Raw genomic sequence first — 115,343 nt, 5'->3', positions numbered from 1 at the left:
AGGTGATCCAACCTTAGGGAGTTTAACGCATGGAGCTTTTCGTAAAGGGAAGGGAGGTGAGAGAAGAAAGTAGCTGCTTCATAGGAGGTCATTGCGAGAACCTCAGCAATATTTTTTCCCCGATAGGTAACTTCGAGAATGTACTTTTGGTAGCGGGAGCCGTGACATTCGGGGCATGTTGTCGAAGGCTCATCTTCAGATAGAGAAATCTCTCCTAATCCGCGACATTCTGTGCAGGCTCCTTGCGGGGAGTTGAAGCTAAAGTGGGACTTCGTTAGCCCTAAGGATCTGCTATGGGATTGAGAGGCAAAGAGCTCGCGAAGTGTGTCAAAAGCTTTTATGAAAGTGAGTGGAATGGAGCGTGAGGAGCGCCCAGGGAGATCCCGAGAGATATGGATGAGCCTAGAGATGGTGCCATGTTCAAATGATAAGGTGTCAGGGAGTTGTCCGCTATGTAAGAATGCTTCCACAGCAGGGACTAGAGTGTCGTTAATTAGGGAGGACTTCCCTGATCCTGATACGCCGGTGACTGTGGAGAGCCGCTGTAAGGGAAGACGTATGGAGATGTTCTTTAAGTTATTTGTGGTGGCGTGAGTTAGCGAGAGCCAAGATGAGGCTTTTTCTCGAGGTTCAGGAATGGCAATAGAAAGCTCGTTTCTTAAGTGCTTTGCTGTGAGAGATGTGCCGTAAGAAAGAAAGTCTTGAGGGGTGCCATTAAAGAGAATTTTCCCCCCAAAGATTCCTGCACCAGGGCCAATGTCAATGATTCTATCCGCGAAAGAAATCATCCTCTCATCATGCTCTACGAGAATGATAGTGTTCCCCTGATCGCGGAGTTTTTCGATCATCGAAATGAGCTTGTCCGTATCTTGGGGATGTAAGCCTATAGAAGGCTCATCAAGAACATAGGTAATTCCCCGAAGACCAGCGCCGAGATGTTTTGCAAGTGCAGTGCGTTCTTGCTCTCCTCCAGAGAGGGTTGCTAAGGAGCGGTTTGGTGTGAGGTAGCCCAAGCCTAATTCCACAAGGAAAGAAAGCCGCTGACATAAGCCTTCGAGAATCTCCTTTGTAGAAGAGGATTTTGTTTGTGAAGAGAGAAACGCGAGCCATTCAGAAAGGGGAAGCTGTTGGAACTCAGAAAATGTCTTCCCCTTCCAGGAAGCTGCAGAGGCATACTCATGAATTCCTGATCCATGACATTGTGAGCAGGTATGACATGTAGTTCCCTCAGGAAGCTGACTCGAGGGTTGTTTGGCATAGCGTACCTTATCTGCGATCTCATTAAGAACCCCTTTCCAAAGCTTGTAGGAAAGAGAGCGTTTCCCTGTAACAGGGTCAAAGAGACGGACAGGAAGAGCAAGATGTTTATCTCCCCATAGGAAGGTGTTTTGGATGTGTTTAGGAAGAAGTTTCCAGGGAGTATCTAAGCTGAAATGTAACGCATCGGCTAAGGCTTGATAAATCGTATGAGTGAGATAAGTAGAACAATTTCCTGCTAGGGCGCAGCAGTTTTCTCGGATAGAAAGGGTTTCATTGAGAAGATGGGGATCTTGGATGGTGATGTGTAGGCCAGAGCCTTGACATAAGGGGCAGCGGCCCTGAAGACTTGTTGGGGAGAAGTCCTGAGGAGTGAGGGGGGAGAATGTGCGGCTGCCAAGGTGAACTTGTGTAGAAAAGGAGTGCCGTTTTTGACCGATAAGAACAGAGCAGGAGCCTTCCCCTAAGGCTAATGCTGAAAATAGACTCACCTTTAACCTTGCAGAGTTACTTTCATTTTTGATGAGAGAGTCCAAAATGAGTTCGGCTGGGGAATCATCGGGAATTCCAGAAGAGAGAAATTCATATATAGGATGGGATTCTCCAAGGATAGAGACTTTTGTGAGACCTTGCCGAATGTAATTTTGTACTCCCATAGGGTCTTTGTGGAGAAGGGGAGCAAGAAGAGTAAGAGAGGTATTTTCAGGGAGATCTTGTAAGGTAGCGAGGATCTGCTCTTTACTTTGGATATTTAAGGTGTTAAGAGTTTCGGGATCTCGGGCTTCACCATCTAGAGCAAAGAGAAGAGCAAGGTGAGAGAAAAGTTCTGTAGTGCTTCCTACAGTGGCATGGTGATGATGGGCAAAGTGGTTTTGTTTTACGGCAATTGTAGGAGAGAGTCCTTGAATGCTTTGGACTTTAGGATTAGGAAGAGAGGTTTGCGTTGTGGAGAAAAATGTTGGTAAAGTTGCAATGTAGCGTTTTCTTCCTGCAGCATAGATTGTGTCGAAAGCTAATGAGGACTTCCCTGATCCCGAAACGCCAGTGAGTAAAACGATTTCCCCAGAGTGAAAAGTGACGGAAAGATTTTTGAGGTTTCTTACGGTAATTCCAGAAAGATGAATAGGAAGTGGTGTCATGGGCTCTTTCTTTAGTAAAAACTTTTTGAACGCGATAGGTTAGTATAGGAATGTTTCGACGTAAAAAGAGAAAAATACGAATGGGTTTTACTTGGGGTATTTCTGAGTACAAATTAAACGTAATATAGTATATTCCTGCAAGATCCTTGAGGATTTAAATAATCTATGCATACCTTAGAACATCTAAGGTAGTCATTTGGGAGTTAAAGAAAGAACGTTATGGTTACACGAACAAAGATTATTTGTACTATAGGGCCTGCAACAAGCTCTCCGGAAATGCTAGAAAAGCTTATAGATGCAGGTATGAACGTTGCTAGGTTAAATTTTAGCCATGGCACGCACGAATCTCATGGGGAAACCATACGAACCCTTAAGGAGCTTCGCAAAAAGAAGGAGGTTCCCTTAGCAATTATGCTGGATACTAAGGGACCGGAAATTCGCTTAGGGAGGATCCCTACGCCCATTCGGGTGTCTCGAGGGCAGAGAATCCGCCTTATAGATAAAGATATAGAGGGGTCTCTAGAACAGGGAATTACATTAGTTCCTAATACGATTTTTCCTTTCATTCGTGAAGGCGCTCAGGTGCTTATTGATGATGGGTATGTGCATGCAAAAGTAGTTTCTTCACAAGCAAATAGCTTAGAGTTAGAAATTCTTAGTGATGGAGAGTTAAAGTCTCATAAGTCGTTGAGTATTCGTGATATTGAAGTTTCTCTGCCATTTATGACGGATAAAGATCTTATGGATCTAAAGTTTGGCGTAGAGCAGGGAGTAGATTTCATTGCGGCATCTTTTGTACGTTGTCGTGAGGATATAGAATCTATGCGTAAGAGCCTGGAAGATTTTGGTGGTCCAAAGATTCCCATCATTGCAAAGATTGAGAATCGTTTAGGGGTGAAGAACTTTTCTGAGATTGTTGAATGTGCAGATGGGATTATGATTGCCAGGGGGGATTTAGGAATCGAGCTTTCTGTTGTTGAGGTTCCACATTTACAGAAGATGATGGCTAGAATTTCTCGAGAAGCCGGTCGTTTTTGTGTTACGGCAACGCAAATGTTAGAATCTATGATTCGTAATGTCTTACCTACACGCGCGGAAGTTTCTGACATAGCCAATGCGATTTATGATGGTACTTCTGCTGTGATGCTTTCTGGAGAAACAGCTTCAGGAGAGCATCCAATTTCTGCTGCATGCATGATGCGTTCAGTAATTCAAGAAACAGAGAAAAACCTTGAATATGCATCTTTTTTAGATTTGGATGAAAGCCGCTCTGTTGTTAAAGTTTCTCCTTGTTTGTCTTCCATTGGAGTTTCAGGAATCCAGATCGCAGAAAAGGCCGGAGCAAAGGCTATTATTGTTTATACGGAATCCGGAAGTACTCCAATTTTCTTATCAAAATATCGTCCAAAATTTCCCATTATTGCTGTCACTCCGGAGCTTTCTCTCTATTATCGCTTAGCTGTAGAGTGGGGAGTTTATCCTATGTTGACAAGGAAGGAAACCGACCGTATGGTATGGAGACGAGAGGCATGCATTTATGGTATAGAACAAGGGATCTTGTCGAACTATGATAAGGTTTTAGTGTTTAGCCGCGGAGCCTTCATGAAGGAAACGAATAACCTAACCTTAACCGTCGTGAATGATATTTTAACAAGTTCTGCAGCGAACTAGTTCGCATGGCTTTTTTTAAAGAACCTTTCTAGGGAAACTTCTAAAGAGTCTTCTTGATTGGGGAGCTGCTCTTTTAGGGAGTTCTCCGTATATGTATGCAAAGATCCAGTCTTTTTAAAGTGTTTGTGCATAGATTTTGGACAGTTTTTAAGGTCAAAAACAGCCACGAAGCTGTTAGGCACCTCTAAGAGGTCATGGTAGCTTTTTAAGGGTAAGATCTTATAGCAAGATAAACTACTGTCAATACAGATTTTATGAATATTGGGAGTGAATACCGCTAAGGTTAAAGAAGCCCCAGAGAACTTTTGCCCCAAGCTGCTCAAGAAAGAATGGTATTTGTAAAGAAGGGTTCCTGAAACTATCACCAAAATATGGCTATAGCGGTACTTCTTTTTAAGCTGAGGAGAGAGCTTGCGTTTCCAGCGTTTATGTACCCAAAGCCATTGCTCTGGCTTGCATGCAATACCCTTTTCTAAAAACCCCATGAGCTTATCCATGAGCTGCGAGGTAGCTTCTTTCATAGGCAAGCTTTTGTCAGCATAGAATTTTTTACTTGGAATAACAAGGTAGTCTTGGGAGCGTCGGTAGACGCTAATAGCTAAAACTGGAGCTCCGGTTTTATAGGCTAACAATGCTGGAGATGTTGTTGTAAAGGCACACTCTCCAAATAAAGGATAGGAGTAAGAAGACATTAGCAAGGCTTGGTCCCCGACAATCCCTACAAGATGGCCTTGCTTTAAGGTTTTTATAGCATGGTGGATACCCTGCTTAGGGCCTACAATTTTACCTTTATAAATTTCTCTTAAAGAAAAGATCTTTTTATTAAGTTTTTGATTTTTTATTGATTTTGCTAGGGCTAAGCCAGGATAGTCCTTGGTGATGTAAAGAAAGGGCAGCTCCCAATTTGCTTGGTGTCCACAAAATAAAATAACCCCTTGTTGTTGATCGAGCTGTTGGAAGGTCTCTTTAATCTCTTCAGGAGAGAGAACTTCCTCAGGCAAAAAGCCTTCAGGAGGATTTTTAGGATCCTGAGCTATAGTAATGATCTTTTCGATTTTCTTTACGATCTTTTCCATTGTTAACAACTCCAGCCCTGTTAGCATAAGGTGCTGGAGAGACTGCTTTGCTAGGGAACGTCGTTCTTGAAAAGTTTTTCTAGGAAACGCTAAGGCTAAATTGGTGAGGGCTGTTTTCCTATAATCAGGAATACAATAGAAAGCTATAGACCCTGCAAGACGCGACAGGGGAAAAAGAAGCCTATTAGGCAAGCATTTAAGTAAGGCCATGAGCCCTAAAGCTGAATAATAAACAGGCGCTTCTAAAAGATATTGCGTTACTTTACGAAATACATGCCACATGATGAATCTATTAACTTCAAGCCTATATACCATAGGGTTAGATTACTAGACAAACAGAAGTCATAAATTATATAAAATTATTTGATTCGATTATTTACTCTGAAACAGCCAGAAGAAAGAGAGAAACCAATGAGGGCTGCAAGAGGCAATAGAGCAATTAAATGGATGCTTGAGCCAAATGCAGGATCAGGAATTTGAATAACATTTGCACAAGATAATCCGAAAACTATAGAAGCTCCAAGAGCTAAAATAGCAAAAACGATACCAAAAATTATGGTCACGACTTTTTTAGGGGTGGGATTTTTCGTACAGCAGCAAGAGGTTTTCACTATACATTCAAATACAGAGCTAAGGCAATTCGTTAGACACATAAAAACCTCTTTTAATTTGGCCATAAAAATTTTTAAGAAACCATAAGAAAAAAGCAACGACTATTACTAAAAATTAGGAGATAGGCGTGTATTTATAGAGTAACGCCAAACCAAGAAAATTATGGCTTACTCTTTTTTATATACCTTGGTAGTTTCTGTAGATTTAGCTTGAATAATCACTTTATTATCTTGGATTTCTGCAGAGAGATTTAAGGGAGAGCCATCTTTAGTAAAGAGTGACAGCTTTCTTAAATATTCTCTAAAACGATGCCGAATACTTACTTCATCAATAAGAGCTAGGTCGTGTAAAATTCCATATTCCTGAGCAATAGTTTCTTTTAAGAACGTATCCTCTAATGTTTTTTCATCCATGAATTCTATAGCCCACCCTAAAGGAGAAAGGACAGAATTTGGAGTCATTGTGATGGTAATAGCAAGGTTATTTTTAACTACATCTAAGAAAAGTCTACTGACTTCTTTAACGTATAGGGGAATGTTAACTTGAAAGATTCCTTGATTAAGTACAATGGGATCTTTAGGATCTAAAGTATAGACCTGAGGATTTACAGTGGAGAGATATTTCACTGGGAAAAAGAGAAATATCGGCAGATTTAAATCCAAAGGAACAAAATTTTGCTTTAGGAACAGCAAGCGTAAGAAATCTGCTTGAGGATCGTTAAGGTTGACATAAGCATTCTCAAAGGGAATAAGAATTTTTTTCCATTCTTCAGGAACGGGGAAAATGATTTCATCATGATTCCCCTGAGCTATGCGATTTCTTTCAAGCTCCTCAAAGGAAACCTTATTTAAATTAAATGTTAATTCCAGATCTTGTTCTTTAAGAGCTTGAACATATTCTTTTGGGCCGCTCACTTTTTGATGCAGAATTTTTGGCCAGACATCCAGATATTCGTATCCCTTAGGAGGGCTTCCTATCGGAGGTGTAATGATTAATGTTACGTCCTCAGTGACATATTGCGTAAGTTGAATAAACAAGTCATTAGTAGCAATATGCAAGATCCCCTTGCTGATGTTAGATTGTTCAGAACAGACAAGGTTATGTTTGTTAATTTTAGCTATCCAGCCTTCAGAATGGCCTGCAGCGCTAATGACTACCTCTAGATTTGAAGAGCGTAGTTCTTGAATTGTACTTTTATGTCCCGTGATTGTAAGGGAGACTTTTTTGTTTAATAACCCATTCTTTTGTAGGCCAAGTACAGTTTGTTCTGGCTCCAAATCCACAATACGCACAGGAATATTTGTAAGAGTACGTGTTACAGTAATGCTCTGCCCCACAAGGAACCAGATCAACACTGCAAATCCTAAAGAAACAAGCTTTTTAAACCAGTTTTGTATACATAGATGGGAAAAATACGCCATTACTTTTTCCAAATCCTAGAAAATAGAGTTTTGTGTTTTTTTTCTTTAGGAGAGAGTATGCTGCGTAGTACAGCTTGGAACCTATCCATCTTTACCCCTCGAGTTAGCAAGCCATCTCGAGATAAAGAAACATTTCCATTTTCTTCAGATACTGTAATTACTAAGGCATCGCTGCGTTGACTTGCACCAAGAGCTGCGCGATGCCGAGTTCCCATGGATCTCGAGAGCTGCGAGGTGTCATGAGCCAAAGGCAACACAACCCGAGCATAGGCGATCGTTTCACCCCTAAGGATTACTGCCCCATCATGTAAGGGAGAAGAGGGATCAAAAATTGTTTCTAAAAGCTCCTCGGAAAAGTCTGCGTTAATTTTTACTGAAGAAAAACTCAAGTACTCATCAAAAAGATCTTGCCGTTCTAAAACTACTAATGCACCAATCTGACGTTCTGATAGATGGTAAATACTTGAGGTAAGATGCTCTACGAATTGGTCATGCGTATTGATAAAGGCGAATTTTTTACCCCGGAAGCGTATTCGAGATAAAGCAAGGCGAATTTCTGGTTGGAAAATAATAAAGGCAACGATTGCAAAGACGTTGGCCATGTGTAACATCAAGCGGCGGATAATGGGGAGGTTGAACTTATCTGCAAGAGCAAAAAAGAACATAAATACAAGTAGTCCAAAGACTACATCCATTGCTCGAGTTCCCCAGAAAAACTTAAAGAGATAATCAAGGATGATCCAAATCAAAAGGATTTCTACAAGAGGGATTATGTAAAGAGTAAAGTCCAGGGGCATAGCGTACTCTTATAGAATGTTTTAAGGGGGTAAAAGTTTACCGGCTTATAGAGGGGGTCCCTGCAGTATAACATGGCGTGAAAGTTATCATCAAAACATTTTGTGGTTGCAATAGTTTATTATATAATTCACATTATGGGTTGTGTATTAGTGTCATGAGGTTTTAAGGGATATGGATGCTGTGATTTTATCAAGAGTGCAGTTTGCGCTTTTTATTGCTTTTCACTATCTCTTTGTCCCTTTGAGTATAGGCTTGAGCATGATGCTTATTGTTATGGAAGCTTTATATCTTATTACAAAAAAGACTCTCTATCAGCAATTAGTTTGGTTTTGGATTAAGATCTTCTCTCTTACATTTGTTGTCGGTGTCGTGACAGGAATCATGCAGATTTTTTCTTTTGGTTCGAATTGGTCTGTATTTTCAGAATATACAGGAAATATTTTTGGAACCTTATTAGGAAGTGAGGGGGTATTTGCGTTTTTCTTAGAGTCAGGATTTTTAGGGGTATTACTATTTGGAAGGCACAAAGTTTCAAACAAGGTGCACTTTTTCTCCGTATGCATGGTGGCTTTAGGTGCCCATTTGAGCGCATTTTGGATTATCTGCGCAAACTCATGGATGCAAACCCCCTCAGGGTATGAAATGGTTATGCATCATGGAAAGCTTGTCCCTGCGATTACCTCCTTTTGGAAAGATGTATTTTCTCCTTCAACTTTAGATCGGTTCACCCACGCAGTTTTAGGAACTTGGTTGTCGGGGATTTTCCTCGTGATTAGCGTGTCGGCATATTACTTCCGCAAGCAGAAACATTTAGAGTTTGCAAGAAAAGGGCTAAGGATAGGTCTTATCTCTGCAGCCATCGTTTTGCCTCTACAGTTACTATCAGCAGATAGTTCTGCACGAGGAGTTGCGAAAAACCAGCCTGCAAAACTTGCAGCTTTTGAGGGGATATTTAAGACTGAGCCCTATAGTCCTCTATGGGTGATTGGCTATGTAGATATGAAGAAGGAACGCGTGATAGGAGTACAAATCCCTGGAGGCTTATCTTTCCTTGTCCATCGCAATATCAAAACTCCTGTAATAGGCCTAGATCAATTTCCTAAAGAAGAATGGCCTAACGTTCAGGTAGTATTTCAGTTGTATCACTTTATGGTGATGTCTTGGGGAGCTATGGTTGTACTCACCTTTATTGGATGGCAGGCATATAAAGAAAAACGTTGGGCTCTTTCTCCCTTTTGCTTATTTTTATTAACCTTTTCTGTTCTTATTCCTCAAGCATGTAACGAGTTAGGGTGGGGAGCTGCAGAAATGGGAAGGCAGCCTTGGGTTGTTCAGGGATTACTGAAAACTAAGGATGCAGTCTCTCCAAATGTTCAAGCTAAGCACATCCTGCAATCTTTAATTATGTTTAGTATTGTTTTCGTTTGTCTTTTGTCGCTATTTCTTTATCTTTTGTGTAAAAAGGTAAAAGAAGGTCCCGATGAGAAAGATCTTTTAGACATCCAATTGCCTTAAATTAGGAATATATATATGGCTTTCTCTTTAACTGAAGCGTTGCCTGTGCTCTGGTACATTATTTTATGTGTTGCTGTTGTTGCCTATGCTTGGGGCGATGGTTTTGATTTGGGGATAGGAGTGATTTATCCTCTGGCTCGTAATAATACAGAACGTCGAATGTTACTCAATTCTATAGGTCCTGTTTGGGATGGGAATGAAGTTTGGTTGATTATTATTATTGGGGGACTATTTGCAGGGTTCCCTCCCGCATATACTCTCCTGCTCACGACATTTTACATGCCGATATGGACATTAGTGCTTCTCTACATTTTTCGAGGATGTTCTTTAGAATTTCGCAGCAAAATAGAAAAGAAAAAATGGAAAGTTTTCTGGGATATCGTTTTTGTCTCATCCAGTGCTGCAATCAGCTTTTTTCTCGGCACTCTAGCTGGTAATATCGTTTTAGGACTACCTTTGTCTCCTGAAACATCTTTGATTTCTTCTTCATGGCTATTATTTTTTAGGCCTTATGCTGTACTCTGTGGCGCTGTTGTTACTAGTGCCTTTGCTTTCCATGGGGCATGTTTCGCTGTAATGAAAAGCTCTGGAGAGCTGTGCCTCCGTATCCAAAATCGTTTTTCATATGTGTTATCTTCTTTTCTAGTGTGTTATTTTTTATTAATAGGTGCTACCCTTGGGGTTATCCCTAAGCGTTTTGATGCATTTCCAGCTTACCCCCTATTGATTCTGCTCATTGTTTTCACTTCTTGCTTTTGTTTTGCAGCTAAAAACAGTGTAAAGCGTGAACGTTACGGCTTAGCATTTTGCTATTCTAGTTTAAATTTGCTTGTGCTTGCATTGTCTGCAGTAGCACTGACCTTCCCAAATATTCTTATTTCCACCGTGGATCCGCAATATAGTTGTACTATCTTTAATGCTGCAGTCACAGCAAAAACATTGAAGAGCTTATGCACTATTGTTGTGGTAGGGCTACCTTTAATTATTGCCTATGGAATCTTTGTTTATCGTGTATTTAGAGGGAAAACGGATTTCCCTTCCATTTACTAATGAATTAGGTGTCAGAGGAAATTATAGAGCTTCTTTAATGCTCAATACAAAGTGCGCAGGAAAAGCAAAATGGTTATTTGGACGTGAGACAGCCTCTACAGTAACCTTTTTCCCTACCCAGTCTTCAAGTTTAAGATGTGTCGCATATAGAAAAGTTAGCACCTTTTCTTGATCTCGAAGTAAGTAATCTCCAGGGTGGTTTTTCACAATATGGGGATAGACCTCTAATGTCCCAGTAAAGACTTGCTTATGCTTGCTCTCTTCCCGATAAAAGTCTTCAAGAGTGAGAGTGTGCGCAACGTCTTGAGGATGCATGTTAGCCCAGAGTTTGAATAATGAAAGTTCAAAGCTTTCTCTTCCTTGAGAAAGAGGCTTCGTGTTAAGAAGGGTTTGCTTGCGAATATGCTGAGAGAGCAAAGAAGTTGTTGATGAGCTTTCTGTAGGCAGAAGCAGCGTAGATGCCGTAGAGTTTTCAGAAGTAAGGGGGGCCCCAGAGTCTTGTTTTTCTATAGATTTGGTAAGATAGGCATCTTGGACTTTTTCTAATGCAGAACGAATCATTGCTGATAGTCCGGGGATATCTGCAAATTCATCAGATTGCAACTGATTGATCTTCCTATAAATAGATTCTAAATCAATGTCTTTAAGGTCCTTTTTCAATTCTACAGTGGCAAAATCCATTGCAGAATTCAACATATCCAACGCGATTTTCTTTTGCCCTTCAAGGCGTTGGTACAACTCTATAGGTCCTTTTTGAGAAATAAAGTTCTTGGCAACGTAAAACAAGCACTGATCAGGTATAGAAATCTCTAACCACTTGCCATGAGACTGTTCAGATGTTGCATGTACTGTAGTGCCTCGAGTGAGACGGATAAGGACAGGAGAAGATGTCGATGGCTCAAGACGTACGTTGACTTGCTCTCCTTCAATTACGTTGTCTAAAACAAAGGTACGAAAGACATAGCCTTTTAACCCTTGAGGAGCTGTTATTATGTAGTACTCCTTATTTTCCCCAACAACAGCAACAAGATCTCCTTTAGAAAGCTCCTTAATGATGGTGCTATCAATGTGAGGAGCTAGACGCATACGCACACGATCTCCTTTGATCTCCCCAGTAAATGATGAGAAGGAAACACAGCCTTTTACAGGTGAGGGAGGCTGAGAGCTTGCCGCAAATGCACTTATACTTACTGGGCTACTTACGCTTCCCAAAGCTAAAAGAAGCATAGAAATCGAGAGTTTTCTCATGCTTGTACTCCTAAACAAACATCCTTACTAGACAGAAAGAATACCGCTCATTGCTAAGCAGGAGGAGGGTAGCCTCTCAAAAAGAATTATATCGACTTATAGGAAAAAGTCAATTGTCATACTGAAAGCAAGAACAGCTGAATGATACACATTTATGTATAGAGTACAGCTTTTAAGTGTTCGCAATTGGGCTCTCCACAAGTACATCCAATAGGAGGTCCTAGGTAGACGCTAAATTGTTCATGAGGGTTTAAAGGATCTGAGACAACATATAATTTATCGCCACTTTGGATGATATCCCAAGTGCGAAACGTCAGATCTTGCTCGGAAACAGTCATATTCTCCTCTTCATGAATCACCCGACCAATTTGGCAGTACATACAATTACAATGTGGTTCGGGCTTTGGAAGCGCGGAGGAGGTGTTTCCAGCAAGAGAACGTATGACGGAAACCATTTTCTCTAATACATCTGCAGGGGCATCAGGATAATCTTTATGTTCTGGTGTATGTTGGAGAATAGCATCTATAGGGTTTTCTCCAGCAAAGAGTGGAGGAAGAAAGTTTTTAGAGGAGAAAATCTGAATATCAGCATTTTTTGTGAGTTGCTGCAAAACATTCATCAACATTCCCAGTTTATCATCTTCGCGAAGGGGATCCTCTTTGTTTGTCTGAGATGCCTCTAAGTAGAGGAGATGTTCATGAAACGCAATATCAATAATCGATTGATCCAAGTTAGGAATAGAAATTACTTTACCATCAACTAAATGTAGTTTAAGCGTAGCATGACCTTGGACATCACCTTCTTGAGACTCTATGAAGGCAATTTGACTCCATCGCGCAGAAATATATGGGGGAATGCAAATGAGTTGATCGTTAATTTTGACTTTCATAGAGTCCTCAAGAGTGGTCTGCAGAAATTATTTTTTCAAACTTCATTGTAGGGAGCAGTTGTTTTTTTGACAAACAAAATTGGCAGTCCTGCATTTTGATTGCTAAACCTTTTAAGACAATGTAGTTTTTAAGGACATAGCTTTTATTGACGAGAAGCTGTGTCTGCAATTGTGGAGAAAAGACTTTATCTAGTAGGTTTTAACTTTTTATATTATAAATAAAAATTTTATGATAGGCAACAGAGATGAAAAAAGCCGTCGTTCTTGATACTAGCGTCTTTATTTACGATCCTGATGCGTTATTTTTATTTAAAGATACGCATATAATCATACCCTTTACTGTAATAGAGGAGTTAGAGGGGTTTTGTAAATTTCGGGACGAGACGGCAAGAAATGCTTCTCGAGCGCTAAGTTATATCCGAGTATTATTGGAGGGGGCTGAAAACGTCTCTTGTCAAGGAGTTTCTATGGAGAATGGTAGTGTGCTTCGTGTAGAGGTGGTGCCATTTTCTTCGCCACAAGAGGATCGTCAAGGAAAATTTGCAATTTTGGAATCGCTAAAGGTGATTTCCCAAAGAGAATCTATAATATATATTTCGAAAAGTTTAGGCCGTAGGTTGCGTGCTGAATCTTTAGGAATTGAGGCTAGAGATTACGAAAGTAAGAGATTTTCATTTCGCTCTTTGTATCGTGGCTATCAAAAAATTCAGGTTTCTATAGAGACGATTGAAGAGTTTTATAAAACGGGTTTCTGTGATGTTCCTGAAAATATACATCCTTCTCCAAATGAATATTTCTTTCTTTCTGGTGGGGACAATCACTTTGCTTTAGGGAGATATCATGTCGGACAGGGGAAGGTAGTAGCTTTGAAAGCTTTGCCTGAAACAGTCTGGGGAATTACTCCTTTAAATATGGAGCAAAGATGTGCTTTAGATTTGCTCTTGCGAGATGATGTCAAGCTAGTTACTTTGATTGGTCAAGCGGGTTCTGGAAAGACGATTTTAGCTTTAGCAGCAGCAATGCATATGATTTTTGATAAAGAGGTATACAATAAGGTATTGGTAAGTCGGCCTATTATTCCTATGGGGAAGGATATCGGATTTTTACCAGGGCTAAAGGAAGAAAAGCTTTTGCATTGGATGCAACCCATATATGATAATATGGAATTTTTATTTAATATTAATGGTATGGGGAACTTTTCTGAAGCTTTACAATCGTTAATGGATGCAAAAAAGCTAGAAATGGAGGCCTTGACTTATATACGAGGAAGGTCTTTGCCAAACGCATTTATTATTATTGATGAAGCACAGAATCTTACTCCACACGAAATTAAAACTATTATTTCTCGGGCAGGGAAAGGGACCAAAATTGTACTTACTGGTGACCCTACACAGATAGATAGTCTGTATTTTGATGAGAATTCCAATGGACTTACTTATCTAGTTGGAAAGTTTCATCATTTGAGTTTATATGGGCATATGTTTATGTCAAAAACTGAGCGCTCAGAGCTAGCTGCTGCTGCTGCTGCTATTTTATAAATTTTTCTATATCTATGAAAAAATCTTATCTATTTCGTTTCCTAAATTATTGTGACACGGGGCTGGTTGAGGAGTAAGGGGTTCCGGAAGACTTGGGGTTGATGTGACTTGATTACCGCAACACCTCCACAAGAAAATCCATAGGAATTTGAAAATTTTATAGAGAGTGAGGCATAGAGAATAGATCCCTTTTATTCCAAATGTCTCCAACCAGGCTTCAAGTTGGATTTTGGGAAGCTGCTCCCGAATTGAAGTGCATGGGGATAATTGGCAGCGATCTCCGGGGTAGCCTGTGCGAAGAAGAAAAGTTTTTTCAAGGCTAGAAATTCCTAATAAAGTTTTTATCCCTAAAACTGTGCTAACTCCAGGAATGTAGCTAAGTATGTTCGTAAGGCTATTGCGATATAGGGGGTTTTTCAGGGGAAGGTTTATAGAATGGCTAGGGTCTCCAAATTTTTCCTGTGTATGGCGGTGCTGTACCATGAAAACGCTGGAAGCAGTAATGCTCATAGTTTACCTTGTCTAGAAAGATTTTTAAAAAGTCATTGTAGATAGAGGGACACAGGACTTCTTTTTTCCAAGAGCAATAAAATGGAGGTGGAGAGACTCGAACTCTCGTCCTTGATAAACTCCCTGTTAACGTCTACATGCTTATCTCTTAGTTTTATTACATTAGTTACCTTAGATAAGAGCATCTATGAATACCTAACGACTCTCAAAAATCTCGAACACGCTTTCTTGAGAATGAGAGAAAGCTGGTTCCAACCAGATAAATGACGGCGCTTCACAAACCTCTGGTGGAGCTTGTGAGCACCGGGCTACCTAGAGACTATTCAAGGTAACAACTTTTGCTAATTAAGCAGCAACTCTTTCTTCAACGAGGAGATCAGAGAAACTGATAATTTCGCATTCAGCCTTAGGTTCGGCATTTATTGTTTTGTCGGCTTTTTAGGAGGCCAGCCAACGCCCTCCGCATGCAATTAACGCTTCATTTTCAAGTCGAAACCTATACACCCCCAAAGAACATGTTAAGTGTTTTAGGGCTTTTGTGCAACTAAGTCTAGGTTTCGAGAACACTCAAGATAGACGAAAACCAGGAAAAACCTTAATCTTAGGTGAATTTTATATTTGCACTACCCTTGTATGAACATGTTTACGGATACGGATAAAGATGGCAAAGGAAGCTTCGCCAAAAAAGAAGAAAATATTTTAAATTTTTGGAAAACTAACGATATTTTCAAAAAAAGTTTGGAAAATCGTCTGGGAAAACCTTTGTATTCTTTTTATGATGGGCCTCCTTTTGCTACAGGGCTGCCACATTATGGACATTTGCTAGCAAGTACCATTAAGGATGCTGTAGGAAGGTATGCCACGATGCGGGGATATTACGTTCCTCGTAGGTTTGGATGGGATTGTCATGGAGTTCCGGTTGAGTATGAAGTTGAAAAAACTCTGAAACTCACGTCTCCAGGAGCTGTAGAGACTTTTGGAATCGGTGCGTTTAACGAAGAATGCCGTAATATTGTTTTTCGTTACGTGTATGAGTGGGAAAGCTACATAGAGCGCCTAGGACGTTGGGTAGATTTTTCCTCTACCTGGAAAACGATGGATCGTTCTTTTATGGAGAGTGTTTGGTGGGTTTTTAAATCACTTTATGATCAGGGGTTAGTTTATGAAGGAACCAAGGTGGTGCCTTTCTCAACAAAGCTAGGCACACCATTATCCAACTTTGAAGCTGGACAGAATTATAAAGAAGTAGACGATCCTTCTGTTGTGATTAAGTTTGCTCTGAACGAAGATCCAGCGTCTTTATTAGTATGGACAACAACTCCGTGGACATTGATTTCTAATATGGCGTTAGCTGTTGGAGAGGAGCTAACGTATGTGCGTATCCAAGATAAGGAAAGCGGGGAGCAATGGATTTTAGGGCTGGGATGTCTCTCTCGATGGTTTTCTGATACGAATTCTTACATTGTTTTAGAAAAGTTTCCTGGAGCTCGGCTTGTAGATAAGACATATAAACCTCCGTTTACTTATTTTGAAAATAAAAGAAAGGAGGGAGCTTTTAGAGTTCTTCCTGGGCCTTTTGTAGAAGAGAGCGAAGGGACAGGCATTGTACATATGGCCCCAGCTTTTGGAGAGGCAGACTTCTTTATTTGCAAAGATCATGGTGTCCCTTTGGTATGCCCTTTGGATAATCATGGGTGCTATACAGAAGAAATTCCAGAATATCATGGTCAGTACATAAAACAGGCAGATAAGGAAATCATAAAGTCTTTAAAGGCATTGCGTAGTGTATTTTATCACGGTACGATCAAGCACCGCTATCCTTTTTGTTGGAGGACGGATACCCCACTAATTTATAAAACTGTAAATTCTTGGTTTGTAGCTGTCGAAAAGATCAAGGACAAAATGCTTAAGGCGAATTCACAAATTCATTGGATGCCGGAGTATATCAAGGAGGGCCGCTTTGGGAAATGGCTAGAGGGGGCTCGAGATTGGGCAATTAGTAGAAATCGCTATTGGGGGACGCCGATTCCTATTTGGAAAAGCGTTGATGGAGAGATTTTAGTGATTAGCTCTATTGAAGAGCTCGAAGCATTATCAGGAGAAAAGGTTCAAGATATCCATCGACATTTTATCGATCATTTAGAAATCGTTAAAGAAGGGAAGAGTTTCTTTAGAGTCCCTTATGTTTTTGATTGCTGGTTTGATTCTGGAGCTATGCCTTATGCGCAAAATCATTATCCCTTTGAAAACAAAGAAGTCTTTGAGAACGCTTTCCCTGCTGATTTTATTTCTGAAGGATTGGATCAAACTCGAGGATGGTTTTATACGCTAACAGTGATTGCTGCTGCGCTATTTGATCGGCCTGCATTTCGTAATGTCATTGTGAACGGGATCATTTTAGCTGAAGATGGCAATAAGATGTCTAAGCGCTTAAATAATTACCCGAGCCCAAAGTCTATATTAGATTCCTATGGGGCGGATGCATTGCGGCTATATTTGCTCCATAGCGTTGTTGTAAAGGCTGAAGATCTTCGGTTTTCAGATAAGGGAGTGGAGGGCATTTTAAAACAGGTGCTACTCCCTCTGTCCAACGTGCTATCTTTTTATAAAATCTATGCAGATTTGTATAAGTTTGATCCTAAAAAATGTCCTCAGGAGTCTCTTACATATACTGAAATGGACTTATGGATTTTGTCAAATTTATATAGTGTTGTTAAAAAGGTCCATTCTGGAATGGATATATACAATCTCAATGCAGCCGTAGAGCCCTTTGTAGATTTTATTGATGATTTAACGAATTGGTATGTCCGCCGTAGCCGAAGGCGTTTTTGGGAAGCTGAAGATTCCGCAGACAGAAGAGCAGCATTTGCAACCTTATATGAAGTGCTTTTTGTCTTTTGCAGGGTTATAGCTCCTTTTGTTCCATTTATTGCTGAGGATATTTTCCAGCAATTAACAGCGGGTAATGAAGAGGAATCCGTACATCTTTGTGATTTTCCTCAAGTGAATGAGACAAAGATCTTAAAAGACTTGGAACAACAAGTGTGTGATGTGCGTGAGATTGTAGGATTGGGCCATTCTTTAAGAAAAGAGCATAAGTTAAAGGTGCGTCAGCCCTTGGCGAACTTCTATATTATTGGTCCTAGGGAGCGTTTGGAAGCGCTTTTGGTATATGAGTCTTTGATTGCGGATGAGCTAAACATCAAAAATATCGTTTATTATAAAGAGACTCCAGAGTTTGTTACTACGTTGGTAAAGCCTAACTTTCGCGTGTTAGGGAAGAAAGTTGGAGCAAAAATGCGTGAAGTTCAAGGAGCTCTTGAGATGTTGTCACAAGCGGCGATAGAACAGCTCATACATGGAGAGAGCTATGCATTGACGTTGCATAATGAGGAGATCATAATTACCCCCGAGGATGTAACCATAACGCTTCAAACGCAACCTGGTTATATTGCACGTAGCTCAGGGACGTTTTCTGTGGTTTTGGATTGCCAGCTAACAGAAGAGTTGATCACGGAAGCAATCGCTAGGGAGATAATTAACAAGATCAATACAATGCGGCGTCAAATGAAGCTTCATGTTTCCGATCGTATTGCACTGAAGCTCTTTTCAACTAACGAAGTTATTGCAGCCTTTTCGCACTATGAAGCCTACATTTGCGAAGAGACTTTAGTAACGGCTTATGAGTTTACCATGGAGCCTAGCCCTCAAGGTATGGATTGGGATATTAACGGGCACCTTGCAAATATCGTTGTTAATATAAGCTCTTCAGAAATGGGTGATAGCCCCTCAGTTATTAGGGAGTTCGTGGATTTTGAGGATTCTCATTTTTAGGAAATAAGCGTCGTTTTCTTTGATAGAGGAAGTACCCTATCGAAGATACGATGATTCCCAAGGCGATCCCATTCACCAAATAGCCAGGTAAACTTATAGGGGAGGATACATTAGTGAGCTTCCCAATACGATTTAGGGGCCAGAAGGTCCATAGGGGGGTTCCTAAGAGATTCTCTACAGGGACAAAACCAAATTCTCGGCTATCTGCACTCATAGGATAATTATCCCCTAAAACAAGAATATGTCCTTGAGGGATTTTCAAGCCAAAGTTCTGTATGAACTCTTTAAAATTAGGAAGGTCTTCTGGTGGAGGGCCACGATCTATAAACGCAATGTACGGTTGAGTTGGTGAAGAGGCCTCTTGCTTTGCTTTTTCAGTTTCTATGAATTTTTTTAGCGTGGGGTCAGTTTTTGTGAAAATTGGGGAGCCCATAATGTAGAGATCTCCCTGGTTGAAGAAAGCATACCGATTCGGTAGAGGTACTTGCTGAGGATGAATAGGAGTGAAAATAGAAAGAAAACTCACACCACAATTAAAGAGTTCGATTATTTGCGCGTCTGTAAGCTGCGCTAGGGGATGGGTAGATTTTAGTTTATATCGTGTCCCTCCAAAAGAGATGCGGTATACATCTCCCTTAAAAAACTCATAACAGCCATCAGGGATTCCAGGAAAATGAAGAGCATAAGCCTTTTCTGAAGGAGCGGCAGCAAAAGGTTGGTATTTTTGTGCAAACCCTTGAGAGATTACAAAACGTGACGTAGTTAAATTTTTCCGTATTAAGTGGAGGTGCTCACTCCTTAAGGGAAGAAGAGTTTTCATCGGTTGGATAGTAGAGATGAATTTATTATCTTGATAGCGCCTTAGGAGGGGGGAAGGATAGGAAACATTTGGGGTATGGCAAATTTCTAAGTAGGCTTGTGCTGAAGGGATTTCCTGGGGTAGGGAATGGGCAAGGAGAGCCTGTTTATGGGTAAGAATGCGAACCATCGCATAATTCCTCAAGCCGAAAATATCTGCATAGCTTACTGGAGAGTTGTGAGGGTCTTTTAAGCTGTTAGGGATATCATTTTTCCATATTCCGTTATGGAAGAATTGGTTGTAGGTGCCCTCCTGCGGTAGAGTAATCTTCCCACAAGGGGAATTCATTTGCTTAAATATGGTAGTTGATTGCGTTTTCGATACCGAAAGTTCTGTAGAACCATCAAAGGAAATATAAGGAACATGATACAGGCAATAAGGCCCTGGTTTTTTAGGTAGATGTATGGGATCGCCTTCAGAGTCTAAGCCGTAGATTTCCCCTCCATAAAAGTATAGGGTATCTCCAGGTTTTCCTATGCAACGTTTGACATACCGCTTTTTCCCTGGGATAAAACCAAAGTATAGGGTATCAGAATCTGGGATAGGAAGGCCTTCCACGGTAAAGACAACAAGACCCCCACGTGTTATGGCTTCGGGAGAAAAACCTAAAGGTGTTTTGAAAAAAGGAAAATGCAGCCCAAAGGTGGTTTTTGAAACGATAATACGGTCTTGTTCTAAAATTGTAGGCCGCATGGATCCTGTCGGGACTTCGTAAAGTTCAAACCAGAATTGTCGTACCACGAATGCGACCAACGCTGCAAAGCAAACAGCCTTAGTAAATTCAAAGAGCTTTCTTCCAAAAGATGCAGGAAATTCCTTGCAAAGAGCTTGAACTTGGCATGCTAACTCGTTTGCAGTTTTAGAATCTTTTTGGAAAATAGCATCTTCAAGCTGCTGGAGCAAAGATTGAAGATGCTGTTTTCTTTGAGGTGACTTTATAAAGTTATGTGTTTTCAGAAGTTTAAAAGCTTGATGAAGGATTTGGCGACTTTTGCGTAAGGAATATGGTTTCATAAGAATCTGTTAGCTTTAAAGTTTGTAGATCATCATAGAAACAAGTTTATCGCAATTTAAAAACTTCCAGAGAAAAAGTTGCTTCCTTGTGATCAAAATTAAAAGTGTATTGTTTTAAGAACTTTTGATCAAAGATGTTATAATTTAGAGAAAAATAAACCCTACTTAGAGAGTTCCAGATCTTTAGGAAGAGCGTAATGATATGGAGATGTTGCTCCATGTCCTACACTTAAAGCTCGTAGTACTGAGGTTCCCTTTGTAGGTAGGTGTATACTTATCCAAATAGGGAAAACAGACACTTCGGGGAGGGGGAAGTACATTAAGATGTCAGTCTCTGATAAAAGAGTGTGATCTTTTGGCCAAGTTCCATGAAGCGCCTTTGTTGTTAAAGGCTTAGAAACTTTCTGTTCTTCAATCTGAACTGTAGGAGTCCAGGGAAGATTATCTTGTTTCATCTTAATAAGATGTTTGGGAGCAGGCTCCAGAGGAATAGTAAAAAATTTTGATAACAAAGGCAAGTCCTGGGCATTTGAAATGGGAGAGAGTTGAGAAGTTTTCGAACACAAGGAAAAAGCTCGGATATTTTTTTTAGAGAGATAGAGCACAGTAACTTTAGCTGGGGATTTGAGCTGATGAATTGCAGTTTTCCATGAGGTTTCTTGGGGAAGGTTTCTTTCAGAGTAGAGTAGGGTAGGAAAATCAATAATTTCTAAACAGACAGAATCTTGAGATGCAGATTTGACCAAAATAAAAATACGCTGAGAACCCCTGCTAAAGACAATAAAATCCCCACTTTTGGCAAGAAAAATATTTTGTTGTATCGTATGAGTAGGAGATGCTGCTTGGAGGCGTATAGGGGAGAAAAGAAGTCCTAGAAATAGAAATCCTAATCGTGTTTTTCCTTGCTTTTTCATAAGTTGTTTCAGTAAAATTTCCTACTTAAACACGGCCTATTATACTATTTCATAGTAGGGCGGTGATTTTGGAGTTGTCAAATGAAAAAGAAAGTTCATCCTGAGTATAGACAAGTTTTATTTGTAGATTCTTCTACAGGATATAAATTTGTTTGTGGGTCTACATATCAAACTGAAAAAGTCGAAGTTTATGAAGGCGTGGAATACCCTGTATGTTATGTCAGTGTGTCCTCCTCTTCACATCCATTTTTCACTGGAAGTAAGAAATTAGTCGATGCTGAAGGACGTGTAGATAAATTCTTAAAACGCTATAGTTCTGTGAAAGCTCCTGCTAAGCCTGTAGAAGAAGGGATTGTAGTTGCCAAAGGTAAGAAAAAGCCTGCTAAGAAAAAGAAGTAGTTTAGTTCTTTTTTCTATCATGTAAAAGGTTCGTCATAGCATATGTTTGGCGAGCTTTTTTTTTAAATCTTCCCGCTTGCGTTAAGCATGTAGTTGCGATTTTTTAATTTACGAAGGGCTTGTGGGCACGAAATTTGTAATTTTTATTCCAAGACTTTGAGAAAGAATGTTTGATGATACCAAACTCACTGAGTATTTGAGTCGTCTTGAAGAAATCGAAGTTAGGCTCTCAAGCCCTGAGATTTTTGACCATCCCGAAGAGTATAAGGCTTTAAGCAAGGAGCATGCCCGCCTTTCTGAATTAAAGGAGGCTTATGCGCAACTTCAAGAGCAGGAAAAAATTCTTGCGGATGATAAGCAAGCGTTGTCGATGGAAAAAGACCCTGAAATGATCGCAATGTTGGAAGAGGGGCTTGTTGAAGGCAAAGCTGAGACAGAGAGGTTAAGAAAGGTTTTAGAGAATCTCCTTGTGCCACCAGACCCTGATGATGACCTCAATGTGATTATGGAACTACGGGCTGGAACGGGAGGTGAGGAGGCAGCGCTTTTTGTAGGTGATTGTGTGCGGATGTACCATTTGTATTCTGCAGCGAAGGGATGGAAGTATGAGGTGCTTTCGTCTTCAGAATCTGACCTTAAGGGTTATAAAGAATATGTCATGGGAATTTCTGGAACTGGTGTGAAGCGTTTTTTGCAATATGAAGCAGGAACACATCGGGTTCAGCGTGTTCCTGAAACTGAGACCCAAGGCCGGGTGCATACTTCTGCAATTACTGTAGCGATATTACCGGAGCCTGCAGAGGATGATGAGATTATTATAGATGAGAAGGATCTACGCATAGATACATTTCGAGCATCCGGAGCAGGGGGGCAGCATGTTAACGTGACTGACTCTGCAGTGAGAATTACCCATTTACCTACCGGTGTTGTTGTAACTTGTCAAGATGAGAGGAGCCAACATAAGAATAAGGATAAGGCAATGCGGATTTTAAAAGCACGGATTCGTGATGCCGAAATGCAAAAGAGGCAAAAAGAAGCCTCGGCAATGCGCTCCGCACAAGTGGGAAGTGGAGATCGCTCAGAAAGAATCCGCACGTATAATTTTTCACAGAATCGTGTGACAGACCATAGAATAGGCTTAACTTTATATAGCTTAGATAAAGTGATGGAAGGGGATTTAGATCCCATCACTACAGCTTTAGTTAGCCATGCGTATCACCAGCTTTTATCAGAGAATGGAAACTCGAGCGCTTCTTAAAGATGCTGCAAAGTATCTTCATCAGTATGGGGTGGCTTTTAGTGAGCGTGAGGCCGCATCCATTCTTATGGATCTTCTCGGACTTTCCTCATATTCGCAATTAAGTGATGTTCCCTATGTTTCTGAAAAAATCATAGAGGCGTATCAAAAAAGGTTAAAGTTACGTGGGGAAAAGCGCTGTCCTACAGCGTATTTTCATGGAAGCGTTTCTTTTTTAGGACTTTCTTTAAACATAGATTCTCGGGTGCTCATCCCTAGAATGGAAACAGAGCTTCTTGCAGAGCGTGTAATTACGTACATTTCTTCACATCCTGAGATCCAAGTTGTATACGACGTCTGTTGTGGAAGCGGCTGTATAGGGTTGGCAATTAAAAATGCCTGTCCCCAGGTGCAGGTTGTTCTTTCAGATATTTCCCCAAAAGCTGTTGCTGTAGCTAAGGAAAATGCTAGGAATACCCGCTTAGATGTAGAGGTGTATTTAGGAGATTTATTTGAACCTTATTCTTCTCCAGGAGACGCGTTTGTCTGTAATCCCCCTTACCTCTCCTATAAAGAGGTTATTCGTACGGATCCAGAGGTTCATTGTCATGAGCCTTGGCAAGCATTAGTTGGAGGCGCTACGGGAGTAGAATTTTATAAGCGCATAGCACAGGAATTGCCTAAGGTTCTAAAACCTCGTGGGGTGGGGTGGTTAGAAATAGGATATACTCAAGGAAGTCAAGTAAAAGATATTTTTTTAAGGCAGGGGATTTCTGGGGAGATACAGCAAGATTTTGCAGGATGGGATAGATTTTTTTTTCTTGAAATGGATTTTTGAGATGCTGTATCTTCGATCACTGGTTCATGGTTTTCTAGATAAATGATAGGTTCTTTAGCGCGAAAGCTTTCTTCGATATTCTCTTCCTTAGCAACATCTCAGAGAATAACAGAGGAAAATATAGCAAGCTCTATTCGAGAAGTCCGTTTGGCGCTTTTAGACGCTGATGTATACTATCCCGTAGTAAAAGACTTTATTGCAAAAGTAAAGCAGAAAGTTATTGGAGAGAAGGTCTGGAAACATGTATCTCCCGGGCAGCAATTTATCCGTTGTTTGCACGAGGAGTTAACAACCCTTTTAGGAAACAGTGACAAAGAAGAGTTGATTATTCAGGGGAACCCTTCAGTAGTTCTTCTTTGTGGATTACAAGGAGCAGGAAAAACAACGACATGTGCTAAGCTGGCCTCTTATGTTATTGAAGAGGGCAAGGCAAAAAAGGTTTTGGTTGTTCCTTGCGATCGAAAGCGTTTTGCCGCTGTAGATCAATTAAAAACTCTAATTGCTCAAACACAAGCAGATTTATACCAGTCTGAGGGAGGAAATCCCGTAGAGATCACCAGGGAGGCATTAGAGTATGCAAAAGCGTATAATTACGATTTTGTTTTAATTGATACTGCAGGGCGTTTACATCTAGATGATGAGCTCATGAGTGAGCTTGCCTCTATACAGAAGGTATCTCAGGCTAAGGAGAGGCTTTTTGTAATGAATCTTGCTATGGGACAGGATGCCGTAGCTACAGCTCAAGCCTTTGATGATCTTTTAGATCTTACGGGCGTGATTATTTCAATGACAGATGGGGATGCTAGAGCTGGGGCCATTCTTTCTATGAAAAGTGTGCTAGGGAAGCCGATAAAGTTCGAAGGTTGTGGTGAGCGCATCCGAGATCTTCGTCTGTTTAACCCTGCTTCTATGGCGGATCGCATTTTAGGCATGGGAGACACGGTCAATCTTGTAAAGGAGATACGTCAGTGTATTTCTGAAGAAGAAGATCAGGAGTTAGGGAAAAAGTTAACGACAGCAACATTTACGTATAACGACTACTATAAGCAAATTCAAGCATTTCGTCGTCTTGGCCCTTTGAGAAAATTGATGAGCATGATGCCTAGGATGCATGGGGCTCAGCCTAGCGATCAAGATATCGAAGAGTCTGAACGACAAATGAAACATACTGAAGCGATAATCCTTTCTATGACGCCAGAAGAACGTGAAGAAAGGGTAGAGCTAGATATGAGCCGTATGAAAAGGATTGCCTCGGGTTGTGGCTTAACCTTGGGCGATGTGAACCGTTTTCGTAAGCATATGGCACAATCTAAAAAATTTTTTAAAGGCATGACTAAAGAAAAAATGGAACAAATGAAGAAAAAAATGTCTGGAGGCAGCCCGTGGCGTTAAAAATTCGTTTAAGACAGCAGGGATGTAGAAATCATGTTGTATATAGATTGGTGCTCGCAGATGTCGAGTCTCCTCGTGATGGTAAATATATAGAACTTTTAGGTTGGTACGATCCTCATAAGGATGAAAGCTATCATTTAAAGAGCGAACGAATTTTTTATTGGTTATCACAAGGTGCAGAGCTTACCGAGAAAGTCGAAGCATTGGTTAAGCAAGGAGCCCCAGGAGTTTATAGCGAATATCTTGCTAAAAAAGCGAATCGACGAGCTGTCTTGTGTAAGAAGCGCAGAGAATATCGTAAGCGACGCGCACAAAAACGAGCAGCAGCAAACATTTCTGCAAATTAACCTGGTGGGGAATGGAGATTGACGTACTATCTTTATTCCCAGAGTATTTTGATAGTCCTTTGCAAACGAGTATTTTAGGCAAGGCTATTGAAAAAGAATTGCTTGTTATCCGAAATCGTAATTTGCGTGATTTTGGAGTAGGCAAATGGAAGCAGGTAGACGATGAGTCTTTTGGCGAGAGTGGGATGCTTCTTATGGCTCAACCTGTAGTTCAAGCAATAAGAAGCGTAAAAAGGAAGTGCTCTAGGGTGATATATCTTTCTCCTCAAGGTGCTTTGTTGACTGCAGAAAAAAGTCGAGAGCTTGCAAAAGAGTCGCACCTGGTGTTGCTCTGTGGACACTATGAAGGAATAGATGAGCGAGCCATAGAGAGCGAAGTGCATGAAGAAATTAGTATAGGAGATTATGTTCTAACTAATGGGGGGCTTGCAGCTTTGGTTTTAATTGATTCTCTATGTCGGTTTATTCCTGGGGTTTTAGGGAATCAAGAGAGTGCAGAAAGCGACTCTTTAGAAAAAAGTTTATTAAAAGGTCCGCAGTACACTAGGCCAAGGGTATTTGAAGGCAAGAAGGTGCCCGAAGTGTTGTTAGGAGGAAACCATAAGGAGATTTCTTTATGGAGAAAGCGTGTAAGTTTGGAAAGGACGCGTCAGAGGCGTCTAGATCTTTATATGCGTAGCTTTTATACTCGTAGCAGGGTTCCTGAGGAGCGGGAAGAAAAGTATTCTGAAAGAGAAGGATTAGAGAGAGTTTTTATAGTTCTTGAAGTTGAAAAATTAAAACGAGCCAAAACTTTTTATTCGAAAGTTTTCGGCTTAAAGTTCTCAGACGGTGATAGCATGTGTTTATCGGATTTTAGAGGGACTTTTTTATGGCTTCGGGAAGTGGGGGAACAGGTAATTCCGCTAAAAACATTTGCTTTGCAGTTTGTAAATGAAAGCGTCTTTATCCGCATTTTAGAAAAGTGGGAGCTTCTAGGGGGCATAATAGAAAAACAAGTGCATGCAAGCGCTTCGATAGTTCGTGCTCAAGATATGGACGGGCATACGTGGGAGCTTTCTTTACGTAAAAGTATAGAGTAAAAATAAGTGAATTTAGGTGGTTTGATGGGAAATTTACTCAGAGATTTAGAGCAAGAACAGTGTAGGAATGATCTTGTAGACTTCAGAGTAGGAGATACGATTCGTGTGGCAACGAAGATTTCTGAAGGTGGTAAAGAGCGGGTGCAAGTTTTCCAAGGCACTGTTATGGCAAGAAAAGGCGGGGGAGCCGGAGAAACAGTTTCTTTACATCGTGTAGCTTATGGCGAAGGTATGGAGAAAAATTTCTTACTTCATAGTCCTAAGATTGTCAGTATTGAAGTTGTCAAAAGAGGTAAGGTTGCTCGTGCTCGGCTATTTTACTTAAGAGGAAAAACTGGTAAGGCTGCAAAAGTCAAAGAGTTAGTCGGTTCTCGTCCTGAAAAGAAAAAGTAAATTTTTGACGAAAGAGTTTTTGAGTTCTCGAATCGATTGTAATTAGAGCTTCTAGTACGTATGGTGACTATCGATAATGGTAAGGACGCGTGTTTTTTTAATGATGGCTTTTGAACGGGAGTTAGCTCAGGAAGGGTTTACTTTAGTTGCTGGAGTAGATGAAGCTGGAAGAGGGCCTTTAGCCGGTCCTGTTGTTGCTGGAGCGTGTATCTTGCCTAAGAATAAGGTGTTTCTAGGAATCAATGATAGTAAACAGCTAACTCCGAAACAAAGAGGTTTAATTCGGGAGACTCTGCTTTGTGATTCTGAGGTGATTTCTGGAATTGGAGTAGTTTCTGTAGAGAGAATAGATGAGATTAATATTTTAGAAGCTACAAAAGAAGCTATGCATCAAGCGATAGCTTCTTTATCTCTTGTTCCTGATTTTCTTCTTGTTGATGGGTTACATCTTTCTCATAGGGTTCCTTGTAAAAAAATTATAAAAGGAGACGCAAGGTCGGCATCTATAGCTGCAGCTTCGATTTTAGCAAAAGAGCATAGAGATGATTTGATGAGAGATCTGCATCAGAAGTATCCTGAATATGGTTTTGATAAACACAAGGGCTATGGAACAGCGGCTCATATGGAGGCTTTGCGACGTTATGGAGCTAGCCCATGTCATCGGAGAAGTTTCTCTCCAGTAAAGCTCGTGTGTGGTAGTAAATGAATACGCAACTCCTCCATCCTTTTTCTCAAGATTCTAAATCCTACTCGCCAAAACTTTTTACTATCAGTGCGCCTGCTGGTTCGGGGAAAACAACCTTAGTAAAAATGTTGGAACAAGAATTTCCATATTCTTTTCAGAAGACTTTATCGATGACAACAAGGAAACCCCGAAAAGGAGAAGTCTCTGGAGAGGACTATCTTTTTGTTTCGAGTGAGGAGTTTCAAGAGCTTGTAGCTAAAGGGGCTTTTCTTGAATGGATCTTTTTATTTGGAGAATATTACGGTACCACAAGGTTAGAGATAGAAAGAATCTGGGCTTTGGGGAAGCATGCGATTGCAGTAATTGATGTTCAAGGGGCTATGGCAATTCGCCAAAAAATGCCTAGTGTGTCAATATTTATTGCCCCCCCGTCTAAGGAGGAGTTAGAACGCCGCTTGGATAAACGTGGTTCCGAAGAGGTTCTGCAAAGGAAAGAGCGGCTAGAGCATAGCACGAAAGAACTTGCTATGGTGAATCAGTTTGATTATGTCATTGTAAATGATCACTTAGAGCTAGCGTATCGGATTTTAAAGAGTATTTTTATAGCTGAGGAACACAGGAATAATTTATGACCAATAAAAATCGTTTAACAAATGAGAAGTTAAACTTACTTTTCGAAAGTCCTTTTAGTCTTGTGAATTATGCGATTAAGCAAGCAAAGAATAAAATCGCTAAAGGAGATGTGCGCTCTTCTAATGTAGCTATTGAAACTTTAGCATTGTTAGATCGAGAAGGTATCCAAGAAGATCTTATTGAAGAAGTAGTAATTTCAGAGCCAATTGCTTCTATGGAGAAAGTTCGAGAAGGAACGCCTAGTAGGAAAAAAGACCTCTCAGCATACACTTGGAGTGACGTTAAGTAATTTTTATGCGTGTACTTATTACCTCTGCATTGCCATACGCAAATGGTCCCTTGCATTTTGGACATATTACAGGTGCATATTTACCTGCAGATGCATATGCAAGATTTTGTCGTCTTTTAGGAGATGAAGTTTTGTATCTCTGCGGTTCTGACGAATATGGGATTGCCATTACCTTAAATGCAGAGCGCGCAGGAATGGGGTATCAAGAGTATATAGATGTGTATCACAAATTGCACAAAGATACTTTTGAAAAGCTCAATATCTCCTTAGATTTTTTCTCTAGAACCACTAACACCTTTCATGAGGGGGTTGTCCAGAGTTTTTATCAGTGTTTACAAAAACATGGGCTTATCGAAAATTGTTTTTCCCAACAGCTCTATTCTGAAGAGGAGTCTCGTTTTCTTGCAGATCGTTATGTTGAAGGGGAGTGCCCTAAGTGTGGGTTTGATAGAGCACGAGGAGATGAATGTCAGAAATGCGGAGCAGATTACGAAGCCATAGATCTTCTTTATCCTAAATCTAAGCTTTCTGGAGCAGCTTTGGTATTGAAAGAGACAGAGCATGCTTACTTTCACTTGGAGAAAATGAAAGAGCCTCTCTTGTCTTTTATTCAGGGGTGTAACTTACGTGAGCATGTGCGTAAGTTTGTCGTAGACTATATTAAAAATTTACGTCCAAGAGCGATTACTCGGGATCTTTCTTGGGGAGTTTCTGTCCAGGATTTCCCTAATAAAGTTTTTTATGTGTGGTTTGATGCTCCTATTGGCTACATTAGCGGAAGTATGGATTGGGCTGCTTCTCAGGGGGATCCAGAGGCATGGAAGCGATTTTGGTTAGAAGAAGATGTGAAATATGTACAGTTTATAGGTAAGGATAACCTTCCTTTTCACGCTGTGATCTTTCCCGCAATGGAGATGGGGCAGGATCTCCCTTACAAAAAGGCTGATGCGATAGTGTCCTCGGAGTTTTATTTATTAGAGGGGGAGCAATTTAGCAAGTCTGAGGGGAACTATGTAGATATTGATGCGTTTTTAGATTCCTATTCTGTAGATCAACTCCGTTATGTTTTAGCTGCTACAGCTCCAGAGAGTGCAGACAGTGAGTTTACTTTTTTGGATTTTAAAACCCGTTGTAATTCTGAGCTTGTAGGGAAGTTTGGGAATTTTATTAATCGGGTATTGGCTTTTGCTGAGAAAAACCAGTTTGTAGAGTTACGGTGCCCATCAGATCTTATGGAGGGTGATAAGCAGTTTCTGAAAGAAGCTCAGGACTTGGTAGACAAAGCTAAATCTTGCTATGAAAGATATAGCTTGCGCAGTGCATGTTCTGCAATTATGGAACTTGCGGCTCTTGGGAATGTTTATTTCAACAATCAGGCTCCTTGGAAGCTCTTGAAAGAGGGCTCTCGTTCTCGAGTAGAGACCATTTTGTTTTGTTCGTGTTTTTGCCAGAAGCTCTTGGCATTAATTGCCTACCCTATTTTACCTAAAAGTGCTACGGAAATTTGGGAGATGCTTTCTCCTCGATCTTTGAAATCTCATAGTGTGAATTCTTCCCAGGCTTGTGGTTTATGGAATCATGAGTTTTTAGAGTTTACGAAAGAGCATTTTGAACTACGTTCACCGAGATTGCTATTTACAACAGTAGATTAGCATGTACTATGTCGTGGGGGGAACGCTAGCTTCTCTCTTTTCCTCCAAAAAACACTAAATTTTTTTATTTTAAAATGCTGTGTCGAGATCCTCTTGATATTCTTCTATGTCTTTAGGGGTGTCTAGGATGTTTAATGCTTTGACAAGTCCCGTGCAGCGGTGTTGTACTTTGTTGTTTTTTGTTGCGATCGCAATGGCTTTTTTTGTCCCAACAAGAATGACGAGTTGTTTTCCCCTTGTGATCGCAGTATAAAGGAGATTGCGGTAGAGCATCATGAAATGTGAAGTATGAATAGGGATGATAATACAGGGACTTTCGCTTCCTTGGTATTTGTGTACGGAAGTGGCATATGCTAAAACAAGATCATCCAATTCTGTAAAAGAATAGGAGACATATCTTTCTTCCATTTTCACGACAAGTCTCCTGTCTTTGAAATTGAGCTCTGAGATGTAGCCAATATCTCCATTGAAGACTTCTTTATTATAGTTATTGCGGATTTGCATCACTTTGTCCCCAATAGCATAAGAGTGCAACTTCCCTTGAAAGTGCGTTTTTTGAGGATTTAACGCAGCCTTAAGCTCTTTGTTGAGGTTGTGGATTCCTAAGATCCCTTTTTTCATCGGAGCGAGAATTTGGATATCCTTAGGATAGATATGGTACTTCTTTGGGACAAATTGCGTGGTAAGGAACAGTATATGCTCTAAGGCTTCCTGAGGATCTTCCTTTTGGAAAAATAAAAAATCTTTCCGCCCAGATTCCGAATAGAGCATGGGAAACTCTCCTTCATTTACTCTGTGGGCATTGATAATAATTCCAGAGTTATGCACCTGACGGAAAATCTCATTGAGCTCGGTGACGCTAATTTTATGGGAGTTAATGAGGTCTTTAAGGATATGCCCAGGCCCAATACTGGGAAGCTGATGTACATCACCGATGAGAATAAGAATAGCATGATCTGGAAGAGCTTTGAGGAGGTGATAGAGAAGATAGGTATCCATCATTCCAGATTCATCTACGATAATAAGATCGCAATCTATAGGGTTGTCACTATTCTTGCGGAAGGATTTGGTCTTGAAATCATATTGCAGCAGGGTGTGGATAGTCACAGAGTGCTTATGTGTGATTTCCGTCATGCGCTTTGTAGCTTTCCCTGTAGGAGCTGTAAGAATGATCTTATAAGTGACCTGCTCAAAGATTTTTAAGATCGCCTGGGTAATAGTACTTTTTCCAGTTCCTGGCCCTCCAGTGATGATGTGGAGCTTCTCTGAAAAACACGCCTTAACAGCTTCTTTTTGTTTTAGAGCCAAGTTAAGATTAAGGTTTTCCTCTACCCAAGCTATGGCTTTATCTCCATCTATAGGGCGGATCTTTCTTGAAGAATAAAGGATCCTTTTTAAATCCCCAGCAATTGTGTGTTCTGCAAGATAGAGGTAGCGTGTCCATACATGAAGGATCCCATCAATCTCATGGACACATAAAGACTTGCTTTCTTGCATCTGAGAGATTTGTGCAAGGATATCCTCATGATGGATAAGCTTTGTTGGGAGATCTTGGTTTAGAAGCTTTGTAACAATCTCCGCAAGCGCCTGAATGGGATAGCAGGTATGGCCTTCTTCCTGAAGTTCTTCTAAGCAGTGTTGTATTCCTGCACATAAACGACTACGGGAATTTGGAGGAATACCCAAACGCATGGCGATAAAGTCTGCAGTTTTAAAGCCTATTCCTTCGATCTCCCGAGCAAGAAGGAAGGGATCCTCGCAGATCTTTTCTATAGATTTCTCTTGATATTTCTTAAAGATCCTGACGCCATAGTGGATAGCAATATTGTATTGCTGTAGAAAGAGCAGTGTAGATCTAAGTGTTCTTTGTTCATGGAGTTGTTGACATAGGCTCTCTACGCGGGCTTTGCTAATTCCGGGGACTTCAATAAGGCGTTCTGGAGTGAGGTCTAGGACATTTAGGGTTTCCGTTTGGAAGGTTTCAATGATTTTTGTCGCTAGTTTTGGACCGATCCCCTTGATAAGCTTGGAGGTCAGGTAATTAAATACTCCCCGAGTTTCATAGGGCTTAGGAAGATCATACTTTTCAATTTGGAAGTATTTTCCAAGATTTGGTGTTTGGCACCACTCCCCATAAAGATGTAAAAGAGTTCCCAGCTGCTGAAAAACTTGAGGGAGTTGCCCTCTAACAAGAACAACCTCTTCCTTATGAGGGATTTTCACATGTGCGGTAAGATCCCCAGATTGTGGATCTTCAACTAAGATTCGCTCTATGTTGCCGTAGATTTTCTCCATAGAACTTTTTTTATTTGACTTCAGTGGAATCCTAGGAGAACTAGGTAAAGTTCTTATAAGGTAATAATTATGAAATTTTTAATCCACTAGTTCTTAGGAGTTATTCAAGAGAATATTTAGAAGTTTCTTCTTGGGTATTTCTTTTTTTCTTTCCGAATAGGATAAGACTCAAGAGACTCCCCCCTAACATTAAAGTAATTCCTATGCCTTCGAGAAATTTCGGAAAGCTTTGAGCATAAAGATAAGAAAGAATTAAGCCAAAAATGGGTTCGAAAATTAGCATCGTGCCAAGTAAGGATGGAGACAAATGGCGGCTAACCTTGTTCCAAGAGGTAATAGCTAATGCTGAAGAAAATACTCCCATCGTAGCGCATAACCCAGCAAAAACAAAACGCTGAGACATGGGATAGGAAGTTAGTACTGTGCTAATATGGGTAATTCCGCACGCATCGAAAATAATAATTAAAGGTAAACATACAACCAATGCTGTGATCCCCAGAAGGTGACAAAGATTTTCAGGGGACAGGCTCGGATTTTTTTCCAAAAGCTTTTGATTATAGATAACGTATATTACCCAGAGCCCTGTTGAGAATAGCGCTGCTCCGACTCCAAAGATGTACTGAAGGGGAGTTGCTGTAACTGAGGAAGTATGGAGATCTGAGATATGGGTAAGGACAACCCCAGAAAAGGTAATGCAGCTAATGATAAATAGGAGGATTCCGGAGAGTTCTTTTTGTTTTATATTTGAAAAACAAAGTATAACTATAGGGGCAAGCCCTACAATCATTACCGTCAGAGCTGATCCGACGTAGCGTATTGCTATAGTAACCCCGAAGTAATAGACGGGGTTGATCAGAAACGACCATAATAACATGGCGGACCAAGTTTTCAAAGGAGTTTCTCTGAAAATCCTTCGGTTTGTCGCTAAACAGGTAATCAGAGAAAAAATCCCAAATGTGGTATAACGTGTCAGAACAATATCTAGTTCTCCAAATGTTTGAAGAAGGTTGGGGATAACAAAAACAATGCCCCAATAAAAACAAGAAACGAGTCCGTAGAAGATTCCTTTGGATATGCTTTGTGTAGAGGAGACCTGATGTTGACTGGAAAACATGGCGTTTGGACCTAATTTAGAATAAGGCTTTCACAATTTTATCATAATAAGGATTTTTGTGGATCACCTGCTTCCTATAATATTTCTTGATTTTTGTTTGTAGATATGAGCTCAGTAAAGCAAACTCGGATCTTGGTTTATTCTGATACAGGAGTCTCTCCATACTATCTTCGGCATACATTGCGTTTTCTTAAGGAAGGCCTTGCTTCACTAGGAATAGAACAAGAGATCCTTCGTGTTGATGGCCAGTTTATCCTTTATGATCCTGTTTGGGAAGAAACTACGAGTCTTTTGATTTTCCCAGGAGGAGCGGATAGGCCCTATCATAAAAAGCTTCATGGTTTAGGTACAGCGCGTATATCAGAATATGTCCGTCACGGCGGCAGATATTTAGGAATCTGCGCAGGGGCATATTTTGGAGCTAAGGAGCTGTACTTTGAAGAGCCTGACGGCAATGTTCTTTCTGGAGTCCGCGATTTAGGTTTTTTTCCTGGAATGGCTAAGGGGCCTGCCTATGGAAACCTTTTCTCCTATACTTGTCCTATTGGAGTTAGAGCTTCAAAGCAAATATTTTCCGAATTTGGGGATGGCTGGGCCCTATTTAATGGGGGATGTTTCTTCATGGCTCCAGAAACCCATCCAGAAATCTATATAGAAGCTCGCTATAGTGATATTGAAGGGCAGCCTGCAAGTATCATATCTCGACGTTTTGGCAATGGGCTTGCGGTCCTTTCTGGCCCTCACATTGAGTATCTGCCTCATTACTGTAGTCAACCTCAAGAAAATGTTAAGAAAGCTAGAGAAATCCTACAAAAAGAATCGCAGACGCTTGATTGCTATCGTAAGAATCTTTTGTTAAGACTTTTATTTTAAAGTTTACGCTTGCTTGCTGTAATTACGTATAAGATTTAGAAATTCAGGATGCATATTCATATTAGAAAGCATTAGAGCTTCTATAGCAAGGTCTGTTGTGCTATGTCCTCTTATTAAGTTAAAGGGAGCATGGAGGCTGCTGTAACAATTTTTCTCGACCCAGTGTTTCCAATACTCCTTAGGGGAGAGGATATGGTTACTATATTGCGCTTGTTCTAGGGCAGCGAACAAAGCCAACCACTCAATATGTTGGACAGTGCTATTTGTGCTGTTTCTTCCAAGAGGTTGGATTACAAGAAGAGAAGTCCCTAGATTTTGTAAAAGTGCTGTGTAGTAAAGAAGGAAACTTTCTCGAAATACCTTGTATAAAATTTCTTCTTGAGTGCTCCCTTGCTCGAGAATTTCCATATTTGAGGAAATCACCATGAAGTCTTCTCGATCTAATGTAGACGACTCCTCGACTTCATTTCTTCTTAGGAGGCTCCCTGCATATCCTTTCGTAATGCCTGTAGCTAAGATTTGTTCTAGGTAGGTTACTTTTAGGGAGTCATCTATCTCATTTTTCAATTGTTGTATTTCGGCATTAGAATCTAAGGTGAGAATCACATCAAAATCTACCCTAGGACTTGTAAGAATCCCTCCTTCTGGAGTGTCTTGATATTCCCAAGTATTTAACGCGCATTTTAATAGAAAAGCTGGATCTTTAAGAAATATTGCTGCCCATTCTTGCATATTTGGGAACAATTGCTCCTTTTCTTTCACTTCAGAGGCTATTAAAGCGGCTTCTTTTGCAATAGAGACAATTCTTTGAAGGGATGTCGTGGGCGTATTTTTAGGAAGAATGGGCTGAGATAGCAGCTCTATTTTTGCAGAGCGCTGTTTTAATTTATCTCGAAGTAGCAGCAGAAGAATTACACAGATAATACACAAACCAACAGTTGCTATAGAGGCAAATACTAGGATTGGTGAGAGCAGTAAAGAAGTTAAAGATAAAATACAGGAAACAATGGAAACAAATATAATACTACAGGTGAGTACTGGAAGCAGAACTTTTTTCTCAGAAAATGCCTTGATGTACTGGAAACAGCATTCCTTCGTACCTTTAATAACTGGAGAAGGGGCAATCTGTGATACCATGTTGCCATTCCCGAAAAGAAGTTAAAAAGACTCCGGAGGATGGGTTCGAACCAACGACCAATGGATTAACAGTCCACTGCTCTACCGCTGAGCTACTCCGGAACAGCTTTATAGCCAAAAATGCTATAAAAAGATCAAAGAAAAGTCAAGATATTTCGGAGTGATGTTTAGTCGGATTCATCTGATGGAGGGGGGATTAGAGAAAGAGGAGGTCCCTTATGAATCCCATGATTTCTTCTGTAGGTTTTACATAGGGTGGTTTTTCTTTAATGTGGTCTTGAAATCCTGGGTATGTGGAGTAAAAGTATTCTCGAGATTGTTGTGCTAGTGGCTTCACAATATCTCCAGGTAGTCTGAGGTGGTATAGACTTTCTTCTACAGCAAGGTAAAGTAAAGAGGAGAGTGCAATGGAGGGGGTAGGTAGGGTTTTTGTGCTTTGGAATTCTAAAGAGGGAACAGCGAGAGGAGAGAAGTCTTTATTTTGCGAGCGTCCATGCATACGTGTGTTTACGAAGATGCAGCGCTTTATGAGTATGGGAGTTCTATCTATCTTTGAGGAAATCCCTTCTGTTGTTTTTGAGAGAGACTTTACAGGAAGAAGGTTTTTCCAAAGTAAGGACCAGTTTGTCTGGTTGTTGTCATCATATGGGAATATAGTAAAGTTTGTTCCGTGCACGAAGATATCAGAGATTTCAACTTTTTTTGCTAGCAGCATGGAAATAAGGGAGAAACGGATGTTGACATATTCCATTTCTGCTGCATAGGGGAAGCGATCAGAGGAGAGGAGATTATAGATACATAAATGGCGGATTTTAATTCCCGAAGTCTTTAGTGAAATACGTCCTACAGATACTTGAGTATGTAGTTGTGTCGATAGCCATGATTCTACCAGGCTTTCTTTTCTTAGCCAAAAGTAACCGACAATGCAACAACCTATAAAACATAGGTTTTTGATGAGTTTAAACATGTCTATACGTGAAGTTTAGTAATGTAATAGCTACGATAGAACATGAAGAAATAATTCAAAACGAAAAGGTCTCTTTTCTTCAAAAGAGAAAGAAAAGAGACCTTTGTAGTAAAAGCAAGATTTAAATGCTTTAGGACTAATAATCCATTCCTGCTCCTGGCATTGCAGGAACTGCTGGAGAGTGTTTCTCTTCAGGGATATCCGCAATTAATGCCTCTGTAGTTAAGAGAAGTCCTGCAACAGACGCTGCACTTTCCAATGCTGAGCGAGTAACTTTAGTAGGATCTAAAATTCCTGCTTCGATCATGTCTGTATAAGTATCTTTTAAAGCATCATAGCCTTCGTTCGCAGAGCGTTCTAAGACCTGCTGATAAATGATCGCTCCTTCTTTACCTGCATTAACTGCAATTTGTTTTAATGGAGCTGATAAGGATTTTAAGATAATACGAGCACCGATTTTCTCATCCTCATTTGTAAGTGTAGAAAGGAAGTTTTCCAAAGCAGGGATACAGCGGATCAATGCTGTTCCTCCACCAGGAAGAATTCCCTCTTCAACAGCAGCAAGCGTTGCATGTTGAGCATCATCTACACGGTCTTTTTTCTCTTTCATTTCAATTTCTGTAGCAGCACCAACGCGAATTACAGCAACTCCACCAGAAAGTTTTGCTAAGCGCTCTTGAAGTTTTTCTTTATCATAATCTGAAGTGCTATCTTCAATTTGCTTTTTAATATTTTCGCAACGAGCTTCAAGATCTGCTTTGTTTCCTAAACCTTCAACAATTGTAGTGTCTTCTTTCGTTACGATAACTTTTCGAGCTTTTCCTAGCATTGCCAATGTTGTATTTTCAAGCTTCATGCCAAGCTCTTCGCTTACCAACTGTCCACCTGTAAGAATTGCAATATCTTCGAGCATTGCTTTTCTTCGGTCACCAAAGCCAGGAGCTTTTACAGCACAGACTCTAAAGCCTGCTCGGATTCTATTAACAACTAAAGTGGCTAGAGCTTCACCTTCGATATCTTCTGCAATGATTAACAAAGGACGACCTGATTCTGCAACTTGCTGTAAAACAGGGAGAAAATCTTTAATTCCAGAAATTTTCTTATCGTAGATAAGAATATGAGCATCCTCTAATACACATTCTTGTGTTTCAGGATTTGTAGAGAAGTAACTAGAAAGATAACCGCGGTTGAAGTTCATTCCTTCAACAACGTCAAGTACAGTTTCAAAACCTTTAGCTTCTTCTACTGTAATAGACCCGTTTTTACCAACTTTTTCCATTGCCTCAGCAATAAGATTTCCAATTTCTGAGTCATTATTTGCGGAAATCGTAGCGACTTGAGCGATTTCTCTGTGATGTTGTACTGGCTTGCTAATATTTTTTAATTCGTCCACGACGAGTTTAACAGCTTTATCGATCCCTCGCTTAAGATCCATAGGGTTTGCCCCAGCTGTGACGTTTTTGAGGCCTTCACTGTAAATAGCTTCTGCAAGAACAGTTGCGGTTGTAGTTCCATCGCCAGCTTTGTCCGCCGTTTTGCTAGCAACTTCTTTAACCATTTGAGCTCCCATATTTTCATGTTTATCTTCGAGCTCAATTTCTTTAGCTACAGAAACTCCATCTTTAGTAACTTGAGGAGATCCAAAGCTTTTATCTATAACTACATGTCTTCCTTTAGGACCTAAGGTGACTTTTACAGCTTCTGCTAAGGTTTTTACTCCTTTATGAATTTTTTTTCTGGCTTCTTCGTTATATTTAATATTTTTTGCTGCCATCGTTGTGCTCCTTAACTTTTTCTTTAGATGAACGGTTTACTACTTGAGAATGGCCATAATCTCGGAGGATTGTAGAATAACATATTCTTCGCCATCGATGGTAATTTCTTGACCTGCATACTTATCCATTAAAATGGTGTCGCCAACTTTCACTTCAAAAGGAAGAACTTGGCCATCATCGTTACGTTTTCCTGTTCCTAAAACGAGGACTTCTGCTCTATCCTGCTTCTTCTTCGCTGTATCTGGTAAGATAATACCGCCTCGAGTAGAAGCATCTTCTTCTTCTCTTTTGACAAGAATTCTGTCTCCCAAGGGTTGAATTCGGAGAATCGTTGCTTGATCTGACATGTTATAAGCTCCTTATGTTTTACGTTCTAAGAGACTTCGTAAGTTTTGAAGCTACAATAGCAAAAGCTTCGTTTTTTAGCAATGTTTTTAGCGTTCTTGGGGTGAGAGTGCTAAAAACTTGCTTAGCTTAATGTCAGTAAGTGGGTTAAAGTGGCAATTTGTTTAGAAATAAACGAAAAAGCTTTTTGCATAGGAATTGCAGTTGTCATATCTACACCTGACTTCTTTAGAATATTTAGTGGATAGTCGGATCCGCCACTTTTTAAGAAAGTCATATAAAGTTCTAAGGCGTTTTCTTCTTGTGAAAGAACTTTTTCAGCAAAGCATAAAGCTGCGATAATTCCTGTTGCGTATTGATATACGTAAAAGTTGTAGTAGAAGTGGGGGATCCTTGCCCACTCAATAGAGGAGAGCTCGTCAAAAGTGACGATTTCACCATAAAATTGATGCTGTAGATTCCTATATGTTGTAGATAGAAATTCTTCTGTTAAAGGGATCCCTTTTTCTGCTGCTGTGTGGATTTCTAGTTCGAAAGCAGCAAAAAATACTTGGCGAAATAGAGTGGCGAATATCCTATCTAAAGACTCTGCAAGTGTAGAAATCTTCTCTTCTTTAGGTTGATCTTCTTTGAGAAGAGCTTCCATAAGAAGCATTTCATTAAAAGTGGAAGCAATCTCTGCTAAGAAGATAGGATATTGAGAGTCATGGAAGGGCTGAGCTTTTCTACTAAAATAAGAATGCATGCTGTGGCCAGCTTCGTGTGTAATTGTCGAAACATCACTAATCGTTCCTGAGTAATTCAACAGAATGTAGGGGAAGCTATCATAGCACCCTGAAGAATATGCTCCGGAACGCTTACTTTGGTTTTCGTATCTATCCACCCATCGCTCAGAAAGCAAACCATTGCGTAAAATTTCGACATACTCTTTTCCTAAGGGATGGAGGCTGGAGCAGACTAGATCTACACCTTCCTCATATGTATATCGCTTTTCCTCTACTGTGCTTATCGGGGCATAGACATCGTAAAAATGAAAATCTTGAAGCTTTAGTGCCTGTTTTTTCAAAGAAAAGTATTGTGAAATGAGATGGGTATGCTTTTTTGTTTCGTTGATAAGGTTAGTATATACAGATACAGGGATATTGTTGCCAAAAAGAGCTGCATCTAAGCAGGATGCATAATTCTTTGCTTTAGCAGCAAAAAGATGCGCCTGGACTTTCCCATTAAGAAGATTCGCAAAGGTATTACGGAAGTTATGATAGCGTTGGCATTGCGCTAGGTAGGTTGTGCGTCGCAATTCTCGATCTTGAGATTGCATATATAAAGAACTTAATGCATGGGATAAAGGATAGCTTTGTTCTTGAGAGTCTTGAGCGTGACCAAAGGGAATATCAGAGTCATTAAGAGCAGAGAATGCTTTATACGCAGTTTCCAAAGCCGCATAGGAGGAAGCTAGAATCTTTTCTTCATTTGGGGTCCCTGTATGGGGAGCTAAACGGAAGATTTTTTCTAAGTAGAAGCGATATTCTTTAAGGCGTGGGCTGGATAAGATTTTTTCAATTTTTTCTTGAGAAAGAGCAATAAGGCTAGGTTGAATCCAAGAGATTTCTTCAGAAAACAGCGTGTAGAGATAAGTAATGGATTTCAGATCTCCTACGGCCTCTTGATTAGTAATATCTTGATCATGCAGGAGATGAGCGTATGTGTAGAGCTTGTCTAGCTTTCTCTCTATAGAAAACATTTGTGTAAGAAGAGAGTGTAGAGAGTCGGGATTTTCAATATTATAATTAGAAGGGGAGAGCTCTGGCCAGATAGGAGAGCGGTCTCTTCTAGAAGAGCAGAGATCAAGATCTTGTTTCCATGCGTCTCTATTTGCATAAAGTGGCGAGAGGTCCCAACAGTCTTCTTGTGCTACTTCGTTTCTTTGTGGAGTATGCTTACGCTGTGTTTCTATTGCCATAAGATCCGCTCGTTGTAGTAAAAGGAAAGTTACTATAAGGGAATTCTTTAGAAAAAGCCAAGAAAGAATCTTTATGTTCATCGGGGCTAAAATGGGTTCATGGTATTGATAAATGTGGTTGTAATGTTAAGGTGATTTTGTAAGTGCTCACATAGAGCTTTAGGACCAACCTTTTCTGTTGCTGTATGTCCGAAAGCAAGGAAATGGATGTGATTTTCTAGGGCTGTTGACCAGGCAGGTTCATCGAAGTTCCCAGTGATAAAGCAGTCTATATTTTCATTTGCAGCATGGGAGAGCTCTTTATAAGCTCCTCCGGATATCAGCGCTGCAGAAGAGATGGTGTTAGGTCCTCCCAAAGCTTTGCCTAGCACGGGCGCTTTGTAGTAGTATGAAAGGGTGTCTATAAATGCTTCTATGGGTATGGGAGGAAAAGATCCTTGCACGCCAAGATAAGGAAGAGAAGAGCCAAAAGGTTTTAGATTTTGCCATTGAAGATCTAAAGCTGTTTTCCAGTTGTTTCCTAAGGTTGGATGAGCATCTAAAGGAAGGTGGTAGGCGAGGAGATGTATGTCGTGGTGAAAAAGTTGTTGGATGCGTTTATATAGGGCTCCTGTTAAGGGATAGGGCATGCCTTTCCAAAATAGCCCATGATGAACAATAAGCACATTTGCGTTATGCTTTGCTGCGAGTTCTATAGTGTTTAGGTCTGCAGTTACTCCCACTGCGATTTTGGATACATGAGCATGGGAGTTTCCTACTTGTAGGCCATTGGGGCCGTAATCAGAAAATGTGCTACTAGAAAGAAGCGTGTCGAGATATGTAACGAGATCGGCAACATTCATTTTTTTTAGAGGGTAAAAGTCTTGGCTCATACTAATTTACAGAGGGTTTTTTCGCAATTGGTTGGCCGAGTTTTGTTTGTGGGAAATCGCAGATAGAGAAGGTATTCTTGAGGATCTTTGGGTTGGGATTATGTCCTTTAGGAATCCCGTTGAGACAAAAGTTTTAATGGCGTAAGCTCCTAAAAATGTAGATATGTATGTTTTGGTGTGAGAAGCTTACAGTTTATAAGGAAGAGCATTATGGAACAGGATCCCTATCTTTTCTCGAAAAAGAATTTGGCGCGTAGTGTTCTTTCTGAGGTTTCCTCAGGGATGGTTCTGGGTTTGGGAAGTGGCTCCACATCTAGAGAGTTCATCCGAGCTCTTGCTGGGGAGATCCAGAATCGAGAGCTTTCTATTCATGCTGTGGCTTCTTCTCAGGATTCCTACGTGCTTGCCAAGAGTCTAGGTATTCCCTTGGAGAATGAAGAGACATTTTTATCTTTAGATCTTGTTGTGGATGGAGCAGATGAAATTGACCCTCAACTGCGTATGATTAAGGGGGGGGGTGGGGCAATTTTTCGAGAAAAGATCCTTCTTCAGTCTGCGAAACGTCGTATTATTCTTGTAGATGAGAGTAAACAAGTTCCGGTGTTGGGGAAGTTTGGGGTTCCTGTAGAGATTGCGCCGTTTGGAAGGAGATCTGTAATTTCTGCAATGGAGAGCTTGGGTTATAGGGGAGCGTGGCGTCTCACAAGCTCTGGAGAGTTTTTCCTTACAGATAACGGCAACTATATATATGACATTCGTGTCCCGGAAATGTATCCTCGTCCGGAAGAGGATTTGCTTAAACTGTTACAAATTCATGGTATTATTGATGTCGGGTTTGTTATAGAGGACATTGAGGTGTGGTTTGGTGATAACCATGGCCGAATTCATAAGAAACATTCTGGCTCTACATGAATTTTGAAAACGAACTTTTAGAGAAAGTTCCTTTAGTTCTAGTGAATTTTTATAAAGTTGTAAGCTTTCGTCATTATGCAGGAATTATTTTAGGTACGGAGGAAAAGAAATTTGCTATATATGGACATGTTTCTATGGCAAAAGCTTTCCGAGGGCTAGATATTTCTGCTGTGACTTCTATGACTTCCATGCCTCCTTATTTGGAGATGCCTCAGGAGAGACCTTGTACCCATGAGGTATTGAATTTTGTTTGCTCAGGGTTTGATATTCGTGTTTCTCGTGTCGTTATCCATGACTACCAAGAGGATATCTTTTATACGAGGATGTTTTTAGAACAAAAGCAAGGAGATCTCCTCTATGTTGCAGATGTTGATGCGCGTCCTAGTGATAGTATTCCTCTTGCTGTTGCCCATAAAGTTCCGATTCTTTGTACAAAGACGGTTTATGATCATGTAACTTCCTATGAAGATTAAAAACGCAAACTTAGGCGGTCGCTAATGACTAGAGTTCCTTATGCCTTATTAGAGAAGGGGTCTTTATTAATTGCTTCTCCGGACATGGAACAAGGTGTGTTTTCTCGTAGTGTGATTTTATTATGTGAACATAACTTAAGTGGATCATTCGGGTTAATTTTAAACAAAACTTTAGGATTGGAACTCTCTGAAGATGTGTTTTCTTTTGAGAAGACTACTAGTGATAACGTGCGTTTCTGTATGGGGGGGCCGCTACAAGCAAATCAAATGATGTTGTTACACTCTTGTTCAGAGATTCCAGAGCAGACTATGGAGATCTGTCCTTCGGTATATCTAGGAGGAGATCTTGCTTTTCTTCAAGATGTGGCTTCTGAAGATGAGGGCACAATTGTAAACCTATGTTTTGGCTATAGTGGATGGCAGGCAGGTCAGTTGGAACGAGAGTTTTTAGAGGGCGCATGGCTTTTGTCTCGTGCAAGCAAAGATTATGTCTTTTTCCATGAGCCTGAGAATCTATGGTCTTCGGTTCTTCGAGACTTGGGAGGGAGATATGCTTCTCTTGCTACTGTCCCTGAAAATCTCTTGTTAAATTAGCTTTTTCTAGCCATTAAAACTAAGATGCCTTAAGAATAAGCGCAATTTTAGTATGGAGGCTTTGTGTGACAACATTACCAGAAATGTCTGATATTAGCGTTGCATATAGCGAGGCTTGTCAAGTGTTTCCAGGAGGCGTAAATTCTCCAGTGCGAGCTTGTCGCTCTATAGGGATTTGTCCTCCTATTGTGGTGTCTGCACAATGCGATATCTTTATAGATAGCAAAGGAAGGGAGTTTGTAGATTTTTGTGGTTCTTGGGGAGCCTTAATTCATGGCCATGGCCATCCTGAAATCACTTCTGCCATTTCTATGGCAGCATCTCAAGGGGCTTCTTATGGATTGACCTCTTTTATGGAGATTTCTTTTGCGAAGGCATTGCTTAACTCTCTAGGTTTGCAGGGACACAAAGTGCGTTTTGTCTCTACAGGGACAGAAGCAGCTATGACAGCCGTCCGCCTTGCCCGGAGCATTACACAGAGGACGGTAATTTTGAAGTTTTCTGGGGGGTATCATGGCCATGCAGATGCCTTTCTTTATGAAAGAGAGGTTTCCCATGAAACTCTTGATAGCCTAAGAGATCTTGATTTTAGCTCCTCCATGGTGCTCGCTCTTCCCTATAATGACTTGGAATTATTCCAAAGCGTAATGGCTTGTATAGGAGAGTATGTTGCTGGAGTGATTTTTGAACCTGTATGTGCAAATATGGGGGTCATTTCTCCTCTTTCTGGATTTCTAGAGGGAGTTATTACGACATGTCGCTTTTATCAAAGCCTAATAATTATGGATGAAGTTGTAACGGGATTTCGTTTGGCTCTTAGGGGAGCGCGCGAGGTCTTTCATCTACATCCTGACATTGCTATTTATGGAAAGATTTTAGGAGGAGGAGCTCCTGTAGCTGCGATTGTTGCACCTAGGGAGATACTAGATCACCTTATGCCTGAAGGGAAGGTATTTCAAGCAGGGACGTTTTCTGGGAACTCTTTATCCATGGCTGCGGGAAAGCGTTCTTTGGAGCTGTGTCAAGAGGAGGGGTTTTATTCACGACTTAAAGAGATAGAGACCTTTTTCTATCAGCCTATAGAAGAAGCAATTGTTTCTCGAGACTTCCCTGTGTCTTTATCTCGACAAGGATCTATGTTTTCTCTTTTCTTCACTCGGCATATCCCTAAAAATATAGACGAAGCTCGTCGTGTAGATCTTTTAGCGTTTCAAGAATTTTATCGTTTGGCTTTTCGTGATGGGGTGTATCTCTCTCCGTCTCCTTTAGAGGCGAGCTTTCTTTCTTCTGCACATACGGAAGAGAATCTTACTTATGCAAGAAATGTTATTATAGATAGCCTCATAAAAGTATTTGCAAAAAAAAATTCGTAAATGTTTTATCACTCTCTTTATGAAGGTAAAGAAAAATTTTTGCAGAGCTCTTTTTCTTTTCCCTATAGGTTTGAGTCGTTGGCTTGGCTTTAACTTTGCGGTTGTCAAGAGTTTTTCATTTAAGAAGTGTCTATTTCATGCTGTCTGTGTACAGGGTTATGCTATTGGTGTAAGCTCATTGCCTGTTGTGATTCTTACTGGTGTGATTACTGGGGTGGTTCTTGCATTGCAGTCCTATTACCAATTAGGGGTATATGGTCTTTCTTGTGCTATAGGGTTTTTTGTGGTGAAGAGCATTTTGGTAGAGATCGGCCCTGTTCTTACGGCTTTGGCACTTTCTGGAAGAGTTGGAGGGGCGATTGCAGCGTTTTTAGGGACGTTAAGAATGACAGAGCAAATTAGTGCGATGTCTTCTCTGGGGGTAAATCCTTTAGAATATTTTGCTTTGCCTAGGATCATTGCAGGGATCATTACGATGCCAGCGCTGGTCATTATAGCCGTATGGTCGGGAATTTTTTCGGGATACATGATCTGTCGTTATGCTTTTCAGATCCCCTCTCAGGAGTATTGGTATATGGTTGCTGGACACATCTTGCCGTTTGACGTGTTCATGGTAATTGTGAAATCTTTGATCTTTGGTTTTTTTATTACTTCATTAGCCTGTTATCAGGGGTTGGGACGCTACCGAAGGATTACGGGAGTAACTGAAGTCACCACAGAGGGAGTAGTGATTTCCTATGTATCGATTATTTTTATTAATTGTGTGATTACGACAATCTTTCATTGTTTTTTTTAAGATATGAAGACCCCTTGGATTCATGTAGAGAATATTTATAAGAGTTATCTGGATGACGATGGATCTAGGTATGCAGTTTTACAAGGGGTGTCTTTAAAAATTTTTCCTGATGAGATTTTGGTGATTCTTGGAAAGTCTGGAACAGGGAAAAGTGTGCTTTTACGCCAGCTTATGGGATTAGAAAGTCCTGATTCTGGTAAGATTCACTATGCTAAGGAGTTCCTTCATAAAGGGAAGCTTAAGCCTTTAATGATAGGAATGGTATTTCAGGGAGGCGCGTTGTTTGATTTTCTCACTGTGAGAGAGAACGTTGCTTTTGGTTTGCGCGTATATAATGAGTTGTCAAAGAAGCTTTCCGATGAAGAAATCGAAGATAAGGTATTTCAGGCTTTGCAAGATGTAGGACTTGTGTATGCTGCAGAGTTTTCCCCAAGCAAGCTTTCTGGGGGCATGATTAAGAGAGTCGCGTTAGCGCGTTCGTTAATCTATTCTCCGAAGTTGGTGCTTTATGATGAACCTACAGCGGGTCTGGATCCTATGACGAGTCGTGAAATTACAGAAATTATTGGAAAATTACGAAATGAGCAGGGCAGGGGAGGAGTGATTGTAACACATGATCTTTCTTTAGCTTTGACTCTTGCGGATAGTATAGCTATTCATCATCAAGGAACCATATCGAAGGTGTATTCAAAACAGGAGTTCTTACAAACAGAAGACCCTTTAGTGCGTCAGTTCTTTTGCTTAACGTCAACCTAGAATTTTTAAGGAGAACACAGTGTTGAAAAAAGATCGCAAACCGTTGTTTTTAGGGTGGTTGATGTGTGCGGGGGTTTTGGGCTTTTTAGCCATAACGGTATTTTTCCCCAAAGCTCATGGAGATGGCAAACAAGAGATCCATGTAGCTTTCCCTGTTGCTGGAGGAGCAGAGCGCGGTATGAACGTGTGTTTTGCAGGGCGTGTTATAGGATCTGTAGCGGCGATACATAATATTATTGATGAAGAGAAAGAGGATCCTAAGGGGCAATTATGTTGCTATAAGCTAGTTTTGAAAATAGATTCAAACATTCCTATATATAAGGGAGACGTCATTGCAATGTATTCTCCGAAGCTCATAGGGGAGCCTATTGTGAATATTTTTCCGAGCAAGTCTCGGAAAGATAGCGAGAGAATTTCCTCTCAGGATATTGTCTTTGGACAAAACATTGATCCGTTGGATAAGCTCATGCACTGTTTAGATAAGGCTGATAAGGCTGTCTCTGCTCTAAAAGATGAGGTGCATGAGGTCTCTTTGAAAATTTCCCATGTGTTAGGTGCGCATAAGGAGCTTCCTGTGATGTCTCATGTTCAGCGTGCTGCAGAATCTATAGAAAATTGTGCTAGTCGTTTTTCTGAGTGTTTAAATGCTTCTCGCATAGAGAAGATCGATAAATTTTTAAATGAATGTCATGACGTAGCATTTACTGTGAGAAATTATGGGCTATTGTATCAGTATAGCCAAAAATGGAAGCGTCGTCAGAAACACTTGGAAGCGCAATCTTTAGAGGCTTCTCAAGAAAAATAGGTAGCTTTTTTGTTTCTTCTATGTAATGAAAGACTTGTTTTCTGAGACTGGTTGGGGGATTTGATTTATGGATAAAATTTCTGATGCCGTTAGAGAAGCTTTAGAAAAGGCTTTGGAATATGCGCAATCTCAGCATCATGTCTATGTTACAGAAAATCATCTACTGAAGTTTCTGTTAGAAAATACGGAATCCTTATTTTATTTAATTATTAAGGATATTCATGCGAATGCGAGCTTATTAAGTGCCGCTGTTGAGGATGTGCTTTCCCGAGAACCTACCGTTGTTGATGGTAATGCTGTTCCTAAGCCTTCCCCAGGACTACAAAATCTTCTTATGGAAGCAAAAAATCAAGCTAGGGAGTTAGGAGATGAGTATCTCTCTGGAGACCATCTATTATTGGCATTTTGGAAGTCCAATAAGGAACCATTTGCTTCGTGGACAAAGACTACAAAGACTTCCCTAGCTGATCTTAAGCAACTCATTACAAAAATAAGGCAAGGACATCGTATGGATTCTCCTAGTGCAGAAACCAATTTAAAAGGGTTAGAAAAGTATTGTAAAAACCTTACAGCGATTGCTCGCGAGGGGAAGTTAGATCCGGTCATTGGTCGCGATGAGGAGATCCGTAGAACAATTCAAGTATTGTCCCGAAGGACGAAGAATAACCCTATGCTTATAGGGGAGCCTGGTGTAGGGAAAACTGCGATTGCAGAGGGGCTTGCCTTGCGTATAGTTCAGGGGGATGTCCCTGAGTCTTTAAAGGAGAAGCAGCTTTACGTTTTGGATATGGGAGCTTTGATTGCCGGGGCCAAGTATCGCGGGGAGTTTGAAGAGCGGTTGAAAAGTGTCTTGAAAGATATTGAATCTGGAGAGGGAGAGAGCATCTTGTTTATTGATGAGGTGCATACATTAGTTGGGGCAGGAGCTACAGATGGCGCAATGGATGCGGCAAATTTGCTAAAGCCAGCATTAGCTCGAGGTTCTCTACATTGCATAGGAGCAACAACGCTAAATGAATACCAGAAGTATATAGAGAAAGACGCTGCTTTAGAGAGGCGTTTTCAGCCTGTTTTTGTTACAGAGCCCTCCCTAGAAGATGCAGTGTTTATATTGCGAGGATTACGAGAAAAGTATGAAATTTTCCATGGCGTACGTATTACCGAGGGAGCGTTAAGTGCTGCTGTTTTGCTTTCATATCGTTACATTACGGATCGCTTTTTGCCAGACAAGGCAATCGATTTAATAGATGAAGCTGCAAGTTTGATTCGTATGCAAATTGGTAGTTTGCCTCTCCCTATTGATGAGAAGGAGCGCGAGCTTTCTGCTTTGATCGTTAAGCAAGAAGCAATAAAGCGAGAGAAGACTGCTTCGTATCAAGAAGAAGCTGCTGCGATGCAGAAATCTATAGATGCTGTTAAGGAAGAGCTTGCAGGCCTGCGTTTACAGTGGGACGAAGAGAAAAAGCTCATATCCAAGCTTAAGGAAAAGAAAAATTCTCTTGAGAACATGAAGTTCGCAGAGGAAGAAGCTGAGCGTGTTGCGGATTATAATCGCGTTGCTGAGTTGCGCTACAGTTTAATTCCTGCTTTAGAAGAGGAGATTAAAAAAGCTGAAGAGTCATTGAATAAGAGAGACAACCGCCTGCTTCAAGAAGAGGTAGACGAGAGATTGATAGCTCAGGTTGTTGCCAATTGGACAGGGATCCCTGTCCAAAAAATGCTCGAGGGAGAAGCTGAGAAACTTTTAGTTTTAGAAGAGATTTTAGAAGAGCGAGTTGTAGGGCAGCCCTTTGCAATTTCTGCTGTGAGTGATTCTATCCGTGCAGCTCGAGTAGGGCTTAGTGATCCACAGCGTCCCTTGGGAGTGTTTTTATTTTTAGGGCCTACAGGAGTAGGAAAGACAGAATTAGCAAAAGCTCTTGCAGATCTACTGTTCAATAAAGAAGAGGCAATGATTCGCTTTGATATGACGGAGTATATGGAGAAGCATTCCGTATCAAAATTGATTGGCTCTCCTCCAGGATATGTAGGGTATGAAGAGGGAGGGAGTCTCTCAGAAGCTTTACGTAGGCGTCCCTATTCTGTAGTTCTTTTTGATGAGATTGAAAAGGCAGATAAAGAGGTTTTTAATATTCTCCTACAAATTTTTGACGAAGGGATTCTTACAGATAGTAAGAAACGTAAGGTTAACTGCAAAAATGCTTTATTTATCATGACTTCGAATATTGGCTCTCAAGAGCTTGCGGATTATTGTGCCAAGAAAGGAAGCGCAGTCTCTAAGGAGAAGATTCTTTCTGTGGTTTCCTCTGTATTAAGGCAATACTTTAGCCCTGAGTTTATCAATCGTATTGATGAGATCCTGCCATTTGTTCCTCTAACTACTGAAGATATTGTAAAAATTGTTGGCATTCAGATGCGTAGGGTTGCGCAAAGACTTGCTGAAAGACGCATATCTTTATCTTGGGACGACTCTGTAGTACTATATCTTAGTGAGCAGGGATATGATAGCGCCTTTGGTGCTCGTCCCTTAAAGCGCCTCATTCAGCAGAAAATCGTGACATTATTATCCAAGGCTCTTTTGAAAGGGGACATCCAGCCTGATACCTCTATCGAGCTCTCTATGGCTAAAGATGTTGTTTTGTTTAAAAAGGTACCTCCTGCTGAGAAATAAGGAACTAAAGACGCGGCCAACCATCGAAAAGGAACTGGCCGTCGCAATAGAAGCAGATATCGTCAGCAAACATACTGCCTTCCCTAAGATCTCCAATAAGATCCCAATGTAGAGCAGAAACATTTGTGTTTCCTGTCTCGGGATATCCTGCTCCTAGAGCAAGATGGAAGGTCTTACCTATCTTTTCATCGAGAAGGATATTTTTTGTAATTTGCTTTAAAGCACTGTTCGTTCCGATAGCGATCTCCCCAACATTTCTTGCTCCCTCATCGGTCTCTAACATTGCATGAAGGAAGTCTTGATTGGTTTTTGCTGTAGCGGCCACTACACGACCCTTTCTAAAAGTCAGTTGGATATCTTCAACTACAACACCAGCAAAAATTGTTTGAAAAGGAAAACGTGCACGACCATTTACACCCCCACAGTGCGCTTTGAGATTGGGACCTGTAAAGATTTCTCCATCGGGGAAATTACGCTTCCCATCACAGTTTTTCCACTTCATATTTTCAATATGAACAAACAGCTCTGTATCAGGAGTTTTGATGTGTAGGCGGGTTTTTGTCTCTAAGAAACGAATTATCTCTGCTTGTTGCTCTGAGAGCTCTTTCCATTTTGCTATGGGATCAGGAGAATCCAAGAAACAAGCTTTATAAAAAAGCTCCTGGAATGCTTCAAGCCCCATCTGTGCCTCTTGAGCAAATGCAGAACAAGGAGCTAAAGAAAGCGTCCAGTCAAGCTCACGAGAGGCAGAGCGTTGTAAAATCGTTTTTAAGATGTTTTTACGACGTTGATTAAGTAAAGCCAGCTTTTGAGAAGGGATTCCATGTAGCATCTGTGTATTTGTTGTAGAGAGAATCTGCAAGTTTTTATTGCAGTTTTGTGCTAGATGCTCCCCTATCATAGGAGGACAGGTCAACTGTTTTTCATTTCCAAAGCGAGCGAGATGTTCGTCCCAAGAACTTATGCCAATATCACTATGTACAAAAGCTCCCATATCGATAAGCTGTCGATACACACAAGTAAGCAGAGGAAGCCCTGAAATGTCTCCTCGTAACCATACATGATCTTCTGGTTGTACATTTAGAGAATAGTGAATAAGGATATTGGCAAGCTTTTCATTTAAATTTTCTACCATAGGTATCTAAGAATAGGGTTGTCTACTTGTATAAAAAATTTTGAACAAGAATATTCTTCTCGGATTTTTATGTCTTCTTTTTCTTTTGTTAACTCGAAGTTCTTTAATCTATTTAAAAAAGCGAAAGCATCTCAAGGATTCCGTTATTGTTTTGATTCTAGATAAAGAACTTTAAGAGATGCTCATTTAAAAAGTTGTGTAGAATATAGGATAGGCCTTTTTCTACAGACTTTTAATCTTTTTGGGCTTAGTTTCATTTTATAAGAATCTTATAACGAGTAGGATTCGGATAGGATGTTTAAGCGAGCTTTATGTTGTTGTTTGTTACTTTTCGGGGATCTCCATGGGGTGGGAAGCTTCAAGAATGGAGAGAAGCACAAACACATAGAAGAGAAGTTTTGGAATATTGATCCCTATAATTTAGAAAGCCTCTGCGCTTATTATCATCTCTATCGAGATCAGCTTAGCCTTCAAAGGCTTCTTCAACTATTTCCTTCTCTACAGGAGAGCGAAGTACTTTTATTTGTTAGGAGTATTTTAGAGAAAGAAAATAAAGTTCTCTTAGAAGAAGAACAAAGCGTCATAGATAAACTTTCTTGTGAGGGATTGGTTTTGTCTTTGTCAGACTCTTCCTCTAGTATAGACCCCGAGAAGGATCTTGGCAGAGCTTTGGTATTCGCGGAGTTTTCAGATGCTGCCGAAGAGAAAGCTCGGTATTATGGTAGAGTCCTTGATATTTTGGCATTGCGGATTCACGTAGAGCGTTTGCGTGCATTAGATAGGGAGCATTATGCTCTAGGATCTAAAGAGTACCATAAGGTGACAATAGAAGCAATGAATCGGATTCTATTTTACGAAGAAGGTATACGTTACCCTTCTAAAAAAGAAATGTTTTCGGATGAATTTTCTTTTCTTTCTTCTGTAGCTGATAGGAAATTTGGTGTGTGTTTAGGAGTTTCTTCTTTGTATTTCGCTTTGTCTCAGCGCGTGGGAGTCCCCTTAGAAGCTGTTACTCCTCCAGGACATATTTATTTGCGCTATCTTGAAGGAGAGGTCAATATTGAAACAACCGCAGGAGGGAGGCACCTTTCTACAGAGAGTTATGATAATAGCTTAGATCCTAAGAAATTACGCATACGTACTCCTAAAGAAATTCTTGGGTTGACCTTTATGAATCAGGGATCTTTTGCTTTGCAAAAACAAAAATATGCTGAGGCAGAAGCTTCCTATGAGAAAGCTTTGAAATATCTTGAGGATGAAGAACTCAAAGAGCTCCTGGGGTTTGTGAGAATCCTTCAAGGGAAAAAGAAAGAGGGAAAGCATCTTCTTAAGCACAGTCCCCAAGCAGAAGTTCAAGGGTCGATGAACTATGATTATTTACATGGAAATATTGATGACAAAACCTTGTCTCTGTTGTTTCAAGATCCAGGATTGACGTATCAAGAAATCACTCAATATGGAGAAGAGCTAAAGAAAGCTATGAAAAACTCTCCAAAGTGCTGTGAGGGTTATCGTCGTTTAGCTTCTATCGCTTTTCACTTAGGGAAAATAGCTGAGGGCGTGGCTCTTCTTGAAAGGTGCGTTCAAGATTCTCCCCAGGATCTTGTCCTCCACTTAAAACTATGTAAGATTCTATGCGAACGCTACGATTATGCTAAGGCTTTGCATTATTTTCTTCGTGCCAGAGAATTAGCAGAATCCCAAGGGGTATCTCAAGAAACATTGCATTCTTCTATGCTATATGTCGAAGTTTTAAAAAAACTAAATACAGTAGCTCCTTAGGTTTTAAATATAGGAAGTTTTGTAGACTTTTTCTTGTTTACTGTTTTGTAGCCTTATGCTAAGGTTCCTCCGCTTATTATTTTGTGTATTACGTTTTAAGAGTGTTGGGAGTTTATTTTGGGGGACAGTGCTTTTGATTCTGCTTATGTTGTATAGATTTCAGGCGAGAATAAGCATGACTTGTTAGCGATTTACTTAAGAAATTTAAAAACGAGTTTTTTAAAAATTTTAATTTTCGGAGAATTTCATGTTATTTTTGAAAGAATGTTGTTCTGGTATAGGGAGTGTTGATTGTTCACCTAAAGCAATTCCTGCTTTTGAAAACAAAGCTTCTGGCATTGCAAGGGTTGTTCTGGCTGTTGTCGTAGCTTTAGCAAGCCTTGGAGCTTTGCTTTCTGGGATTGTAAGTATTACTTCGTGCTGTGGCCTAGGAGTAGTTGCTGGAATTGGTTGTGTTCTTTTTGGAATGGTAGCTCTTGCTTGGGCTGTTATGTTAATGCTAAGATTGGCCGGCGTTGGACGTTTATCAGATGGAGTTAAAGCGGAGGTTGGTGATGAAGAAGGTATTCCTTTAATTCCGCCCTCAGAAGATGGATCTGGACAAGGTAGTGACGGTGGTGTAGGAAGTGTAGGTGAGGGAAGTGGTGCTTCCGGATCAGAGGGATCTTCGAGTGGAAATGAAGGGGTTTCCGGCGTGTCCTCGGAAGGTGCACAACCATTAAGTGGCGGTGCAACATCAGATAAAGGTCAGGAATAATAGCGGCTTATTCTCTAGTTGCTAGAGAATAAAGTTTCCTGAGCAAAAGAATGTTAGAAGTTTTCTCTAACATTCTTTTTTTGTGTTTCTTTGTATATTGCAATCTTCGTTTCCCCTTACTATAGTTAGCTAATTAGTGCAAGGATATCCCAATACGACAGGAGCCTTTTTAATGGAAAGTGGAAAGGATATAGAAGTAGAGTTTTTAGGTGACTATAGGATTCTTCGTCGTCTTGGTCAAACTTTATGGAGCAAGGATTTTGTTGTTGAGCATCGTTTTATAAAGAAACGCTACATTTTAAAGTTATTATTTTCGCATTATGCATCTTCAGAAGCCTTTATGGAGCCTTTTCATGAGGTGATTGTGAAGTTGGCTACGTTCAAGCATAGAAGTATGCTTCCTATAGAAAATGTATCGCAGTCTTCTGGACAGTATTTTTTAATTACACCAGAAAGAGAAGTTCCGTTGTTATCCTTGCCGCAGTATTTAGCAAGCCGTTCTCAGCCTTTATCAGAGTTAGAAGTAGTCGCTTTTGCTAGCCAGCTCGCTGCAGTTCTGGATTATGCTCATGAAAAAGGGCTCGCGCATGGGGGAATCTATTTGTATTCTGTACATGTGGATGTTTCTAGGGAGGCTCCAGAGATAGTGCTTCCTGAGCTGGGGTTTGCTTCTTTATTAAAAGAGAGCATGTTGCAGGAAGCAATAGCTCAGAATAATGAGCCTATAGAAGAAAGGTTAAAGCAGATATTGCTATTTCATGCGCCAGAGAGGTGCTCTGAAGATAGGTTGCAAGATTCCTATGCTTTTGGAGTTGTCGTGTATTACTTGTTGTTTGGAGTACTTCCTCAAGGGGTGTTCCCTATGCCTTCAGAGGTTTTCCCAGAATATATTTATGATTGGGATACTTTATTGCGGATGTGTCTAACGTCATCATCAGAGAATCGCGCGAGAATTCTTACGCCGTTATTAAAGAAAAAATCTTCTGGAGAGCAGATGTTAAGCGCGATTTCTAACTGCACTCAAGAGGCTGTTCGCGAGATTGCTGAGAAGCCTGCTGTAGCTTCAGGAGTGTGTGAGGCATTAAAGAAAGAAGCAGAGAAGCATGTGTCTCAAGAATCTTCAGAAGCCTTAGAATTTGTTTTAGTAGAGGCAAGATCTATAGATGAAGCTATGGATACCGCTACTGATTTTTCTTCAGGGGAGAAAAATGAGGACGGCTATTCTCATGCCTTACAATCTTTGCTTATTCGGGAGCCCGTGGTCAGCCGTTATGTTGAACAGGACAAGGAAGAAGCTCGTCCTCAACCCTTACTTACAGAAATGGTATTTATTGAAGGGGGAGTATTTTCTCGAGGAAGCTTAGAAGGTCAGAGAGATGAGCATCCCGTGCATCAGGTTTTTTTACAAAGTTTTTTCTTGGATATTCATCCCGTAACGAATGAGCAATTTATTCGGTATTTAGATTGTTGCGGGGAGCAAGATAAACATTACAATGAGCTTATTCGTCTTAAGGATTCTCGCATACAACGACGGTCTGGGAAGCTTGTTATAGAGCCAGGGTATGCTAAGCATCCTGTAGTAGGAGTGACTTGGTATGGAGCAGCAGGCTATGCTGCCTGGGTGGGGAAGCGTTTGCCTAAGGAGGCAGAGTGGGAGATTGCTGCTAGAGGTGGGGGAGTGAGACATCGTTATCCTTGTGGTGAGGAGATCGATAAAACTCAGGCAAATTTCTTTTCTTCAGATACAACTGCAGTGATGAGCTACCCTCCAAATGGGTATGGGCTATATGACATGGCAGGAAATGTGTATGAGTGGTGCCAAGATTGGTATGCATATGATTTTTATGAGATTGCTGCTCAAGAAATAGAAACCCCCAAGGGGCCTGTCCAGGGGGTGTATAGGGTGTTGCGAGGAGGATGTTGGAAAAGCTTAAAGAACGATCTGCGTTGCGCGCATCGTCATCGAAATAACCCTGGAGCAGTGAATAGTACTTATGGTTTCCGATGTGCCCAGGAAGTGAAGTGAGTGATTCTCAAGAGTATTACCTAGAGCTATGTCAAGAATTAGAGAAGCATGATTATCAGTATTATGTGCTTCATGCGCCTCTAATTTCAGATTATGATTACGACATGAAAATGAGGGAGCTGCAGCTTATTGAAAAGCAGCATCCTGAGTGGAGAGTCCCTTGGTCTCCGACTCTACGTCTTGGAGATCGTCCTTCTGGGGAGTTAGAGATCGTAGATCATAAGTATCCAATGCTTTCCATTGCAAATGGCTATTCTGAAGAAGAATTGGAGGAGTTTTTCTCCAGAGTGGAGAAGAGCTTAGGTCATGTCCCTTATTATACTATAGAATTGAAAATCGATGGCATTGCTGTAGCTATACGCTATGAAGATCGCATTTTAGTGCAAGCAATGAGCCGTGGAAATGGAAAACAAGGGGAGGATATTACGACCAATATCCGAACAATTCGAGCATTGCCCTTACGTCTTCCGGAGGAGTCCCCTGAGTTTTTAGAGGTTCGTGGTGAGGTGTTCTTTAAAAGAGCTGTGTTTGATGAGATTAATGCAAAGCAAAGGGCATTAAAGAAACCAGAATTTGCAAATCCTCGCAATGCTGCAGGGGGGACCTTGAAGTTATTATCTGCAGAGAAAGTGGCAGAGAGAAAACTAGAAATTTCTATTTATTCTGTGTTGGCAGAGGAATTGAGTGATTCTCATTGCGATAGCCTTGAGTGCTGTCGTCAATGGGGACTCTCTGTTCAAGGGATGCCTAGGTTATGTCGCTCTAAGGAAGAGGTTTTTGTTTTCTTAGAAGAGATAAAACAATTGCGATCTCAGTTGCCTATGGAGATTGACGGGGTAGTCATTAAGGTCGATAGTATCAAGGATCAACAGAGTTTAGGTAGCACTGGGAAGCATTATCGTTGGGCTTTAGCTTATAAATATGCTCCAGAACAAGCAGAAACCGTTCTTGAAGATATTTTAGTCCAGGTGGGAAGAACGGGGGTTCTTACTCCCGTGGCGAAGTTGCGGCCGGTCTTTCTGTCGGGATCTTTGATTTCTCGAGCATCCTTATATAATGAGGAAGAGATTCGAAGGAAGGATATCCGCATTGGTGACACTGTAGTCTTAGAAAAGGGGGGAGAAGTTATTCCTAAAGTTGTGGGCGTGGTTTTAGGGAAGCGCCCAGAAGATTCTCAATCTTGGCAGATGCCAGAACATTGTCCCATATGTCATGGGGATGTTGTTCGTGAAGGGAATAAGGTTTGTGTGCGTTGTATGAATCCCACTTGTAGTGGGGGTACTATTGAAAAGATCCGCTTTTTTGCGGGGCGTTCTGCTCTAGATATAGAATATTTAGGAGAAAAAGTAATTAACAAGCTTTTTGATATGGGCTTGTTACATTCTTGTTCGGACATATTTTCACTTACAAAAAGGGATCTGCTGCAAGTGCCTGGATTTCGAGAGAAGTCTGTTACGAATATTTTAAAGAGCATAGAAAAAGCAAAAAACGTCTTTTTGGATCGTTTTCTTGTTGCTTTGGGTATCCCTTATGTTGGGATAGGAGTCGCATCTTCATTAGCAGAACATTTTGGAAGCTTGGAGAGGGTCATTTCAGCCTCAGAGGAGGAGCTTCTAGAAATCGAGGGTATTGGAGATAAGGTCGCCGTTTCTATTAAAGAGTATTTCGAAAACCCTAAACATTTAGAAGAAATAGAGAAAATGTTGGATTTTGGAGTTAAAGTTGCTCCCAGCCATAAGAGCAGTTCTATCTGCCAAGGAAAAACTTTTGTGATTACAGGAGCTTTTGCGGGGATAACACGCTCGGATATTGAAAGAACTATTCGAAATTGTGGAGGTAAGGTTTCTTCGTCTGTTTCTAAACAAACAGATTATCTTGTTGTAGGAGAAGATCCAGGCTCAAAACTCAAAAAAGCTCAAGAACTCGGGATTCCCTTGTTAGATCAAGATTCTTTACAAAAGATTCTTTATAATTATTAATTTTTTTGTTTGTTATTGTTCTTTATAAATCGTCTTCTTTTCTTTAATCCCTCTTATTTTCTGTAGTTTCCATTTAATTTTTAACTTTAATATAAGCGTTCTTCTTGTTACAATTGTTTCTCTTTTAAAAAATATTATAACATTAAGGATAACATGTCTTCTGGGATTAGTGCCTCTTTCCCCTGGATTAGTGAGGCGCCCTCACTGGATCGCGAGATCACGGGGCCTCGCTCTCACTTAACTACGCATCGTCAGCTTATAGAAGCATTGAATGATGAGCTTGAGCGTATGGATGCTACAGAGGTCAGACAGCTGCGCCTGTATAAGGTTGCGTTAGTTATTGTGACTATCATAGGAATGGCTGTAGCGTTTGCCTTGCCTTTAAGCATGTTGTTTGGAATTCCTCTCTGGATCCCTATAGTTACAGGAATTGGCGTGGGGCTGATTACTGGTATTGCGGGGAGTAAGTTAAGAAATAAGTGTAATGCGATTCGCTTGAAGTATCGTGCGCTTCAAGTATATCGGCAACAATTATTAAGTCAGTATCCTTCTTTAGCACAGTCTACACTTTATAAGTACAACATAGAATTGCCTAAGAAAAAATTAGGCTTTAAAGAGAAGCTCCAGAAGGGACTTGGTAAACTAAAAGCTGTGTTTGATGGTGGTGCACAGTTAGATAATGTTTTGAATTTCGCGGGAGATCTGCCTAAGCGTCATCAAACGAGCATGCTGGTCGGATTAGACTCAGGGCCAAGCATGGCAGAGTGGGGTAAGTATATTAATGATGTTAAAGCTGCTAAAGTAGAGATTATGAATGGAGGGGCGGGGAATGACGCTATTGAAGCTGTAAAGCAAAGCTCTTTACTTGCAGCGGGGGTGGATCCTCAAGCGCTCCCTCCGGGAAGTTATATAGATCTTGCAAGAAATATCCTTGGAATTTGTGGATATGCTACTCAGGTAGGTGTAGAGGCTAGGCGGAGTCTTGATCGCATGCAGCGTCGTTTTTTGCGTAGTGAAACCCTAGTAGCTTTGCATCCAATATCAGCAACTACAAAGCAGTTTATGGAGAAAGGGATTCCTTTACTAGACTTTGCTGCAAATACTTTTAAAAAGATATCTTCGTTACTGGCTTCCTTGTATTCTTCTCAGTGCTTGAGTGATTTTGAAGCTCTTGGGAATTTATTCGAGTTATTTATCAGCGGGGATACAAGGCATGTTCAGCGCATACAAGATTTGTGTCATAAGCTTGGAACACATGATGCCTGCAATGAAGCTAGATTAGGTTTGCTTTTAGGGATTTCTCGAGCCACAGCTTTGATGTCTCAGGATGATGCTTTATCGAATTCGAATAATGAACTCGTGCTAAAGGGACTCCTAAGGCGATTGCGTGAAGAGTGTAAGAAAATTCGTCTCAAGGTAGGATGTAGTTCTTCAGATAGTCCTAGCGTTGTTATAGAAAAAGCTGAGAAAGCTTTGGTATTGGCTTTGATTAATTTAGGAGATATTGGAAGTTTTCTAGATAAGGTTCGAGGGGCAGTTCAATGTGGGAAGGGAGCTTGTTATGACGTTGAAGCAGTTTTACGTAAACATCCAGAAAGTCAGTTTGTCGCTTTAAAATGCAATTTAGAACGCATAGAAAAGCGTGTCCTTGAAGATAGTTGGGGAGCAGTTTCTAATAAACCGTTTGAAGAGGTTCTTCAGGAAAAACAAAATGCTTTGCATTCTATTGCTCTTATACGTAAGTCTTTGAGTTTTTTAGAAGGTAAGTATACAAAGTTACAAGAGTCCCGGTTGAGTAAGGTATTACTTCAGGATTTCTCCTCTCTGTTTTCTGAATTTGAGACTCAGATGTTTAAGGTGAAGACCTTTGATAAGGGGACAGAGTCAACAGTAGGGTTTTTAAAGGATTGCGAGAAATACTTAAAAAAACAGTCTAAGAAAATAGCTTCTGAAGCGCTGTCTTCAGAAGAACTTAAGAAGTTGTTTGAAGAGTATCGTGTGCTGTTAGAAGAGCTTGCAATACTGAGTTCTAGCGTGCGCTCTCTTAATGAAATAGTCTGTAATGAAGGTGTTTCAGGAGGGAGTTTACTGTTGTCAGCGTTGACAACTCGGGAAAAAACTTTAGATGCAAGACGAAAACAGAGGGAAAGGGAATTTAAAGCAAAGTCTCAGGCTCTGCGTTCTATACAGCATGAAATGCAAGGGAAAGATCTTTCCACTTTGATTCAAGAAGGGATACAAGGCTTAAATGCAATTATTTCTGGGATAGAGAGTTTTAACGGTGTTTTTAGAAACGCTGCAGATTTTCAAACGGGTAACATCCTTTCGAGTGCCTCTAGTCTTTTCAGCGCTATACATGAGCACAGTTCACGTAAGTTCTTAAATCTTCAGGAGTCTTTGCAAGCTGCTAGCCTTGGAGAGAAGGGAAAGAGTAGCGCTACGCCCTTTGTTGTTGGGAAAACTAACTTAGAGACGGAAGAGGGCTTTGCAGAGGGGTTAGCTCGGGAATATAGAAATTATGTAACTATTCGGCATGAGAGTTTAGAGAAGTTCTTACGAGGGGTGAAGGAGACGATTAACAAGTGGATTTTTTCTGAAGCTTTGGTAAATGGTATTCTTAGTTTAGTCGCTATGGCTCTTGGTATAGCTTTTGTGTCTACACAGATAGTTTGGATTATGGTTGCCCTCGGAGTCCTTACTGTTTGTATGCGCCTTGTTCCTATGGCTATGGGCTACTTTATGGAGAAAAAATTTTTTGATGCTCGAGTTATAGAAACTGTACAGAAGTTAATCCCAGCGACAAAAATTCTTCCTTCGGAGTTTGAAAATGAGAATCTTGATCATCTTATTGCCTTACAGGATTCTTTAGGTTTAGAGGGGTTTGAGCAAGCTTGGGCTAGAGAGGTCATTAGAGATCTTGATGGTTCTCCGGGAAGAAAAACAAAGACTTTCCAAAATGTATTGAAAGAGCTGCGTAAAGATGCGGATATGTTGAATACACGCATGAAGAAGGCTTTCCCTAAAGAAAATGTAAGTTCAAAAGTAGCTTCTTTGACAAGGGATCATAGGGAAACTTTACAGGCGGAGAGTTTCTTGGTCGAAGATGTTATTGAGCAAGAGTTAAAATTGCTGGAGTATCAGGAAGAAGTAAGAACTAACGAGCTTCTTAAGTTATGTACGGAGCAGGCAACTTGGGAGAGAGAACAGAACAATTCCAAAACTCTTGAAAAGCATGCGGAGTCAAAGCAGAAAGATCTTCAAAGGATCTCGGAAAAAATGACTCATTTTCTTACTGTGCGCGCTATACTTTTAGCTGCGATTCAAAAGGCTGCTGAAAAGATCCCCCCCGCTGCAGATTCGGATTTTTCTGATCAGATTCAAGAGCTGAATACGTTATCTAGGATAATTTGCAGAGATCCCAAGAAGAGGGAGAATGCTAAGAGGGTATTCCGAGAGAAGATTTCTGAGATTGTTTCAGCGGGGAATTTTTCTCTTTTAGAGGCCCAGTTGGAGCTTGGAGCATGTTCTGGAACATGTCAAGTGCGGCTTAGGGATGATTTTGAAGTGAAAACCCGCAAAGCTTTAGATGGGCAGAATGCTGAAGCAATTCTTGAAGGATGTCAAGGGATATTAAGTGTTTCTGGGTTGGAGGATTTATCTCCGTTCTTAAGGTTTTCTTCAGATGTGGCAGGAAGTGGTAAAGCCTTAGCCCGTAAGGCTAAAGAGCAGCTGGAGGCTTTGCAACAGGAAATAACAAATAATGATAAACCTTCTTCTCAAGACTATGCGAGGGCACTGACAGCATTATCTTCTTATTTAAAGGTTCAAGAGCCTCTAGAGGGGCAGGCATATGCATATTCTTCTAGCAGTGAAAAGTATAAACAAGCTGCAGGACTTATGGAGGAGTTGTATGCTGCAGAACAAATTCTTACAGAAGGTATAGATGTTTCATTCAGTCAACAATGTAACCTATCATTAAAGATAGCTCGTAGTATTTTCCAAGAGCAGATAAAAAAAGGGCCTCATTGTAATGTGCAGAAAGAGCTTTTAGAGATAGTAAAGTCTGCAGGAACTTCGCCTTCAGGCCAACCTGAGGTTGATTTACCTGTGTGTTTGGATAAGCTTGAAGATGTTCCTATTGAAGTTCTTAGGTTGTTATGCAGAGAAGTAGAGTGTCAAGTAAACATTGATGCTAAACGTGCTCAAGAGATCCAAGGAATCTGTCAGAGTTCCTCTAGGGTATCTCAGTATGTTCAAGTAAAAGAGAAATCTGTTGGAGAACTCTTAAAAGAAGGAAGCTTAAACATTATTAAGCTTAAGGAGGAGTTGAAGAAACTCGGAGAAAGAAAACAAAAGCTTCTTCAACGGAGAAACGAGATTTTATCAACGAAAGAAGAAGAGAGTCTCCTCTTAAGTTTAAGGTATCTGTTCAGCAGCGAAGATTCTAAGTAGATAAGAGATTAGCTCGTGTAGCTTAAACTCGTGAGTTCTATAGCCAATGTAGCGGTCTGGCCGGATGATAAATAAGGAGTTAGGATTGGCATGATAGAGTTTGAAGACTTTGGGATCCTTGACTACAGTAACCTCGATCCATTCGCCATACTCTTCTTTTAGGGCCTGGTAAAGATCCTCACGATCTTTAAAGAAAATTAGCTGGTGCTTTGTCCCATGAAGGGGATCTAAAAGAAACGTTCCATTTTCTAATTGGATATCAGCAGCACGCATTCCTGGCCCAGGGCCTTGAATTTCTTTATCTTGAGGAGAGATTTTGATTAGGTCGCTAGAGCGGTACTTTAAGGCTTTGTGTGGGGGGTAGTAATATTCCCCGCCTATGTGATCTAGCTGCCGGCATCCCTTGAGAAAATAATACATCAGCGCTGGAGCATAGATGCTAGAAAACGGGAGTTTCTTTGTTCTTCTTTCTATTTTTTCACTAAACAGAGGAAGAAGATTTCCATTACGCTGTTCTTTAACTTTGATCAGGTATTTTGATGCAGCTTGTTTTAATACAGGAATCAGTTTCCAAGCGAGGTTAAAAGCAGCGTGAATGTTTGCATTAATCCCGTTAACGTAGGAAAAAGATAGACTTTGGGCAAGCTGACCTAAGAACAAGATATTCCCATGCTCTGCAGGCAAAACATTGAGAGTAGCCTTAATGTGAGAGAATTCCTCAGCAATATTAAGATTATATGTATAGCGGAGCTTTTCTTTAAGCTTAGGAGAGAGCATGTAAGGAAGGTAAAGTTGCTTGGTTTTTTCTATAGGATTGAAGAAAACAAAATTTAAGAAAAGCTTTGTAAGGGGGATAAGATGGACGTGGCTTTCTTCAAAAGGCTGCCCCTCATGACAGTGTGCAAAGAAAGTTTCCTTATGGGTTTTACGCTTGATATGAGACTTAAGTAAGTCTTTGATGTCAGGATCAGCGTCTGCTTCACAAGCAATAATCCATTTAGGATTATAAATTTCTCGTTTTTCGAAGTTCTGCGATGAAGTTACGTTTTCAATAAAGATGCTATCTTCGATGAGAGTAACAGGGCGTGTTGCCCAATCAATGACTCCTCCTCTCTGAATAAAGACTTCCCTTAAATGCGTTTCAAGTTCTTGGTATGTAGTGATTATAGAAAAGGGAGTAGGAGAGTTGTTAGTCTGATTAAACTTAAACAGGAGCGAGCGCTTTTTCCAATGATAGCGGGCTCCGAAGATTTTATGCTGAGTTTTTAAGAAGTCTTGTAAGATGCCACCATTATGAAGAAGCTCTAAGGCGGAACAGGACAGGATTACAGGAAGATTCCGACAATCTAATAAGCTGGGTTCTTCTGGAGAACTGCGATGATCTATAACTTTAACTGAGATCTCGTGTTGTATCAGCATATTTGCCAACGCAAGACCTGTGGGATTGGCTCCTATGACTAAAATATCCGTCATATTGTTCTCAATGTGCAGGAGAGGAAAATTCCTATAATATAAATAAAAAATTGCGAGGAATCAAGAGTGGATTTGCACTTTATTTTTTAAATTCCTAGGGTGTTATAGAGTCCGAGTGAAGTGGGTGATGATCTCTTGCATAATTTCATCAAAGTAAGGGGAATCTTCGATACTATGTCCGGTATCTTGGTACACTTGGAAACTCATTTTTCCAGGAGCCGTCTTTTGAAACAGAGATCTTTGAGTGAGAGAGACAATATCATCCTTTTCTCCTTGTTGATGAAGGATGTAGGGACGCGTAGGAAGGGAATTTGCTACAACATGATCCTGGATTTTTAATAAGTCCTCAATATCACGAGGGCGAACTACAAGAGGAAGAGGACCTATACCGAAGCCTTTGCCAATAGCTGCTGCATTTTCCTTATTTAATTTGTATTGATCATAGAGTTCTTTTAAGAGGATCCCCCCATCTGCAATAGGAGCCCAAAGACTGAGAGATTTTAATGTAAAGTGAGAAGGTTCATACAAACTAGCCAAGTGAAGAGCTGTATGACATCCTAGAGAGAAACCTGCAGCTCCTAACCTAAAGGGGTTAACTTCAGGATAATTGCTAACAGCAGCTAGGATATCTTCGCCATTGGCTAAATATGTTCTGATCTCTATAGACTCTGCATGACCTTCACTATCCCCACATCCCGCCATATCCACGCGAATACAAGCAATGCCATTTTGCGCAAGCTTTTGAGCTAATTTTCTATAGGGATGGGAGGCACCACCGTATTTGCTTCCTCTAAAGCCGTGAAATAGGAGTACAGTAGGGAACCCCCCCGCAGGCATTTGTGTGGTAGGAAGATGAAATACTCCGATAAGGTTATACCCTCGACTATAAATATTAATTGCAGTGCAGATTTCTTGGGAGTCAATAATTTCGGAGGAAACTTTAAGTAGATCTTCGGGAACGTCTGGGAATCCTGGAATGGATGCTGTCCCTATTGCCGTGGTAATAGCCAGGGACAAAAACGAAACTAGAGCAGCAAAATACTTCACGAACAACTCATGAGCTTTAATAAAAATGCTGGTAAAAGGTTAAAATCACATTACTTTTTTGTCAATGCGTGGACTAGATAGTAAAAACTATAAAAAATAGTTTTTTATTTTTATTGAGTTTTTCAAAAATGCAAAGGTTCTTGTTTTTTCTCCAGAGGGGAAGTACACTATCTTTAGAAATTTTTTAAAAAAGGTAGTTTCTTAGGTTTTCTTATGCATTATGACCCCAGCTTGATTGAAAAAAAGTGGCAGAAGTTTTGGAAGGAGAACAAAACTTTTCGAGCTATAGAGGATACAAGTAAGGAAAAGTACTACGTTTTGGATATGTTTCCTTATCCTTCTGGCGCAGGTTTGCATGTTGGCCACTTAATTGGCTATACTGCAACGGATATTCTTGCACGCTACAAAAGAGCTCGGGGGTTTTCGGTTTTGCATCCTATGGGGTGGGATAGCTTTGGTTTGCCTGCAGAGCAATATGCAATAAGAACAGGGACACATCCTAAATTAACAACAAAGAAGAATATAGAAAATTTTAAAGTGCAGCTTTCTGCCATGGGCTTTTCTTATGATGAGGATAGGGAGTTTGCTACGAGTGATGCCGAGTACTACCACTGGACACAAAAGCTCTTTCTTTATCTTTATCAGCAGGGTCTTGCCTACATGGCAGATATGGCTGTAAATTATTGCCCCCAACTAGGCACTGTACTTTCTAACGAGGAAGTGGAAGATGGCCTTTCTATAGAAGGAGGGTATCCTGTAGAGCGCAGGATGCTAAGACAGTGGATTTTAAAGATTACCGCATATGCAGATAAGCTTTTAGAAGGACTGGATGATCTTGATTGGCCCGAGAGTGTAAAGCAATTACAAAGGAACTGGATAGGAAAGTCTAAAGGAGCCTTGATTCGCTTCTTTATGGATTCTGGAGAAAATCTAGAGGTGTTTTCTACGCGTCCGGATACGCTTTGTGGAGTGAGCTTTCTTGTGCTTGCTCCTGAGCATCCCTTGGTTGAGAAAATTGTCTTGCCAGAGAAAAAAGCTGAAGTGGAGAGCTATGTTCAAGAGGTTTTAGGAAGAAGTGAGAGAGACCGTATCAGTACTGTAAAGCGCAAGAGCGGGGTATTTACAGGAAGGTATGCTAAGCATCCTATTACTCACGAGGAGATTCCTATTTGGATTGCAGACTACGTTATTTTGGGCTATGGGTCAGGCGTGGTAATGGGGGTCCCTGGGCATGATGAGAGAGATCGTGAGTTTGCTGAGACCTTTTCCCTCCCGATTCATGAAGTGATCAATAGTGAAGGCTATTGTATACACAGTAGCTTTGGTGAGTTTTGCTTGGACGGTTTGTGTGGGCAGGAAGCTCGAGAGTATGTTATACGTTATTTGGAGCGCTTAGGTTTAGGAGAAGCAAAGGTAATGTATAAGTTGCGGGATTGGCTGTTTTCTCGCCAAAGGTATTGGGGAGAGCCGATTCCTATTGTGCATTTTGAAGATGGTACGAGCCGTCCTTTGGAAGATGATGAGCTTCCCTTATTACCTCCTGATATTGAAGATTACCGCCCTGAAGGATTTGGTCTAGGGCCTTTAGCAAAAGCTAAAGATTGGGTAGACATTATTGATAGCAAAACTGGAAAGAAGGGAAGGAGGGAGACTCATACGATGCCTCAGTGGGCGGGGTCATGTTGGTATTATCTGCGTTTTTGTGATGCCCATAACTTATTGTCACCTTGGTCTAAGGAAAAGGAGTCTTATTGGATGCCTGTGGACCTGTATATTGGAGGCGCTGAGCATGCTGTTCTTCATTTATTATATGCGAGGTTTTGGCATCGGGTATTTTATGATGGAGGGCTGGTTTCGACAAAAGAACCTTTCCAGAAGCTTGTAAACCAAGGACTCGTACTAGCAACTTCTTATCGCTTACCTGGGAAGGGGTATGTCTATCCTGAAGAGGTACATGAGGAAAATGGCGTATGGAAGACTGCTTCTGGAGAGCCTGTATTGGTGCGACAGGAAAAGATGTCAAAATCCAAGCTTAACGGTGTGGATCCTCAGACTCTTATTGAGGAGTATGGTGCGGATGCATTACGGATGTATGCGATGTTTTCAGGACCTTTGGATAAGAACAAACTTTGGTCAAATCAGGGGGTTGCAGGTTGTCGACGTTTCCTTAACCGATTTTTTGAGTTGGTAACTTCTTCGAAGGTTCAAGATGTGGATGATCAGCAGGGCTTAGCTCTGGCCTATAAGCTTGTACATCGTGTAACAGAGGATATTGAAAAACTTTCGTTAAATACGATTCCCTCGAATTTTATGGAGTTTTTGAACCACTTCCTTAAGCTTCCTGTCTATTCTAAGGCTGCCTTGGCTTTGGCAGTTAGGGTGTTAGCCCCTATAGCTCCCCATATTAGCGAAGAGCTTTGGGTTTATTTGGGAAATGATGCAGGAATAGATCGTGCTTTATGGCCACAGACAGAGGAGCGCTATCTCCAGGACTCTTTAGTAACAATGGTAGTTCAGGTAAATGGTAAGTTACGTGGGTGTTTAAAATTGGATAAGGATCTTCCTAAAGATGAGGTTCTCCTTTTGGCTAGGAAGGCTGTTGATAAGTATCTGCAAGATGTCTTAATTAAAAAAGAGATTTTTGTTCCAAATAAGTTAGTGAATTTTGTTGTGTGATGAAGCGTTTCTTCTATCGAACATTTGGGTATTTCTATGATGTTGCGTTAATTTTTGCCTTTATTTTAGCGTTCCCTAAGATAGCATATAAAATGCTTGTGTATGGGAAATATAAGCGTTCTATAGCTGTTCGCTTTGGGATAAAAAAGCCCGTTGTGCCGGGATTAGGGCCTTTGGTATGGTTTCATGGAGCTTCTGTAGGGGAGATCCGTTTACTTTACCCTATTATCGAGCGTTTTTTTGAGGAGTTTCCCGAATGGCGGGTAGTAGTGACGGCATGTAGTGAAGCTGGAGTGAAGCAGGCAGAGCAGTTATATTGCCCTATGGGAGCAACTGTTTCCATTTTGCCTTTAGACTTTAGCTTAATTATAAACCCTTTAGTGCGTAAGTTATCTCCCTCCTTAATGGTATTCTCTGAAGGGGATTGTTGGTTTAATCTTGTTCAGGAGGCAAAGAGGGCTGGGGCTGCCATTGTAGTTGTGAATGGAAGAATCTCCAAGGAGTCTTCTCGGGGATTTAAGTTTTTAATGCGCTTAGGGAAAAATTATTTTTCTCCTGTGGATCTCTTTTTGCTTCAAGATGCTGTTTATAAACAGCGGTTTCTCTCTTTAGGAATTGCTGAAAAGAAACTGCACATCACAGGAAACATCAAAACCTATATAAAATCTTCTACTTCAAAAAAACAGATTCGTGGGGAATGGAGGGAGCGCTTGGGGATTGCTTCTGAAGAGCAACTTATAGTGTTAGGCTCTACACATAAAAGCGATGATGAGAAATGGTTGCCAGCAATAGCAGCTCTGCTTCAAAAGAACATTAAGGTATTGTGGGTTCCCAGACATATAGAAAAAACTAAGGATCTTGAGGAGAGCTTACGCAGGTACGACTTACCCTATGGGTTGTGGAGTCAAAAAGTTTCCTTTCATGATTCCCCTATTGTTGTTGTAGATGAGATTGGTCTTCTTCAGCAGCTTTATGCTGCTGGAGATGTTGCTTTTGTCGGAGGGACCTTTGATCCAAAAATTGGTGGGCATAACTTGTTAGAACCATTACAAAACGAAGTTCCGTTACTTTTTGGCCCATGCATCACCTCTCAATCAGAAGTTGCTGAGCGCTTATTGCAATCCCATGTAGGGATGTGTGTGCACAACACAGATGCTATTTTGGATGCTGTTATCTTCCTCTTAGATCATGTTGAGGAGAGAGAACATCTAGTTCATAAGGGAAAAGTATTTTTACAAGAAGAGGGAGCAGCTTTTGAGAACACTTGGGATGCACTAAAAAGCTTTTTTATTCCCTTGTATAAAAATATACGAGTTTGATAGATTCTTGGTTTATCGCGGGATAGAGTAGAGGTCATCTCGTTGGGCTCATAACCCAAAGGTCGGAGGTTCGAATCCTTCTCCCGCTAGTTTAACATTTTCCCTGTGGCGGTATAGCTCAGGTGGTTAGAGCGGCAGAATCATAATCTGTGTGTCGTTGGTTCAAGTCCGACTACCGCTACAATTGCTAATACATTTGCTAAAGAGTATAAGTTTTAGGGGTGCCTGAACCTCCTCAGTGCACTCCGTTTTTTTTGTTCTTTTATTAGCTTTCCCAAAGTAGTGTCAGAGGGCGCTGGTCTATAAGTTCTTTTTCTCCGAAATACTGCAATGGCCCTGGGAAGCGATAGGAGTCGTTTAGCAGGCATTCTTCCCCTTGTTTTAGCAGATACTGCAAGGCGGGGGAGTGAGGATGGACAGAGTCGGTTTTAATTTTTGGTGTTAATGTTTTTCCTAGGGCTTCGACGTGCATCATCTTGTATAATGGGGCGCCACCTCCTTTCCATTCTTTATAGGGTTTGGCGAGGTTATTTATGGTGACCATATAACCTGTTTTCTTACGAACAAGAAAGAGTGCAGAGAAGATCCCCAGAGCGATGCCGTAATTGCAGTCGAAGTTGGAAGGAAAGCCTGCCCGGGATTCATAGCCGAAGAAGTGCGCAACAGGAGAGAAATCCATTTGAGGATCGATCTTATGAATTTCTTTTTTCACTAGAGTTGCCAGGAGCTCTTCTGTAGAGATTTTGGAGACGAGGATGTTCCCATAGGAATCTCTAGCAGTAAGAATTTGCTGGGCAATTTCTGGTGGTAGGGAGCGAAAGGTTTTTAGAGCTTCTGGAGAAAGCTTTTCTAAGAGTTTTTCTAATGGGAGTTTTTGTTTTAAGAGGAGGAGGTTCAGCTCGTGGATCAGCTTTCGTGTGTCGGAAATATGTTTGATTAGCCCTTCAGGGATAAGCATGGTGCTGTAGTTTTTCCCAGAGCGATAGCGGCTGATAAGGCTCAGGGCGATATGCTTACAAAGCTGCTTTAGGGAGAGCTTTCTTATGGCGATATGCTCGCTAATTAACGTGATGTTAGGTTGTGTTTGTAGGCCGCATTCTAGCGTGGTGTAAGAGGCTCTCTGCCCCATAAGGCGCACAAAATGGTGGTATTTTTTTATGGAGAGAGTGTCTTTCATGAGGTTCCCGATCATTTCGGAGTAGATCCGACAGGAGGTATGGAAGCCTAAGGAGGTCTCTATCCAGTGGTTTTTAAGATCACCATCTATAGTTTTTGGAACGCCAATGACAGGAATGGAGCAGTTATGTTCAAGAAAGTACTCTGCAAGCATGGCGGTGTTGGTATTGGAATGGTTCCCGCCAATAATGAGTAGTCCATCGAGCTTAAGTTTTTTCACAGTTGCAAGAATCGTGCTTTTTTGTTCTTTTGTGGTAATTTGCTCGCGACTTGAGGAGAGCATATCAAACCCTCCCAGGTTATAGTAATCATAGATCTTAGAGATATCTAAATCTTTATATAATCCTCGGATTAGCCCTAGAGGTCCTTTTATAAAGCCGAAAAGTCGTGATTTAGGATTAAAGGCTCGCAGACCATCAAATAAGCCGATCACGACATTGTGTCCTCCTGGAGCATGCCCTCCAGAGAGTAAAACGCCAATTTTCAGTGGAGGTGAGGAAGTGGCTTCCCCTTTGAAAATAGAGACATCAGGAATGCGACAGAGATTCGGGAGGCTTTCTTGGAGTTCTTGAGAGCATGAGGGGGGAGTTGTAGAGTCCTGAAAATGTTGGGATTTTATGGTATCTAGGAAAGCTAGAGTATCTGGGCGGTAGCGCAAGCGTTGGATTTCAAAATAGCTTTTATTTAAAGATAGGAGTTCCACAGCTAGTCCTGAGGGGTAAGTTCACATTGTAGCCACTGAATGAGGTCGGAGAAGACAGAGGTGTTAGTACAGGCAAAGGTGTGATCGACGTTAGGATAAGTTCGGATATCTACAGGGTTGCTTTTATTTATGAAGGCCTCTTGGAAAAGCTTTTGATGCTGTAGGGAGACTAGAGAGTCTTGTTGGCCTTGCATATAGAGAATAGAGAGTGCTGGAGAGAAAAGATGGGCTTCTTGTAGGGCTTGCAAATCTATGAATTGCGAACAAAAGGTTTTATTTATAGGAACTCCTGCATAGAGGACCTCTTCATCTTTTGTGGTCACTTCAGATTTTGGTTGGCTGAGGGTTTCCTGCAGCCATAGAGCTCCTAAGATTGTAGGGGCCCAAAGGGCTAAGCTTTTGACTTTAGGAAAAGCAGCTATATTGAGAAGAGCCAAAGTTCCTCCGAGTGAAGAGCCAAAAATTGCTACATTTTCTGTATCCGTATACGATTGAGAAAAAGCGTAACTTATAATTTCCCACACGCTGGTTTTGTAGTCTTCTAGGGAGAAATCAAGAAGATGGTATTCGCTATCCCCATGTCCAGGAAGGTCGACGCGTAATGTCGCGATTCCAATTTTTGCCAGTTCTTCGGCAAGATAGATATAGGAGCGTTTTGTTCCTATTTTATTAGATGCTAAACCGTGAAGAATGATAACCAAAGGATAAGGAGGAGAGAGCCTTGGGGTATGTAAAACTCCGAACGAGGTTACTTCATTTAGGAGAGTTATCGACAGTATAGAACGGCGTTCGTAGTTTCTGGCAGCACTTAGTAGCACAGGAATACCTTATTCTCACTTGGTTAATGTAATTTTTAAGGATAAATTAGTCGAGAAGAAATTCCTAGGTTTTTTTATAGCTAGTTGCTAGGGAATAAAGTGCTAATAATTTCCATCAGGGATTTCTATACACATGTGACATTGGTGTTGCCAGTGGTTGTGGTTTAAAAGAAGGGTAAGTGGAGGGAAGTTATCAGAATGGGTATCTGGAGGGGTTTGTAGTTGTAGTGGCCCTAAAAATCTGTAGGAGTCTTCTAAGGCCCAGATTTTTCTGTATAGCTTGAACTTTTTAAATGAAGGACTACTAATATCAACCAAATGTTTTTTGATCTTGGGCTGCAGGGGGCTATCAGAATGACGTTTTAGTGTGAGCATCTTCACAATGGGAATTGCCCGTAGACGCCACTTCTCAAAAGAACAGGCGAGGGATTCTATTGTAGAGAGGTAACCATTGCAGCAATGGCGAACTAAAACTCCAGCACCGAATCCTAAGCTGTAGCCGTAATCGTTATCGAACTTTGTAGGGATTCCGGATCTTCCTTCGTAGCCTAGAAAGTGTGATACTGCATTGAAAGGGACGGTTTTGAAATGTTTTTGGAGGTGATTTTTCACAAGGTGAATGAGGAGTTTCTCTACACTGATTTTAGAGACGTAGACATTTCCGTGAGCATCGCGATCATAGAGAAGCTGGTCAATAATTTTTGGAGGGAAGCTGTGGATGAGCTCTTGAGATTCTGGAGAGAGCTGAGAGAGCTTTTCTTGGGTTTCTGAGAGGGCTTCGATTTCCCTAATGAGATTGGTAATTTCTGGGATAAACTCGATGATCCCTTCAGGGATAAGAATTACACCATAGTATTTTTCCATAGCAGCGCGATCTGCAATTATGGAGCAGATTTTATGTATAATCGTTTTTAGAGGGAGGTTCTTCGCTGCAATCTCCTCTCCAATAAGGGCAATATTTGGATGGGTTTGTAAGGCACATTCTAAAGTAATGTGTGATGCTGAGCGTCCCATGAGCTTGATGAAGTGGTAGTGTGCCTTACAAGAGAGAGCGTCTCTAGAGATATTGCTAATGATTGAAGAATAGAATTTTGTGGCAGTATCAAAGCCAAATGTAAGGTCTAAGAGGTCATGTTGCAAGTCGCCATCTATAGTTTTTGGCACTCCTACTACTGAAGTTTTTGGGTGTTCTTTTGCAAGATACTCTGCAAGGATTGCTGTTGCCGTATTTGAGCCGTCCCCTCCAATGATGACCAGCCCATCGAGATCTTGAGCACGTATGGTTTTGAGACAACTCTCTTTTCCCTCTTGCGAGACGATGTTTTTTCTTCCTGTGCCTAAACAGTTAAATCCTCCAGAGTTTCGGAACTTATAGAGGAATTCTTTTGTGATGTTTATAGCGTTATTGTTTGTTAGTCCCTCACCATCATTTAAAAATCCTATGAGTTGAGAGTTTTGGTGAAACTTCTTTAGGCTGTCTAGTAATCCTTGAATGACGTTGTGCCCTCCGGGTGCGGGGCCTCCTGAGAGCATTACCCCCACTTTTAGGGGCCCTGCTGGAGAAGGCTTCCCAGGAGAGAATCTGATGTAGGGAAGATCGCAGGTATGGGGGAATAATGTTTTGATATCTTTGGAAATCTTATGAGATTTTCCTTTGTCAGGGTGGGGAGTAAGTATTTCTGCTTTCTGGAGTTCTTTGGGGAGAGGCGGGGTGTATGAGTTGATTATCGTATCAAGATCTATGTAAGATGGATGCATTAGGGTGCGAGAAGATTCTAAATAATTTTGCAGCTTATTCTTATTCTATTTTTGAAACAATGAGAATCCCTTTTCAGGGGATTTCATGATTTCTATATTAGCCCTAGGACTTTCCACCATATTGAGCCGATTCCGATCCAAATAGCGATGTTTGCTATGCTTAAGATAAATCCTGAGCGCCACCATTCTTTAACGGTGACTAGCTGAGAGCCAAAATACAGAGGGGCGGGTCCTGAACCATAATGAGTAAGCCCCCCAAAGAGATTGCTTGCGAAAGCAAATGCTAGTACAGAAAACATCGGATTGGTCCCTAGAGAGATAGCGACAGCGAGAAATACTGGAAACATTGCACCTATATGGGCGGTGTTGCTAGCGAACAGGTAATGAGAGTAGAAATAGACTAGGAAGAGCAATGGGAATCCTATGGTCCAGGAGAGCCCTTTCACCAATGCTGCTGCGGAGTTGCCTACAAGGGGGATAAATCCAAATTGGTTCAGGAAGGAGGCCATCATAATTAGGGCGCCAAACCAGATAAAGGTTTCCCATGCTGTGCCATTAGTGACGATATCCTTATGCCAATCTAAGATATTAGTTAGGACGAGTAGGGAGACTCCAATGAGCGCCGTTGTTGTTGCGGAGATTTTGAACAGATCTCCGAATGTCCACAGTACTACAAGAAGCGCAAAGATTAAAAGAATGGTTTTCTCACCTTGTTTCAAGGGGCCTATTTCTTTAAGTCGGAGTTTTGCTGTGCGGATGGCTTCTTCACAAGAGGTGATTGTCGGAGGATAGAGTTTGTACAAGATGATTGGCATCAAAGTAAGGCTGAGAAGTCCTGGGAGGAATGCTGCTTTTGCCCATGTTGCCCAGGATAGAGAGAGCCCAGCATTTCCTGCCAATGCTGCTACGAGAGGATTCCCTGCCATAGCGGTGAGAAACATCGCGCTGGTAATTACTGAACTTTGATAAGCAACTTTAATAAGAAACGCACCAATGAGGCTTTCTGTACCTTTTTCTGCGCTACTTCCGAACGATTCTGAAAGACCAGTCACTACCGGATAGAGGATCCCCCCGGCACGAGCAGTAACACTAGGAATTGCTGGAGAGAGAAGGAAATCTGTAATGACTAAGCCGTAGCTTAGCCCTAGGGGACTTTTCCCAAGTACACTGACGAAGAAATATGCTACGCGTTCTCCCAAACCAGTTTTTATTAATCCTTTTGCTATAGAAAATGAAAGAAATACCAACCATGCAATAGGATTATGGAATCCCGAGAGACCTTGCTCTAAAGTGAGTGTTTGGGTAAGAAGGAGAAAGGAGATGCCGATAATAACGACAGCTCCCATCGGGAAGGGCTGCAGGATAATCCCAATAATTGTAGTCGTAAATACTGCAAAGAGCTTCCATGCTTTAGGATCTATTGTTGCAGGATGTGGAGTTAACCAAATGCTAAAGAGAATGGAAATTAAAAAACTTAGAGATAAAAAACGTTTTCGTGTGTTCAATTGGGGACCTCAGCCTCGGTATTTGGAAAGCATTGTTGGGGATTTAGGTTTCTATAGGAAAATCCTCGAGCCATTTTTCCATTTCTTCTAGAGTGTCATTAATGAGTTCTGTAGAAGAATAGAGCTCTTCAATACAAGATTCTACACTTTCTTCGTTTATGATGTTGGTAATATCTTCCGTATTGATAAAGGTAGTATCAATAAGGCCGGCCTGGAAAGCTTAGTTATAGGATAAAAAAGCTCTCTTGGATAGAGGGAGCATATAGATGCTATGAGATTATCCCAAGCAAAAGAGGGAGTTTTTTCTAATCTATAATTTAGGAGCTCTCCAAAATAGTGCATAACATGCTCCCTGGAGAGTTTCCTTGCCCCCACAAGAGTTACAAGCCCTGAAATTGCTGCAGCTTTAACATAAGGATTGATATTTGGGGTTTCTATGAGCTCTTTGATTAGAGCTTCATCATCGCAGACGCTTGCCAGGATTCTGGGAAGATCTTCAGTAAGAACTTCCCCTGCAATCGCATGGGGAGTGTCATCTTCAAAAGCAAAGAGCTTAATAATTAGGGGAAGCGCACGACTTTCTCGAAATTGCGCAAGCAAATACATCGCATAAAGATGTCCTTGGTAATTCCCATCATTGATGATTTCTGGAATACGTTTTGTTGCGTCATCTAAGATTTGCAGAAGATATGGAGTGATTTGGTTTTGCTTGACAATCGCAGCTTCTATAGCTTCTCTTGGGAGGATTCCTTCATCGTAAGCGAGGTCTTCCAAAATATGGGAAATATCCATGCGTTAGAGAGACTCCAGTTTTTTTTTGCTTTTTTGTCTCGTAGCATGCCTACTTTCTTCTGTCAATGGTTTCCAGGGAGAGCAGATGAATGAATAGCGACACTTCCATCTTTGGAGTATTCTATGATTTAAGCTGGATTGGGGAGAGAGTGTTTTGGGCCTTGTCGGCATAGCGCAATTTTACGTTTCTTAAGAAAAAAACAAAATAGATAAAAGGGTTTTCGAACTACTTCAAAGAGCGTTAATTTCTTAGGAAGTATACATAACCTGTGACATAACTATAAAGAACTTTAATTCTTCTTCCCTTTAGGAATTTTTTATTTATACGAGAACTTGTTCTTCCTTAGGGGGAAGAGAAGATGAGGATTCTGTTTTTTGAGGAGCTAGGGAAAACAGAGGAATTGCTTGGAGGAGTTCTTGTGTTTTTTCATGGGTAGGAGCGCAAAAGATTTGTTCTTTTTTGGCATGCTCCACGATCCTCCCTTGATCCATGACTATTATAGTATCTGCGATTCCATAGGCTGCGGACATATCGTGGGTGATAAAGAGGAGGGTATTTTTGTATTCTCTTTGGATTTTCCCAAAGAGCTCGAGGATGAGAGCTTGATTTAGGGTGTCTAGGGAGGATAGGGGCTCATCGCAGATAAGAAGTTCTGGGCGGCATACAATTGCTTTTGCAATTGCGACGCGCTGTTTTTGTCCTCCACTGAGTTTATGAGGCTTTAGCTCCAAGATGGAGCTGGGGAGATTCACCAGCTTTAAGGCACGAAGGATTTCCTGATGTTGTTGTGATCTTGAGTAGGTGTTTAGGATTTTTAGGGGCTCAGCAATCAGGTTTTTAATAGAGGAAGTGGGGTTTAAGCTGGAGTTTACATCTTGCCAGATCATTTGCATAGCGCGGGCTTTGGGAATAGAGGGATCGAGGTGTAGTGTGATGGAGCCTTCTGAAGGTTTGAGAAGACCTAAAATGGCAAGGGCAAGTGTGGACTTTCCCGAGCCGCTCGCGCCTACAATAGTTAGACACTCTCCTTGGGTTAGGGTAAGGTGAATGTTTTTTAGGATTCTATGATTATGGATGGAGAGGGACAGATTGCGAATAGAGATAAGGTGCGACATAGGCTTATCCTTGGGTGGCGTAGCAATGGGGTTTATATCTTAAAATGGGGGCCATATTTTCCGTAATGGGGATTCTAGAAACAGCATTTAGGAGCTGTTTTGTATAGGGATGTTGGGGATAGGAGAAGATATCTTGGACACTTCCGATTTCGATGATTTTCCCATTTTTTATAATAACGATATCATCACAGAGTTCGGTAACTAGCGCAAGGTTATGGGTGACGAGAATCATCGCGGATTGGTTTTGCTTATGGACCTGATGTAAAATTTTCAATACTTGTGCTTGCGATACGGAATCTAAAGCTGTTGTAGGTTCGTCTGCAAGGATAAGCTCTGGAGAACAGGAAAGAGCAATTGCGATTACGACTCTTTGTCGCATGCCTCCGCTGAGCTCAAAAGGGTACTGATACAAGCAGCGTTTAGGATCAGGAATATGCACGCTAGCGAGGAGTTCTTCGGCTTTTTCAAAGGCTTCCTTTTTGCTGAGAGTGTGGTGTTGTCTTAGGGTTTCTATGATTTGCTTCCCTATGCGCATAGATGGGGTGAGAGAGCCCATAGCGTTTTGAAGGATCGTGACAATCTTTTTTCCGCGGATTTTATAGAACTCTTTTTGGGGGATTTTTGCAAGGTCTGTAGTAGAGTTTAGTAAGATGCTTCCTTCAGTGATCCTACAATTATTTGGGAGAAATCCTAGGATAGCTTTGATGACTGTAGTTTTCCCTGAACCGCTTTCCCCGATGAGGGCAATGCTCCTCTGTTGTTTGAGCTTTAGAGAAAAGTCCTGAATTAAAGTCCTATTAGGGTTTTCAGAGATGATTTTAAGATTCGAGATATTTAGAAGGGGATCATTCATGGAAATTTTCCTCGATAAACAAACGTTTCGCACCTTGACCTATTAGGTTAAAGCTAATTGATAAAGATACGATACAGATAGAAGGAAAGAAAAACAGCCAAGGGTAGTAATCTACAGCATTAATGCCTTCTTTTACGAGGGTTCCTAAGCTTGCTCGTGGAGGTTGGATCCCTAATCCTAGGAAGCTAATAAATGCTTCGGTATAGATTGCTTTGGGGATAGTAAAGATCAGCGTAGAGATGATCGGAGCAAGAGAGTTAGGGATAAGGTGCTTCATAAGAATATGAAAAACAGAAGCGTTCATAGCTTTTGCTGAAAGAACAAAGCCCTTGTTTTGAAGAAGTAGGAATTGTCCGTAGATAATTCGTGATATGGGGATCCATCCTGTCATGATCATGGATAAAATTAGCGGGAGGATTCCATTATGGAAGATCACTAAGAGCAAGATAATTACAGGAACAGTAGGGAGGGAATAAAGGATTTCTGTTGTGCGCATCATGAGGAAGTTTACGTTTCTGTGGCTGAAGATGGCAATTGTGGACCAAAGGAGTCCGATAAATACATCCAAGAACGTAGCAATAAGAGCAATGAGAAGGGAAAGCCGCAATCCCTGTAGGGTTCTTGAGAGCATGCATCTTCCTAGTAAGTCTGTGCCAAAGGGAAAACGCAGGTTTGGAGGAGTTAGCGTATGATTTAAAGACATGTGCTCATGGTAAGGATAGAACCAGGGGAGAATTAGGGCTCCCAAAAAAATGACAGAAAAAATCCCCAGTCCGAAAAGTAACATTTTGTTTTTACGAATACGTTCCCAGAGGGTCGGAGATGGAAAGAGGGGTACTGGATCCATAGGGTTCTTTAAAACTCCCAAGCGTTTTTAATTAGTCAATTTTGTTTTATTGTATTTGCTTTGGGATAGGGGTTTGCTTTTTCTTGTGTGTGGGGTTGTTTTTTATTTTTTTTATTTTTTTTCATGTGGCTATAGCGGATTTGTGGATCGATGAAAGCTTGAAGGAGATCCGAAGCTAGTGAGGCAAGCATGAAAAAAGTCCCATAAAATGCTGCTAGTCCCAAGATTACAGGGTAGTCACGTTGTTTTATGCTACAGATGAACCACTTCCCTAGACCTGGGATGCAGAAGATATTTTCTATGGCGAAGGTTCCCGTCATTACTGTAGTAATCAAAAATGATGAGTAGGAGATGGTGGGAAATAGTGCGTAGGGGAGGACGTGCTTGAGAATGACTTTTAAGGGAGGGAGTCCCTTAGCGTAAGCGAAAAGGACGTAGTCTTTATTTAGTGCTGAAGAGACTGAGGAGTAGGTCAGTTGGGTAATGAAGGCCATAGGGGAGACCGCAAGCGCAAGTGTGGGGAGGATGGTGTGGGAGAAACTTCCCCAACAAGCGACGGGAAAAAGGGGGAGTTTTACGGCAAAGATGTATTGTACGAGGGTGGCAAAAACAAAGGCAGGGGTAGAAATCTGTAATATGGAGGTTCCTAGGATATAGTGTCTGTATTTTTTTCTTTTTAGTGCTGCGAGAGTTCCTAATAGGATTCCTCCGCAGATGGAGAGGACCAGACTTTGCAGCCCTAAAATTGCAGATGCTGGAAATGCTGTGGTGATAATGTTTATGACAGAGCGATCTCTATAGACAAGGGAATTTCCAAAATTTCCTTTAACTAGGGAGTAGAAATAGAGGCTGTATTGTTTATATAGAGGTTTGTCTAGGCCGTAATGGGCTTTTAATATGTTCAGGGATTTTTCCGAGATAACATTACAGCCTTCTTCATTAAAGGGATCCCCAGGAATTGTTTTCATGACTAGAAACGTTAGTGTTAACACAATCCACAGGGAAAGAAGATTAAACAGAAAACGCTTTTTGATATGTGAAAACATGAGGATCCCGGTATATGGAGCTTGGATGAGAAAGCTCTCTAAACTTTTTAGCATTATATTTTGGTTTTTTCTCAGATTCAATACAAAAACGCTTCTTAAAGAAGGAGAATTGTTATTTTGCTCTTAAGTTTGGCTTGCAGATTTTTTTTTAACAATTTCCGTATTTTTGAAGTCTACATAGCCAAGTGGAGAATGAAAAATATTCTTTAGGTTAAGGTTTGTTGCGTAGATCAGGTCTGAATGGTAGAGGGGAACAACGGGGAGTTCTTGATTGACAAAGACTTCTGCAAGATAGGTGCTTTGGGAAATATCGAGTTCTTGATGAGATTTTATGAGAGCTTCGTAGTTGGAGTTTTTCCATTTTGTTAAGTCGTGAGGATCCCCAAGGATTGTCAAGAAGGTCATAGGATTAGCGTACTCAGCAACCCATCCTCCTGTGGCAATGAAGAACTCTCCACGTTTTCTTTGTTCTAGGAAGCAGTGGTATTCGCTGCCTTGAATAGAGATTTGCAATCCTAGGACTTGTTTGAGTTGTTGTTGGATATTTTGTGCAATGGTAGATAAGTTATTCGCTTCTGTAGGGTAGAGTAGTGTGAGTTGCGCGAGTTGTTGTTCTGAGAGTTCTTTTTTTGCCTCTTGAAAATATTGTCGAGCTTTTTCTTGGCGTTCTTCTATAGAGAGCTCTTGGGGAGGTTTGAGTTGGGATAGCCCGGGAGGGACTAGGGAATACGCAGGCTTCCCAAGATTTACAAACTGTAATATGGCATCCTTATTGATGGCATAAGCAAGAGCTTTTCTGAGGGCTTTGCTTTGCAGTTGAGGTTTTTCAAAGTTATAGATCAACATGGTAGTTCCGAAGACTGGATAGGAAAACACCTTGTCTTTTGGGAGGGCATTTTGAGCTTCCTTCACTAGTGCGGAGCTCCAAGGGGCACCAATGAGATCTACCGCATGGTTTTGCAGAAGCTTTAGAGCGGTTCGGGAATCCGTGACGACTTTAAATTCTAAAGCATCTAAATGTACAGAGAAGCTTTCGTGATAGTGGGGATTTTTCTTTAGGGAGAGACCTTGTTGTGGGACATAGTTGCTTAGTGTGAAGGGACCATTGGAGATATGTTTTAGATGTTTTTGGTTGTGGGTATAGGATTCTCTTAGTGATTTATGAACAGGATAGAAGATGGGGTGTGCAAGGATTTCTAAAAAGTAAGAAAGAGGTTTTTCTAGGGAGATCTCTAGGGTATAGGGATCTTTCGCGCGGATCCCTAAGCTATCTAGAGGCAGGGTGTTTTCTAGGATTTTTTCAGAGTTTTTTATGGTGGTTATTAGGGTATGTGCTGAGGGTAGCGTCGTATGTGTATAGAGTTGCTTTAGAGATTCTTCGAAGTCGTAGGCTGTTAATGGAGAGCCATCACTCCATTTTGAAGGTTTTAGAGTGAAAGTGTAGGTTGTTTTATCTTCAGATAAGGTAAAGGATTGTGCTAGAGCAAGTTGAGCGCCTTCTGGGGTTTCTCTAGTGAGCCCTTCATAAAGGGCTTTTATGATGGAGATGTCCTTAGCAAGATATACGCTACGGGGATCTAAAGATATAGGGTCGTAGCTCATCGCTATAGTTAGGGAGTTTTTAAGTTTTTGTTGAGGTTGAGAGCAGCTAGAAAATGCACATAGAGCTATAAGGGTACAAAGTGTGGTTAAGAACTTTCTTATGGGAGGGGTTCTCGTGTTTTCTAGTGTTCTGTAGTGCATTTGACAGGGTTGGTTTGATTTTTTTGTGCGTATGTTTGGTGAATCTCTAGTTGTTTCTCTTTTCATCTGTTTATGAAAAGAGAGCTGTTTCTAAGACTATTCTAATTTTTAAATATTTGTTGTAATAACAGTGTTATAAGAAAACCCTCAAAGCTTTTCCTAGTATATCGAGGAGATTACCTCGCTTCAACGAAAAAAGTCATTTTGCATAGTGAAGAAAAACTTTACTTAGTCTATTGGACGAGCTCTTCTATAGAGGCGTATTTCAGATCTACTGCTCCTGAGGCGTTGAAGAGGATATTCTTTATCGGATTTAAGGAAAGAAAGTCGTAGTTTAGGTGGTATAGCGGAATAATTTCAAGATTTTGGAGTTTCTGAGCTTCGTTAGGAAGTAGCGTTGCTTTGGGATAGTAGGCGACTTTTGTTTGTGTTGCTAGTGTGTAGTCTTTAAGATTTCTTTTGTTTAGGAAGCAATGGTATTCTAGTCCGTTTAAGTTTAGGTAGATTCCTGAAGCGCGAAGCTGCTCTCTAAGAACCTCAGCTATGCGCTGGCAACGTAAGATATTTATAGGGTAGGTCAGGGTGAGTGTTTCTTGAGCTAGGCTCAAGCAGAAGGAAGGAAGAGAGGGGAGGGAAGTTTCGCTATGCTTTGAAATCGTATAGGCTGGTTGCTGGCTACCTTCTAGCGCATCTTTGATGAGGGCTTCTTTATTGATTGCTGCTGCGAGTCGATAGCGGTTCATGGGGTTAGAGAGCTGCGGAGAGTTTATGTTTAACGAGAGCCAAAATGTTCCTTCCACGGGGTAGTTGTGATACAGAATTTTCGGATGAGTTTGCAGTTCTTTGGGAATCCCCTGATGCCAGGGCTGCCCTAACCAATGGATTTTCTCCCGGCTCATAAGGTGCCTTGCTGTATAGATATCGGGAAGGACAATAAGCTGGATCTTTTCCATAGGAACAATATCCACATCATAGTAGTAAGGGTTTTTCTTAAAGGAAAAGCTTTGTCCAGGGACATGTTTTTCAAGAATAAAGGGCCCACTATAGATGTGAGGATATTGTGGTTGGTAAATAGCAAATGCAGGAAAGGCCAGGAGTTTAGGAAGATCTGGATAGGGGACATCTGAGATCACAATGACTGTTGTTGGAGCGGGAGCAAAGAAAGAGAGTCCTTGGAAAATCTCTTGATGTGGGGAGTGGATTTGTGCGTGTTCCCAGGCTTTTACTACATCATGTGCTAAGAGGGGGGACCCATCGCTCCATAGGGCTTCTTTTAAATGAAAGATATGCCTTTTCTCCTCTTCTTCTGAGATATAGCTGTCTGCTAAGGCAAGTTCAAAGAGCTCTTCTTTGTTATGGTTTTCGCGAGTGAGGCCTTCAAAGAGAAGCTTAGCTATAGAGAGCTCTAGGGACCTTTTTGCCTGTTCTGGAGAGAGAGTCGTAGGTTCATCATAGATTGCAATATTTAAAGAATAAGGATCTGGAGAGCTTGTTTGCGTACAACTACAGCTGGAAAGAAAGGAAGATGCCAGAGCTATCAAAAAAAGGTACAGCATAGCGTAGTGTGATTCTATTTTATAGGGTTTTTTAACTAGAGAAAGAGTATTAGCTCTTTCCTAAATCCTCTACAAATCGGAGATCAGCAGCACGCCTCCCAGGGAGGTTAATGTTTTTGAGATTTTTATTCAAAGCAAATCTCAGATATGGATGGAATAGGGGCTCAAGAACATGTTGAGTTTCTAAATACTCCGTGGCTTTGACAATCAGGTTATCTCTTAATTCAGGGTCGTGCTCCTGACTTAGGGCTGAACATAGCGATTGTAATAGGGGATCATTTATACTGTAGGGGATTACCCCTTGAGGGTAAAGGAATGCAGATAGCGTTGCCATAGGGTCCAAGAAGTGGTCTAGCCATTGTGTGATTACCATAGAGTATTGCTTTGTATAGAGATCTTGCTGTAGTAAGGAAAATTCTTTTCTTGCCAAAGGTAGGGTAATCCCTAGAGCCTCTTTCCACTGCTCCCTTAGAAGCTGGGCAATTTTCTCATAAGAAAAAGATAGCGTAGAGAATGCAATTTCTTCTTTTTCTAAATCTTCTCTAGAGATGTTCATTTCTTGCATAGCTTCTTCAAATAACTTTCGAGCTTCTTCTGTTCGGATAGTTTGACTTGAAGGAAGAGGATAGGGCTTAGGATAGTACTTTTGTTTGAGGATATGATTCGTAGGTTCCGCAAGTCCTTGGAAGATCACATGCACAAGATCATCTTTGTTGATGGCTAGCGCCAGAGCTTTACGGATTTTTGGATGGCTCAATATAGGTCTTTCTGTATTGAAGAGGAGCCAGGTTGTTGAGTGCCCTGCCATGCTGAGCAGTTTTCCTTGAAGTGAAAGGGATGAGGAGATTTCTGAAGGGATAGGTTCCCCCCAAGGAGGTCCTTGCCAGTTAATTTTATTTTGATTAAAGAGAAGTGCCGCTGTGCGAGGATCTGCAACAAAATAGACAAGAATTTCCTTAAGGCGGACACGGTCTTTTTCATAATATTGAGGATTTTTAGAAAGCCGTAGCCATTGTTGTCCGTATTGTTCTTTAGGATAGAATGCTCCGCAGGTAACTTGGAGGTCTTTAGAGAGAGGGTTTTCTCTTAGGGTTTTGTGAGCAGGAAAGTAGATAGGTAAGGAGAGTAAACGCAAAAAGTGCGAACAAGGTTCTTCCAGCGTTACCACTAGAGTTTTAGGATCAGGAGCTTCTACTCCTAAAGCGAGGGGAGAATTGTGGTTGGCTAAGATTTGCCGGGCATTTTTGATAGGTTGTAGGTTAGTATTGTAAATGGATACAACTTTGTGTCTGACAACTTGATCCCAAGATTCTAGGAAATCTAGGGAGGTTACGGGATCTCCATTACTCCAAAAGGCATCTTTAAGATGAAAGGTATAGGTAATTTTATCCTCAGAGATAGTATAGCTTTTTGCTAATGCTAATTCTATTTCTCCCGTACGAGAATTCTCCTGCATCAATCCTTCATATAAATGTCGAGCTAGAGTTTGATCCGCAAATAGCCGAGTCTGCCTTGGATCTAAGGATTGTGGGCAATACTTCATATTGACAGCAAATGTTCCAGAAGCTGTAGGTGTAGATGTGCACCCGGATAGAAGAAACAAAATGGGAAGACAAAAGCAGCAATAACGAAATTTTTTAAGAAGCACAGATGACATAGCTTTTAAAGGAGAGAGACAGAAACTATGTTTAATAAAGAAACAGGATGTTTTGAAAGGAGACCTCTAGTGAATTATTGTGTTCGGGGTATAGTGTTACTTAAGCGAGAGGTTTTTTTCAAGTCTAAGAAAAGTCTACAGCTAGGGTTCCCTTACATAACGCATATCGATCGCTCCTGTGGAAGAGAGCTGGAGATTATGAAAGTTTTTATTGAGAGCAAAGAGGCAAGAGTCGTGATAGATAGGTTCAAGGATATTGAGATTTTCTAAATAGGAGGTCGCTTGGGAAACGAAGGCTTCTCGAAGTTTAGGGTCATGTTCGCCTTCTATAGAGAGAAGACATTCTAAAAACTGTGTATGGTTGATTGCGTAGGGGGAAATCCCTGAAGGATAGGCAAAGATAGAAAGAAATGCCATGGGATCGGAGAAGTCTGCGTACCAGTTCCCTAAAGAGAGTGAGAAGTTTTTTGTAGAAAAATCTTTTTGCAACAGAGCAAACTCTTTCCCTTCTAGAGGGAGGGTAAACCCTAGGGTTTCTTTCCATTGGTTGCGTATCATTTGAGCAAGAAGAAGGTTTGTGGCGCCACCTAAGGAGTAAGTTAAGTTTAGTGTTTGTAGGGTGTCTTTTGAGATGTTGAGTTCTTGAAGTGCTTCTTTGAAGAGGTGTTTAGCGAGTCTTTTTTTTTGTGCCGCTTCTTGGCTGTTTTCCTCGGGATAGGAGTGAATATGTGTTGGAAGAAGATGCTGGGCAGGTTTTACAGAGTTTAAAAATAACGAGGCTACGATGGCGTCTTTATCAATAGCGAGGGCAAGGGCTTTTCTTAACTTATGATGGTTTAGGGGAAACTTTTGAAGATTAAAGATTAGCCAGTGGGTTGCGTCGACATCAAATGTTTGCAGATATCCTTGTTCTTTCAGCTTTGGCTGTGCCTCTAGGGGAATCCGATCTCCCCAGGGGGGGCCTTGCCAATCAAGCTTGCCTTGATTGAACAGCAGGGAGGCAGTGTTGGCATCGGGGATAAAGTGTATGGTGATAGTTTGTGTCTGAACATGATGATGATTATAGTAGTGAGGGTTTTTCTTTAGTGTTAGCCATTGGTGGTGTTTAATTTGCTCGGGATAAAAGGCGCTACTTGTTATGGGAAGGGCAGAAGGTGAAGAGCTTCTTTGCTTCTTGTGTACAGGGAAAAATATCGGCAAGGAAAGCAGCTTTAAGAAATGCGCTGTAGGTTTTTCCAGAACGACTTCTAAAGTAGTAGAATCTATAGCACGGCAACCTAATTGACTTATAGGTAGGGAGCCTTCGTGTATGTTCTTGGCATTTTTTAATGGAAAGAGAGCGAAGGCATAGATTCCCGTGACTTCCTGAGAGACAACCTGTTTCCAAGAGTCTACAAAATCTTGAGCTGTGATTGCTGAGCCATCACTCCAGTTTGCTTTACGCAAGTGAAAAGTATATGTAGTTTTATCCTCAGAAATAGTGTAACTTTCTGCCAAGGCAGGTTCGATCTCTTTTGTCTTGGGGTTTTCTTGAACTAACCCCTCATACATTTGCTTGATGAGATTGATCTCTGCGAGAAGGCGCACCTCCCTAGGATCTAAAGAGCTGGGATCGCTTTTCATGCCCAGGGAAATGTGATTTTGTGGAGGCTCTTTATGTTGGCAGCTTAGAAAAGTTAAGGGAGAGAGCAGGAGGACTCCCAAACGGATTCCCAATGGGATCTTGCACATGGAGAAATACATGGAGTGTTTACATGATTTTGAAAGCATCGTCCTCCCAAACCTGCAACCATCGCTGCGTTATCGGAACAGAGATTCGCAGAGGGAACGTATACCGGTGTATCACAGGCAGCTTTTAGCATTTCCTGAAAATACAAATTGCTAGCTACTCCCCCGCCAACAAGTATAGATTGGCAAGAAAATTCTTGTACAACAGAGGAGAGTTTTTGTGCAACAGTTGCGCAGGCAGCTTTTTGAAAGGAAGCCGCGATATTTGCCTTTGTTGTTTCTGAAAGCTCTGGGAAGGGGGTGCAGTGGTTGCTATTGTTTCCTTTAATGGCATAGAGAACTGCAGTTTTTAAACCACTAAAGGAAAAGTCATAACCAGGAACTTTAGATGGAGCAAAGGGATATGCCGAGGCATTTCCCTGTAAGGCAAGTTTTTCTAATCGTGCTCCTCCAGGATAGGGAAGCTGTAAGAATCTTCCAACCTTATCAAAAGTTTCTCCTAAAGCATCGTCTCGAGTTTTCCCAATGAGCTTATAGGATGTTGGAGAGTCCATGAAAAACATGGCCGTATGGGCTCCAGAAACCACAAGCCCTAGGGCAGGGAAGTGCACATCTTGCACTGTCATATAGGCTGCATATAGGTGGGCCTCAACGTGGTTCACCCCAATGAGAGGAATGCCAGAGCCTTGAGAGAGCCCTTTAGCAAAATGCACCCCAACAGATAAGGAACCGATGAGCCCCGGTGTATGTGTTACTGCAATTAAGTCGATATCTTTGAGGGTAAGCTCAGCTTGCCTTAGAGCTGCTTCCACAACAACGGGAAGATTTTGTAGATGGGCACGCGAGGCAAGTTCCGGAACTACTCCCCCATAGGCAGCATGAATTTCTTGGGAAGCAACAATGTTTGAGCAAATCTGGTTTTTATCATTAACTACAGCACAAGCCGTTTCATCACATGTGCTTTCTAAGCCTAAAGTGAGCATAAAAACTTGAGAAGTTACATATTCCAAACCATAGTAGAGGGGGAATTCGAATATGGGCAAGAAAAACTTAAAAAAGGATAGAGATGAAAAAAAAAATTGCTATTGAAGATATGTTGAAGGAATTTTTGAGTCAAAAGGGGGCTTCGACTCAGGAAGAACTTTGTGAGAAGTTTATCTCGCTAGGTATTCCCATGACCCAGTCGTCTATTTCAAGATGGCTAAGGAAGATTCGTGCGGTTAAGGTACATGGGAAGGAGGGGTGTCGCTATGTGTTGCCAGAAAGTTCTGAGGAGTTTAAGCTTTGTTTCCTTGTTTCTTCTGTGCGTTATAATCTGTTTATGATTGTAATTCGTACTGCTCCGGGATCGGCATCTTGGGTGGCAGGGATTTTAGATAAGCAGTTTCCTAAAGAAATTTTAGGAACATTAGCTGGAGACGATACAATTTTTATCGCTCCAGCTAAAGACCAGAACCTCCCCGATTTAGCACAAACTTTAGCAAACTTCTTGCAAGTTAGTTGTGCATAACTGCATAATTATGCTTGTTTGTAAATAAATATGCGGTGTTTCTATGGAGAATTTCGCTGCAACTGCAAAGTTATTGTTTCATGGATGTCTTTACACTTTAGGGATTAGTAGTGTTGCGATTCTTTGTGGGTCTTTTTTAGGGGTAGTTATTGGAACTGGAACATCGCGTTATTCTTCTTGTAGGATCTTTAGGATTCTAGGGAATAGTTATGTAACTGTGATCCGAGGGACTCCGTTATTTATCCAAATTTTGATTATTTATTTTGGTCTTCCTTCTGTGATTTGTTTGGATCCTTCTCCGTTAATGGCAGGAATTATGGCATTAACCATAAACTCTGCAGCTTATCTTGCGGAGAACATCCGTGGAGGGATTAATGCAATTTCTGTAGGGCAGTGGGAGTCTGCGAAGGTTTTAGGATATCGACCTTATCAGACGTTTCTTTATATTTTGTATCCTCAGGTGTTTAGGAATGTTCTTCCTTCATTGATGAATGAGTTTATTGCGTTAATTAAGGAGAGCAGCATTTTGATGGTAGTAGGGATCCCGGAACTAACCAAGGTATCTAAGGATATTGTCTCTAGGGAATTGAACCCCATGGAGATGTATAGTATTTGCGCTGCCTTGTATTTAATGATGACTACAGTGTTTTCGTATATTGCTAGGGTTTTTGAGGAGAAGAAGGTATGAGCGTAAGGGTAGAGAATCTTTCCTATAGGGTAAAGGGAAAGGAGATTTTGTCTAATGTTTCTTTTTCCTTAGAGTGTGGGCACATCACTTTGTTTGTGGGAAAGAGTGGTTCTGGAAAAACGACACTTTTACGTACCCTTGTGGGGTTGGCAAAGCCTTCAGAGGGAAAGATCTTTATGGATAAGGAGAGTAGTCCTGCGTTGGTTTTTCAGCAGCCAGAGCTTTTCCCCCACATGACGGTGTTAGAAAACTGTGTCCATCCACAAGTACATGTAAAAAAAGCCTCCCCTCAGGAGGCAAAGGATAGTGCTTATGAATTGTTAATCACTTTAGGCATAGAGAATCTGGGGGATAGTTATCCTTCTCAGTTGTCTGGAGGGCAGAAGCAGCGTGTCGCAATTGTCCGTTCATTGTGTATGGGGAAGCGAACTTTACTTTTTGATGAGCCAACCTCTGCCTTGGATCCTTTTTCTACGGCAGCATTTAAGAGCCTTTTGGAGGAGTTGAAGGCCCAAGATCTCGCCATTGGAATCTCTACGCATGATATTCCTTTTGTGCAAAGCTCTTTAGATCGTATTTACTTAATAGAGCAAGGAAAGATTTTAGGAGCTTATGATAGCTGCGAAGGGGCTCTTCATAGAGAGCATCCGATTTTTCAATACCTTGAGGCAGCTAGGCTTTTGCATTAAAAAGCCTCCCAGTAGCAAGAGTGTGTGGCATGCAAGACATAGAGGTCTACAGGGTGGTTTTCTTGGTCTTGTAGAGTATTTTTTATCTCTAGAGAGAAGCCTCGACAGTTTGGAGGTACGAGAAACTTCTGACAGTGTTGGGGGTTTTCTGCAGAGAGCTCGACGATATCGAAGCTTTGTCCTCCAAAATATTTTTTCCCTTTAACATGTAGATCTATTGCTTGAGTATGTTTAGAAGAAAGCTCTTCTTGCAGAGAAGCCCAGGGAGAATTTTGATATTTCGCACAGATATGAATTTTCGGATGGGAAAGGTTCAAAAATGAAGGGATTAAAGCCTGAAGTGTAAAGGCCCAGGTGTATGTTCCCGGATGGGCACCAAGAAGTTCTCTAGGGGACAGAACAAAGTTGAGCATTTCTTCTTGAGTTTGCTTATGTTTTATAGAGTCAAAGGGAAAATAACCCTGGTGGGAAGAGGTTTCTGCATGCCACACGAAGCCTACAAGCCCTTGTAACAGAAGATCTACAGGTAGAGAGTTTTTCAGTTTTGAATTGATCCCTAATGTGTAGAGGAGATTGGTTTTTCTAGAGAGAGTTTTGGGACGGAAGTCTTTTTTAGGAAGCTGAAGATCTAAGTCTTGAAGGTATTGTTCGAGATACTCTCTAGAGATGGCATCGGAGTCTGCTTCAGGAAATGCTAGTCCTGAGAGTCTGTGTCCATTAAGGTTTACATCTCCCAGAGGAGAGAACTCTAAAGTTTTTCCCAAGGTATCTTTTTGGGGAATTTTGTTTTCAATTTCTTGGAGCTTTTTTTCTAGAGGTTGGAGTTTTTCTTTTACATAATATGTTGAGGCAGCACAAGAGATGGTGAGAGTTTCAGGAGTGGTTAAGTTTAGGATAGCTTTGTTTCCCATATCGAGATCCTTTAAGATCGTCCCTTCATGAATCATAGGAAACTTCTTGTAGATCTCTGCGAGTACTGAGCGTAGCACTTGATCTTGGGATCTTAAAGAAAAGGTGATGCTTTGTTCTATCAGAGATTTTAAGCTTGTGAGCTCTTCAGTTATGGAGTGCTTAAAAGTTTCTAAATCAGCTTCTAAGTTAAGAAGCTTGCTTTGAAGAGCCTTATCCAAGTGCTCTGGCAGCTGTACAGAAGAATCACTTTTTGTTCCTAGGGAAATCTTAGCTAGGATGTTTATAAGCTTTAGAGTTTCCAGGATTTTTAATGAAAGTGTTTCCTGAGTTCTTTCTTGTATTATAGCTTTTTGTTTATTCATAAATTAACTTTTTCCTCTATGTAATATTAATTTCAAATTAATGAAATTAAATTAATTAACATAGATTATTTCTAAATTAATTTATTATTTTTGTTGTTGGGAGGGGGTTTCCCAGGGAAGAGGAGACGTAGTTTGTGGGGGAGTGGGGTTTCCTAAGGAGGAGAAGAGTTTATCAGCAAGGTTACTAAGAGGAGAGCTAAGATTGTTATTTTTAAGTAGGGCGATTCTTGCATATGCTGAGGACCAGTCAACCTCAGGGGAGGAGATGGAACCATGGATTTTAATGAGGAAAAAGTCTTTGGTTTTTAGTTTAGTATTATGAAAATATTTTTTGATCACCTCGGGGTCGATTCCTAGAGTCATAGAGATTTTATCGTTGGCAATGTCAGTTTTTCCCCATAGGGCGAGACGGATTCTGTTATCTACTAGAGCATCGAAGCGGGAGCAAACAATAGCTCCTTTTTGTACTGAGAAGAAGATAGGAGTGAACCAGCTTTCTACGAAGTGTTTTTGCTCTTCAATGTCTAGAAATTGAAAGAGAGCATGCATAGTTTTAGTATTAGCAATGGAGATCTTCCCGATATCTAAAGTTGCTGATTGGACATGAAACTTTTCAAAAGAGTAGGGACGAATAGGAAGATAAAAGTTTTGTTTATCGACTTCTAGTTTTACTGGGTGTTGGGAATAGGCGTTTCCAGAAATTAAGGGGTTAAACTCTTGAAGGAAGGCTTTGTTGACATCTTCGTTAATTTCGAGGTGGGCCGTGAGGTTTTCCCTTAATAAGATCGCATGGTTTGTTAGAACTAAGGGGATATTGGCTTGGAGATTTTCCGAATCCACGTGGATATTTATTGGTCCCTCACCTTTGATGAAGTTGTTGTTTATGGAGATGTTAATTCTTGGGCCTGCAAGAGAAGAAATCTTTGCTTTTACTGCAGGAGATATGGGGACAATTCCCGTAATAAAGGATGAAGGAATGGATTTCCACTCTGTAGTTTGTGAAAACTCTCTTTCTGTGGGGGTAAGGAGACCATTAACATGGCCTTTTAGAAAGAACTCTACAGGGATTTTTTGGGAGTTCCCAGGAGCCAGGCAGCTTCCTTGAATGTCGTATTGCAGATTCTCATCAATGTTGTTGGCATAGATTGCTCCAGTAAAATTATCCACGATAAAGGTTTCTTTAGAGACGGAGTCATAAAAGATTAGAGGTTGTGCTGTAAGGATCCCCTCAAGCTGTCCAGACCCTAGCATAGTAAGACAGGAGAGCCCTGAATGGTTTTTTGCGCAGGAAAGTTTGGCAATATCGAGGCGCAGGGTTGCAGTTCGATGAAGGAGACATGTTGGTATAGAAGAAGCATTTTCAAAAAAACTTAGATAGCGAGAGGGGGAGACTTCCCATTGCAGCTTCCCTTGGGACTCTGTAGATAGGTCCATAGAAGCATCCATAAAGAGCTTAAACTCTCCAGATAACGCTTCTGAAGTAAATTTTGAAAGGAGCGTCATGCGCTCTTTGTCATCTTTGGGGTTGTAGCTTCCAGAGAAGATTAGATCTCCCGTGGGCCCGAAATAGGTAGAAATCTTAGTTTCTTTTCCGTAGAGCTCGGACAGGATATCCAAAGGAAGGGAGGTGATTTCTCCGTGACCTTGGATTTTGAGGTCTTTGAAATCTGTAGATTGTTCATCTGGAGGGATAAAGAGAAGGTCTTGAATAGAGATTCTAACTGGAGAGAGCGCGGGATCATTAGAGGTTGTAATAAGAGCTTGGAGGTTGCCTTTCGTTATGGATTTGGCTCCATCCGTATGGAAGGAGAAACTTGCTTTATTGAGTTGAAGCTGGGAGAACTTGGGAGAGAGCATACTTAGGGGTAGGGAGGTTAGCTTACCGTGGAGAATGACAGAAGTGGTTTCTGGAGTGATGGGTTCGTTAGGATTGCCGAATTTTGCATGAAGGAAGATATCGTTTCCCTCAGCAGAAAGTTTCGCAGAAAATTTTGGAAAGAATATGTGGTTTTGAGAGAATTGAGCTTTTCCTGAAAAAGACAGATCTACAGAGGAAAACTCGAGAGGTTGGGAGTTTTTCCATTTATCTATAAGCTCATAGGACCCCTTGCCTTTAAATTGCAGAGCTTTCGGACATCCTTTTGCAGAGCAAGAGAGTTTTAACGAAGGGTTGTCTAGGTAGGCTTGGGCTTGTAGTAGGGAGTTCTTATAGACCCCTTTGATCTCTAGGGAGTAGTTTGAAGATTCTAAGGCAGGGTTAATGAAAAATGGCTTGGGGAATAATGCTCGTAGATAGGTATGGGGAAACATCGCCTGCTGTAGGCGGAATTCTGTACGGTGTTTTGCATGATCGATCAGGATGGTTCCATTGAGGTGGGAGGGAGAAGCTCCTCCGAGAAGTGTAGATGAGGAGTAGCGGATATCTGTAGTGGAACGCAGCTTCTTAATGAGAATGTGAGTATTTTTTAGTTGCGTAGAGAGGTTAGGATCTTCAGGGGAGAGGGAGAGTTCAGGAAGGTTGGCTTCACAGGAGAATTCAAACTGTGGCCAATTAAGAATATATAAGGGGATTTGTGCTTTTGAGATATGCACATGAAGGTATTGGCTAGAGGCTTTCATAGAGGTAAGGGTAGAAAAGAGAGCAGAAGTAATTTTAGGTTGGAATTCTATAAAGGAAGGGCTACCTTCGGTAACATAAAACGTTTGATTATGGATATGTCCTTGTAGCTTAGCTTGAATTTGTTCTCCCTGGCCTAAGGCTACCATCAGGATTTTCCCCTCATCGTTGTAGGTTGCGGTTGCGGAGAGATGCAAAATCTCTTCTTGGGAGAGCAGGTGATCCCAAAAGGGAGAAGAGATAAAGAGTCTGAAAAAGGAGAAAGGTACAGAAGAGAGCTCTGCAGAAAATTGTAGTTTTGGAGAGAGGATGCTTTCAATACGGACTTTTCCTGTGAGATCCCCTTCATTTATCATGCTTTTCATAATAAATTTTTCTGGGGTTTTCTCAAGATAGAAGCCCGAGACAGAGAGTGAGGATCCTGAAACAGTTTTCATAGAGATTGAACCATGCTCTGAAAGGATCTTGCTTTGTTTAAGATAAAATAGAAGTGCTCCAGGATCTAAGCTGCTTAGGGAGGGGTGATCTATAAATTTAGATTCATCGAGTTGTAGGTGCCAGCCTAGAAGTTTAAGCCCCTTAGGTTTCCTATAAAGAAGAAGGCGAATTAGAGAGCCATCAATCTGTAGGGATTCTGCAGAAAAGACTGCAGAGTCTCCTTTTCCGAAAATTTTGATTTTTTCTGCTTTTTGTGGACCTAGCCAGGATAGCTGTAGCTTATCGATTTCACATAAGCAGTGAGTTTCCTTACGGATAATGGAAAGAAGAAGGTATTTTCCAGAGTCTTCAGAGAGTATCTTAGGGAGATACCCAAGAAAAACCAAAGGAAGCCCAAAGCCTAAAATGCGTAAGATCTTGTGGAAAAGGTTTTGTTTCATCTTAGCTGCTTAGCAATCTCCGATAAGGTAAGGTTACTGTTGCTTAGGCCGCTTTCCTTTAATAGTTTGCGCAATTTCGTTTGTATCAGGTGTATCGTGTTATTCATAGAAAGAAGTTCTATAGAGTCCGCATGCATGAGCTTTTGTATAATATCTTTGATGGTAAGCTTTTCCAGATTGTGGGCAGGTTGGTAAATTTTGTTTAAAGAGAGAATCAGACCTTCGTTTTCTAAGATATCTAAGCATTGGGAGATCTCCCCAATAGGGAGATTTGAGTTTTTAGAAAGATCTTTAGCTGTGGGTGCAGGAAGAGCTTCATTAAAGCACTTTGTGACAAAGGCAAGGATATACGTTATTGTTGTGAGCTTTAGATAACAGTCTGGAAGAGGTTTATAGTTAAAGATAAGAAATACACACCCGCGATTTTGGATAACAAAGGTTAAAGCACCTCCGAATAGATAGATCGTAGCATAAGAGTAAAGAAGAAGAAGAACTGAAGGAAGAGCAACCAGAGCACCGTAGGTGAAGCTATAGTTAAAAAGAAGTGCCTGAAGGCAGAAAAATGCCTTTTGGAATACGATCCAGATGCTTCCAACAATTAACGAAGAAATGAGAGCAGAGGGCTTATCGACAAAAACTCGAGGAAGAAAAGAAAACAGGCAAAATAGTGTAAGGTAGAGAATGACATAGGGGACAAGTCTTGAGAATAGGTAGATTGCTGTTATAGAGGAATTTATTTTAAATAAAAGTGGGTATTGCAGAGGCATAATTTGTGTGATGTATACCCAAGCACCACAAAGGATAATAAAAATCATCGGACTGATAAGGATAATAATCAGATAGGCGATTAATCTTTGTCTGGAAACAGGGGTCCATCCTGTCCTAAAGATCTTATTGAGCCCATCCTCTAAAGAGAGAAGCATTAAAATTCCTGCCCAACAGAAAACAAAAAAGCTACCAACAAGAACAAGACCTATGTTGCTTCCTGAGGAGTTTCTTGCTGCTTCTACAATAGCATGGATTGGCTCTTTATAATCTGGAAATTTAAGTACCAACCACTCTTGCCATTGAATGTTTGAAAAAAGGTATTGAGATAGACGAAGGAAAAACACCAAAATAGGAATGCAAGAAAGTAATCCATAATAACTTAACGTGCAGGCCTCCTTCGTTGATTCATTGCGCCATAGGATTTTAAAAGCTACAACGGGAGTTCTAAGAATTGTAGAGTTTAAGAGTTTATAGAGCAGTGATTTCTTAGTTCGTTTTTTATTAAAAAATTTTAGAAACATAAAGAAATTGGGACGCATTTTTTATTTATCTTATAAAAAAATGCGTTTTTTTACTAAAAAAGTTAAAACTAATTTTTAATTGGTTTTAACGCTTGAAATCATAAGAAATAATGGAAACTCTTTACGGCAGAGGTTTTCAGATTTTGCTCGTTTCCCTGTGGAAGCTTTTGGGGAGATCCACTCTTCGATGTTATGGATAGCAAAGCCATGAGAGGATAGGGCTTGGGTCCAGAAACTTAAGGGAAAGTGAAATGATAATGTTGAAGTAGAGTGTTTTTTTCCAGGATGTGTAACGATGGGGATTTTCATGGGGGAAAGGTATCTTTCGATATGCCGAGCCATAAGTTTTTTTTCTTCTATGAAGTGCCAAGAAGAAGCTCTGGGAATACGGAAGCATGGGTGGTTCAGTACAATAAAGAATTTTCCTTGGGAGTGAAGTTGTTTAGCTACGTTTCCTATGACCTTATCAGGGGATTCCATATTTTGTAGTGATAGAATTGCTGCTGCATGTGAGAACTTTTCTTGAGAGTGTAAGGGTTGGTGAGCATCATGCACAAGAAATCGATGAGATTTGGTGCTGCAGATGTTTTTTGCTATAGCAATGAGTTTTGGGGAAATGTCGACTCCTAAATATGCGCAGGTTGCAGGGAGGGCTCTTTCAAGGATCCCCTGCCCACAGCCAATATCAAGAACAGAGGAGTTTGTATTTAAAGAAAGCAAAGGAAGAAGTTTAGGAAGGATGACCTCTCTATGGTAATAGTGCCCTTTTGTCTGAACGATCTTATGGTAATCGCTAGCAATAGGGTCCCAGGAAGTTGAAACATCCTTTGTGTGAGATGGCTCTTTATGTTTTTTGAAGCGCTGTTTCATAGAAAAAACTAAAAATGAAGATCATAAGGAGAGAAGGTTTATCTTTGTACTAAAACTTAAAGGGAAGAGGAAATAAAAAAGGCGAGAAAAAACTCTCTCGCCTATTGCAAAAAAAGACCTGATAACTTCTTTTTTAAGAAGCTGCATTGTCATCATTATTGTTATCATTGTTTTCTGGAGCTGGAGCCGCTGGAGCCGCTGGAGCCGCTGGAGCCGCTGGAGCCGCTGGAGCCGCTGGAGCCGCTGGAGCCGCTGGAGCCGCTGGAGCCGCTGGAGCCGCTGGAGCCGCTGCTTGTTGTATAGCTGCTCCTAATCCTGCAATTAAGTTGTTCTGAGCTTCGCCAGCTTGTTGTGCTGCTTGTTGAAGTTGGGATACTACTTGTTGCAATTGTTGTTTCTGGTGTTCAAGAGCTTGAACTTGTTCTTGAAGTTGGTTTAATAATTGTTGTTGCTGTTGTACTTGTCCCTGAGTTTGCTGTAGAAGGTCATTAGCTAATATTACATTTGCTTGAGTTTGGAGGACTTTATTCTTTAGGTCTTGAAGCTCATCTGTGAGCTTGGCAATATCTTCTTGGGATAATAACTTACTTAAGGAACCGATTAAAGATGCTGCAGGACGCAACTGTTCTTGCATCTCCAGTTTTAATGTATTAAATTCTGATAAAATGTGTTTGCACTGTGTAACAAGATCTTCAGAAGATTTTACATGAGCATCTAAGTCAACGCTTACCTCGCCTAGAGAGGAAAGTGCCTTTTCAAGATCACTTAAATTGCTTTTAAGCCTTTCGTTTTCTGCAGCAAAGATATCTATTTGTTTTTGGTAAGCTTTTTCCTTAGCACTAGGGCTTGCCCAAAGAGACATTAAAACAATAACAAAGCAGGCTAGAGCAGCGCAAGTTAAGCCAATAGCACCACCTATACCTAAAGGAATGCTTAGCAGACATCCAAAGATTCCGAAGCAGCTAATAACAAAAAGTGCGGTAGCAGCTAAAATTTTGACAGCTGTCAAGACAATTTGAACTATAGAAAGTTTTCTTGAATCAGGTAGCGGAGTGGCTTTTACAGGTGCAGTAAGAATACTAGATGCTTGAGTTCGTAGGGGATTCACTGTCATGGTCGTTTCTCATTTATAAAATTAAAAGTTTGATATACTGCTTTGGTCATGAAAAAAAAGCAAGCTCTTTGGAGACAAAGAGTTCTTCTGCTTTGTGTGATAAAGTGGTTTGGTATTACGATAGGTAAGAGAGATATTACTTAAATGTAGCGTTAGCTTATTTTAAGCGGGAAAAGCGATTAGATATAGGAAGCACAAGTTTTTCTTGTAGATATCCTGTTTCTAAGGCTATGTTAAAAGCGTATACTTGAGAAACAAGGGCTTGTGGTTTCACCTAACGCCTTGATTAAAATAAAAAGTAGGTCAAATTGAAGCAATCTGAGGCAAAAGTTCGAGGCCGGATAGAGGTCGCTCCATCAATTATGGGCGCAGATCTTTCTTGTTTAGGGAAAGAGGTAAAAAGGGTCGAGGAGGCTGGAGCAGACCTTATTCACATTGACGTTATGGATGGACATTTTGTCCCGAATATTACTTTTGGCCCTGGGATAATTGCAGCAATTAATAGATCTACGGATTTGTTTCTTGAAGTCCATGCAATGGTGTATAATCCCTTTGATTTTATAGAAGATTTTGTAAGGGCAGGAGCTGATCGGATCATCGTTCATTTTGAAGCTTCTGAGAATATTAAGGAGCTTTTGTCTTATATAAAAAAATGTGGAGTTCAGGCAGGGCTTGCTTTTTCTCCCGAAACTTCTATGGAATTTATTCCTTCTTTTTTACCTTATTGCGATGTTGTATTATTGATGTCAGTTTCTCCAGGCTTTTGTGGACAAGGGTTTATCGAGGAAACGACAGAAAAGATTGCCTTTACTCGGCATGTTATAGAACGGCTAGGATTAAAAGAATGTTTGGTAGAAGTGGATGGGGGCATAGATCCTCGCTCTGCAAAGCTCTGTCGCGAAGCTGGAGTAGATATTTTAGTCGCCGCATCTTATTTGTTTGATTCACAAACAACGGAAACTCTGGGAAGTAAAATTTCTCTAATTCGAGGAGAAAGTTAAATTATGGTATTAAGCAGCCAACTATCCGTAGGAATGTTTATTTCTACAAAAGACGGTCTCTATAAGGTTCTTTCTGTGACTAAGGTTCCAGGACCTAAAGGAGAGTCTTTTATAAAAGCTTCCTTAAAGGCTTCAAATTCTGATGTTGTTATTGAAAGGAACTTTAAGGCAAATCAAGAGGTTAAGGAGGCCCACTTTGAATCTCGGATCTTAGAATATCTTTATCCCGAGGAGGATAGTTATCTTTTCTTAGATTTAGGAAACTATGAAAAGGTCTATCTTTCTAAAGAAATTATGAAAGGAAACTTTTTGTTTTTGAAGGCAGGAATTACAGTATCTGCAATGGTGTATGATAATATCGTGTTTTCTGTAGAACTCCCACATTTTCTTGAGTTAATGGTATCAAAAACAGATTTTCCTGGAGATGCGCTTTCCCTATCGGGGGGAACAAAAACCGCCTTACTTGAAACAGGTATAGAAGTATTAGTACCACCTTTTGTAGAAATAGGTGATGTTATAAAAATTGATACGCGGACATGTGAATATATTCAGCGTGTCTAACCTTGAGCAAAGAAGACAAACATGGATTTAAAACAAATAGAAAAGCTCATGATCGCTATGGGGCGTAACGGTATGAAGCGTTTTGTTATAAAACGCGAAGGGATCGAGCTTGAGTTGGAAAGGGATACAGGAGAAAAAAATCAGGAGCCTGTTTTCTACGATAGTCGACTATTTGCTGGTTTTTCTCAGGAGCGCCCCATCCCTACAGATCCTCGAGATGTTGCTAAGGATTTTTCCTCAGATAAGGTTTCTGAGTTAGGAGATGCGCAAGCTGGAGATTTTATTAGCTCTCCTCTTGTGGGAACATTTTATAGTGCTCCGGCTCCAGATGCACAACCTTTTGTCAAACCTGGAGATATTATTTCTGAAGATACTATAGTATGCATTGTTGAAGCCATGAAAGTTATGAACGAAGTCAAGGCTGGCATGAGTGGACGTATCGTTGAAGTTTTGCTTACTAATGGTGATCCTGTCCAATTTGGATCTAAGTTGTTTCGTATTGTGAAGGCTGAGTAGACATGAAGAAAGTCTTGATTGCTAATAGAGGAGAAATCGCAGTTCGTATTATACGGGCATGTCATGATTTAGGGCTATCTACTGTTGCGGTTTATTCTTTAGCTGATCAAGAAGCTCTTCATGTGTTGCTTGCAGATGAGGCGATTTGCATTGGTGAACCCCAAGCAGCAAAATCTTATTTAAAAATCTCCAATATTTTGGCGGCTTGTGAGATTACAGGAGCCGATGCTGTCCATCCTGGCTACGGTTTTTTAAGTGAGAACTCCAGTTTTGCTTCTATATGCGAAAGTTGTGGGTTAACATTTATTGGTCCAAGCGCAGAATCTATTGCCACTATGGGAGATAAAGTTGCTGCAAAGCTTCTTGCAAAGAAGATTAAGTGTCCCGTAATTCCTGGATCTGAGGGTATTGTTCAAAGCGAAAGCGAAGGCTTTAAAATTGCAGAGCAAATAGGATTCCCTATAGTGATTAAAGCAGTCGCTGGAGGTGGAGGTCGAGGGATTCGTATTGTTAAAGAAAAAGACATGTTTTACCGTGCATTTGCTGCTGCTAGAACAGAGGCAGAAGCAGGTTTTAATAACCCCGACGTGTATATTGAGAAGTTTATAGAGAATCCCCGCCATTTGGAAGTGCAGGTCATTGGAGATAAACACGGAAATTATGTACATCTTGGTGAGAGGGACTGTACTGTACAGAGACGTCGGCAAAAACTTATTGAAGAAACTCCAAGTCCTATTTTGTCTCCAGAGATTCGAGCGAAAGTTGGGAAGGTCGCTGTAGATTTAGCTCGCAGTGCAGGGTATTTTTCTGTGGGTACTGTAGAATTTCTTTTAGATAAGGATAAGAAGTTCTATTTTATGGAGATGAATACAAGAATCCAGGTAGAGCATACGATCACAGAAGAAGTTACAGGAATAGATCTTGTTAAAGAGCAAATTCTTGTAGCTATGGGTAAGCGTCTCCCTTGGAAACAAAAAAGTATTACATTCTCGGGCCATGTCATTCAGTGCCGGATTAATGCTGAAGACCCTTCGAATAATTTTACTCCTTCCCCAGGACGTTTAGATTATTTTTTACCCCCTGGAGGGCCCTCTGTTCGTATTGATGGTGCATGTTATAGCGGGTATACTATTCCTCCATACTACGACTCTATGGTGGCAAAGGTTATCACAAAAGGGAAAGATCGAGAGGAGGCTATTGCAATTATGCAACGCGCCTTGAAGGAGTTTCATATTGGTGGCGTGCACTCTACGATTCCTTTCCATCAGTTTATGCTTGATAATCCCAAGTTTCTCCAGCTGGATTACGATATTAACTATGTCGATAATCTCCTTGCGCAAGGGACGTCTTTATTTTAAACAAAATACCTCCCTAGGTTTCTTTGTAGATCTTTATAGGTTTTCAGGAGCTAAGGGCTTGATGTTAAGAATCTCTTAGTCTTTAAGAAGACTAGAGCAGATACTTTTTTGATTCATTTTCATGTGTATGAAGTGGTTGATATTTCGTGTAGAGAAAAGTTCTTTAACTTTTTCTCTAGGAGTAAGAGTGCATTCTTCTAGAAATGTGGAAATGCATGTATCTAATAATGGATCTTAAAGAAGGGTGAGTTTTGTGTAAGAAGTCTTAGGGAGAGAGCTTTTGGGACTTTTTTCTTGGAGAATAGAAATTGAGAGGTTGGATTTATTATTACTAAATAACATAGGCTTCCTTAGATTAATTAGTATCTTTGTTTAATAAAGATCTGGTTTAGCTGGGTTGTTTTGTATGTTGTATTGTATATGATATTCGTTATAATTTTCTGATTCTTAGAATGTTAAGAGGTGTTTCGCTTTATGGAAAGCATTACCTTATATTCATGGGATACAGCATCGCTATCGGCAAAGTGTGCGGTTTTATTAGACCGCTATTTTTATTTTGGGGGAGAACAAACTCAGATTATTACTACGGATGGGAAATCTTATGTTATTTGTCGAAGAATACATGGGTCTCATGTTTCTCTTTTAGAAAAGGTTTTAAAGATCATAAGTTATCTTTTCTTGCCGATTTTAATTTTGGCATTATTATTACGTACAATTTTACATATTACATATAGGGTAACTTTTATTTATGTAGATTCGTCTACTCCGGAATTTTTTTTTAAGGTATTAGCAGCAAGTTCTCCTACAGAAATTCGACATTGTGTGCAAAATATTCAGGGAATGTTTATAAACATCCCTCGAAAACATATTATGACTTTACCTTTGGTGCAAAATGATATTTTAACCAAGGTAACCCTAAGTGTAAATTGGGAAGGATTACAGTTAGAACTTGCCCAACGTTTAAATAAAATCTCTGTACAACGTGGGTGTTTAGAAAAACTATTTCCTTGCTGGTTTAAAAGAAGCGGAGAAGAAGAATTATCTCAAGATGAAAAGTTATGGCTAGTTGGAGACTTTATTAGTTTTCTTCAGCGTAAGTACGAGGAGTTAAAAATGCGTAACGCGTATCCCAACAGATTATTCTTGTCTTATGAAGAAGAGAATTATGAAACTAGGGGGTACTTGAGTCTATTTCAAAAGAAGCAATCTACTTTAGGACTTGAGGCTTTAAGATTTCTTCAATCTTTAAATATTATTTCAAATTTTGTTGTAGACTCTTCTGGAATACATATCTTTTTTGGATAGCTATTTTTACATATAAGCTTGGGATAATGTTTAATGATATGTTGAGCTTTTTAACTCCTATAACGTTTTCTCCAAGCTTTGCGGATTTTACGAGACTTCAAGGAATTAGATTTGGGTGGTTAGAGAAGATAGCATGCAAGGTAGATGCGTATTTCAATCTTTTTGGAAAGCGTCTTAGGATAGTTAAGGAGACTGCATCGGGAACAGGGGTGTTGTGTTTAGAACAGTTTGATGTAATTGGCTTAAAAGAGAAAATCTTTAAGGTAATTTCTTATGTGCTTCTTCTCCCCCTAGTGATTATGTTAATCATAAAGACAATCTTGCGAGGGATATTGCATTTAAAATATGGGGCCTTATGCCTAGTTCATAAGGATGAACTTCGCGATTTATTAATATTTCATAATGAGGAGTATTACTTTTCTAAACTACATTCTAGAGTGCATAGGGATATTTGGTTGTGCCATAGGGACGTGCGTTCTGGGCTGACAAAAGAAGAGTTAGAGCGTAAGGGGATTAATTTGGTTTGGGATACAGAGCTTCCAGAAAAAGCTGTTGTCGCGAATCTTCCTGCAGTAGTATTTAAATTGAAGAAATATCCAGGATTTGTTTTTTCTTCTTTCTCTGGGGGGGCTGAGGAAATAGCTTATAATCTCAATGCGATCCGTATTATGGAGACTCCGAAGATCTTTGATATCCAACCTGCAATTCGCTGTCAGGTTATACCTCCTATTGGGCCTATAGATTTTCCTTATTCATTGATTGTTCAAGGGATTTTTGCGTGGTAGTAAAGAACGGAGATTTTCCATCATTTTGTTCTACGATAGCTTTTAATTGGCAATTTTTAGAGATTTTCTCCGACCTTGGCCAGGGAAGCGGACTGTTAGAAAGAGTAGTCCATGTTGTAGAGCGTTGCTGTCAATGGAGCGATAGAGTTTTATTGGCAGAGGGATTGAGTTTTAGGGGACACCTCGTTTATTCACAGATGAGACAGTCTCTTTCTATAAAGGAAATCTTTGCAAAATGTTTGCTAAGTATTCTTATTGTCCCTGTAATTATTTTATTCTCTTTGAAGGTCATTTTAAGGTTTATCTTATACTTAAAATATCGTGGCTTCGAAGAGTTTTCAAAAGATACTATACTCAAATCTTCTAAAAAAAAGGTTTCTTTATGGGAGCTTTACCCAGGAGAACAGCCTGGTGAGTATGCGTATGCGGTAAACGAAGCAGATGCAATAAATTTATCTATTCCTTTTGATAGCCATACAAAGAGAAGTATATTATTTATTCATAGTCTTGTTCGTTCTGGAGACTCAATAAGCCAATTAGAGAAAAAGGGATTTATCATACATAATAAAAACCAATGTTCCCAAGATCACTTTTTAGATGAGGAAGTGGTTTTTTCTTATCCTTCCCTTCCTCATTATCGGTTCTATTCTGTTGTCTCTCAGCAGTTAAAGGATGTTATTATATCAGCTATGGATGTCGCTAAAGCTAGAACTGCAGCTTCTCATGATGCTGAAAGAAGCAGGATGCTCTTGAGACAGGGGAACATGTCTCCTCAAGAAAAGGACGCTTTTTTTAAGTTTTGTACTTGCTATTGCGAAGCTCCAGTGAAAGGAGCCCCTATGGGGAAATATGCTTTAATCATAGAAGAAACTCCTCTATGGTCTATCAAAGAAGAACAAGCATAGTAATAAAATTTTGAGAATAAAATAAGATATGTTCTTTCCTGTGGCTTTTCGTAGGGGAGTTTGGTGTTGTTTTTCTGAAGAATGTCAAGTCCTAAAAAGAAGGTTCCTTCTATCGTTTTTTTCTTCTGTTTTTATTTTAAGCTGTATGCTTTCGGTTTTAGGGGGGGCTTTTGGTTATAGTTCGGTTTTTGTATACATTTTTTTAGCCTTGGCAATATTCAGTTCGCTGCTGTTAGCATATATTTTTTTTGTTGTACCTACGTATAGGGGAGTAGTTACAAATCTAGAGAAAATCCGACTTCCTCTGAGAAAAGAGCGCGAGCTTCCTTCGTGCCCCTTTGTTCGTGAATATAGTCATATTCTTGGAATAAAATCATTTATATGGGACTGCAGGGTAAACCGTAAAGTAGCAGAAGGTTCTTCGATATCCTATGGAGATGGTTTTCGTGATCAAAGATATAATATTTTTGTTGAAGAAGCCACATCTGGGTATACACAAGAACATAAACAAAATTATCGCTACTTATTAGGCATTGCAGAGCTTATAGATTACCCCAAAATCTCAGAAGAGAGGAAGATCGCAGCTATAGAAATTCTCATGGACTCAATGCAATACTGTAACCTCGGGAAAATGGAAGGACTTAACAAGGCATACAGTGTACTTGTGTCTAGCCTTGAAGAGGATGTAGAACAATCTATTTTCTTCCATATTGCAAAATTAAAAGAAATTTTGATTACAGAACCGTGGAAGTATCAAGTAGATCATGTAGAGTACTGGAACGCAGCAAGATCTAGCTTGCTTTGTAAGGAGTGGGGATTGCCGCCTTTACCTTTAGATATAAAATTAAATATTTTGCTTGATAACAAAGGTCTGCAGAGGATGCGGAAGAGTTTAAAGAGAACATTTTGTGATGTTTTTCGGTTTATAAGGGCAATTCAAGCTTTGATTAATGAAGAGATGGCGAGTTCTTACCATTCGAAATATCATGATTTTTTAGTTAAGATCATTCGGAAGTCTGAGCTTAAGGAAGGACAAACAGCTGAAGATTTTGTTGCAGAGAACTTTTATTGCTCTGAGGGAACTGAGATTCTCGGGTCAGGATTCTCGGGTCAGGAGTTGCTAGTATTCTGAGCGATTTGAACCTGCTTCTAGAAAGAAAGGATTCTAGTTTATTGTGCTGTTCTTCAGAAGAGATCTTGAGATCTTAGAGGGTGGAGAAAAAGTTCTTCTCAAACTTTTTAAGACATGTTATCATATTATCATAATCTGATAATGTTATCATAGTCTGATAATATTCATTATGTTGAATAATTAGAGAGGAGGAGGGTGAGCGTCAATAATAATAGGAGCTACCATTCTCGTTATTATCAAGACGGTCAAGGTTCTCAGACTTCTTCGCATTCTTCCTCTACTCGTACTCGCTCTTCAGTTCGGGGGGCGCGTCAACGCCATTACGGTGAACCTCGTAGAGGAAATTATCACGTAGTCCATCAATCATCCTCTACCTCTCCTTCTACTCCCTCTAGTGCATCTCATATTCTTAGCATGCAAAACTATTCTCTCCCTTCCCCTTCTTTGAGAATGGGTGAAGGGAGTCTACACATGTTCTCAACGTTGGATCATGATCTCACAGAGATGTTTTGTCAGGCTATCCTTTCTTGTGAAAAAGAGCTTATTGTCCGAGTCTTTGTGATGGATTCTCCGAAAATATTAGAAGCTATTAAAAATAAAGTTGTTGAAGGAGTTAGTGCCAATCTTTCGTTTCATCAAATTTATCAAGAAGAAGATTATGCAAGAGTAAAACAGCTTTCCGAAAGCAACAGGAACCTTAGTTTACATGAATATGAAACCGTCACAGGTTCAAAGTATCATAAGAAGACAGTTTTAATGGATGGGCAAAGAATATTTCTTGGTACAGGGAACTTGACTGTAGCTTCTCTTGAAAAAGATGTGAACATTTTCGTAGAGATATATAGTCCCCATCTCTATGAGCTAATCGCTAATGAAGTTGAGGGGTCATGTCGAATTGGGATGGAAACGGTAACATATTACCCTATTAAAAGAAATAAAAAGCTAGCAAAACAGAATATTCTTAAAATCATCAGACAGGCAAAGAACACTATCAAAATTGCTATGTTCATTTTATCCTATGAAAAAATTTTGAGTGCTTTGAAGAATGCAAAAAAACGAGGTGTCCAAGTACAAATCGTTGTAGATAAGAATAACCAGCCTGGAAAAGAGCTTCCTCGAGAATTAGATGTATTAGAATGGACTGGAACGGGAGTTCTTCACTGTAAAGTTTGTCTTGTTGATGGAGATAAGCTTTTCTTAGGAAGTCCAAACTGGACTACAAGTGGTTTTTGCTTAAATTGTGAAGAATTGATTTTTATACAAAATCTAACTCAAAGACATCAAGATGTTTTCCAAAGGTTGTGGGAAACAATCATAGCTTCTACCCAACCTATGCAATCTCCTTCTCAAGCATCCTCTTCTCCCCCATCTTTACCCTCCGCCTCTCTTGCTGAAGAAGATTTAGAGGAAGAGGATGAAGTTGAAGCAGCAGCCATTTCTGATGTGGCTTGTGAAAGTAATCTAGAACCTAATGCAGCAGAGTTTGTTCCTTCGTGGATGAAATAATAAAATGTGTGATAGATCTTTAATTTGTTTAGCGACGTTTTCTTGCGTTCTCTCCTCCGGGAATGAGTATCACATTTTTATCAGCTCGCAACTTGCGTTCTTCTTCAGTGGCAAGATCTAGAACTACATAGATTTTTCTTTTGTCATAGTCGGACTCATCAACTTTTTTAACCGTGAGGATGACATCTTCAGAGATATCGAAGACCATATCTCCTGGAGATTTATGATCGACCAACTTATTATTCAAGCCATAGATGCTATAGAAGACATGGAAACCTCCTCTTCGTTTATTTGCAAAGTATTCGGTCTGTGTAGTGATTAGGGACACTTGAATACTTTTCGCTGGCAGGCTAATTAGTGTACCACGTTGTATGCGGTGTTTTATCCATTGGCTTACCCAAGCGCGATAGTAGGCAAAAGCAAATTGTATAAAGCTTGGAGGGATTTTCCACTCTGGTTTATCCCCTTTTAAGGACATACAGGCCTCTAGCATATAGATATCATAGGCTTTCGCTCGTTTGGAGTCACCATTTGCACGATCCTTCAGAATCCAGAGTATATAATCTGCATACGTATAGAATCTACGTGCAAGTGCAGGATTGTATACCATAACCTGATCTGTAGTTGGGAAGACAATCCCCGATCTTGACGAGACCCTCTCAGGTAAAGACGTCCCCCCTATCGTTCTTTTTGTATCGAATTCAATATGGCGTAACTCTGGTCCTACGAACATCAGTCCTGATCCTGAAGTCGCAGCTAAAGAGCCTGTTCTCGTATTTGAGATGAAGATGTTTTGGTACTCTTGCCATCGTGTTTTAAATCCAGGAAGAACAAGAACAAATGCTTGCTCTAACTTACTCTCGGAGCTCTCATTATTAGAGATTACCTTGGAGATATATAAGTTTCCATTTGCAGGATCTAAGTAGTAGTAGGTCTCCGAAATTGTTGGTAGAGGCAGGCGGTATTCCTTCATAGCTTTATCTAGGAATAACCAGCTGTTTTCTTTTGTTATAGATTCCTTGGCGTCCACAACATAAGTGAGCGCAACGAGCTGTTTCAATTCATACTGCCTAGGAAGTTCTAACTCGTGAGTTTCTTTATTGTAGTTTAGTTGTAAAGTATGTGTTGTAGTGCCGAACTCCTGAAGATATTGGATCAGATCTATTTGGGTGTCTCCTAGGGTGTGCTTTAGGTGCTCTTTATATGTTGGGTCAATTAGAGAGATAGGGTTTTCTACTAAGATTGGCTTGACCTCCCCTTCTATGGTTCGTTCTGTAATAGAGCTCATATCATCGACAAAGAAGTCTTTGAAGAGGATATTTATGGCGCCAATTCCTGAGCCTGTGCGGATATGGAAGAACTTCATATGGAGGTCTCTACCTTGGATGCGGACCTGTTTTTGTACGAACATTAGCAAGCGGTTCAAGTTCGGTTCCGCTTTTGTAATGTTGTACATTTGGAACCCTTCTAGATTTAAGGTAGTCTTGTAAACACGGATCTGATCGTAGAACGACCATTTATGGTAATCTATGGTGGAGGAATTTGTGACATCCAAGATGGCGGGTTCAAGGTAGCTACGGAACAGTATCGTATCATTAGTTTCTGCCTCTCCTTTAAATGCTAGGTGTTTTATGGAGTGCGCAGGAATGGTGATGTCAAATTTTGACAGCAGTTGAGAGAAGGTATGCCAATGGCGGTTTTCCATAGCCCCTTTAATCTTCCCTGCATACATTTGTCCCACGACTTTAAGGTTTACAGCTCCTCGATTTTCTACTCCTAGGATATGCTCGTTATTTCTTCGTAACGAGCTGATCATCAAGCTTACTGTATTATTTAAGCTATGTATTCCTACGAGCCTTTCAGGGATTAATGTGCTATTCATGAATAAGTTGTGCCAGATAGAGGCGTTCTTATTTAAGATTTCGTACCACTCTCCTAATCTAGGATTATGGTTTGAGAAGATATCAAATCTTGTTCCTCTAGGGAAATGATGTTCTAACCAATTTACTTGTAGAGGGAGCGTATATCTTGGAGATGAGATTTCAAGGTCTATGCTAGTTCCATTTTTTGTATGGTTAGTCATTTTCCCTCGTATGGATGTCGGAACCAGCAAGCTTAAATCTACAGTTTGTGGGGCGTCTGCATCTTCTGCTAGAGTGAGTTCAACTGTAGAGATATTTGCTTTTGGAGACTCTGAAAAAATATAGGTGTCCCCTACAGAGCCGTCTATTCGGGTATGATAGCCAGGCTGAGGATGTAAATCTAACTCAGTGAAAGGATTGGGATGGTAGACTAGAGTTTTGTATTTTGAGTAGAAATTTGTAGTCTCCTCTTTTTGTAGAATCGTTACTTCAGGGACAAACCACCATCCCATTTCTTTTAACCAATCTAAGATAGCTTCCACATAGCTAGGTTCTTCAGGATAGCTTTTTTGCCAAGTAGGCTGATCTACTGTATTGATCCCTAACGTCGTAACATAGGTAGCATTTATTGTGGAGTTAGTCTCTGTAGCATTTCCATAGATGTGCTTTTGTGCTTGTAGTGTGATACCATCAGCAAGCTTTACGGTGAACTTGTTTTCCCAGCGTTCAAAGGAGGTGCTGTTATCTATGTTGGAAATGAAGATTCCTACAGTGTTATTTGTAGTGCTATTCGCTATGGTGTTTCTAGGAAGCAAGTTGATGTTTTCATATACTGGAAGCCAGTTGTATGAGAACGTCTCCATTAAGAGCATATGCTCTGTAGAGTTTGTTGCAAGGATGATGTCTAGCCTTCCTTTAAGTCTTGGGATGTGATACCAGTTCTTCCCTATTCCTGAGTAGATTTTTCCTCCTCCAGGGCTTACATAAAAGTGGGTATCGCGTTCCCCGACTAAAATATCATATCCTCCTGCCGATCCCGCGATGATATTAAACCCTTTCTGCTTGATTTTTAGTGGTTCGATCTTTGTTCCATTAGTGCGGGTGAGAGGTACGAGCTGTTCATTATGATTGGATAGGTTAAAGGTTACGCCGAGAGGTTCTGGAATTGCTCTAAAGGAAATCGTATTTTTTACATTAGGGTTTCCAGTGATATTGTAGATTCCAGCTCCACCTATTTGAACTGTGACTCCTCCCTTACCACCAACAATATTTACTTTATAATCTTTGTATTTCATTGTTTGGTTGACTCTAGAAGGAGTAACTTCGTCTAGTAGGCGCAACATAATGACATTAAGAGGAGCATCTCCCCCTATGATTGTGGAAGATTTCCCCTCTTCAGTAAGAGGAGGCTTATAATATCGAGAGGTTGCATCTAATACAGCATCTCGCCATGTGATTTGATTGGAAAGATAGACGATCTCTGTATGGACTTTATATGTGATTCCGTAACCTAGATAGACGGTTTCATAAATCCCTTTGGGAATTTTAGGGATTTCCCTAGGCCATAGGCTATTGGCATGTCCTTTGGCTAACGCCCATTCTGGAGTGATGCTAAAAGCATAACCCAACCGGTTTCGTACTTGTTTGTCTGTCCATTCGGGGACGCTTCCAAGCAAAGAGTCATAATTATAGGATGGCTTTCCTTTTAAAATAGGAGGATTTGTTCTTAGGTCTAGGAACACATCTCCCAATACCTGGTTTCCAGACAAATCTAACAAATGCTTGTGTGGATAGGCAAATAAGACATGTTTAGCTGCTGTTTCTAAGAACCTTTTATATTCTAGCCAGGCATAGTGTCGTTCTTCCTTATAGGCAACGTTTCTTGCAATAGAGGTGGCTCCCATGCCAATAGCAGCTATAGGACCTACGGCAAGCATAACAAGAGGAGCAACAACAGAAGACACTGTCATTCCTAAGGTAATGACATCGAAAGATACTTGTACTTTAGCTGCCACGTGCTCGCTATGAGTTTTGGCGTGAATCAACTCTTCTACGCTTGTAACGAGTCCCCAAACTCCAGCTACTGTTTCAAGAACAGGAAGCTCTAGAACACGAGATGCGAAGCTAAGAGCTTTTCCAACTGTACCTCCTACTCGAGTTCCTACTTTTTGTAATTGTTGTGCTAACACTGTCTCTGTTCGAAATCCATCGATTCCTGTAGGTGTTATGAATTTCTTTTGCAGCGCTTGAATTATGGTCCCCAGAGTCATCTCTGCGAGTTCTTTAACGTCAAGTAAAGCACTAAAAATTGCCTGGGCGCTATCCCCTTTGCCAGCGTCTACTAAGCGGGCATATTGAATTAAAGATAGCACAGATAATCCCAGTTCTATGTCCATAACTCCAGTACTTGCAAGCTCATTCAAACTTTTGCCAAAAGTCTTAAAGGCTTCGCTTATTTCTTTGAGACTCAAAGAAATTGTCACAAGAGTTTTTTGAGGTTTTTTGTTTGAAGTTTCTGTTTTTTCTAAAGAGACTATAGCATCGCCGTTCTCTTCTAGAGTTACGGATTTTACTGAGACATTGTCAGTATCTTTAAGACCAGAATTCTTAATTTTTTGTGATAGGTCTAAAAAGAATGCTTGTATTATTTTTTTGAAATGTTGGACTTTTTCTCGCGATGTTTGAAACAAAGAAGTTACATCGTTAGGAGTTTCCGTGATCATAGTTGGACTTATGACTTGTGTTCCTTCTACAAACCCTAAGACTGTAACTAGTGTTTTAGCTAATGCTACGCTGGATTCATCAAGAGAGTTTCTAGAAAGATAGTCAGATAGAACGTCCCCATCTATAAGAGCTTTATCAAGATCAGTTTCTTTGACTTTCTCATCGATACGTTTGCCTCCTAAGGTTAGCCCCATTCCAAATAATGTAGACCACGTTGTTCGTATCCCGGAGAAAGTCACCTCTCCTCGAACGATCATGCGTTCTAATGTGGTCATCTGATGGTTTGTTAAAAGACCTGCATCTGTAGTTTCCTGTAGGAAGTTTCTTGCTTCCGGAGAGTCTGCAACATAAACTTTAAGCTGTTCAGAAACTGTTTTGTCATCTGAGATTCCATAGCGAGCTTTTATTTCAGAGGTGACTTGCACCATAAATTCAATAAAATACAACGCAGCTTCTAGAGTAGGAAAGTCGACATGACCAAAGTTTGGATCTGTGACTCGGGCTATGCCATTAAAGAAGTGTAGAGTGACTACATGCGTAGGAGTTGTAACAAGGACACTCGATGTCGAAGGTTTTTCAAATAATTTTGTTAGAGAACTGATATCCCATTCGAGTGAGGATAGAACACCACCTATCTGCAACTCACGATTACCACGATGTTGTAGCCACTCTATAAGGTCTAAGGCGCGTTTCAGAAATTTATTATCTTGCTGTGATAGGGGAAGCTTATCTCGCTCTTTCGTTTGAAATAATGAAGAAACTGTAACTAAGTTATGTTGTAACGTCGAGTAAGACATTTTGTCTTGGGCGTTTAAAAATAGATAGGAAAGCCCCATACAGCGGCCCTCTATTCTATAGAGAAAGGTCTGAGGGTGAAGCTCTAAGGTCTTTGCTCCTAGGCGAAAGGCTAAATCTCCAAAAATTCCTGAGAACTTCGAAGAAAACTCTGGCCAGTCTATCAGATTGTACTTGACTCTATCTATAATCTTATGAAGTGTTGGAACATCGGGAGGAGTAGAGAAAACATCCTTTCTGCCCCCTATTCCAGAATAGTCATAAGAGCGTAATCCTACAGGGTCTGTCATAGAAGTCGCTAGAGGAAGCCCAAAGTCATGATCCCTAAGGATCACACGCCCTGCTCCAGGAATAGGTTGGGTAATTAGGTGTGCAGAGGCCTGCCCTAAGTTGTGTAGGCCCGCTGCAGCCGTGTTGATCTCTTTTAACGAAAGATAGTACCCAAGTTTTGAATACTCTAATAATAACTTTGCGCGCTCTGTATTATATAAGGGTCCTGCACCCTTTTTCTCTAAAATTGATTTAATTTCTGATTCGGATTTTAATTCTTTTTTTAGGATCTTTTGCTGTAGTTCAAAGAGGGCCTCCATATATCGTGCCATGGAGTAAGTTACAGAGTTGAAGAACCCTCCTCCCATGGAGGCCATAACGTTTTCCGACTCTATTCCTCTTTCTACAGAGTAGTGCACTCCTAAGGGAGAGACGGAAGAATCTATAGGAGGGACTAGAAGATCATGAGGGAGCTTATCCTTTAACTTCTCCCCTAAGCCTTCTGGAAGAAGGCGAAAAGCTTCTTCTTTTGTATTTTCTTCATTAGCAAGGATCCATTCATACACCGCAGGGAGGGCGTCTTGAAGATCTATAGAGCTCTCTCCATAAAGTTCTTTTAAGATGCCTACAAGGGAATGTGAAGGAGGCGGAAGGATAGGCTCTTTGGAGAAGATCCCAGAAATTCCCTCATCTGCAACCATGAAACGCATAATTTCCAAGGAATCCGCAAAGGGATAGCCTGTAAGGATCATTTTTTGAAACAGCTCATTTTTTGAAAGAAACTCATCAGCATTTCTTAGGATTACGCGAGGATTCCCTTCAAACTTCTTAAGAAGATCCTGGATGTTTTTCTTAGGTTCATCTATCCATTTTCCTTTAGCTTGGTCATATAAAGACTCTAGCCATTCCTTATGTTCTTTCTGCTTTGGTTTGGATTCTTTCTTATTTACATCTTTTTCGAGTTGTTTTAGCAGATCTAGGAGGTGATTACGGCGGTCGTTCTCAGGAAGAGAAAACCACTTGATTATCTTGTCTTCTAAAGTACGGTAGGTGTACCCTGAAGAGATACTTGTTTCGATCTGATCTATTACAGAGAACAGTTCTCGATGCTCTGCTATCTTCGTAGTCGTTTCTAAAAACGTAGAAAGCTCAGCCTCTGTAAGAAGAGAGAATGTATCACGAGCTTTAAGCTCCTCATACTTTTGTAAGAGCTCTTTATATTTAGAGAAGTCTTTATGTGCTTCACTCCACTCGCTATCTGAACTGTCAGATCCAGAAGAGGATTCAGGTTTTTTCTCTTTTTCTTTGTCCTTCTCCTTATCTTTCTTTTTTTCCTTTTCCTTAGGATTGAGAAGGCCATCTATAGCGACACGACGTTCTGCTATGGTAAGGAGTTGTTTGAAGAGTAGCATCCAGTTTTGTTGATCGCTGTGCCATAAAACAATGTTTGTAGTTGAAGATGTCTTTAAATAGAGCTCTATGGATTTTATATAATCTGCGTGTGTTTGCTTTTGTAAATTTTGCGCTTGTGGGAAGAAATGCACCCGATTTTCTATAGGAAACTGAACAGAGCGAAGTAAGTTAGCAAGTTGCAGCTGCAGAGAAAATAAAGAGGCTTTAGCAGCAGGATCTTTATCTTGAATTGCAGACATTGCAGCATAGATCTGTTGGTCTATATCTGCGAGCTTTAATATGTCTAGGGTTTGCTCTTCGATAAAGACGTTAAAGCGTTCAAGCAACCCTGGGGGGAGTTTTTTCTTGCTTTCTTCTGACCATAAGGAGGTAAATTTTTCTATATCTATACGGGTACGTGTCACCGCTTTCGGTTTATAGGAGTTGAACTTAGTATTATCTGAAAATAATAGCTCCGCAACGCATCTCTTTTTACTTCCGCACCAAGTACTCTCATCTGCGGGCGTAACGTCGTTACTTCCAACAGATTTTGGGGATAACCAATCTAGGGTGAACTTACTTTTATCTTTCGGGTCGGGAAAGATCTTGGTATAAGACCCTAGAAAGGCATCATCTCCGAGCTTATTTCCCCTGGGGCTGAGGAAGTCTTTTCCTATGGGTCCCCACTTTCGATATTCCTCAACAAGAACCTCAGCAATGAGATCTGGACCGGTAATCCCTAGGGTACTGACAGCTTCAGGCATAATGGAGTCTTGACGAAAGTCAAAAAACAAACTTTTTGCTAAGAAATTAGAAACTAGCCGTCCTCCAATTAACGACTGGTGTTTGCGATGAATGAGATCTTCCAAAGATTTGAAAAAGGCTCCAGAAAGAACTTCTTGTCTAAGAGCTGCAAGTTCCTGATAAGCTTCTTGTTGCCCTCGAATAACCGCATCTACAGCAGCGCTTCCCTTGTGTGCCATCATCAAGCCATTGAGTCCTCGAATGAACCATCCAAGCTCGTCGTAATGATGATATCGTCTTAAGATTGGCATCGTATCTCGAACAGTCATTTCTGACATAGGTTGGAAAAAGCTTTTCTTTTTGACTGTTGCTCCGTCTTCTGATTTTCCTCCTTCAGCGCCCTTAGCTTTTTCTCCTTCCTCACTTTTCTTAGCCTCCTCGCCTTTTTTGGCTGTTTTAGGTTTGTCTGGAGGGTTTTCCTTAGCGAATTTTTCTAAATCTTTAAATAACGCTTGAAGTTTAGGCTTATCAGATTCTCTTAATCGCGTTAAATCTATGTCTTTCTCAATCTTCTCTAAAGAAACTTCTGTTTCTTTCCCTGTAGCTAATTTCAGTACCGCATCAGAGATAGCTCTTCGGCAAAACATATCCTCAAATAGCCGGTTGTCTTCAGGAGTGGGAGGTTTTTCTTTGGTTTTTTCTTTGCTTGAGCTGTGTTTTTGAATAATCTCTAAGATGTCTTGGGAATATGAGGGCATCATATCCAAGTCAGTATAAATTCCCCCAAGCTCTTTCAGCATATACATACGAACCTGGTCCGTAGCTGCGGCGTAGTTCCAGCGTAGTAGGGCTTCGAGTTCATAATTGTACACATTTTGAGCTTCCTGCATTGACTTTAGCTCTGAAATGTCTTTGAGCTTTACGCGTTCCTCCCCCAGATCATCATTTACTGCTTTGATAATCTTTTTAACTTTCTCTTCATTAGTTTTGATGAGCTCTTTGTATTGTGTGATTTCTTCTGCTGGAAGCTTGATCTCTTTCTCCAGGTATTCTACTCTTACTTCATCATTGATGTTGCCGATACCTTTTAACTGGCAGTAGTTGAAGAAATTATCTTGCATGATGATCATGTTCTTTAGGAACAGAATGTCAAAGCGTGAGCGGATCTCTTCACTTATCTTGTTATGCTTCTCTAAGAGTTTTTTAAGGTCATCAAGATACTTACCTTTCTCTTCTTCGGTATTTGCTTGTGTATATTTTTCATCGTATTTCTTTTTGAGTTCGTCGTAGTCTTTAATAAAGGCTTGAACGCTTTGATCTGTAGAGGCTCTAAGGTCCTCTACAGCAGCTGCAAAAGCGATTTTTTTCATGATCCCAGAGAACTTCGCCGCAGCATAAGTCTTTTTATCTACCCAGAAGAAGAAGTCAAAATCCTTATAGGTTTGTAAGAATATTTTGATATAGTTTTCAGTCCCCTCTGGAGGCGCCCCAGCGATCCAAATCCCATGAAGGATCTTCTCTATCTGAACACGATGGGACTTAAACTCCGTTTTTACTTCAAGAAGGACCTCTTCAATTGAAGTTTTAGACTTTTCCTCAGGCT

Annotated in this window: 84 protein-coding genes, 3 tRNA genes, 1 other RNA gene and 1 pseudogene (2 of these 89 cut by a window edge); 46 read left to right on the top strand and 43 right to left on the bottom strand. The window is 40.7% G+C overall.

What is annotated here, in order from left to right; all coding sequences use genetic code 11:
- Positions 1–2,396, bottom strand: partial view of an excinuclease ABC subunit UvrA gene (uvrA, locus tag G5S_RS04575; protein ID WP_013713046.1) — the 5' end (the start) only. It extends 2,998 nt beyond the left edge of the window; only the first 2,396 of its 5,394 coding nucleotides appear in the window; its start codon is at positions 2,394–2,396; its stop codon lies beyond the left edge, outside the window.
- A 219-nt stretch (positions 2,397–2,615) separates the two neighbouring features.
- Between uvrA and pyk the strand changes: the two genes are divergently transcribed.
- A complete protein-coding gene (gene pyk / locus G5S_RS04570; protein WP_013713045.1) occupies positions 2,616–4,067 on the top strand; it encodes a pyruvate kinase in 1,452 nt (483 codons plus the stop codon).
- Here pyk and G5S_RS04565 read toward each other — a convergent pair.
- The 4 genes from G5S_RS04565 to cdaA all read right to left on the bottom strand — a co-directional run bounded on the left by G5S_RS04565 (position 4,064) and on the right by cdaA (position 7,973).
- Positions 4,064–5,425: an LpxL/LpxP family acyltransferase gene (locus tag G5S_RS04565; protein WP_021756760.1), complete on the bottom strand. Its 1,362-nt coding sequence runs from the start codon at positions 5,423–5,425 to the stop codon at positions 4,064–4,066. The two genes, pyk and G5S_RS04565, sit on opposite strands and share 4 nt — an antisense overlap.
- A gap of 77 nt (positions 5,426–5,502) precedes the next feature.
- Positions 5,503–5,796 (bottom strand): hypothetical protein, encoded by a 294-nt coding sequence (locus G5S_RS04560; protein WP_013713043.1) that lies wholly within the window; start codon positions 5,794–5,796, stop codon positions 5,503–5,505.
- Positions 5,797–5,922: 126 nt separating this feature from the next.
- Complete coding sequence (locus G5S_RS04555) at positions 5,923–7,176, bottom strand: YbbR-like domain-containing protein (RefSeq protein WP_013713042.1); 1,254 nt, start codon at positions 7,174–7,176, stop codon at positions 5,923–5,925.
- Complete coding sequence (gene cdaA / locus G5S_RS04550) at positions 7,176–7,973, bottom strand: diadenylate cyclase CdaA (protein ID WP_013713041.1); 798 nt, start codon at positions 7,971–7,973, stop codon at positions 7,176–7,178. Before cdaA ends, G5S_RS04555 begins: the two co-directional genes overlap by 1 nt.
- A gap of 172 nt (positions 7,974–8,145) precedes the next feature.
- Between cdaA and G5S_RS04545 the strand changes: the two genes are divergently transcribed.
- A complete protein-coding gene (locus G5S_RS04545) occupies positions 8,146–9,489 on the top strand; it encodes a cytochrome ubiquinol oxidase subunit I (RefSeq protein ID WP_013713040.1) in 1,344 nt (447 codons plus the stop codon).
- Between the two features lie 15 nt (positions 9,490–9,504).
- A complete protein-coding gene (cydB, locus tag G5S_RS04540) occupies positions 9,505–10,539 on the top strand; it encodes a cytochrome d ubiquinol oxidase subunit II (RefSeq protein ID WP_013713039.1) in 1,035 nt (344 codons plus the stop codon).
- A gap of 21 nt (positions 10,540–10,560) precedes the next feature.
- On the opposite strand, the gene G5S_RS04535 is transcribed toward cydB, so the two are convergent.
- Both G5S_RS04535 and G5S_RS04530 read right to left on the bottom strand, forming a co-directional pair.
- Complete coding sequence (locus G5S_RS04535) at positions 10,561–11,787, bottom strand: SH3 domain-containing protein (RefSeq protein WP_013713038.1); 1,227 nt, start codon at positions 11,785–11,787, stop codon at positions 10,561–10,563.
- A 152-nt stretch (positions 11,788–11,939) separates the two neighbouring features.
- Entirely contained in the window at positions 11,940–12,677 is a 738-nt protein-coding gene (locus tag G5S_RS04530; RefSeq protein ID WP_013713037.1) for a hypothetical protein, read from the bottom strand.
- A gap of 245 nt (positions 12,678–12,922) precedes the next feature.
- Here G5S_RS04530 and G5S_RS04525 point away from each other — a divergent pair, with 245 nt between their 5' ends.
- Positions 12,923–14,215 carry a PhoH family protein gene (locus tag G5S_RS04525; RefSeq protein ID WP_013713036.1) on the top strand — a complete coding sequence of 431 codons (1,293 nt, stop codon included), beginning with the start codon at positions 12,923–12,925 and terminating at the stop codon, positions 14,213–14,215.
- 12 nt (positions 14,216–14,227) lie between these two features.
- On the opposite strand, the gene G5S_RS04520 is transcribed toward G5S_RS04525, so the two are convergent.
- Positions 14,228–14,725, bottom strand: coding sequence for a hypothetical protein (locus G5S_RS04520; protein ID WP_021757407.1), 498 nt, complete (start codon positions 14,723–14,725; stop codon positions 14,228–14,230).
- A 79-nt stretch (positions 14,726–14,804) separates the two neighbouring features.
- Positions 14,805–15,233: a transfer-messenger RNA gene (gene ssrA / locus G5S_RS04995) on the bottom strand.
- Between the two features lie 125 nt (positions 15,234–15,358).
- Between ssrA and ileS the strand changes: the two genes are divergently transcribed.
- Entirely contained in the window at positions 15,359–18,559 is a 3,201-nt protein-coding gene (gene ileS / locus G5S_RS04515) for an isoleucine--tRNA ligase (protein WP_013713034.1), read from the top strand.
- Here the strand turns inward: ileS and lepB are convergent.
- Both lepB and G5S_RS04505 read right to left on the bottom strand, forming a co-directional pair.
- Entirely contained in the window at positions 18,522–20,432 is a 1,911-nt protein-coding gene (lepB, locus tag G5S_RS04510; RefSeq protein ID WP_013713033.1) for a signal peptidase I, read from the bottom strand. The two genes, ileS and lepB, sit on opposite strands and share 38 nt — an antisense overlap.
- A 161-nt stretch (positions 20,433–20,593) precedes the next feature.
- Positions 20,594–21,346 carry a hypothetical protein gene (locus tag G5S_RS04505; RefSeq protein ID WP_013713032.1) on the bottom strand — a complete coding sequence of 251 codons (753 nt, stop codon included), beginning with the start codon at positions 21,344–21,346 and terminating at the stop codon, positions 20,594–20,596.
- An 81-nt stretch (positions 21,347–21,427) separates the two neighbouring features.
- Between G5S_RS04505 and G5S_RS04500 the strand changes: the two genes are divergently transcribed.
- The 11 genes from G5S_RS04500 to metG all read left to right on the top strand — a co-directional run bounded on the left by G5S_RS04500 (position 21,428) and on the right by metG (position 30,293).
- Positions 21,428–21,745: a type B 50S ribosomal protein L31 gene (locus G5S_RS04500; protein WP_013713031.1), complete on the top strand. Its 318-nt coding sequence runs from the start codon at positions 21,428–21,430 to the stop codon at positions 21,743–21,745.
- A gap of 166 nt (positions 21,746–21,911) precedes the next feature.
- Positions 21,912–23,003: a peptide chain release factor 1 gene (prfA, locus tag G5S_RS04495; RefSeq protein WP_013713030.1), complete on the top strand. Its 1,092-nt coding sequence runs from the start codon at positions 21,912–21,914 to the stop codon at positions 23,001–23,003.
- Positions 22,981–23,820, top strand: coding sequence for a peptide chain release factor N(5)-glutamine methyltransferase (prmC, locus tag G5S_RS04490; RefSeq protein ID WP_041467047.1), 840 nt, complete (start codon positions 22,981–22,983; stop codon positions 23,818–23,820). The genes prfA and prmC overlap by 23 nt, the downstream gene beginning before the upstream one ends.
- Positions 23,821–23,862: 42 nt before the next feature.
- The gene (ffh, locus tag G5S_RS04485) at positions 23,863–25,212 is read left to right on the top strand and encodes a signal recognition particle protein (protein ID WP_013713027.1); all 1,350 of its coding nucleotides are present in this window, start codon (positions 23,863–23,865) and stop codon (positions 25,210–25,212) included.
- Positions 25,203–25,559: a 30S ribosomal protein S16 gene (locus G5S_RS04480; protein WP_013713026.1), complete on the top strand. Its 357-nt coding sequence runs from the start codon at positions 25,203–25,205 to the stop codon at positions 25,557–25,559. Before ffh ends, G5S_RS04480 begins: the two co-directional genes overlap by 10 nt.
- Before the next feature lie 11 nt (positions 25,560–25,570).
- Positions 25,571–26,641, top strand: a complete 1,071-nt coding sequence (gene trmD / locus G5S_RS04475) for a tRNA (guanosine(37)-N1)-methyltransferase TrmD (RefSeq protein ID WP_013713025.1) — start codon at positions 25,571–25,573, stop codon at positions 26,639–26,641.
- Positions 26,642–26,665: 24 nt separating this feature from the next.
- Positions 26,666–27,034 (top strand): 50S ribosomal protein L19, encoded by a 369-nt coding sequence (rplS, locus tag G5S_RS04470; RefSeq protein WP_013713024.1) that lies wholly within the window; start codon positions 26,666–26,668, stop codon positions 27,032–27,034.
- 100 nt (positions 27,035–27,134) lie between these two features.
- Positions 27,135–27,740, top strand: a complete 606-nt coding sequence (locus G5S_RS04465) for a ribonuclease HII (RefSeq protein ID WP_148290073.1) — start codon at positions 27,135–27,137, stop codon at positions 27,738–27,740.
- Entirely contained in the window at positions 27,737–28,351 is a 615-nt protein-coding gene (gene gmk, locus G5S_RS04460) for a guanylate kinase (RefSeq protein ID WP_013713022.1), read from the top strand. The genes G5S_RS04465 and gmk overlap by 4 nt, the downstream gene beginning before the upstream one ends.
- Complete coding sequence (locus G5S_RS04455; RefSeq protein ID WP_013713021.1) at positions 28,348–28,641, top strand: hypothetical protein; 294 nt, start codon at positions 28,348–28,350, stop codon at positions 28,639–28,641. Before gmk ends, G5S_RS04455 begins: the two co-directional genes overlap by 4 nt.
- Before the next feature lie 5 nt (positions 28,642–28,646).
- On the top strand, positions 28,647–30,293 hold the full coding sequence (gene metG / locus G5S_RS04450; RefSeq protein ID WP_013713019.1) for a methionine--tRNA ligase: 1,647 nt from the start codon (positions 28,647–28,649) through the stop codon (positions 30,291–30,293).
- Between the two features lie 69 nt (positions 30,294–30,362).
- Here the strand turns inward: metG and recD2 are convergent, their stop codons facing one another.
- Positions 30,363–32,588 carry an SF1B family DNA helicase RecD2 gene (recD2, locus tag G5S_RS04445; RefSeq protein WP_013713018.1) on the bottom strand — a complete coding sequence of 742 codons (2,226 nt, stop codon included), beginning with the start codon at positions 32,586–32,588 and terminating at the stop codon, positions 30,363–30,365.
- Between the two features lie 100 nt (positions 32,589–32,688).
- On the bottom strand, positions 32,689–33,702 hold the full coding sequence (locus tag G5S_RS04440; RefSeq protein WP_013713017.1) for a DMT family transporter: 1,014 nt from the start codon (positions 33,700–33,702) through the stop codon (positions 32,689–32,691).
- A gap of 105 nt (positions 33,703–33,807) precedes the next feature.
- Here G5S_RS04440 and G5S_RS04435 point away from each other — a divergent pair, with 105 nt between their 5' ends.
- Complete coding sequence (locus G5S_RS04435) at positions 33,808–34,575, top strand: BPL-N domain-containing protein (RefSeq protein WP_013713016.1); 768 nt, start codon at positions 33,808–33,810, stop codon at positions 34,573–34,575.
- Positions 34,576–34,578: 3 nt separating this feature from the next.
- Here the strand turns inward: G5S_RS04435 and G5S_RS04430 are convergent, their stop codons facing one another.
- The 7 genes from G5S_RS04430 to G5S_RS04400 all read right to left on the bottom strand — a co-directional run bounded on the left by G5S_RS04430 (position 34,579) and on the right by G5S_RS04400 (position 41,601).
- Positions 34,579–35,712: a hypothetical protein gene (locus tag G5S_RS04430; RefSeq protein WP_013713015.1), complete on the bottom strand. Its 1,134-nt coding sequence runs from the start codon at positions 35,710–35,712 to the stop codon at positions 34,579–34,581.
- Positions 35,713–35,742: 30 nt separating this feature from the next.
- Positions 35,743–35,814, bottom strand: a tRNA-Asn gene (locus G5S_RS04425).
- 94 nt (positions 35,815–35,908) lie between these two features.
- On the bottom strand, positions 35,909–36,679 hold the full coding sequence (locus G5S_RS04420) for a hypothetical protein (protein WP_013713014.1): 771 nt from the start codon (positions 36,677–36,679) through the stop codon (positions 35,909–35,911).
- Between the two features lie 136 nt (positions 36,680–36,815).
- Positions 36,816–38,453, bottom strand: coding sequence for a chaperonin GroEL (gene groL / locus G5S_RS04415; RefSeq protein WP_013713013.1), 1,638 nt, complete (start codon positions 38,451–38,453; stop codon positions 36,816–36,818).
- A 39-nt stretch (positions 38,454–38,492) separates the two neighbouring features.
- Positions 38,493–38,801, bottom strand: coding sequence for a co-chaperone GroES (locus tag G5S_RS04410; protein ID WP_013713012.1), 309 nt, complete (start codon positions 38,799–38,801; stop codon positions 38,493–38,495).
- 122 nt (positions 38,802–38,923) lie between these two features.
- Positions 38,924–40,759, bottom strand: coding sequence for an oligoendopeptidase F (pepF, locus tag G5S_RS04405; RefSeq protein ID WP_041467106.1), 1,836 nt, complete (start codon positions 40,757–40,759; stop codon positions 38,924–38,926).
- An 86-nt stretch (positions 40,760–40,845) separates the two neighbouring features.
- Positions 40,846–41,601, bottom strand: a complete 756-nt coding sequence (locus G5S_RS04400) for a Nif3-like dinuclear metal center hexameric protein (protein WP_013713009.1) — start codon at positions 41,599–41,601, stop codon at positions 40,846–40,848.
- Between the two features lie 240 nt (positions 41,602–41,841).
- Between G5S_RS04400 and rpiA the strand changes: the two genes are divergently transcribed.
- The 8 genes from rpiA to G5S_RS04360 all read left to right on the top strand — a co-directional run bounded on the left by rpiA (position 41,842) and on the right by G5S_RS04360 (position 50,011).
- The gene (gene rpiA, locus G5S_RS04395) at positions 41,842–42,543 is read left to right on the top strand and encodes a ribose 5-phosphate isomerase A (protein ID WP_013713007.1); all 702 of its coding nucleotides are present in this window, start codon (positions 41,842–41,844) and stop codon (positions 42,541–42,543) included.
- Positions 42,540–43,016 (top strand): bifunctional nuclease family protein, encoded by a 477-nt coding sequence (locus G5S_RS04390; RefSeq protein WP_013713006.1) that lies wholly within the window; start codon positions 42,540–42,542, stop codon positions 43,014–43,016. Before rpiA ends, G5S_RS04390 begins: the two co-directional genes overlap by 4 nt.
- A 24-nt stretch (positions 43,017–43,040) precedes the next feature.
- A complete protein-coding gene (locus G5S_RS04385; RefSeq protein WP_013713005.1) occupies positions 43,041–43,610 on the top strand; it encodes a YqgE/AlgH family protein in 570 nt (189 codons plus the stop codon).
- An 83-nt stretch (positions 43,611–43,693) separates the two neighbouring features.
- Positions 43,694–44,983 (top strand): glutamate-1-semialdehyde 2,1-aminomutase, encoded by a 1,290-nt coding sequence (gene hemL / locus G5S_RS04380; protein WP_013713004.1) that lies wholly within the window; start codon positions 43,694–43,696, stop codon positions 44,981–44,983.
- 19 nt (positions 44,984–45,002) lie between these two features.
- Positions 45,003–45,779: an MlaE family ABC transporter permease gene (locus tag G5S_RS04375; protein ID WP_041467105.1), complete on the top strand. Its 777-nt coding sequence runs from the start codon at positions 45,003–45,005 to the stop codon at positions 45,777–45,779.
- Between the two features lie 3 nt (positions 45,780–45,782).
- Positions 45,783–46,535 (top strand): ABC transporter ATP-binding protein, encoded by a 753-nt coding sequence (locus G5S_RS04370; RefSeq protein WP_013713002.1) that lies wholly within the window; start codon positions 45,783–45,785, stop codon positions 46,533–46,535.
- Positions 46,536–46,554: 19 nt separating this feature from the next.
- A complete protein-coding gene (locus G5S_RS04365) occupies positions 46,555–47,340 on the top strand; it encodes an MCE family protein (protein ID WP_021756726.1) in 786 nt (261 codons plus the stop codon).
- Between the two features lie 67 nt (positions 47,341–47,407).
- Complete coding sequence (locus G5S_RS04360; RefSeq protein ID WP_013713000.1) at positions 47,408–50,011, top strand: ATP-dependent Clp protease ATP-binding subunit; 2,604 nt, start codon at positions 47,408–47,410, stop codon at positions 50,009–50,011.
- Positions 50,012–50,015: 4 nt separating this feature from the next.
- On the opposite strand, the gene G5S_RS04355 is transcribed toward G5S_RS04360, so the two are convergent.
- Positions 50,016–51,146, bottom strand: coding sequence for an aminopeptidase (locus G5S_RS04355; protein WP_013712999.1), 1,131 nt, complete (start codon positions 51,144–51,146; stop codon positions 50,016–50,018).
- 294 nt (positions 51,147–51,440) lie between these two features.
- On the opposite strand from G5S_RS04355, the gene G5S_RS04350 reads away from it, so the two are divergent.
- The 5 genes from G5S_RS04350 (at position 51,441) to G5S_RS04330 (ending at position 62,142) form a co-directional block, all read left to right on the top strand.
- Positions 51,441–52,928 carry a transglutaminase family protein gene (locus tag G5S_RS04350; RefSeq protein WP_013712996.1) on the top strand — a complete coding sequence of 496 codons (1,488 nt, stop codon included), beginning with the start codon at positions 51,441–51,443 and terminating at the stop codon, positions 52,926–52,928.
- A 247-nt stretch (positions 52,929–53,175) separates the two neighbouring features.
- Positions 53,176–53,685 carry a hypothetical protein gene (locus G5S_RS04935; RefSeq protein WP_049770617.1) on the top strand — a complete coding sequence of 170 codons (510 nt, stop codon included), beginning with the start codon at positions 53,176–53,178 and terminating at the stop codon, positions 53,683–53,685.
- Positions 53,686–53,857: 172 nt separating this feature from the next.
- Positions 53,858–55,711 carry an SUMF1/EgtB/PvdO family nonheme iron enzyme gene (locus G5S_RS04340; RefSeq protein WP_013712991.1) on the top strand — a complete coding sequence of 618 codons (1,854 nt, stop codon included), beginning with the start codon at positions 53,858–53,860 and terminating at the stop codon, positions 55,709–55,711.
- A complete protein-coding gene (gene ligA, locus G5S_RS04335; RefSeq protein ID WP_013712990.1) occupies positions 55,690–57,690 on the top strand; it encodes an NAD-dependent DNA ligase LigA in 2,001 nt (666 codons plus the stop codon). Before G5S_RS04340 ends, ligA begins: the two co-directional genes overlap by 22 nt.
- Before the next feature lie 153 nt (positions 57,691–57,843).
- Positions 57,844–62,142 carry a hypothetical protein gene (locus G5S_RS04330; RefSeq protein WP_013712989.1) on the top strand — a complete coding sequence of 1,433 codons (4,299 nt, stop codon included), beginning with the start codon at positions 57,844–57,846 and terminating at the stop codon, positions 62,140–62,142.
- Here the strand turns inward: G5S_RS04330 and G5S_RS04325 are convergent.
- Both G5S_RS04325 and G5S_RS04320 read right to left on the bottom strand, forming a co-directional pair.
- On the bottom strand, positions 62,107–63,615 hold the full coding sequence (locus tag G5S_RS04325) for an FAD-dependent oxidoreductase (RefSeq protein ID WP_013712988.1): 1,509 nt from the start codon (positions 63,613–63,615) through the stop codon (positions 62,107–62,109). The genes G5S_RS04330 and G5S_RS04325 overlap by 36 nt on opposite strands.
- A gap of 102 nt (positions 63,616–63,717) precedes the next feature.
- Positions 63,718–64,662: an alpha/beta hydrolase gene (locus tag G5S_RS04320; protein WP_013712987.1), complete on the bottom strand. Its 945-nt coding sequence runs from the start codon at positions 64,660–64,662 to the stop codon at positions 63,718–63,720.
- A 213-nt stretch (positions 64,663–64,875) separates the two neighbouring features.
- Here G5S_RS04320 and leuS point away from each other — a divergent pair, with 213 nt between their 5' ends.
- The 4 genes from leuS to G5S_RS04300 all read left to right on the top strand — a co-directional run bounded on the left by leuS (position 64,876) and on the right by G5S_RS04300 (position 68,838).
- The gene (gene leuS, locus G5S_RS04315; protein WP_013712986.1) at positions 64,876–67,338 is read left to right on the top strand and encodes a leucine--tRNA ligase; all 2,463 of its coding nucleotides are present in this window, start codon (positions 64,876–64,878) and stop codon (positions 67,336–67,338) included.
- Positions 67,338–68,657, top strand: a complete 1,320-nt coding sequence (gene waaA / locus G5S_RS04310) for a lipid IV(A) 3-deoxy-D-manno-octulosonic acid transferase (RefSeq protein ID WP_013712985.1) — start codon at positions 67,338–67,340, stop codon at positions 68,655–68,657. Before leuS ends, waaA begins: the two co-directional genes overlap by 1 nt.
- 16 nt (positions 68,658–68,673) lie before the next feature.
- A tRNA-Met gene (locus G5S_RS04305) sits at positions 68,674–68,746 on the top strand.
- A gap of 18 nt (positions 68,747–68,764) precedes the next feature.
- A tRNA-Met gene (locus G5S_RS04300) sits at positions 68,765–68,838 on the top strand.
- A gap of 84 nt (positions 68,839–68,922) precedes the next feature.
- On the opposite strand, the gene G5S_RS04295 is transcribed toward G5S_RS04300, so the two are convergent.
- The 14 genes and pseudogenes from G5S_RS04295 to tsaD all read right to left on the bottom strand — a co-directional run bounded on the left by G5S_RS04295 (position 68,923) and on the right by tsaD (position 86,938).
- Positions 68,923–70,536: a diphosphate--fructose-6-phosphate 1-phosphotransferase gene (locus G5S_RS04295; protein ID WP_013712984.1), complete on the bottom strand. Its 1,614-nt coding sequence runs from the start codon at positions 70,534–70,536 to the stop codon at positions 68,923–68,925.
- 2 nt (positions 70,537–70,538) lie between these two features.
- On the bottom strand, positions 70,539–71,354 hold the full coding sequence (locus G5S_RS04290) for an alpha/beta hydrolase (protein WP_013712983.1): 816 nt from the start codon (positions 71,352–71,354) through the stop codon (positions 70,539–70,541).
- Between the two features lie 102 nt (positions 71,355–71,456).
- Positions 71,457–73,112 (bottom strand): diphosphate--fructose-6-phosphate 1-phosphotransferase, encoded by a 1,656-nt coding sequence (locus G5S_RS04285; RefSeq protein WP_013712982.1) that lies wholly within the window; start codon positions 73,110–73,112, stop codon positions 71,457–71,459.
- A 92-nt stretch (positions 73,113–73,204) separates the two neighbouring features.
- Entirely contained in the window at positions 73,205–74,617 is a 1,413-nt protein-coding gene (locus tag G5S_RS04280) for an anion permease (protein WP_013712980.1), read from the bottom strand.
- Positions 74,618–74,660: 43 nt separating this feature from the next.
- Positions 74,661–75,409: pseudogene (locus G5S_RS04275) on the bottom strand (DUF1186 domain-containing protein).
- Between the two features lie 321 nt (positions 75,410–75,730).
- Entirely contained in the window at positions 75,731–76,525 is a 795-nt protein-coding gene (locus tag G5S_RS04270; RefSeq protein WP_013712977.1) for an ABC transporter ATP-binding protein, read from the bottom strand.
- Positions 76,526–76,529: 4 nt separating this feature from the next.
- On the bottom strand, positions 76,530–77,378 hold the full coding sequence (locus tag G5S_RS04265; RefSeq protein ID WP_013712976.1) for an ABC transporter ATP-binding protein: 849 nt from the start codon (positions 77,376–77,378) through the stop codon (positions 76,530–76,532).
- Complete coding sequence (locus tag G5S_RS04260) at positions 77,371–78,225, bottom strand: ABC transporter permease (RefSeq protein ID WP_013712975.1); 855 nt, start codon at positions 78,223–78,225, stop codon at positions 77,371–77,373. Before G5S_RS04260 ends, G5S_RS04265 begins: the two co-directional genes overlap by 8 nt.
- 35 nt (positions 78,226–78,260) lie before the next feature.
- Positions 78,261–79,271, bottom strand: coding sequence for an ABC transporter permease (locus G5S_RS04255; RefSeq protein ID WP_041467102.1), 1,011 nt, complete (start codon positions 79,269–79,271; stop codon positions 78,261–78,263).
- A gap of 123 nt (positions 79,272–79,394) precedes the next feature.
- Positions 79,395–81,014: a peptide ABC transporter substrate-binding protein gene (locus G5S_RS04250; protein ID WP_230672893.1), complete on the bottom strand. Its 1,620-nt coding sequence runs from the start codon at positions 81,012–81,014 to the stop codon at positions 79,395–79,397.
- Between the two features lie 233 nt (positions 81,015–81,247).
- The gene (locus tag G5S_RS04245; protein WP_013712972.1) at positions 81,248–82,570 is read right to left on the bottom strand and encodes an ABC transporter substrate-binding protein; all 1,323 of its coding nucleotides are present in this window, start codon (positions 82,568–82,570) and stop codon (positions 81,248–81,250) included.
- 49 nt (positions 82,571–82,619) lie between these two features.
- Complete coding sequence (locus G5S_RS04240) at positions 82,620–84,227, bottom strand: peptide ABC transporter substrate-binding protein (protein ID WP_041467045.1); 1,608 nt, start codon at positions 84,225–84,227, stop codon at positions 82,620–82,622.
- A gap of 141 nt (positions 84,228–84,368) precedes the next feature.
- Positions 84,369–85,958: a peptide ABC transporter substrate-binding protein gene (locus tag G5S_RS04235; protein ID WP_041467100.1), complete on the bottom strand. Its 1,590-nt coding sequence runs from the start codon at positions 85,956–85,958 to the stop codon at positions 84,369–84,371.
- On the bottom strand, positions 85,904–86,938 hold the full coding sequence (gene tsaD / locus G5S_RS04230; RefSeq protein WP_041467044.1) for a tRNA (adenosine(37)-N6)-threonylcarbamoyltransferase complex transferase subunit TsaD: 1,035 nt from the start codon (positions 86,936–86,938) through the stop codon (positions 85,904–85,906). The genes G5S_RS04235 and tsaD overlap by 55 nt, the downstream gene beginning before the upstream one ends.
- An 83-nt stretch (positions 86,939–87,021) precedes the next feature.
- Here tsaD and G5S_RS04225 point away from each other — a divergent pair, with 83 nt between their 5' ends.
- Genes G5S_RS04225 through G5S_RS04215 form a run of 3 tightly spaced genes read left to right on the top strand, consistent with a single transcriptional unit; the run spans position 87,022 to position 88,842 of the window.
- A complete protein-coding gene (locus G5S_RS04225) occupies positions 87,022–87,465 on the top strand; it encodes an arginine repressor (RefSeq protein WP_013712968.1) in 444 nt (147 codons plus the stop codon).
- 43 nt (positions 87,466–87,508) lie between these two features.
- Positions 87,509–88,153 (top strand): amino acid ABC transporter permease, encoded by a 645-nt coding sequence (locus G5S_RS04220; protein ID WP_021757364.1) that lies wholly within the window; start codon positions 87,509–87,511, stop codon positions 88,151–88,153.
- Entirely contained in the window at positions 88,150–88,842 is a 693-nt protein-coding gene (locus G5S_RS04215) for an ATP-binding cassette domain-containing protein (RefSeq protein ID WP_013712966.1), read from the top strand. Before G5S_RS04220 ends, G5S_RS04215 begins: the two co-directional genes overlap by 4 nt.
- Here the strand turns inward: G5S_RS04215 and G5S_RS04210 are convergent.
- The 5 genes from G5S_RS04210 to G5S_RS04190 all read right to left on the bottom strand — a co-directional run bounded on the left by G5S_RS04210 (position 88,839) and on the right by G5S_RS04190 (position 96,884).
- Positions 88,839–90,116, bottom strand: coding sequence for a hypothetical protein (locus G5S_RS04210; protein WP_013712965.1), 1,278 nt, complete (start codon positions 90,114–90,116; stop codon positions 88,839–88,841). The two genes, G5S_RS04215 and G5S_RS04210, sit on opposite strands and share 4 nt — an antisense overlap.
- An 84-nt stretch (positions 90,117–90,200) precedes the next feature.
- Complete coding sequence (locus G5S_RS04205) at positions 90,201–93,611, bottom strand: hypothetical protein (protein WP_013712964.1); 3,411 nt, start codon at positions 93,609–93,611, stop codon at positions 90,201–90,203.
- Positions 93,608–94,900, bottom strand: a complete 1,293-nt coding sequence (locus G5S_RS04200; protein WP_013712963.1) for a YihY/virulence factor BrkB family protein — start codon at positions 94,898–94,900, stop codon at positions 93,608–93,610. The genes G5S_RS04205 and G5S_RS04200 overlap by 4 nt, the downstream gene beginning before the upstream one ends.
- A 75-nt stretch (positions 94,901–94,975) precedes the next feature.
- Positions 94,976–95,770, bottom strand: a complete 795-nt coding sequence (locus G5S_RS04195; protein ID WP_013712962.1) for a class I SAM-dependent methyltransferase — start codon at positions 95,768–95,770, stop codon at positions 94,976–94,978.
- Between the two features lie 133 nt (positions 95,771–95,903).
- Entirely contained in the window at positions 95,904–96,884 is a 981-nt protein-coding gene (locus G5S_RS04190) for a hypothetical protein (RefSeq protein WP_013712961.1), read from the bottom strand.
- A gap of 362 nt (positions 96,885–97,246) precedes the next feature.
- On the opposite strand from G5S_RS04190, the gene rpe reads away from it, so the two are divergent.
- From rpe to G5S_RS04145, 9 genes are all read left to right on the top strand, one after another.
- On the top strand, positions 97,247–97,885 hold the full coding sequence (gene rpe / locus G5S_RS04185; protein WP_042280604.1) for a ribulose-phosphate 3-epimerase: 639 nt from the start codon (positions 97,247–97,249) through the stop codon (positions 97,883–97,885).
- A 3-nt stretch (positions 97,886–97,888) separates the two neighbouring features.
- Positions 97,889–98,446 (top strand): elongation factor P, encoded by a 558-nt coding sequence (locus tag G5S_RS04180; RefSeq protein WP_013712958.1) that lies wholly within the window; start codon positions 97,889–97,891, stop codon positions 98,444–98,446.
- A 21-nt stretch (positions 98,447–98,467) separates the two neighbouring features.
- A complete protein-coding gene (accB, locus tag G5S_RS04175) occupies positions 98,468–98,962 on the top strand; it encodes an acetyl-CoA carboxylase biotin carboxyl carrier protein (RefSeq protein ID WP_013712957.1) in 495 nt (164 codons plus the stop codon).
- Between the two features lie 2 nt (positions 98,963–98,964).
- Complete coding sequence (accC, locus tag G5S_RS04170; RefSeq protein ID WP_013712956.1) at positions 98,965–100,320, top strand: acetyl-CoA carboxylase biotin carboxylase subunit; 1,356 nt, start codon at positions 98,965–98,967, stop codon at positions 100,318–100,320.
- A 474-nt stretch (positions 100,321–100,794) separates the two neighbouring features.
- Positions 100,795–101,625, top strand: a complete 831-nt coding sequence (locus tag G5S_RS04165) for a DUF648 domain-containing protein (protein ID WP_013712955.1) — start codon at positions 100,795–100,797, stop codon at positions 101,623–101,625.
- A gap of 38 nt (positions 101,626–101,663) precedes the next feature.
- Positions 101,664–102,410: a DUF648 domain-containing protein gene (locus tag G5S_RS04160; RefSeq protein ID WP_157858690.1), complete on the top strand. Its 747-nt coding sequence runs from the start codon at positions 101,664–101,666 to the stop codon at positions 102,408–102,410.
- Entirely contained in the window at positions 102,404–103,315 is a 912-nt protein-coding gene (locus tag G5S_RS04155) for a hypothetical protein (RefSeq protein ID WP_013712953.1), read from the top strand. The genes G5S_RS04160 and G5S_RS04155 overlap by 7 nt, the downstream gene beginning before the upstream one ends.
- Positions 103,316–103,523: 208 nt before the next feature.
- Positions 103,524–104,447, top strand: a complete 924-nt coding sequence (locus G5S_RS04150; RefSeq protein WP_155559912.1) for a hypothetical protein — start codon at positions 103,524–103,526, stop codon at positions 104,445–104,447.
- Between the two features lie 195 nt (positions 104,448–104,642).
- Positions 104,643–105,953 carry a phospholipase D-like domain-containing protein gene (locus G5S_RS04145; RefSeq protein WP_013712952.1) on the top strand — a complete coding sequence of 437 codons (1,311 nt, stop codon included), beginning with the start codon at positions 104,643–104,645 and terminating at the stop codon, positions 105,951–105,953.
- Between the two features lie 28 nt (positions 105,954–105,981).
- Here G5S_RS04145 and G5S_RS04140 read toward each other — a convergent pair whose 3' ends face one another.
- Positions 105,982–115,343: the 3' portion of a LifA/Efa1-related large cytotoxin gene (locus G5S_RS04140; RefSeq protein ID WP_013712951.1), read on the bottom strand. 955 nt of this gene lie beyond the right edge of the window; 9,362 of the gene's 10,317 nt are visible here — the last part of the coding sequence; its start codon lies beyond the right edge, outside the window; it ends in the stop codon at positions 105,982–105,984.

This window comes from Chlamydia pecorum E58, assembly GCF_000204135.1.
Taxonomy (GTDB): domain Bacteria; phylum Chlamydiota; class Chlamydiia; order Chlamydiales; family Chlamydiaceae; genus Chlamydia; species Chlamydia pecorum.
Note: the sequence above shows the minus strand (reverse complement) of the source record. Positions and strands in the feature narration are given on the sequence as shown.

Excerpts from the sequence above, each read along its gene's own strand:
- pyk (WP_013713045.1), top strand. The coding sequence starts at position 2,616 with ATGGTTACACGAACAAAGATTATTTGTACTATAGGGCCTGCAACAAGC.
- G5S_RS04565 (WP_021756760.1), bottom strand. The coding sequence starts at position 5,425 with ATGTGGCATGTATTTCGTAAAGTAACGCAATATCTTTTAGAAGCGCCT.
- G5S_RS04560 (WP_013713043.1), bottom strand. The coding sequence starts at position 5,796 with ATGTGTCTAACGAATTGCCTTAGCTCTGTATTTGAATGTATAGTGAAA.
- G5S_RS04555 (WP_013713042.1), bottom strand. The coding sequence starts at position 7,176 with ATGGCGTATTTTTCCCATCTATGTATACAAAACTGGTTTAAAAAGCTT.
- cdaA (WP_013713041.1), bottom strand. The coding sequence starts at position 7,973 with ATGCCCCTGGACTTTACTCTTTACATAATCCCTCTTGTAGAAATCCTT.
- G5S_RS04545 (WP_013713040.1), top strand. The coding sequence starts at position 8,146 with ATGGATGCTGTGATTTTATCAAGAGTGCAGTTTGCGCTTTTTATTGCT.
- cydB (WP_013713039.1), top strand. The coding sequence starts at position 9,505 with ATGGCTTTCTCTTTAACTGAAGCGTTGCCTGTGCTCTGGTACATTATT.
- G5S_RS04535 (WP_013713038.1), bottom strand. The coding sequence starts at position 11,787 with ATGAGAAAACTCTCGATTTCTATGCTTCTTTTAGCTTTGGGAAGCGTA.
- G5S_RS04530 (WP_013713037.1), bottom strand. The coding sequence starts at position 12,677 with ATGAAAGTCAAAATTAACGATCAACTCATTTGCATTCCCCCATATATT.
- G5S_RS04525 (WP_013713036.1), top strand. The coding sequence starts at position 12,923 with ATGAAAAAAGCCGTCGTTCTTGATACTAGCGTCTTTATTTACGATCCT.
- G5S_RS04520 (WP_021757407.1), bottom strand. The coding sequence starts at position 14,725 with ATGAGCATTACTGCTTCCAGCGTTTTCATGGTACAGCACCGCCATACA.
- ileS (WP_013713034.1), top strand. The coding sequence starts at position 15,359 with ATGAACATGTTTACGGATACGGATAAAGATGGCAAAGGAAGCTTCGCC.
- lepB (WP_013713033.1), bottom strand. The coding sequence starts at position 20,432 with ATGAAACCATATTCCTTACGCAAAAGTCGCCAAATCCTTCATCAAGCT.
- G5S_RS04505 (WP_013713032.1), bottom strand. The coding sequence starts at position 21,346 with ATGAAAAAGCAAGGAAAAACACGATTAGGATTTCTATTTCTAGGACTT.
- G5S_RS04500 (WP_013713031.1), top strand. The coding sequence starts at position 21,428 with ATGAAAAAGAAAGTTCATCCTGAGTATAGACAAGTTTTATTTGTAGAT.
- prfA (WP_013713030.1), top strand. The coding sequence starts at position 21,912 with ATGTTTGATGATACCAAACTCACTGAGTATTTGAGTCGTCTTGAAGAA.
- prmC (WP_041467047.1), top strand. The coding sequence starts at position 22,981 with ATGGAAACTCGAGCGCTTCTTAAAGATGCTGCAAAGTATCTTCATCAG.
- ffh (WP_013713027.1), top strand. The coding sequence starts at position 23,863 with ATGATAGGTTCTTTAGCGCGAAAGCTTTCTTCGATATTCTCTTCCTTA.
- trmD (WP_013713025.1), top strand. The coding sequence starts at position 25,571 with ATGGAGATTGACGTACTATCTTTATTCCCAGAGTATTTTGATAGTCCT.
- rplS (WP_013713024.1), top strand. The coding sequence starts at position 26,666 with ATGGGAAATTTACTCAGAGATTTAGAGCAAGAACAGTGTAGGAATGAT.
- G5S_RS04465 (WP_148290073.1), top strand. The coding sequence starts at position 27,135 with ATGATGGCTTTTGAACGGGAGTTAGCTCAGGAAGGGTTTACTTTAGTT.
- gmk (WP_013713022.1), top strand. The coding sequence starts at position 27,737 with ATGAATACGCAACTCCTCCATCCTTTTTCTCAAGATTCTAAATCCTAC.
- G5S_RS04455 (WP_013713021.1), top strand. The coding sequence starts at position 28,348 with ATGACCAATAAAAATCGTTTAACAAATGAGAAGTTAAACTTACTTTTC.
- metG (WP_013713019.1), top strand. The coding sequence starts at position 28,647 with ATGCGTGTACTTATTACCTCTGCATTGCCATACGCAAATGGTCCCTTG.
- recD2 (WP_013713018.1), bottom strand. The coding sequence starts at position 32,588 with ATGGAGAAAATCTACGGCAACATAGAGCGAATCTTAGTTGAAGATCCA.
- G5S_RS04440 (WP_013713017.1), bottom strand. The coding sequence starts at position 33,702 with ATGTTTTCCAGTCAACATCAGGTCTCCTCTACACAAAGCATATCCAAA.
- G5S_RS04435 (WP_013713016.1), top strand. The coding sequence starts at position 33,808 with ATGAGCTCAGTAAAGCAAACTCGGATCTTGGTTTATTCTGATACAGGA.
- G5S_RS04430 (WP_013713015.1), bottom strand. The coding sequence starts at position 35,712 with ATGGTATCACAGATTGCCCCTTCTCCAGTTATTAAAGGTACGAAGGAA.
- G5S_RS04420 (WP_013713014.1), bottom strand. The coding sequence starts at position 36,679 with ATGTTTAAACTCATCAAAAACCTATGTTTTATAGGTTGTTGCATTGTC.
- groL (WP_013713013.1), bottom strand. The coding sequence starts at position 38,453 with ATGGCAGCAAAAAATATTAAATATAACGAAGAAGCCAGAAAAAAAATT.
- G5S_RS04410 (WP_013713012.1), bottom strand. The coding sequence starts at position 38,801 with ATGTCAGATCAAGCAACGATTCTCCGAATTCAACCCTTGGGAGACAGA.
- pepF (WP_041467106.1), bottom strand. The coding sequence starts at position 40,759 with ATGGCAATAGAAACACAGCGTAAGCATACTCCACAAAGAAACGAAGTA.
- G5S_RS04400 (WP_013713009.1), bottom strand. The coding sequence starts at position 41,601 with ATGAATGTTGCCGATCTCGTTACATATCTCGACACGCTTCTTTCTAGT.
- rpiA (WP_013713007.1), top strand. The coding sequence starts at position 41,842 with ATGGAACAGGATCCCTATCTTTTCTCGAAAAAGAATTTGGCGCGTAGT.
- G5S_RS04390 (WP_013713006.1), top strand. The coding sequence starts at position 42,540 with ATGAATTTTGAAAACGAACTTTTAGAGAAAGTTCCTTTAGTTCTAGTG.
- G5S_RS04385 (WP_013713005.1), top strand. The coding sequence starts at position 43,041 with ATGACTAGAGTTCCTTATGCCTTATTAGAGAAGGGGTCTTTATTAATT.
- hemL (WP_013713004.1), top strand. The coding sequence starts at position 43,694 with ATGTCTGATATTAGCGTTGCATATAGCGAGGCTTGTCAAGTGTTTCCA.
- G5S_RS04375 (WP_041467105.1), top strand. The coding sequence starts at position 45,003 with ATGAAGGTAAAGAAAAATTTTTGCAGAGCTCTTTTTCTTTTCCCTATA.
- G5S_RS04370 (WP_013713002.1), top strand. The coding sequence starts at position 45,783 with ATGAAGACCCCTTGGATTCATGTAGAGAATATTTATAAGAGTTATCTG.
- G5S_RS04360 (WP_013713000.1), top strand. The coding sequence starts at position 47,408 with ATGGATAAAATTTCTGATGCCGTTAGAGAAGCTTTAGAAAAGGCTTTG.
- G5S_RS04355 (WP_013712999.1), bottom strand. The coding sequence starts at position 51,146 with ATGGTAGAAAATTTAAATGAAAAGCTTGCCAATATCCTTATTCACTAT.
- G5S_RS04350 (WP_013712996.1), top strand. The coding sequence starts at position 51,441 with ATGTTTAAGCGAGCTTTATGTTGTTGTTTGTTACTTTTCGGGGATCTC.
- G5S_RS04935 (WP_049770617.1), top strand. The coding sequence starts at position 53,176 with ATGTTATTTTTGAAAGAATGTTGTTCTGGTATAGGGAGTGTTGATTGT.
- G5S_RS04340 (WP_013712991.1), top strand. The coding sequence starts at position 53,858 with ATGGAAAGTGGAAAGGATATAGAAGTAGAGTTTTTAGGTGACTATAGG.
- ligA (WP_013712990.1), top strand. The coding sequence starts at position 55,690 with ATGTGCCCAGGAAGTGAAGTGAGTGATTCTCAAGAGTATTACCTAGAG.
- G5S_RS04330 (WP_013712989.1), top strand. The coding sequence starts at position 57,844 with ATGTCTTCTGGGATTAGTGCCTCTTTCCCCTGGATTAGTGAGGCGCCC.
- G5S_RS04325 (WP_013712988.1), bottom strand. The coding sequence starts at position 63,615 with ATGACGGATATTTTAGTCATAGGAGCCAATCCCACAGGTCTTGCGTTG.
- leuS (WP_013712986.1), top strand. The coding sequence starts at position 64,876 with ATGCATTATGACCCCAGCTTGATTGAAAAAAAGTGGCAGAAGTTTTGG.
- waaA (WP_013712985.1), top strand. The coding sequence starts at position 67,338 with ATGAAGCGTTTCTTCTATCGAACATTTGGGTATTTCTATGATGTTGCG.
- G5S_RS04285 (WP_013712982.1), bottom strand. The coding sequence starts at position 73,112 with ATGCATCCATCTTACATAGATCTTGATACGATAATCAACTCATACACC.
- G5S_RS04270 (WP_013712977.1), bottom strand. The coding sequence starts at position 76,525 with ATGTCGCACCTTATCTCTATTCGCAATCTGTCCCTCTCCATCCATAAT.
- G5S_RS04265 (WP_013712976.1), bottom strand. The coding sequence starts at position 77,378 with ATGAATGATCCCCTTCTAAATATCTCGAATCTTAAAATCATCTCTGAA.
- G5S_RS04260 (WP_013712975.1), bottom strand. The coding sequence starts at position 78,225 with ATGGATCCAGTACCCCTCTTTCCATCTCCGACCCTCTGGGAACGTATT.
- G5S_RS04255 (WP_041467102.1), bottom strand. The coding sequence starts at position 79,271 with ATGTTTTCACATATCAAAAAGCGTTTTCTGTTTAATCTTCTTTCCCTG.
- G5S_RS04250 (WP_230672893.1), bottom strand. The coding sequence starts at position 81,014 with ATGCACTACAGAACACTAGAAAACACGAGAACCCCTCCCATAAGAAAG.
- G5S_RS04245 (WP_013712972.1), bottom strand. The coding sequence starts at position 82,570 with ATGCTGTACCTTTTTTTGATAGCTCTGGCATCTTCCTTTCTTTCCAGC.
- G5S_RS04240 (WP_041467045.1), bottom strand. The coding sequence starts at position 84,227 with ATGTCATCTGTGCTTCTTAAAAAATTTCGTTATTGCTGCTTTTGTCTT.
- G5S_RS04235 (WP_041467100.1), bottom strand. The coding sequence starts at position 85,958 with ATGTGCAAGATCCCATTGGGAATCCGTTTGGGAGTCCTCCTGCTCTCT.
- tsaD (WP_041467044.1), bottom strand. The coding sequence starts at position 86,938 with ATGCTCACTTTAGGCTTAGAAAGCACATGTGATGAAACGGCTTGTGCT.
- G5S_RS04225 (WP_013712968.1), top strand. The coding sequence starts at position 87,022 with ATGAAAAAAAAAATTGCTATTGAAGATATGTTGAAGGAATTTTTGAGT.
- G5S_RS04220 (WP_021757364.1), top strand. The coding sequence starts at position 87,509 with ATGGAGAATTTCGCTGCAACTGCAAAGTTATTGTTTCATGGATGTCTT.
- G5S_RS04215 (WP_013712966.1), top strand. The coding sequence starts at position 88,150 with ATGAGCGTAAGGGTAGAGAATCTTTCCTATAGGGTAAAGGGAAAGGAG.
- G5S_RS04210 (WP_013712965.1), bottom strand. The coding sequence starts at position 90,116 with ATGAATAAACAAAAAGCTATAATACAAGAAAGAACTCAGGAAACACTT.
- G5S_RS04205 (WP_013712964.1), bottom strand. The coding sequence starts at position 93,611 with ATGAAACAAAACCTTTTCCACAAGATCTTACGCATTTTAGGCTTTGGG.
- G5S_RS04200 (WP_013712963.1), bottom strand. The coding sequence starts at position 94,900 with ATGTTTCTAAAATTTTTTAATAAAAAACGAACTAAGAAATCACTGCTC.
- G5S_RS04195 (WP_013712962.1), bottom strand. The coding sequence starts at position 95,770 with ATGAAACAGCGCTTCAAAAAACATAAAGAGCCATCTCACACAAAGGAT.
- G5S_RS04190 (WP_013712961.1), bottom strand. The coding sequence starts at position 96,884 with ATGACAGTGAATCCCCTACGAACTCAAGCATCTAGTATTCTTACTGCA.
- rpe (WP_042280604.1), top strand. The coding sequence starts at position 97,247 with ATGGGCGCAGATCTTTCTTGTTTAGGGAAAGAGGTAAAAAGGGTCGAG.
- G5S_RS04180 (WP_013712958.1), top strand. The coding sequence starts at position 97,889 with ATGGTATTAAGCAGCCAACTATCCGTAGGAATGTTTATTTCTACAAAA.
- accB (WP_013712957.1), top strand. The coding sequence starts at position 98,468 with ATGGATTTAAAACAAATAGAAAAGCTCATGATCGCTATGGGGCGTAAC.
- accC (WP_013712956.1), top strand. The coding sequence starts at position 98,965 with ATGAAGAAAGTCTTGATTGCTAATAGAGGAGAAATCGCAGTTCGTATT.
- G5S_RS04165 (WP_013712955.1), top strand. The coding sequence starts at position 100,795 with ATGGAAAGCATTACCTTATATTCATGGGATACAGCATCGCTATCGGCA.
- G5S_RS04160 (WP_157858690.1), top strand. The coding sequence starts at position 101,664 with ATGTTGAGCTTTTTAACTCCTATAACGTTTTCTCCAAGCTTTGCGGAT.